Genomic DNA, 113,442 nt, shown 5'->3' on the forward strand with positions numbered 1-113,442 from the left:
GGTACTAATAAGCCGAGGGCTTGTCCATAGGTTGCTCGCGTCCACTGTGTAGTTCTGAAACAACGAACCCCGGCCCCCTGTTTTGGTGGGGTGGTTGGTGCCGGTTTGTTGGTTTCATAGTGTTTCGGTGGTCATAGCGTTAGGGAAACGCCCGGTTACATTCCGAACCCGGAAGCTAAGCCTTTCAGCGCCGATGGTACTGCAGGGGGGACCCTGTGGGAGAGTAGGACGCCGCCGAACAAATATTGAGCCCCGGCTCCCGAGTTTAATCACTCGGGAGCCGGGGCTTTTTTGCGTTCAGCGCACTCCGGTCCAGATGACCGGCTTCAGTACGTCGTCGCGGACGGCGCAGCCGCCCACCCTGCCGTCGTCGGCAGCGGCGAAGGCATCCGCGTCGCCGTCCTCCTGGAGTCGCGGCAGAGCACGGATCGGCCCCGTGCCGGTCCAGAACTCGGCGGTGCCGGGCGGGTATCCGGGCGGAGAGCCGAAGCTGGTCGGGGCGCCGCCGACGACGAGGCCCGTGGTGGGACTGATGGCCCGGAAGTAGCCCTCGTTGTAGTAGCCCGGCAGGCCGGGGACGCGTACGCCGTCCGCGGTGTACGGCGGGTCCCAATAGGTCTCGTACTGGCTGTCGGAGAAGAAGTCGCCGGCGCTGCCCACGATGCGGCCGTGGTCGTCGACGGCGGCTGGGGCGTACGACACGCCCTCGGGAAGCTCGGTGGGCAGCAGGCGTTGGGCCGGCGCGTCGGTTCCTGCGGGCCAGACCACCGCGCCGTCGCCGTCGGCGCCGACGACCGTGCCGGAGTTGTTGATGCCGACGGCGCTCCACACGGAGGAGAACGGGCTGGAGGGCCGCAGTTCGCGCTCCACGGTGTCGCGGTGCCAGACGTACGCCGTGTGGTTCTCGCCCGTGCCGACGATGCGGCCGTGGTCGTTGACGTCGTTCGCGGTGAGGCTGTTCGGGAGGATCGTGGCGGTGCGCCGGCCCTGCCGGTAAGTGAAGCCGACGGCGTGACCCCAAGAGGGGAAGAGCACGGTGCCGACCATCAGACCGTGCCGGTTGACGGCGCTGACCTCACCCGTTCCGTAGCCGTAACCGGCCGGGAACGGGACGCGGCGGACGGTGCGTCCCGTCCAGTAGACCGGGGCGTTGCCGCTGGACCCGCCCGCGATTCCCGGGCGGCCCAGGGCGTGGACCTGACCGTTGCCGCCGGGGAGTGTGTCGAGGACGTGGATGCGCGGTCCGGCCGCGACCGCGGCGACCGCGGGGGCGGACGGGGTGACGAGGGCGGTCAGGCCCGCCCCGGTGAGTGTGAGGAAGCTTCGGCGTCTCAAGGATGTTCCCCTTCCGCCGGGACGCGGTGTCCCGTCGGCCGTCCATGATGGGCGAGGGGGGCCGGCGGACGGGTGGATTCAGCCCGGACCGACCGGATCCGGTGCCCGACTACAGTGGGGCGGTGCGCTACGACCTGGTCATCTTCGACAACGACGGCGTGCTCGTGGACAGCGAGCCGCTCTCCAACCGCATCCTGGCGGGCCTGCTGACGGAGCTGGGCCACCCCACCACCTATGAGGAGTCCGTCCGCGACTACATGGGCGCCGCGATGCACCGCGTCCACGACCTGGTGGCGGAGCGCACGGGTGAGCGGTTGCCGGAGGACTTCGACGCCATGTACTACGCGCGGGTCTTCGAGGGCTTCAGGCGCGAACTGGAGCCGGTGCCTGGTGTGGTGACCGTGCTGGGGAAACTGGCGGCGGACGGGGTGCCGTACTGTGTCGCGTCCTCAGGGAGCCACGAGCGGATCCGGGTCGCGCTGAAGAAGACCGCGCTGTACGGGTACTTCGGCGAGGAGCGGATCTTCAGCTCGCAGGACGTGGGACGCGGGAAGCCGGCGCCGGACCTGTTCCTGCACGCGGCGCGCACGATGGGCGTGGCGCCGGAGCGGTGTGCCGTGGTGGAGGACAGCCCGCTCGGGGTGCGGGCCGCGGTGGCGGCCGGGATGGACGCGTACGCGTTCACGGCGATGACGCCGGCGGAGAAGCTGGCGGGGGCGCGGGAGCTGTTCGCGGACATGGCGGAGCTCCCCGCGAAACTGTTCGTGTGATCGATCTACCCGTCCGTAGCCCGCGGCCCTACGCTGCACGCTCATGGAGGGCTTCGACGGCGGTTTGCGTCATGGACGGGCCTCGTTGGCCGTCGGTTTCTTCGCGCAGGGGGCGGTCTTCGCGCTGCTGGTGACCCGGATCCCTGCGCTGCAGGACCGGTACGGCGTCAGTGACGCGCTGCTGCCCGCGTTCCTTGCCGCGGTGCCCGTGCTGGCGGGCGTGGGGAGCGTCGCCACCGAGCACCTGGTGAAGCGGGTACGGCCGAGCGTGGTGCTGCGCTGGGTGCAGCCGGTGGTGTGCCTGGCGCTGCTGGGCGCCGGTGCCGGGGACGCGCTGTGGCAACTGGCCGCGTCGCTGGCCGTGTTCGGGATATGCGTCGGCGCCCTGGACGCGTCCATGAACATGCTCGGGGTGAGCCTGCAGCGCGCGTACGGGCGCAGCATCATGCTGGGCTTCCACGCCGCGTACAGCCTCGGCGGCATTCTGGGGGCGTCGCTGGCGTGGGCGGGAGCGCACTGGCACCTGTCGCTGGCGGCGCTGTACGGGCCGGTGGTGGCGGTGCTGATCCCGCTGACGCTGGTCGCCGGCCGCTGGTACGCCGACCAGAGGACGGAGGTCCAGGGCGCGACGGCCACGGCCACGGCCGCGGCGGCTCCGGTGGCGATGCGGCTGCTGCTTCCGCTCTGCCTGGTGATGGCGTTCGCGTACATCGGCGACTCCACCGTCTCCAACTGGAGCGCGAAGTACCTGCAGGACGTGCTCGGCGGCTCCGAGCAGCTGGCCACCGTCCCGTACAACGTCTACATGGTCACCACCCTGCTGGGCCGCTCGGTCGGCGACCTCGGGGTGCGGCGGTTCGGGGCGGCCGCGGTGGTGCGTACGGGCGCGCTGGTGGCGGCGGCGGGCTTCGCGGTGGTCGCGGCCGCGCCGGGTGCGTGGGTGGGGATGGCGGGCTTCACGCTGCTGGGCCTGGGGCTGTGCGTGATCGTGCCGCAGACGTTCGCGGCCGCGGGGCGGCTGTTCCCAGGGGCTTCGGACACGGCGATCGCGCGGCTGAACATCTTCAACTACGTGGGTTTCCTGGTCGGTTCCCCCCTGGTGGGCGCTCTGGGGGACGCCTGGAGCTACCGGGGGGCGATGCTGGTGCCGATGCTGCTGGTGGCGGCGACGCTGCTGTACGCCCGCTCGTTCCGGACGGAGCCCGCCCGATACGGTGTCGGCCATGAGCGGCCGCGCACAGCTGATGTGGGACGAGCAGGTAACGGGCTATGACTTCGGTCGCGGCCACCCGATGGACCCGGTGCGGCTCGCACTGACCATGGGGCTGGTCCGGGCGCTGGGACTGGACCGGGCGCTCACCGTCACCGCGGCCCCCGTGGCCGGCGACTCGACGCTGCGCCTGGTGCACGACGCGGAGTACGTGGCGGCGGTGAGACGTGCCTCCGCCGACCCCGAGGCCATGACGGAACTGGCGTACGGTCTCGGTACCGAGGACACCCCGGCGTTCGCGGGCATGCACGAGGTCTCGGCGCTGATCGCGGGCCAGTCGGTCGGGGCGGCCGAGGCGGTGTGGCGCGGCGACGTGGCGCACGCGGTGAACTTCGCGGGCGGGCTGCACCACGCGATGCCCGGGATGGCCTCGGGCTTCTGCGTCTACAACGACGCCGCGCTGGCCGTCGCCCGGCTGCTGGAACTGGGCGCTGAGCGTGTCGCGTACGTGGACGTGGACGTGCACCACGGGGACGGCGTGCAGACGGCCTTCTGGGACGACCCGCGCGTGCTGACGATCTCGCTGCACGAGCACCCCCGCACGCTCTTCCCGCAGACCGGCTGGCCGGAGGAGACCGGCGGTCCGGCGGCGGACGGCGGCGCGGTGAACGTGGCGCTGCCGGCCGGTACCGGGGACGAGGGCTGGCTGCGGGCGTTCGACGCCGTCGTCCCCGAGCTGCTGGCGGCCTTCCGGCCGCAGGTGCTGGTGACCCAGCACGGCGCGGACACGCACTTCGAGGACCCGCTCGCGCATCTCGCGGTGAGCCTGGACGCGCAGCGGGCCGTGGCGGAGGCGCTGCACGGCCTGGCGCACGAGCACGCCGAGGGCCGGTGGGTCGCCCTGGGCGGGGGCGGTTACGCGGTGGTGGACGTGGTGCCCCGGACGTGGGCGCACCTGGTGGGCATCGCCGCGGGGCAGCCGGTCGCGCCTCGGACGGCGACGCCCGAGGAGTGGCGGGCGGAGGTGTACCGCAGGACGCGCCGGATGGGGCCGTTGCGGATGACGGACGGCCGGGACGCGGTGTTCAGCGGTTTCCACGACGCGGGGTACGACCCGGCGGACCGGCTGGACCAGGCGATCCTGGCGACCCGGCGGGCGGTCTTCCCGCTGCACGGTCTGCTGCCCTAGCCACGACCGGATCGCCGTGGGAACGGGGCCGGGCGCGGGCCCGGAGCAGCTCGGCCGCCCGTTCCGCGACGGCGTAGACGGTGGCGTCGGTGTTGGCGGAGACCGGGCCCGGCATCACGGAGGCGTCGGCGACACGCAGGCCGTCGACGCCGCGTACCCGCAGCTCGGGGTCGACGACGGCGTAGGCGTCCGTGCCGATGCGGCAGGTGCCGGCGTAGTGGTTGTAGGAGCGCAGGTTGCGGGTGAGGTACGCGCGCAGCTCGGTCGTGCCGGTGGCGTCCGGGCCGGGGAGGGCCTCCTCGCCGTACCAGTCCGCCAACGCGGGGTCGGCGGCGATCTCCCGCGCCGCGTCCAGGGCCTCCGCCATGGTGTCGAGGTCGCGGACGTCGGCGTAGTAGCGGGGGTCGATGAGCGGTGGCGCGCCGGGGGCGGTGCCGGAGAGCCGGACGGTTCCGTGGCCGTACGGCGCCATGAGGGCGACCATGATCGTCCAGCCTTCGCCGGCGGCGGGCCCGGGCAGGCTCCGCTCGCGGATCGGGAGGTCGATGACGTGCAACTGCACGTCGGGGCCCGGCGCTTCGGGCCGGGTGCGGATCAGTCCCTGGACCTCGCCGTGGCTGTTGGCGCCCGGAGGCACGGGGCCGGGGGCCCGTACGACGACGCCGGAGGTCACGTGGTCCAGCAGGTGGGAGCCGACGCCGGGCAGGTGCACGGCGGTGGGGATGCCCCAGTGGCGCAGGTGGTTGCGGGGGCCGATGCCGGAGAGCATGAGCAGTTGCGGGGTGCCGACCGCGCCGGCGGCCAGGACGACCTGGCCCGAGGGGGAGCGGCGGGCGGTGCGCGACTCGCCGTCGACGGCGTACTCCACGCCCGTGCAGCGGTCGCCGGCCAGGAGGACCCGTAGGGCGAGGGCTCCGGTGACCACGTGCAGGCCCGGCCGGCGCAGCGCCGGGCGCAGGTAGGCCGTGGCCGCGTCCTGGCGCACGCCGTCGGCGATGCTGAGGTCGCCCCAGCCGAACCCCTCCTCCAGGCCGCCGGCGAGGTCGTGTGCCTCGGGGTGGCCGGTGTGGACGGCGGCGCGCAGGAAGTCCCGGGCGAGGGGGTGGCGGTCGGTGGCGGGGCCGACCCGCAGGGGGCCGTCCATGCCGCGCAGTTCCGGGTCGCGGTCCGGCACGCCGGTGACGTCCTCACTGCGGCGGAAGCAGGGCAGCAGATCGTCCCAGCCCCAGCCTTCGGCGCCCTGGGCGGCCCAGGCGTCGTAGCCGGAGCGGTGGCCGCGCAGGAAGCTCATGGCGCTGATGGCCGAGCTGCCGCCCAGGCCGCGGCCTCGGGGCCACGGTACGACGAGGCGGGTCTCGGTCTGCGGCACGGTGCGGTCCGCCCAGTCGAGGGGGGTGCCGAGCAGCCTCGGCCAGGCCGCGGGGAGGGAGACCTCCGGGGGGCGGTCGGCTCCGCCGGCCTCGAGGAGCAGCACCCGGGCCGCGTCGTCCTCGCAGAGGCGGGCCGCGAGCACGCATCCCGCGGAGCCCGCCCCCACCACGATGTAGTCGAACTCGCCTGCGCCGGCGGAGGTGTCGGCCACGGGACCCTCCCGTCGCTGTCGCGCGCCGTGCCTGAAGTCTACGGAGGGCTCCGCCGGGGCCGCCGACCCGAACAACCGCCCCTCGGGAGTGATGTTCGGGCCGTTCCGGCACGTGAGGGTGGCGGCGGGGGTCACCATCGGCACGTGGTGACTGCTGCCGCGCTGCGGGCGCATCTGGTGGGGGCGGGGATCGCGGGGGTCGTGGCGACACCGCGGGAGAAGAGTCTGCGCAGCTATCGGCTGTTCGTGGCGGGCGATCCGCGGCAGACCCTGGGGCTGGAGCCGGCGCGGCCCTGGACGCAGTCCGGTCTTCTGCGGTTGATGGCCGACCGATGTGGGGTTTCGCCTGACCCGGGGCACACTTCCGGGCAGGATGTGATCGACCCGGACCGCACACTGGCGGGGCTCGAGGCCTTCGCCGTCCGGCTGAAGGAGGCCGCGCAGCGCAGGGAGCCGGTACTCATCGGTACTGGTCACCCGCATCGCCTGCTCGGTTTCTACGCCGGATTGGCGGCCGCCCTGTCGGCGGCGGGATGCCCCGTCCTCACTCCATCGCATGGCCGATGTATCGACATGGCGACGCAATTCGGCCTACGCACGTACAACCTCTGGTACGTAGGGGGAGTGGCGACGGTCCGGGATGCGCCGGGTGAGGGCGCCCGTGGTGCGCCGGCGGTGCACACACACTCCCCGCTCCCGGTTCGGGCGGCGCTGGCCGGTGCGGCAGGACGCGGGGGGCTGCTGCCGAGCCTCGTGGTGGGAGACCACGGCTGGGTCTGCGGAGCAGGTCAGCTGGGCATCGAGGCCATCGGACTGGCCGATTCGGACGACCCGGCGGTTTTCGTGGCCGAGACGGAGGGCAGGGTCTCGGCCGTGGTTCCGCTTGATGACGCTGTGCGGTCCGATTACTACCGACCGCTTACGCGCTATGTACTCAATCGAGCGTGTCTGTCACAGTAGTCAACCGATCGCTACTCCTCTTCCCCACTTGCATCATGCGCACCTAATCTGGGGAGGAGCGCACGTGCGAGAGGGAGTCACCGGAGGGGAAGCCGGTGCCCGTCAGGTGCGGAAGGTTCAGGTGTGTCATGGCTTCAAGCGAGAGGCCTCTCAACGAGGTCGTGTTCCTGACCGTGGCAGAGGTCGCCGCGGTGATGCGAGTTTCCAAGATGACCGTGTACCGGCTGGTGCACAGCGGTCATCTGCCGGCGATCCGGGTGGGGAGGTCCTTCCGGGTGCCGGAGCAGGCCGTCCATGACTATCTTCGGGAGTCCTACGTGGGGGTGGGGGAAACTGCCTGACGACCGCCTCGGTTTCTGCTCGGCGCTTGCGGACGGGTAGGCTGAGCCGACGTAGGTCGTGTGGGCTCGGACGCCCCGCACCGAGTGAAAACGAAGCGAGGGTAGTCGTGGGCTCTGTCATCAAGAAGCGGCGCAAGCGTATGGCCAAGAAGAAGCACCGCAAGCTGCTGAAGCGTACGCGTGTGCAGCGTCGCAACAAGAAGTAAGCGAGCTACGCGTCGCACTTCGCTGCCCTTCCGCCCCCACGGACCGTGGGGGCCGGAAGGGCAGCGGCGTTTCCGGGGGCCGGGCCCTCCTCGACGGTGCTCGTACGTTCGGGCGTCATCACGGCGCAACAACGAACCGATACGGTGCGTACATGCGGTGCGAGGGAAGGCGCTGATCTTGGGCAAAGTGGTGCTGGTGACCGGAGTCGCCCGCCAGCTCGGCGGCCGGCTGGTACGACGTGTGACGCGCGACCCCGACGTCGACCGGGTGATCGCGGTCGACACGATGCCGCCCCCGCACCAGCTGGGCGGCGCCGAATTCGTCCGTGCCGACATCAGGCACCCGATGATCGCGAAGGTGCTGGCGGAGCACTCGGTGGACACGGTGGTCCACATGGACGTCAGCGGCACGCTGCCCGGTCGCAGCAGCCGGACCGCGGTCAAGGAGACCAACGTCATCGGCACGATGCAGCTGCTCGGCGCCTGCCAGAAGGCCCCGACGGTGCGCCGCCTGGTGGTGAAGTCCACCACGAGCGTGTACGGCTCCGCGCCCCGCGATCCCGCGGCCTTCACCGAGTCCATGCCGCCCAAGTCGCTGCCCAGCGGCGGCTTCGCCAAGGACGCGGTCGAAGTCGAGGGATACGTGCGCGGCTTCGCACGGCGCCGCCCGGACGTTGCCGTATCGGTTCTGCGGTTCGCCAACATCCTGGGCCCGCGGGCCGACACACCCCTCGCCGAGTACTTCGCGCTGCCGGTGCTGCCGACCGTGTTCGGCTACGACCCGCGGCTGCAGTTCGTCCACGAGGACGACGTCATCGACGTCCTCATGCTGGCCCTGCGCGACGAGCGCAAGGGGACGATCAACAGCGGCACGTTCAACATCGCCGGCGACGGGGTGCTCCTGCTGTCGCAGACCGCGCGACGGCTGGGGAAGCCCACGGTGCCGGTGCTGCTGCCCGCGGTCACGTGGGTGGGGCAGCTGCTGCGCACCGCCGGCGTCACCGACTTCTCGCGCGAGCAGATCCGCTTGCTCACCCACGGCAGGGTCGTGGACACCACGCAGATGCGCGAGACGCTCGGCTTCGCCCCGAAGTACACCACCGCCGAGACCTTCAGCGACTTCGCCCGCAGTCGCGGCCCCGGCCTGCTGCCGCCCGACCGGCTCGCGGAGGCCGTCGACCGGCTCGCCGCGGTGGTCCGCGCGGGCGGCCCCCGAGGACTGAGCTCGTGAGCACTGCTGCGAGGAGGAACCGCACCATGGCGGACGCCAAGGTCATCCCGTTCGACGAGGACTCGCGGACCCGGAGGGGAGCGCCGCGCTCGCGCGGGCGGGCCGCGGCCCGCGGCACGGCGGGCGGCGACACCGGGAACGCGGTGGCCGCGCTGCCGGTCGACGAGCGGACCGCGCGGGCCGCGGACGGTGCCGGCGCCGTCCAGGGCGCCGTGACGGCCTCCGCGGACACCCCGGGCACCGGTGGTGCGGATGGGGCGTCCGAGGCCGCACAGACCGCACCACAGGGCGCTGAGGGGCGTCCCGGCACCACCTCGGGCGGTGCCCCGGGGGGCCTGGGCGGCCCGCTGGCGGCGGCGCTCGGCTCGGCCGCGGACCGGCTGCTGGGGGCACCCTGGGAGCGCCGGGTGGCGCACGGCCTGGCCTTCCTGCGCCGCCGGATCACCGGCGACTACGAGGTCGACGACTTCGGCTACGACGAGGAGCTCACCGAACAGGTCCTGATGTCGCTGCTCCGGCCGCTGTACGAGTCGTACTTCCGGGTCGAGGTGAAGGGCATCGAGAACATCCCGGCCGAGGGCGGCGCCCTGGTGGTGGCCAACCACTCCGGGACGCTGCCGATGGACGGCCTGATGATGCAGGTCGCCGTCCACGACCACCACCCCGCGGGGCGGCACCTGCGACTGCTGGCCGCGGACCTGGTGTTCATGCTGCCGCTCGTCAACGAGCTGGCCCGCAAGGCGGGGCACACCCTGGCCTGCGCGGAGGACGCCCAGCTGCTGCTCGAACGCGGTGAGGTCGTCGGTGTGATGCCCGAGGGCTTCAAGGGGCTGGGGAAGCCCTTCTCCGAGCGCTACAAGCTGCAGCGATTCGGGCGGGGCGGTTTCGTCGCGACGGCGCTCAAGACCGGGGTGCCGATCGTGCCGTGCTCCATCGTGGGCGCGGAGGAGATCTACCCGATGATCGGCAACGCGAAGACGGTGGCCCGGCTGCTGGGCGTCCCGTACGTCCCGGTGACGCCGACGTTCCCGTGGCTGGGGCCGCTGGGCATGGTGCCGCTGCCGACGAAGTGGACGATCCAGTTCGGCGAGCCGATCCCCACGGACGGCTACGCGCCGGAGGCGGCCGAGGACCCGATGCTGGTCTTCAACCTGACCGACCAGGTGCGGGAGACCATCCAGCACACCCTCTACAAGCTGCTGGTGCAGCGCCGCTCGGTCTTCTTCTAGAAGCTGCGGCTTCCGGGCTCCGGGGCTGCCGCCGGCCCACGGGGGCCGGAACCCGTGGTGGGCCGGGGCGTGACGCCCCGGCCCACCACGTGAGGTGCCTGCTCAGTCGTCCCTGTCGTCCTCGGCGCTGAGCCCGAGGCCCGGGAGCAGTCCGGGCAGCAGCGGCGGGAGGGTGACCGACGGCTGGGTGCCGTCGCCGCCCGGGGAGCTGCCGGTCGGCGCGGGGTCGAGCAGATCGCCCGTGCCGCCGATGATGCCGCTGTCCGCGCTGCGGGAGGCCGACGGGCTGGCCTTGTCGCCGCCGCGCTCCTCGGCCGAGCCGCTCGCGGAGCCGCTGACCGAGGGCGAGGGCCCCCGGGTGCCGCTCGCGGAGCGGTTGCCGCCGCCCGGGACCCCGCGGCCGTCGCTGTGGCCCGCGCCGGTGTCGGGCGGCAACAGCTTCTGCAGCGGCGCCACTTCGTCCTCTATGGCATCGAAGACGGAGGTGACCTTGTTCCCCACGTCGTCGAGCCGGGAGGGCAGCCGGCCGCGCAGCTCCGTCCAGCCCCTGCGGTGGTTGCTGGAGAACGCGGAGAGCGTCTCGATCGGCCGCAGCGAACCGTCCTTGCGGTACGCGGCGGCGAGCAGCCGATGGCCCTCCGAGGCCTCCTGCTGCATCCCGGACAGCGCCCTGCGGATCTCGCCCACGGACTCGTCGTCCAGATCGCCGCCCCGGCCGCGTTCCATGAGGCGGCGGGCCTCCTGGAGCCGGGTGGAGGCGAGGTCGAGATAGACCTTGCCCCGGTCGGCGTCGTCGTCGGCGAGGTTGAGGCGCATGTCCTCCATGCCCCGTTTGAGGCCGTAGAGGGTGTCGCCGGGCAGCGCGTCCGTGCTCGCGGCGGCGACACCGCCGAGGGCGCCGGCCGCCACGCCGACGGAGAGGCCGCCGGCGGCGAGCCTGCGCGACCACGCCGAGCGCGGCTTCAGTTTGCCGAGACCGCGGCCGCCGGCGCGGTGTGCGCCCCGTCCGCCGTCACGCTGTACGGGTACCGTCAGGGTGCCGTCGGCGAGCGCGGCCTCCATGGCGGCGATCAACTGGGCACGCTGGACGGTCTTGGTCTCCGGATCCAGCATCGGCCGCGGCACGTCCTGCAGGGCGTCCGCCAGGGCCAGGAACACGCCCTGCTCCGGATCCGCATGCCGGTCCGCGGCGTGGGCGCCGTGCTGTACGCCGGCACCCGTCTGGGGGCCTTCGCCCTCAAGGGCGTCGGCGAAGGCGTTGGCCCGCCGGTGCGCCGTTGGATTCGCGATCACGGGCGGCACCTCCTCTCGTCATCCACCTCGACTCCCCGTAGTGCCTTCAAGGTTGTGCACCTTGAGCCTTTCCACCCGATCGAGTGATCGGAAGCGGGCAGAGCACGGCATTGGGGGGTCCGCATGTGATGCAACGAGTGCCGCCCGAGTTGGGTTACGCAGTCATGATGATCGGACCGTGGAGGCAGTCGCAAGATGAAGATCCATCCATCGCGCTCATCGCGCGTCGTCGGGGAGCAGCCGGGCGAGGGTCCGTACGGCCCGGTACTGCAGGGTTTTGATCGCACCTTCGTTCTTGCCCATGATGCGGGCCGTCTCCGCGACCGACAGCCCCTGCAGGAAGCGCAGCGTCACGCACTCCTGCTGCTGGGGGTTGAGCTTGCGCACGGCCCTGAGCAGCGACTCGTTGGACAGCGCCTCCAGGACGCAGTCCTCCGGGCTGGGCTCGACCTCGTTGGCGTCGAGCATCTCCCCGGTGGTCACCTCCAGCCGGAACCGGCTGGACTTGAAGTGGTCGGCCACCAGGTTGCGCGCGATGGTGACCAGCCACGCGCCGAAGTCGCGGCCCTGCCAGGTGAAGGTGCCGATCCGGCGCAGGGCGCGCAGGAAGGTCTCGCTGGTCAGGTCCTCGGCGGTGGCCTTTCCTCCGACGCGGTAGTAGATGTAGCGGTAGACCGTGTCGGAGTAGTGGTCGTACAGCCGCCCGAAGGCCTCGGTCTCACCGGCCTGGGCGCGTTCGACCAGGTCCATCATGCGTCCGCTGTCGCTGTCGGCCGCCGGCCGGCGCGGGGTGGCGCCCGTGGACCGGTCGGTCTGCTGGGCGTTGCGGGATCGTCTGCCGACCGTGGCCCGGCCGTCGGCCAGCGCGTAGGCGCGGCCGGCGGGCGCTGCCGCCGTGGCGAGTGCGGGGACGGGCACGGCGTACGCGGGGACGACGCGCAGCAGGTGCTCAGCCACCAGTGCGCGCAGCGTAGCCAGGCCAGAGGCGTCAACCCCGGTGTGTGGGTACACGGGACTCCCAGAGGCAGAACTTCCATCACGTGCAGTACGGAACCTTTCACCCGTCGTAGCGACGTGTGGGTCCCGGCTTGCGTCTGAGGAGAATAACGCTTCGTACAGGCGACGCTACACCGAGTTGCTGAAATCGTCGGTTCCGCCCACTCTCTGGCGGAATAGTGATCGAGTAATTATCGAACACTGAAACGGTGTTGACCACATAGCGTCGTGAAATGCTCGCGTGGAGAGCGTGTTGTGGCTGTGTGGCTCACCGTGAACTGACGGGGCGCCAGAGGGGGACCCGGGCGTGTCGCCTGCGTCGTCCCTAGCGGCGACGGCGCTGCAGGGCCATCGCGGCGGCGGCGCCGCCCGCCACGGCGCCCACGCCGGCGGCCGCCGGGATGCCGATCTTCGCCGCCTTGCGGCCCGTACGGTAATCACGCAGCCGCCAGCCCTTTTCGCGTGCGTGCTTGCGCAGACGCGTATCGGGATTGATCGCATATGGATGTCCTACGAGCGACAGCATCGGGATGTCGTTCGACGAATCGCTGTACGCGGCGCAGCGCGAGAGTTCGAGTCCCTCCGCCCCGGCGAGCGCCTTCACGGCCTCGGCCTTGGAGGGGCCGTGCAGCGGCTCGCCGACCAGTCGGCCGGTGTAGACGCCGTCGACGTGCTCGGCGACGGTGCCGAGGGCGCCGGTCAGGCCGAGCCTGCGGGCGATGATCGTGGCCGTCTCCACCGGGGCTGCCGTCACCAGCCAGACCCGCTGGCCGGCGTCGAGGTGCGCCTGGGCGAGCGCGCGGGTGCCGGGCCAGATCTTGTCCGCCATGTACTCGTCGTAGATCTCCTCGCCGATGGACATGAGTTCCTCGACGCGGTGCCCCTTGATGATCGTGAGCGCGCTCTCCCGCACCTCCTGCATGTGCTCGGGGTCCTCGGACCCGGCGATCCGGAAGTACGCCTGCTGCCAGGCGAAGCGCGCGAGGTCGCGGCTGCGGAAGAACTTCCGCTTGTACAGGCCGCGCCCGAAGTGGAAGATCGCGGCGCCCTGCATCACGGTGTTGTCCAGGTCGAAGAAGGCGGCCGCGTGCGGATCGCCGGCCACCGGGAACGCGGGGGCGCCCGCCCGGTCGTGCTTCTCCTGCGCGGGTGCCGCGAGTGCGGCCTCCGCCGCTGCCTCGCCGGCCAGCACGCTGCGCGCGGTGGCGGAGCGCTTACGGGGGGTGAGCCATCGCAGAGCGGCCATGGGGCGAGCATAGCCAGTCCGTTGGGCAACTCCGGTGCGGCGATGGAGCAGGTGAATGAACTCCTCGCGACGAGGGTGTTACCGCGGGTCCGCGGTTGACGGAGGCAGAATGGCCGCCATGAGCCCTCTGTTCGGACGTGAAGCCCGCAATGCCCGGAAAGACCCGGCCGACCGGACGGTGACGCTGATCGCCAAGCCCGGCTGCCACTTGTGCGACGACGCGCGGACGGTGGTCCGGCGGGTCGTCGACGACCTGGGCGCGCGCTTCGAGGAGATGGACATCACGCGCGACGAGGAACTGCACGACCGCTACTGGGAGCAGATCCCGGTCGTCCTCATCGACGGCGAACAGCACACGTTCTGGCGTGTCGACGAGGGCCGGCTGCGGCGCGGGCTGGGCGCCTGAGGGCCCTGATGCGACAGGTGGGCGATTTGCGCGTGTTCCTCTGGACGCGGGTGCTCGATTACCATCAAGGCGTTTTGTGTAACGGCGGGGGTGCGTGAGTAAGGACGGTGACTGCGTGCTCCCGGGCAGACCTCACAGGCGCGGCGGTTTCGCCGTGGTCGATCTGGAGGCCACCGGTTCCAGTTCGCGGCGCCACCGGGTGGTCGAGCTGGCGGTGGTGCTGCTCGACCGCGACTTCGGGCACGAGGGCGAGTTCTCGACCCTCGTCGATCCCGAGGGGCCGGTCGGCCCCACCCACATCCACGGCATCGAGTCCCGCCACGTGGAGGCGGTCGGCGCCCCGCTGTTCGGGCAGATCGCCCCGAGACTGCTGGGGCTGCTGCGGGGCAGGGTGCTGGTGGGGCACAACGTCGGGTGCGACCGCGCCTTCCTGGCGGCGGAGTACGCCCGGCTGGGCGTGGTGTTCCCCGTCGTCCCCGAACTGTGCACCATGCGGATGGCCGCGCTGCGCGCACGCGCGCCGGGCGGCCTGAGCCTGCTGGCGTGCGCCGAGGCCGCCGGGCTGACCGGCTGGACCGCGCACACGGCGCTGGGGGACGCCCGCACCACGGCCAGGCTGTTCACCTCGTACGTCCTGGACCACCCGGGTGGACCCGCGCAGGCGGACAAGGCGCTGGGGCGCGCGGCGGCGGTCGAGTGGCCGCAACTGGCCGGCGCGGACGCGCTGTGGGTGGGGCGCCGGGGTGCGGACCGGGCTCCGGCGTGGAACGTTCCGTCGCAGCAGAAGGTTTCTTATGCCCGTAATGGGGGTGCGTGATGCCGGTCACTTCCCCTGGGCAAATCGGACACCATCTTTGTGCACGCGTTCACAAAGACATAGCCTGGCGTCCACGGGGCGGTCCCGACGACGGGTGCCGCTCGCAGCCCAGCTCTACCCGCAGGAGCATCGTGGCAACTGGCCGAACTCACCGACCGGCGACCCGCAGCCGAGGGATTCCCGAGGCCACCGTCGCCAGGCTCCCGCTGTACCTGCGAGCCCTTACCGCGTTGTCCGAGCGATCGGTGCCCACCGTCTCCTCGGAGGAACTCGCGGCCGCCGCCGGTGTGAACTCCGCCAAGCTGCGCAAGGACTTCTCCTACCTCGGTTCCTACGGAACCCGCGGCGTCGGCTACGACGTCGAGTACCTCGTGTACCAGATCTCCCGTGAACTGGGCCTCACCCAGGACTGGCCGGTCGTCATCGTCGGGATGGGAAACCTCGGGGCCGCGCTCGCCGGGTACGGCGGCTTCGCCTCCCGCGGTTTCCGCATCGCCGCGCTCATCGACGCGGACGTCCAGCTCACCGGCCGGCTCATCGCCGGGCTGCCGGTGCGGCACGCGGACGAGCTGGAGGCCATCGTCGAGGACAACCAGGTGTCCATCGGCGTGATCACCACGCCGGCCGGGGCGGCACAGGAGGTCTGCGACCGTCTGGTGGGCGCCGGGGTCACCTCGATCCTCAACTTCGCGCCGACCGTGCTGACCGTCCCCGACGGGGTCGACGTCCGCAAGGTCGACCTCTCCATCGAGCTGCAGATCCTCGCCTTCCACGAGCAGCGGAAGGCCGGCGAGGAGCTGGAGAGCAGCCTCACGGCGCCTCCGGTGGCGGCCAAGGCGGTCCGCGACGGCGGCCGCCGTCCGGGACCTGACGGGGACGTCCCCGCCGTGATGCCGGCATGAGCCTCCTCGTCGTCGGACTGAGTCACCGCACCGCCCCCGTCAGCGTCCTGGAGCGCGCGGCGCTCGGTGAGGACACCAAGGGCAAGCTGCTGCTGGACGTCATGGCCGCCGAGCCGGCCAGCGAGGCCGCGGTGCTGTCCACCTGCAACCGCATCGAGCTGTACGCGGACGTCGACAAGTTCCACGCCGGTGTCGCCGAGCTGTCCACGCTGCTCGCCACGCACAGCGGCGTCAGCCTCGACGAGCTGACCCCGCACCTGTACGTGCACTACGAGGACCGGGCCGTCCACCACCTGTTCTCGGTCGCCTGCGGCCTGGACTCCATGGTCGTCGGCGAGGGCCAGATCCTCGGCCAGCTCAAGGACACCCTGGGCCTCGGCCAGGAGCTGCACACCGCGGGCCGGTCCCTGAACGACCTGTTCCAGCAGGCGCTGCGGGTCGGCAAGCGCGCGCACTCCGAGACCGGGATCGACCGGGCCGGGCAGTCGCTGGTCACCTTCGGCCTGGAGCAGATGGCCCAGGCCGTGGGCGGCGTGCCCTTCGAGGAGTGGGGCAAGGGCAAGCGCGCCCTCGTCGTCGGCGCGGGCTCGATGAGCTCGCTCGCCGCCGCCACCCTCGCCCGCGCGGGGGCGGGCGAGATCGTGGTCGTCAACCGCACGTTCGAGCGCGCCGAGCGGCTCGCCGAGAGTGTCGGCGGCCGCGCCGCGTCCATGGACGACCTGGCCGGCGAGCTGTCGTACGCCGACATCGTCGTGTCCTGCACCGGGGCGACCGGGCTGGTCCTCACCGCCGACACCGTCGCCCGCGCCACGCTCTCCCGGGCCCTGCGCTCCGGCGGCGAGCCCGTCGCGCCCATCGGGATGCTCGACCTCGCCCTGCCGCGCGACATCGACCCGCTGGTGCACTCCCTGGACGGCGCCCACGTCACCGACCTGGAGACGATCGCCGCGGCCGCGGCCGACGCCCCGATGGCGGCCGACGTCGACGAGGTGCGAAAGATCGTTTCGGCTGAGGTGGCCGCCTTCGGCGCCGCCCAGCGTGCCGCGCACATCACGCCGACCGTCGTCGCCCTGCGCGCCATGGCCGCCGACGTGGTCGCCTCCGAACTGGCGCGCCTGGACGGCCGCCTCCCCGATCTGGACGAACGGCAGCGCGCGGAGGTCACCCAGACCGTGCGCCGCGTCGTCGACAAGCTCCTGCACGCGCCTACTGTGCGGGTCAAGCAGCTCGCGGGAGAGCCCGGCGGCGCCGGGTACGCCGACGCGCTGCGCGAACTCTTCGACCTGGACCCCCAGGCGGTCGCCGCGGTCAGCAGGGCCGACTCACCGCGCGCAGCGGTGATCCCCTCCGCTGCCGCGGCCGTCACGCCGGTGGCGTCGGCTGCTTCAGCAACGAGTGACTCGAATCGAGGGCGGGCATGACGAGCCCAACCGCACTGAAACTGGGAACCCGGCGCAGCGCGCTGGCGATGGCGCAGTCCGGCATGGTGGCCGAGCAGGTCCGCAGGATCACCGGCCGTGACGTGGAGCTGGTGGAGATCACCACCTACGGCGACGTCTCGCGCGAGCACCTGGCGCAGATCGGCGGCACCGGCGTCTTCGTCTCCGCCCTGCGGGACGCGCTGCTGCGCGGTGAGATCGACTTCGCCGTCCACTCCCTCAAGGACCTTCCGACCGCCGACCCCGAGGGCCTGACCCTCGCAGCCGTCCCGCTCCGGGAGGATCCGCGCGACGCGCTGATCGCACGCGACGGCCTCACCTTCGAGGAGCTGGCCTCCTCCCCCCGGGGCGCCCGCATAGGCACCGGCTCGCCGCGCCGCATGGCGCAGCTGAACGCCTGGGCCCGCTCGATGGGGGCGCGCGTCGAGACCGTCCCGATCCGCGGCAACGTCGACACACGCATCGGATACGTTGCCTCAGGCGACCTCGACGCCGTGGTGCTCGCCGCCGCCGGACTCAGCCGGCTGGGCCGCCTCGCGGAGGCCACCGAGCTGATCTCCCCCGACATCGTGCTGCCCGCTCCCGGACAGGGAGCGCTGGCCGTCGAGTGCCCTGCGGACGACGCAGGGCTCGTCTCCGTGCTCGCCGAGCTCGACGACCCGTTCACCCGGGCCGCCGTGACCGCCGAGCGCGCACTGCTCGCCGCTCTCGAGGCCGGTTGCTCCGCGCCCGTGGGCGCGCTGGCCGACCCCGTCGCCGACGGGCACATCACCGAGCTGCGCCTGCGCGGTGTCGTCGGGACAACCGACGGCTCCTCGCTGGTGCAGATGTCCATCACCGGTCCGACCCCCGCATCCCGGGACGAAGCCGTGGCCCTCGGCCACGAGCTCGCCGACGAGATGCTCGCCAAGGGCGCGGCCGGTCTTATGGGGGAGCGCGAACTTTGAGCCCCACCGCCGCCGCAGCGACCAACACGACCGCAGACACCACCGCGGCCGGGCCGGCAGGACCGGCAGGCAGGACGGGTACCGCGGGCACCGCGGGCCACACCGGGACCGCGGGCACGGGTGTGCCGGGTTCCGCCCTCGGGCACGTCACCTTCCTCGGTGCCGGGCCCGGTGACCCCGGGCTGCTGACCCTACGCGCCGTCGAGGCGCTCGCCCACGCCGACGTCCTGGTCGCCGACGGCCACGTGCTGGACGTCGTACGGACCCATGCCCGGCCGGGCGTGGACACGGCGCAGCCGGGCGACGCCGAGGGGGAGTTGAGCCCTTCGGCCGCCGCGGCCAAGCTTTTCATGGCCTCCGCGCGCACCGGCAAGCGGGTGGTCCGTGCGATCGCCGGCGACCCCGGACTCGACTCCGCGGCCGCCGGCGAGATGCTCGCCTGCGCGCAGGCCGGCATCCCCTTCGAGGTCGTGCCGGGCGTGGCCGCGGCCGTGGGCGTGCCCGCGTACGCCGGCGTGCCGCTCAGCGGCGACGTGCGGTTCGTGGAGGCCGCGACCGCGTCGGGGCGGTGCTGGAGCGAGGCGGGCGCGAGCGACGCGACCCTGGTCGTCTCCACCACCCTGCAGACCGTCGCCGCCAACGCCGCGGAGCTGGTCTCCGGGGGCCGCAAGCCGGACACCCCGCTGACCGTCACGGTCGCCGGTACGACGACCCGGCAGCGAACCTGGACGGCCACGCTGTCCACGATCGCCGCCGAGCTGAAGGCGACGAAGGCGCTGCCCACGCCCGAGGGCCCCATCGCCGCGATAGCCGTGGTCGGCGAGCCGACCGCGCGGCGCGAGCTGCTCTCCTGGTTCGAGACCAAGCCGCTCTTCGGCTGGAAGGTGCTCGTCCCGCGCACCAAGGAGCAGGCCGCGTCCCTCTCCGACCAGCTGCGCTCCTACGGCGCCGTGCCGCACGAGGTGCCCACGATCGCGGTGGAGCCGCCCCGCACCCCGCAGCAGATGGAGCGCGCGGTCAAGGGCCTGGTCACCGGACGGTACGAGTGGATCGCCTTCACCTCGGTGAACGCGGTCAAGGCCGTCCGCGAGAAGTTCGAGGAGTACGGGCTCGACGCGCGTGCCTTCGCCGGGATCAAGGTCGCGGCGGTGGGTGAGCAGACGGCCGGGGCGCTGGTGGACTTCGGTGTGAAGCCGGACCTGATGCCCAGCGGCGAGCAGTCCGCTGCCGGCCTGCTGGAGGACTGGCCGCCCTACGACCCGGTCTTCGACCCGATCGACCGGGTCTTCCTGCCGCGCGCCGACATCGCCACGGAGACGCTCGTGGCGGGGCTGGTGGAGCTCGGCTGGGAGGTCGACGACGTCACCGCCTACCGGACCGTGCGGGCCTCCCCGCCTCCGGCGGAGACCCGTGAGGCGATCAAGGGCGGCGGGTTCGACGCCGTGCTGTTCACCTCGAGCAGCACGGTGCGCAACCTCGTCGGCATCGCGGGCAAGCCGCACAACGTGACCGTGATCGCCTGCATCGGCCCGGCCACCGCGAAGACCGCGGAGGAGCACGGGCTGCGGGTGGACGTGATGGCCCCGGAGCCGTCCGTCCACGCGCTCGCGCAGGCGCTGGCGGACTTCGGCGTGCGGCGGCGCGAGACGGCGATCGCCGCGGGCGACCCCGTCACGCGTCCCAGCGAGCGGCGTCCCGGCTCCCGGCGCAGGGCCCGCGTCTGACGGGCCCCCGGCCGCGTTCCGCGTGCCCCCGGTTCCCCCGCGGAGCCGGGGGCCGTCGCGTTCCCGGTCCGGCGACAGGCCGTGCCGGGCCGACAACGGGTCGGCATGAGCACGGCGCGTACGGGCGTACCGTGGAACGCGGAAACGGCCCGGGACGGAGAAAGGCACGGCGCGGTGATGAGCGGAAACGGAAGCGGATACGGTCAGTTCCCCGGTACGAGGCCCCGCCGGCTGCGTACGACGCCCGCGATGCGCCGCCTCGTCGCGGAGACCCGGCTGCACCCCGCCGAGCTGATCCTCCCCGTCTTCGTCCGCGAGGGCATCGACGCGCCCGTGCCCATCTCCGCCATGCCCGGCGTCGTCCAGCACACTCGTGACACCCTCCGCAAGGCCGCCGTGGAGGCGGCCGAGGCGGGCGTGGGCGGGATCATGCTCTTCGGCGTGCCGCTGGACGAGAAGAAGGACGCCGTGGGGACGCCCGGCACGGATCCGGACGGGATCCTGCAGGTGGCGATCCGCGACGTCGTCAGCGAGGTCGGCGACGCCCTGGTGGTCATGTCCGACCTGTGCCTCGACGAGCACATCGAGCACGGCCACTGCGGCGTGCTGGACTCCGAGGGCCGGGTGGACAACGACGCGACCCTGGAGCGCTACGCGGAGATGGCCCGGGTCCAGGCGGACGCCGGCGTCCACGTCGTCGGCCCCAGCGGCATGATGGACGGTCAGGTCGGGGTCATCAGGGGCGCCCTGGACGCCGCGGGCCACCAGGACGTGTCGGTGCTGGCGTACACCGCGAAGTACGCGTCGGCGTTCTACGGGCCGTTCCGTGAGGCCATCGGGTCCTCGCTCAAGGGCGACCGCAAGACCTACCAGCAGGACCCGGCGAACCAGCGGGAGTCGCTGCGCGAGCTGGCGCTGGACCTCGCCGAGGGCGCCGACATGGTGATGGTGAAGCCCGCGGGGCCGTACCTCGACGTGGTGGCGAAGGTCGCCGAGTCCGTGGACGTGCCGGTGGCGGCGTACCAGATCAGCGGCGAGTTCGCGATGGTCGAGGCGGCCGCCGAGCGCGGCTGGATCGACCGCGACCGGGCGATCATGGAGACCCTGACCGGGATCCGCCGCGCGGGCGCCCAGTTGATCCTCACCTACTGGGCGACCGAGGTGGCCGCGCAGCTCTGAGCCCGCGGCCGTCCCCGCCGCCCGGGGGCGGCCCGTGAGCCCGGCGCGGACACCCGTGGTGCCGCGTCCGGCGAACGCCCGTGCCGGGCACACGAGTCCGGTCCATCGCCCTGACCGGCGGCGACAGCGCCGGGGCGCGGCGCGTCCGTATCCCCGCATGCCCGGGACCGGCGGCGACGGTCCCGGGCCGCCCGGACCGGCCGGACGTTTCCCGGCCCGGACGCCGGGCTGCGGAGGGGAGGCGACGGGCGTAGGGCGTGACGCCCTGTCAGTGCGGCCAGGCCGTCCCCGCGAGCCGCTGACCGGGTGTGGTCGGCGGCAGATGAGTGATCATTCCCGGCCGGGTCTGCAGCCGGGGCGGTCACCTGCCGAAGCAGGGTGGGCGGCGCTCCTCCCGCGCTGCCCGGACGCGGTACCCACAGATGATCGCGCGCAGGACGCGGATGTGGACGGCGCGGTTCCAGGTTGCCCGGCATTTCATTACATCAAGTGGCGTTGGTGGCGATTCGGACTTAACGGCCCATCTCGGTGGGAAGTTCACAGCAAGTCCACAGCAGGCGGAGGCACAAGGGCCTCCGCCGTGAAAGGAGAACCGCGATGCGGATTCCCCGATTCGCCGCCGCGCTGGGCGTCGCTGCCGCCGTCCTTCTGGGCGGCGCCGGCGCTGCCGGCGCCGCAACGCCGCCGACGGCGGCGGTGTCGCACACGACCCAGGCGACAAACGACCGGGGCGGCGAGTACCGGCACGACGGTGACCGCGGCCGAGGCGGCGAGTTCCGCCGTGACCGGGGGCGTGACGGCCGTGAGTTCCGCCGTGGCGGGCGCGACGGCCGCTGGTACCACCGCCACCACCGGCACCACCCGCGCTGGCACCACCGCCACCACCGTCACGACCACCGCTGGCACTTCCACCGCTGAGCGGTGCTGACCGGGTCGTCTCGGGGGTGTCCTTCCACCGCGGGGAAGGACACCCGTGGCTCGGGCCCGGTCGACGGCGCCGCCTAGGCCTGGCCTAGTCCCACCAGAAGGACCAGGCGTGCGCGTCCACCAGGGACTCGGCGTACGCCCGCAGCGAGCCGCTGCCCTGGGTGACGTTGTCGGGGCAGAAGGCGAAGTGCTCGGCGGCCACGGCCTCGGCCTCGGCCACCGTGGCCGGCGGCGCGGCCACGGAGAGGACGAGCACGTCGAAGGCGACGGCCACGACGCGCACACCGAAGCGCTCCTCCCAGGAGCGCAGGACGGCACAGAGCCGGGCCACGTCGTTCTCGTGGTTGCACGGTCCCGTCCAGCCGATGGCCGCGGGGACGTCGGCGCTGCGCCGGGCGGGGACGAGGGCCGCTCGGGGGTCCTTGATCCACCCCTCCCCGACCACGGACGCGGCGACCTCGGCCGCCCTGACGTCCGGGTCGGCCTCGAACTCCCGCGCGGGGGCGAGGCCGGGCCACGTCCGGCCGAACGGGGCGGTCAGGTCCGCGTCGTGCTCGTCGGACTCCTCCTCGTCGGACTCCTCCTCGTCGCCCCAGAGGCCGGCGAGGACCTCGTCGGCGTCGTGGCCGCCCGGATAGGACATCGCCCCGGGGTCCAGGTCCCTGGTGGCCGGCAGCGCCTCGTCCATGGAGAGCAGCACCGGGTGCAGCCCCGCCGACATCCGCGCGGGGAGCAGCCCTTCCCAGGAGTCCGGCTCGGCCGGCGCTTCCGAGTGCCACAGCAGCGGTTCGTGCCGGCGGCCGTCGCTCGTGGTGTCGACGAGGGTGCCGGGCGGGAGGTTCAGGCCCAGGGACCGGCCGGCCGGGTCCTGCGCGAGCTTCGGGAGCTGGTTGGGGAGCATCGCCATGGCCGTGAATGTAGGGGTGCCCACCGACAACGGCGGCCCCGGGGGGAGTGATGACTCCCGCCGGGGCCGCCGTCGTACGGACGCGGGGCGCGTCAGAGGCGCTCGGGCGTGCGGATGCCGAGCAGCGCCATGCCCTGCCGCAGGGTGCGGGCGGTCAGGTCGCAGAGGAAGAGGCGGTTCTCCCGCAGTTCGGGGGTCTCGGCCTTCAGGACCGGGCACTGGTCGAAGAAGGTGGTGTACGCCGAGGCCAGCGCGTACAGGTACGAGGCCAGCTTGTGCGGCTCGTAGGTCTCCGAGACGCCCGCCAGGGTCTCCGCGAACTCGTCCAGCAGGAGGCCGAGCGCCCGCTCGGCCGGGGCCAGCGGCAGCTCGGGGTGCGCGACCGGCTTCGCGTCCCCCGCCTTGCGGAGGATGGAGCGGTTCCGGGCGTACGCGTACTGCAGGTACACGCTCGTGTCGCCGTTGAGCGAGACCATCCGGTCCAGGTCGAAGACGTAGTCCCGGCCGAGCGAGGTCGACAGGTCGGCGTACTTGATCGCGCCGATGCCTACCTCCTTGGCCCGGTCCGCGACCTCCTCGTCCGCCAGCTCCGAGGACTTCTCCCGGATGACGGTCGCGGCGCGCTCCACCGCCTCGTCCAGCAGGTCGACCAGCCGGAAGGTCTCGCCGGACCGGGTCTTGTACGGCTTGCCGTCCTTGCCGAGCAGCGTGCCGAACGGGATGTGGAGCGCCGTGACCTCGTCGGTCAGCCAGCCGGCCCGCCTGGCCGTCTCGAAGACCATCTTGAAGTGCAGGGCCTGCCGGGAGTCCACGACGTACAGGAGCGTGTCGGCGTGCAGGTCCGCGGTGCGGTTGCGGATCGCGGACAGGTCGGTCGCGGCGTAGCCGAAGCCGCCGTCGGCCTTCTGCACGATGAGCGGGACGGGCTCGCCGTCCTTGCCCTTGACGTCGTCGAAGAAGACGCACAGCGCGCCGTTGGAGCGCACGGCGACGCCGGACTCCTCCAGCAGCTTGCAGGTCTCGACCAGCATGTCGTTGTAGCCGGACTCGCCCACGACGTCCTCGTCGCGGATCTCGATGTCGAGCTTGTCGTAGACGGAGTTGAAGTAGATCTTCGACTCGTCCACGAACCGCTGCCACATCGCCAGCGTCTCCGGGTCGCCGGCCTGCAGGTCGACGACGCGCTTGCGCGACCGGGTCTTGAACTCCTCGTCGGCGTCGAAGACCGTCCGGGAGGCCTTGTAGAGCCGGTTGAGGCGCGACATCGAGGCCTCGCCCGCCTCCTCGCCGGCCTCGGACGCCTCGTGGTCCAGCTCGTGCGGGTGCTCCACCAGGTACTGGATGAGCATGCCGAACTGGGTGCCCCAGTCGCCGATGTGATGGCGGCGGATCACCGTCTCGCCCTCGAACTCGAGGATCTTGACCAGCGCGTCGCCGATCACGGAGGACCGCAGGTGGCCGACGTGCATCTCCTTGGCCACGTTCGGCTGCGCGTAGTCGATCACCGTGGTGCCCGGCTCCGGCTTCACGGGCACGCCGAGCCGGTCGTCGGCGTCCCGGGCGGCGAGCGTCCGGGTGATCGCGGCGTCCGAGACGGTGATGTTGAGGAAGCCCGGTCCCGAGACCTCGACGGCGGCGATCAGCTCGTCGTCGGCCGGGAGGGCCTCGACGACCTGGGCGGCCAGCTCGCGCGGGTTCTGCTTGCTCCGCTTGGCGAGGCCCAGCACGCCGTTGGCCTGGAAGTCGGCCCGGTCGCTACGTCGCAGCAGCGGGTCGGCACCGAGGGCGTCAGCGACGCGCTGCTGGATCGAGGCGGAAAGCGAGTTGACCGAGGCCATGGGATGGGTGCTTCCTGAGAGGGATCGGAGATCAACCCTCAGTATCCCACGCGCTACCACTCATTTTTCTCTGGGACAATTGCCGGGTACCGCGCTACCCGCTGCACAGGTGGAAGGAAGTCGAGACAGTGGCTCAGAGCACCGAGGCCGACTGGGTCGCCCGCTTCGCGGACGACGTCATCGCGGAAGCCGAGCGTCGGGCTCCGGGCAAGAAAATCATCGTCGCCTCGGGTATCAGCCCCTCCGGCCCGATCCACCTGGGCAACCTGCGCGAGATCATGGTCCCGCACCTGGTCGCCGACGAGATCAAGCGGCGCGGTGTGCCCTGCGAGCACATCCTGTCCTGGGACGACTTCGACCGCTACCGCAAGGTGCCGGCCGGTTACGACCCGTCGTACGCCGAGCACATCGGCAAGCCGCTGACCTCCGTGCCGGCGCCCGAGGGCAGCTCGTACGAGACCTGGTCGGACCACTTCAAGGCCCCGTTCCGCGAGGCGCTGGCGGCGCTCGGCGTCGAGGTCAGCGAGATCAGCCAGACCGTCGAGTACACCTCCGGCGCCTACCGCGAGCAGATCCTGCACGCGATGCGCGAGCGCCGGCGGATCGACGAGGTGCTCGGCCGCTACCGGACGAAGAAGAAGGGCGGCGGCGAGGAGCAGGACGACGAGGAGGCCACGCTCGCGCAGGCCCCCGAGTACTTCCCGTACAAGCCGTACTGCTCGGCCTGCGGCAAGGACACGACCACGGTCGTCGCCTACGACGACGACACCACCGACCTCACCTACGAGTGCCAGGACTGCGGCAACCGCGAGACCGTGCGGCTGAGCGAGTTCGACCGCGGCAAGCTGGTCTGGAAGGTCGACTGGCCGATGCGCTGGGCCTTCAAGGGCGTGGACTTCGAGCCCTCCGGCGTCGACCACCAGTCGCCCGGCTCCTCGTGGATGGTCGGCCAGCAGCTGGTGCGCGAGATCTTCGGCGCCGAGCCGCCCATCGGCCCGATGTACGCCTTCGTCGGCATCAGCGGCATGGCCAAGATGTCCAGCTCCAAGGGCGGCGTGCCGATCGCGGCCGACGCGCTGCAGATCATGGAGCCGCAGCTGCTGCGCTGGCTGTACGCCCGCCGGCGGCCCAACCAGGCGTTCAACATCTCCTTCGGCGACGAGATCTCCCGCACCTACGACGAGTGGGACGCGTTGGAGCGCAAGGTCGCCGAGGGCACGGCCGCCCCGGTGGACCTCGCGGTGCACTCGCGGGCGGCGGGCACCGCGAGCGGTGAACTGCCCACCACACCGCGCAAGCTGCCGTACCGCACCCTCGCCTCGGTCGTGGACATCACGACCGGGGACGAGGAGCAGACGCTGCGCATCCTGCGCGACTTCGACCAGGAGAAGCCGCTGGCCTCCCTGGACGAGGCCCGGCCGCGGCTGGACTGCGCCGAGCGCTGGGTCAACACCCACGTCGAGCCGGAGGCCCGTACCCGGGTGCGCACCGAGCCGGACGCGGAGGCCCTGGCGGCTCTGTCCGGCGAGGAGCGGGAGGCGCTGAAGCTGCTGGTGGACGGGCTGCCCGAGCACTGGTCGCTGGACGGGCTGACCACCCTGGTCTACGGAGTCCCGAAGATCCAGGCGGGCTTCGCGCCCGACGCCAAGCCGACGCCGGAGATGAAGGTCGCCCAGCGCTCCTTCTTCGCCCTTCTCTACCAGCTGCTGGTCGGCCGGGACACCGGTCCGCGGCTGCCCACGCTGCTGCTGGCGGTCGGTCAGGACCGCGTGCGGGAGCTGCTGGCGGCGAGCTGAGCCGGACGCGCACGCGACGGCGGCGGGTGGCCCGGCCACCCGCCGCCGTCGCGCGTACCGTGGCGCGAATATTCGCTGCGCGACGAACCGGGCGACGCGGGGCCGGTGTTCGACGCCCGCGCCGTCGAGCAGCGCTACGACCTGACCGGGCGGGCCCGCACGAGCGTGCCGCTGGTGATCGACGTGGCGGGCCGCACGATGCGGTGGCTCGACGTGGCCGAGGGCGTCACCGGCACCTGCCACTCCGTGGCGCGGCACGGCGACGGCCTCGCCGCGCTCGCCGAGGGTCTGACCGCGTTGTTCGCCTCAGGGGCCCGGGTGGGGCTGGGTGAACTGGCCGTCTGGCAGGCCGCGGCCCGCGCCGCGACCGTCCTGCTGCGGCACGCGGACGGCTCCACCACTGCCTACCGGCGGCGGGAGGACGAGTCCGCGGCGGAGTTCGCGGCCCGGATCGGTTCGCCGTACGCCGATCCCGCCGACGGTGCGGAGCCGGACGCGGCGCGGCTGGCGTACCTGCTGCGCGGCGACGTCGCCGTGGCCGAGGGCGGCGAGGTGTTCGCGCTGCACCCGGCAGCCCTCGACGCGGCGCGGGTGCGGCTGCTGTCGGCGTCCGACGTGGTCGCCTCGCTGGCCCGGCCGCGGGCTGGGGCGCTACGACGCGTACTGGCCGTCGAGTTCGAGCCGGCGGCGCAGTTCGCGGACGTAGGGGCGCAGCGTGCTCTCGCTGAGCGGGCCGCCGTTGGGGCTGGAGATGCCGTAGCGGTCCTGCAGGATCAGGCCGAACTGGCGGGCGTTGGGGAAGTTCCCGAACTGCTGGTGGTAGGCCCGGAAGGCGCGGTCGTAGATCTCCTCGCGGGAGGTGTCCTCCGTGACGGGCTCCGGCTCGGGTTCGGGCTCGGGGTAGAAGTCCGGGTCGGGCTCCGGGGCGAACTCGGCGCGGGGAGTGGGGATCACGCCGTTGCCGTCGGCGAGGGCGCGGCGGCGGTTCCCGGCGCCGACCGGGGCGGTGACGGGTTCGAGCGCCGGGGCGGGCTGCTGGTACGGCTCCGGCGCCTGGTACGGATCGGCCGCCGGTTCCGGAGCGGGCGCGGGGGCGGGTGCCGGAGCGGGGGTCCGCTGCTCGACCTGGACCTGCGGCTCGGCCGGGACCGGTTCGGGGGCCGGCTCAGGGGCGTGCCACTCGGGCTCGGGCACGTGACCCGCCTCCCGCGCGGGGGCCGGTTCGGCGGCGGACAGCGCGGCGGGGGCCGGCGCGGGGGCCGGGAGGTCGATGCCCGCGGCGGCCAGGCCGATGGCCGCGGTCTGCTCCATCGGCACCCCGTACCGGGCGAGCTTCAGCGGCATCAGGGACTCGACCGGGGCCTTGCGGCGCCAGGCCCGGCCGTAGCGGGCGCGCAGCCGGGCGCGGTAGACGAGACGTTCCTGCTCGACCCGGATGACCTCGTCGTAGCTGCGCAGCTCCCACAGCTTCATGCGCCGCCAGAGGCGGAAGGTCGCGAAGGGGGCCAGCAGCCAGCGGGCGAGCCGGACCGACTCCATGTGCTTGTCGGCGGTGATGTCGGCGACCCGGCCGATCGCGTGCCGGGCCGCCTCCACCGAGACGACGAAGAGGATCGGGATGATGCCGTGCATCCCGACGCCGAGCGGGTCCGGCCAGGCCGCCGCGCCGTTGAAGGCGATCGTGGCGGCCGTCAGCAGCCACGCCGTCTGGCGCAGCAGCGGGAACGGGATGCGCAGCCAGGTCAGCAGCAGGTCGAGTGCGAGCAGCACCACGATCCCGGCGTCGATGCCTATCGGGAAGACATTGGCGAACCAGCCGAAGTCCTTGCGCAGCGCCAGCTCGCGCACGGCCGCGTACGAGCCCGCGAAGCCGATCGCGGCGATGACCACCGCGCCCGTGACGACCACACCGATCAGGATCCGGTGCGTCCGGTTCATGCGTATCGCGGACACCCGCGACCCTCCCAGGCTCGGAAACTGGCCTGCCCAGCCTGCCACACGGGGCAACGGGCAGGTTGCCCAAACGTGGTGAATCGGTACAGCGGATCCCGCAGTTGTTACGCGTTCGCCGCCGCGACCGCGGTGGCCGCCTCCTTGGCCGCCTTGAGCGCGCCGGCCTTCAGGCCGGAGCCGGCCGGGGTCTTCGCGTCCTCCAGGCCCGCGCCGTTGTAGGTGAGCACCAGCACGGCGTTCCCGGTGCGGGCGACGACCGTGACGTCCCGGTACTCCTCCTTGTCCTTCTTCGCCGTCGAGGTGACCGCGGTGCCCGCGTCCCACACGCCGTCCACCGCGACCGGAGTGCTCTTGGCGCCCTTGACCCGGCCGGCCTCGGCGACCTGCTCGGCGTACCGCTCCTTCGCCTGCTCCTCGGCCGAGCCGAGGCCCGCGACCGTGTCGTAGCGCTGGAGGGAGACGTCGAGCCAGCGGTACTGGTAGCCGTCCAGGCCGTTCCAGGAGCAGCCGCCGCGCTCGTCGCGCTCGGCGGAGTGCGCGGGGGTGCCCGCGGGCTTCTTCGCCTTGGGGACCAGGGACTTGACGGTCTTGGCGCCGATGACCCGGCACGGGTCGGGGAGTTCGGAGTACCTGGCGGCGACGGCGCTTGGCGACGGTGACGCGGACTTCGACGCGGGGGCCGAGGCTGCGGCCTTGTGTGCGTCGTCCTTCGACGAGTCCGAGCCGGAGGAGCAGCCGGCGACGAGCATCACCGGCACGGCCGCGCCCACGAGCAGGCGGGCGAGGTGCGGGGCTGATCGGTGCATGGATCCTTCGCTCATTTCGTTGCGTGTCATGTCATGGCACAAACGGCCAGAGTACGCGCTTCGTCTCATTCGTCGAGTTGATCTGCCAGCTCGGCCGCGACCTGGCGGGCGCCCAGCTGCAGCTCTTCGCTGGGCGGTTCGACCGATTTGTCCGTTGACCACTGGGAGAGTTCGACGGTGACCAGGACGTTCGCCATGCGGAAGACCACGGCGATGTCGCGGTGGAGTCCGGAGTCCTGGGTCTTGAGGGCGTCGTCGAGGAAGGCCCCGTCGCCGAGGTCGTCGAGGGCGCGCGGAGAGGTGTCGCCGGTGGCCGTGACGGACGGCGAGGGGGCGCCCGAGGCCGTGGGGTTTGCGCTCTCCGCGCCGGGCGGGCCCGCGGTCGCCGACGCGGAGGCGGCGGCGTCGGCCGGCGCCGTGGCGGCCGGAATGTGGGCCTCCGCGGCCCGGCTGTCGTAGTCCGCCGTGGCCTGGCTCTCGTCGCTGACGGATGTGTCGTACGACACGACGCGCTCGAGGTCGATGTGGAGGTAGCGGTTGCCGAGCTCGGTGCGGCCGGTCCACCTGCAGCCCGCCTTGCGGTCCGTGTCGAACGTCACGGTCGCCTCGCCCGCGTAGTCGTCCGCTTCCGGGACGAACTTCTCGAGCGTGCCGGGGGCCAGCGAACCGCACGGCTCGGGCAGTACCCGGTAGCGGCCGGGCGGGGCGGCCGGGGTGGGCTGCCTGCCGTCCGCGGTGTCCCCGTTGCGTGCGCCGTCCCCCGTGCCGCCCGAGCCTGTGCACCCCGCCAGCGCGGCGGCGGCGAGCGCGGTCGTGCACACCGCGGCCACCAGGCCCCGGACCCGGTGCACGCGGTCTCCCGTTGGCTGCACTTGAGGTGGCCCCTTCCTCCGGCGATCGGTCCGGCGCCCGCGTAAATCCCTTGGCGGGGGTGGGCGACGGGTAGACACAATGTCTACCGCACGCGCTGCGGCCGTCGCCGGATCATGGGGCTGTATGGCTGGCTTCGCCCTTTATTTCGCTTTCCGTTGAGACGTGTTGTTTGTGTTGCCTTGATGGAAATCACCGTCCGACCCAGGGGGGATCGAGATGTCGTACACAGAAGTGCCCGGAGTGCGGGTGCCCATCCGCATGTGGACCGACCCGGCCACGGTCGAGGGCGGAGCCATGCAGCAGCTGCGCAACGTCTCCTCGCTGCCGTGGATCAAGGGTCTCGCCGTCATGCCCGACGTCCACTACGGCAAGGGCGCCACGGTGGGCTCGGTGATCGCGATGCACGGCGCGGTCTGCCCGGCCGCGGTCGGCGTGGACATCGGCTGCGGCATGAGCGCCGTGCGGACCTCGCTGACGGCCGAGGACCTGCCCGGCGACCTCTCCCGGCTCCGCTCCAAGATCGAGCAGGCCGTCCCGGTCGGCCGCGGCATGCACGACGAGGCCGTCGACCCCGCCCGGCTGTACGGCCTGTCCGCCGCCGGCTGGGACCGCTTCTGGGACGGCTTCGACGACCTGGCCGAGCCCGTCCGGTTCCGCCGGGAGCGCGCGACGAAGCAGATGGGCAGCCTCGGTTCCGGCAACCACTTCATCGAGGTCTGCCTCGACGAGGAGGGCGCGGTCTGGCTGATGCTGCACTCCGGCTCGCGCAACATCGGCAAGGAGCTCGCCGAGTACCACATCGGCGAGGCCCAGAAGCTGTCCCACAACCAGGGCCTGGTCGACCGCGACCTGGCCGTCTTCATCGCGGACACCCCGCAGATGGCGGCCTACCGGCGCGACCTGTTCTGGGCGCAGGACTACGCGAAGCGCAACCGCGCGATCATGATGGCCCTGTTCCAGGAGGTGCTGCGGCGCGAGTTCCGCAAGGCCAGGGTCACCTTCGACGAGGTCATCTCCTGCCACCACAACTACGTGGCGGAGGAGCGCTACGACGGGATGGACCTGCTCGTCACCCGCAAGGGCGCGATCAGGGCCGGCGGCGGCGACCACGGCATCATCCCGGGCTCCATGGGCACGGGTTCGTACATCGTCCGCGGCCTCGGCAACACCGACTCCTTCAACTCCGCCTCGCACGGCGCGGGCCGCAAGATGAGCCGCACCGCGGCGAAGAAGCGGTTCTCCACGCGGGACCTGGAGGAGCAGACCAAGGGCGTCGAGTGCCGCAAGGACTCGGGTGTGGTGGACGAGATCCCGGGCGCGTACAAGCCGATCGAGAAGGTGATCGAGCAGCAGCGGGACCTCGTGCAGGTCGTCGCGAAGCTCAAGCAGGTCGTCTGCGTGAAGGGTTGAGCCCGGCCGGGCGGGCGGGTCCGGGGCCGCGAAGGGCCCCGTAGCCGCCCGTCGTCCCGCCGGGCGGCTACGGCTCCCGGTGCACCCGGTGCTGGGCGGCCTGGGCGCGGGGGCGGACGACCAGCAGGTCGACGTTGACGTGGGGCGGGCGGGTGACCGCCCAGGTGACCGTGTCGGCGACGTCCTCGGAGGTGAGGGGCTCGGCCACGCCCGCGTAGACGGCGGCGGCCTTCTCCTCGTCGCCGTGGAAGCGGGTGAGGGCGAAGCCCTCGGACTTCACCATGCCGGGGGCGATCTCGACCACGCGGACCGGCTCGCCGAGCAGTTCCAGGCGGAGCGTCCCGGCGAGGGCGTGGGCGCCGTGCTTGGCCGCCACGTACCCGCCGCCACCCTCGTACGGGGTGAAGGCGGCCGTGGAGGAGAGCACGACCACGGTGCCGTCGCCGGAGGCGATCAGCGCGGGCAGGAAGGCCTGGACGGTGTTGAGCACGCCGAGGACGTTGACCTCGTACATCGTGCGCCACTCCGCGGGGTCGGCGGTGGCGACCGGGTCCGCGCCGAGCGCGCCGCCGGCGTTGGCGAACAGGACGTCCACCCGGTCCAGCGAGGCGGCGAGCGCGTCGACGGCGCTGCGGTCGGTGACGTCGACGGCGACGGCCGCCGCCGAGTGGCCCGCGGCGGTGATCTCCTCGGCGAGCGCCTCCAGGCGGTCGGCACGGCGGGCGGTGAGCACGACGTGGTAGCCGGCTTCGGCCAGCCTGCGGGCGGTGGCGGCACCGATGCCGCTGCTCGCGCCGGTCACGACTGCGGTACGGGGGCTCATGGTCGTGCTGCCTTTCGCCGTTCGGGGGCCGGAGGTCCGAGGCCGGGGGTCCGGGTGGGGCAAGTGCCCGCCCACGCCTGCAGCATAGGCGCGGGGGCGACGCGCGCTCTCGGCGCGGTCCGCCGGGTGAACGCCGGCGGGGCCGACCGCGCCGGCCGCCGGTCGCGGGGCCCCAGCCGGGACAGCGGTCACGCCTCCCCGGTCCACGCCGCCAGGGCCGCGGCGCGGTCCCCGGCGGCGGCGCGCTCGGCGGCCCAGGCGACATAGCCGTCGGGGCGGACGAGCAGCGTGGTGCGGCCGCCGTCCGTACGGGTGACGTGGACGGCGCGCGGGTCGGCGGGAGCGGGGGTGTCCGCGGGGCCGTCCGCGAGGCTCTCGGGGGTCACGAGGACGAAGCGGCCCGCGCGCAGGGCCTCGTACAGCCGGCCCTCGCGCAGGGGCAGATCGGGCGCGCGCCGGCCGGTCAGGGGATGGGCGCCGCGCGGGGCGGGATAGGCGACGCCGATGCCGGTGACCGTGCCCAGGGCCCTTCGGCGCAGTGGCGGGAGGTGCCCGACGGCCAGGGAGAGCAGGTCGCGGAGGGCCCGCTGGAGGGCGTTGTGGGCCATGGCGAGCCGGATGATGCCGCCGCTGCTGCGCAGCACCATGGCGCCCACCGGGTGCCGTTCGGTCTGATAGGTGTCGAGCAGCGTGTCGGACGCGCCGCCGCGGACCACGGCGGCTAGCTTCCACCCGAGGTTGGCGGCGTCCTGCAGGCCGGTGTTCATCCCCTGTCCGCCGGCGGGGGAGTGGACGTGCGCCGCGTCCCCGGCGAGCAGCACGCGGCCGGCGCGGTAGACGGGCACCTGGCGTTCGTCGCTGTGGAAGCGGGAGAGCCAGCGGGCCTCGCCCATGCCGTGGTCGGTGCCCAGGGCGCGGCGCGTGATGTCGCGGACCTCGTCGAGGCCGACCGGGTCGCCGTCGGGCCGCTCGCCCGCGCGGTCCCAGCACATCACGCGGTACCAGCCGTCGCCGAAGGGCGCGATGAAGGCGAAGGCGTCTCCGGTGCCGTTGACGGTCAGCAGCCCGGGGGGCGGCTCGGCGAGCCTGACGTCTGCGAGCACGATCGACCGGATCACGGACCGCCCGGGGAAGGGCAGGCCCAGCGCGGTCCGGACGGCGCTGCGGTGTCCGTCGGCGCCGACCGCGTACGCGGCGCGACGGGCGGTGACGGTGCCGTCGGCGGCACGGACGTCGAGCCGGACGCCCTCGTCGTCCTGGTGCACGGCCAGCACCTCGGCGCCGTGCTCGAAGCGCACGCCGGCGGCGCGGGCGCGGCGTTCCAGCAGCCGCTCCACCTCGTACTGGGGAGTGATCAGCAGATACGGGAAGCGGGAGGGCAGCTCCGTCAGGTCCAGCGAGAGCCGGCGGAAGAGCCGCAGGCCGTTCAGCCGGTGGCCGGTGGCGGCCAGTTCGTCGGCGAGGCCGCGGGCGTCGAGGAGTTCGAGGGTGCGGGCGTGGACGCCGAAGGCCCGGCTCAGGTTGGCGTGTCCCGGGGCGCGGCGCTCCAGGACGGTGACGGGGACGCCGGCGGCGGCGAGGTCCCCGGCGAGCAGCAGGCCGGTGGGGCCCGCCCCCACGACCAGGACCCCGGCCGGGTGGTCCGCGGTGCCGGGGCGACGGACGGCGTCGATGCGGTTCTCGGTGCGGTTCTCGGTGGTCATGGCGGCCTCCTGGGGCCAACGTCTGTGGGCCAACGTCTGTAGGCCAACGCTTGTTGGCAAACGTAGAACGGCCCCTCTGGTGATGTCAACAGCTGTTGGCCTACAGTTGTGGGCATGACTGCGACGTCCCCCGCCCCCCGCCGGTCCGACGCCACCCGCGCGGCGATCCTCACCGCGGCCCGCGACCGCTTCGCCGCCGACGGCTACGAGCGCGCGACCATCCGCGCGATCGCCAGGGACGCCGGCATCGACCCCTCGATGGTCATGCGCTACTACGGCAACAAGGAGGGGCTCTTCGCCGCCGCCTCCGAGTTCGACCTGCGCATGCCGGACGTGGCGGCGGTCGCGACCGAGGACGTCGGCGCCGTTCTCGTCACGCACTTCCTGGAGCGCTGGGAGGAGGACGAGACGCTGACCGCGCTGCTGCGCGTCGGCGTCACCAACCCGGCCGGCGCCGAGCGGATGCGGTCCATCCTGCAGCGGCAGCTCGCACCGGTCGCCGCGGCCGTGTGCCCGGATCCGGAGCCCGCACGGGCCGCGGAACGCGCCGTGCTCGTGGCCTCGCAGATCCTCGGCATGGCCGTCAGCCGGTACGTGCTCCGCTTCCCGCCGGCCGTGGAGATGCCGCGCGAGGCGGTCGTGGCCTGGCTGGCGCCCACCGTCCAGCGGTACCTGACAGCCGTGGCTCCCTGAGCCGGCGGGCGGTCGCCGTCCGCGCGGGGCGGACCCGTGAACGAAGGAGTGACGAGGCATGGAGCAGCCGAAGAACGTCCTCGCGGTGATCGCGCCGCACGTCGGAGGCCGCGGTGCCGGTGCCGCCCTCGCCGGGCTCCTCGGGGACCGGGCCGCCGTCACGGTCGTGGAGTCCGCCGACGAGGACCCGGCCGCGCTGGCCGCGGCCCACGTGATCATGACGGCACTGGGCCCCGTGACGGCCGGGCACCTCGCGCGGGCGACCGCCCTGGAACTCGTCCAGTGCACCGGCCACGGGCACGAGCACGTGGACGTCGCCGCCGCCCGCGCCCGCGGCGTACCGGTGTGCACCATCGGTTCCAGCGGGGCCGAGACGCAGAGCGTCGCCGAGCAGGCCTTCGCGCTGATGCTCGCGCTCGCCAAACGGATCGTCCCCGGGCACGAGGCGCTCTCCCGCGGTGAGTGGCCGCTGCCCCGTCTGCAGCGCTCGCTGACCGGACTGGACGGCCGGGTCCTCGGCGTGATCGGCCTCGGGGCGATCGGGCAGGCCGTGGCCCGGCGGGCCGCCGCCTTCGGGATGACCGTGCTCTACACCTCGCGCGGGCCCGTACCGGCCGAGGCCGAGCGGCTGCTCGGCGCCCGCCGTGTGCCGCTGGAGGAACTGCTGGCGGCCGCCGACTACGTCTCCGTCCACGTCCCGCTGAACGGCGCGACCCGGCATCTGCTCGACGCGCGGCGGCTGGCGCTGCTCAAACCGACGGCCTTCCTGGTCAACACGGCGCGCGGCGCGGTCGTCGACCAGGACGCGCTGGCCGACGCCCTGGAGGCCGGGCGCCTGGCCGGTGCCGGGCTCGACGTCTTCGAACCCGAGCCGCCGCCGGCCGGGACACGGCTGCTCCAGGCGCCCAACGTCGTCCTGTCGCCGCACGCGGGGGGTGCCACCCGGGACACCGTGGCGCGGATCGCCCTGGCCGCCGTCCGCAACGTCGTGGACTTCCTCGACGGCCGGCCGCCACGGGACGTCGTCCGCGCCGCGGAGGCCTGAACGGGTCCCGGGAGAAGGCGCCTTGCCCGCCCGCCGCCGGCTCAGGCGCTCTGGTCACCCTCGACGTTGGTGCCCGGGCCGAGCCCGGCGAGCGCGTCCTTGGCCACCGCCAGGGCACCGTCGCGGACCTCGGAGTCGTCCGGCGACTTCTTATTCTCGAAGTCGCTGCCGTTGTAGGTGACGGTCACGACCGCGTTGCCCTTGCGGAACACCACGACCGCCTCGCGCGTCTGCTGCTTGTCCTCGGTCGTCAGCTCCACGGACACGGACGCCTCGTCGCCGATGCCGGCGGCCGTGATCGACTTCTTCAGCCGCTTGTACGAGGCCTTCGCCGCAGCCTCGCCGTCCTGGCCGCCGCTGCTGGTGGACACCTCGAAGGTCACGTCGAGCCACCGGTAGTCGAAGCCCTTGAGGGCGTTCCACGAGCAGCCGGTGCGGTGCGAGGGGTCGGTGAGGGAGAGCTGCTTGCCCGCCGTCTTGGCCTCCGGCACCAGCTTCTTGATGGTCGCGGCCTTGATCGCGGTGCACGGTGCGGGAGGTTTGGTGTAGGTGGCGGGCGCGTCTTTCGAGCCGTCCGAACCGGAACCGGAACCGGACCCGGAACCGGAGTCCGAACCCGAGCCGGAGTCCGACCCGGACGGGGCGGCGGAGCCGGCCGGGGATCCGTTCGCCGACGTACGGCCGGCCTCCTCGTGGGACGAGGAGGCCATCGTCCAGCCGACGATGGCGAGTATGGCGGTGGGCAGCAGACGAGCCGCCAGGGTGAGGGGCAGGGACGCCACGGCGGTCTTCTCTTCGTCGATCCTGAGGAACCTGGGGCTGAGGAGGTGCGTGGGGGACGTGGGGCCTGAGCGTACGACGCGAAGATGAGATTGCCATATGAAAGTGGCCCGGGAACAGACCAGGCGCGTAGGGGTTGCGGCACCGGGCGTGACGGGTGTAGCCGCGCGCCCCCGTCAATCCGGGTGCGCGGCGGTGGTGTCGGAGTCGGGATGGGCGCCGTGACCGATCTTCTGTGGGGCGACGCCGCGGACGCCTTCGACCCCGTCGCCATGGGCAGGCTGCCCGATGTGCGGGTCCCCGGCGTCTCCGCGGCGGACCGGCGGGCGCTGCTCGACCTGGTCGTCGCCCGCGGCTGGTGGCACGAGTACGCGGACGGCTGCCCTGTGCTGCCCCTGCCGACCGCCGCGCGGGTGCTGTCCCGGCCGTGCGACGCCGAGGTGCCGACCCTGTGCGTCGAGCCCGTGCCCGGGCGATCGACTTCGGCATCGACCTGTACGAACTGCAGGGCCAGGAAGGGCTGGACGCCTTCTGCGGCTTCCTGCGGGCGATCGGCCGGCGCCGGGACCGAACCCCCTTCCTGTGTCCGGCGGGCGCCGACGTGGACCGGGCGATCCTCTGGTGCGAGCCGGGTGGCGACCGCATCGCCGTCCGGCGCGACGGGTGACAGCGTGGGAGCGCTCTCATAGCATGCCGGGACATGAGGAGCCTGACCAAGCGCGTCCTGTCCGCCGAGCAACTGGCCGCCATGCTGCGGGAGTCGGCGGGCGTCGGCTGCAGCGTCGAGGCGGAGCTGACGGACGGCTGGTTCAACGCCGCCTACCGGGTGCGGCTCGACGACGGGCGTCCGGCGGTGGTGAAGATCGCCCCACCGCCGGACGCCGCCGTCCTGCGCTACGAGCGCGGCATCATGGCCACCGAGGTCATGGCGCACCGCCGTATGGCCGCCCTGGGCGGCATCCCGCTGCCGGAACTGCTGTACGCGGCGCCGGAGTTCATGGCGCTCTCGGTCCTGCCCGGCACCCCCTGGGACAAGGCGGCCGACCGCATCCCCGCGGACCGGCAGGCCCGGCTCCGCCGTGAACTGGGCCGGATCGTTGCGCGGCTGCACACGCTGGCCCCGGAGGACGGCCGGTACGGCTACCCGGCCCCCGAGGCCGGGCTGTCGGCGGCGGACTGGCCGACGGCGTTCGGCGCCATGGTGGAGGCGCTGCTGGAGGAGGCCGGGCACCGGCACACCCCGCTCGGCGCCGCCCCCGAAGAGATCCGCGCACTCGTCGCGGCCGGCGCGGACGTCCTGGCGGAGGTGGAGGAGCCGCGGCTGGTCCACTTCGACCTGTGGCCCGGCAACGTCTTCGTCGCCGACGACGGCTCCGCCGTCACCGGGCTCATCGACCACGAGCGGGCCTTCTGGGGCGACCCGTTGGCCGAGCTGGTCTCCCTGGCCCTCGGCGGCGACACGGGCCCCGGCAGCGATCTCGTGGCCGGCTACCGGGAGGCGGGCGGCGTTCTGGACTTCGGGCCGTCCGCGCTGCACCGGCTGGCCCTCTACCGGGTCTACCTGGGCCTGATCCTGGTCGTCGAGTGCGGCCCGCGGGGCTACCCCGCCGACCACGCCGACCACGTCCGCGACGTCCTCGGCCGGTGGGTCGCGGAGCTCAGGACCGTACGGCGGGGCCGGGCCGACACGACCTAGGGCAACCATCGGGCCCCGTCGCGGCACCTGGAGGCCGGGGGAGTCACCCTGCGGCGGTCGTGGGCTGCTCCACCACGTTCCGGCCGCCGATCGGCGCCACCCGGCCGGGCTGCTCCGGCGGCCGGCCCGCGGTGAGGCCCGTGCCGGACACAGGGGTGGCCGCGTGGGCGGACGGCGGGGCGGTCGTGGGGGCCGTCGTGGGCGTGGACGCGTGCGTGGGCGTGTGGGCGGACGTGTGCGTGGGCGTGTGGGCGGGGGCGGCGTGGGCGGGCGCCGCGTGGGCGCCTCCGGACTGCTGCGCGCCTCCGGACTGCTGCGCGGCTCCCGGGGCGATCGCCATCGGGGCGGCGGAGGAGGGCACCGCCGCGGTGACCGCGCGGGTGGCCTCCGTCTTCGGGTGCTCGTCCTTGTCGGGTGCGTGGCTCACCCCGAACCGGGTCCGCAGGTGGTGCCCGGCCGCCTCGTCGAGGCTCACGGGCCGCTGCAGCCGTACCGCCAGCCGGCTCGCCTCCCGGCCCAGCGCCGCGAGGTCCTCCCACCTCAGGTGCACGACGAGCGGCAGTTCCGCCTCGCCGTCGGGGAGCGCTTGAAGGCCCTGGAAGGGGACGTTGCTCTGACTGTTCATCGGCCGGTCCTCACCGTCGGCTGCAGTGCGGTACGCGAGGGGATACGCACCCCGGCACCGGAGCGTTCAGCCGCGCCCCCGCGGCGCGCTGCGCACGGCGGGGATGATGGGACCGTGCGCACCATCGGGATCGACCTCGCCGCGGGCCCCCGGACCACCGCGGCGGCGGTCGTCGTCTGGCCCGGCGACGGCACGGCCGCCGTCGCGCCGCCGCTGCTCGGGTGCGCCGACGACCTGCTGGTCGACCTGCTGTCCGGCCTGGAGGCGGAGGAACGCGCCGGGGTGGACTGCCCTTTCGGCTGGCCGATCCCCTTCGTCGAGGCCGTCACCGCCCACACGGCGGGCGCGCCCTGGCCCGGACGGGGCACCGACAGCGCCGTGCACCGGGCGACCCTGCGCCACCGCCGCACCGACGTCCTCACCCACGAGGAACTCGGCGGCCGGTGGCCGCTGTCCGTCGCCTTCGACCGGCTCGGCGCCACCGCCGCCCGCTGGGCCCACCTCGCCGACGCACTCGCCGCCCGCGGACGTCCGGTGGCCCGCGACGGTTCCGGGCGGATCGCCGAGGTGTACCCCGCGGCGTCCCGCAGACGATGGGGCCTCGGCCGCGAACGCTCCATGGCGGAACTCTGCGCGGCCGCGCCCTGGCTGCGGTGCGGCCCGGCCGAACGCGCCGCGTACGACGGCAGCGAGCACGCCTTCGACGCCCTGATCGCCGCGCTGGCCGCCCGCGCCGTGGGGCGCGGGCTCACCCGCCTCCCGTCCGGCCCCGAACAGACCCGCGCCGCGGCCGTCGAGGGCTGGATCCACGTCCCCCACGCGGCCACCCTCGCGTCGCTGCCGTGACGCCCGGCCCGGTCAGGGGAGGCGGATCGCGAGGGTGACGACCGTGCCGACCGGGCCCGGGACGATCGAGAGGTGGTCGGTGACCAGGCGGACGAGCCACAGGCCGCGCCCGCAGCGGGAGTCGAGGCCGGGGAGCAGTTCGGGGATGACGGCGGCGTCGAAGCCGGGGCCGCCGTCGGTGACCCGGCACTGTACCTCGCCCTCGGTCCGGCGCAGCATCAGGCGGCCGCGGCCGCCGCCGTGGACGATCGCGTTGGAGGCCACCTCGTTCACCGCCAGGACGAACTCCCCCCGCTTCGCCGCGGGCAGGCCCGCCCGCATCGCGAACTCCTCGGTCAGCACGCGCAGCCGGGGAAGGTCTCCTTCCGCGAAGTCGCGTTCGAGCCGGCACCCGCCGGCGGCGGGGTCGCCGGCTGACGGTTCACGCAGCTCCTCCAGCATCAACCGCTCACCCCGATCAGCGTCAGCCCCGGCAGGGCCGCCGCGCCCAGTCTGCGCAGCAGTGCCAGGTGGAAGGCCGAGCAGCGAACCTCCACCCGCACCCCCCGCTCTCCCGCGGCGGCCACCAGCGTCAGCAACTCCGCCGCACACCCAACGTCGAGGAAGTGCAGGTCGCGCAGGGCCAGTACGAGGTACCCGCCCTCCGCGGTCCGGCGCAGCGCGTCCGCGACCACGCCGTGGAACCGTTCCCGTGTGCCGAGGCCGGCCTCGCCCAGCAGCCGCAGCCGGCCCTCCGTGCGCGTCGCGTACAGCGCGCCGAGCCGGGCCGGCAGGTTGCGCGGGTGCGCCTGCGCCATCGCGTCGAGCACGTCCCCGGCGAACCACCGGCGGTCGTAGGCGCAGACCTCCGCGTAGGGGCGTCCGGCGAAGAGGTGGTCGGCGTGGGTCTCGCGGTGCACCATCGCGTCGATGGGCGCGCCCAGGTCGCGCACCCAGTGCATGTCGATGTACGCCCGCAGGCCCGCGTATCCGTCGCGGACCGCGCGGTCGGTCTCCTCGGTGAGCCGGCCCTGCTGCCGCACCGCCGTGAACTCGTCCTCCGGACTGATCAGTTCGCGCATGCTGCTCAGCACGAGCTGCCCGCTCCGCCGTGCGGAGCGCACCCACGCGTCGGCGTCCCCGGGCCGCCCGGCGTCGTCGGCCGGTCCCAGGTGGGCCAGCACCTCCGGGTCCGGCACACCGGGGGCGGCGAAGACCATCACCCGCTCGCCGGCCGCCAGCCCGAGCCGCGCGAACGCGGCCAGGACGTCCCAGCGCGTGTCGTCGCCGTCGTAGCTGACGAACGCGTGGTCGCCGGGCCGCATCCGCTGCACCGGCACGACCCGCACATCCGCGGCAGGCATCCGTCCTCACCCCCTGGTCCACGAGCTGCCGAGGGTAGGAGCGCGTACCGCGGGGACGCCAGGCGGGACCGACTCTGCCCGGGATCGCGCGGGGAGCGACCGCGACCGCGCCGCGGCTGCCCGGAAGCGTCCGTCCGTCAGCACGATGTGACGGACGGCGATCAAAGTGCCGGTCGGGCGCCCGTGTGCCGGCCCGGCACCGTACCGCGTCACCCGGATGCGCCGTGAGGACGATGCTCCCGTCCCCGCCGTGGTCCAGTGGGGGCGTGGCGAGTCCCCGACGGGAGCCGGGCGGGCGTGCGGGCTTTCAGGTCTGCGCGTGCGGGCGTCGGGGCCGTCGGACGGGCCGCGGGAAGGAGGTGGTGACGACGCCCCGCCGGAGCCCTGCACGGCTGTGAGAGCGACCACTTGCCCCCGTTTCGGCAGGCAGCGCGGATTAAGCACCGGTAAACTCCTTGTTCGCCATTTCCGGCGCCCGGTGAAAGGGCCCGTCGCCGTCCGGTCGGGACGGCCGCGGCAGGGGGAGGCCGGGCGTGCGCCAGTCGCGGGAACCAGCCCGCGCGCCGGGACGCCGTGGTCCCCGGCCGTCCGGTCGAAGGTCGCCGGCACCGCAGTGGTCCCGAGCTTTTGGAGGGTTTGACATGCGTCCGTCCCCGGCTGTGAGTGACCGGAACAAGGTGCCCGGCGCGTCCGCCGCCGCGCCACCGTCTCCCGGCTCGCCCGAGCCGGGGGGCACCGTATGACACTCGTCGAGTCGCCCTTCCCGCTCCTGGAGGACCCCGCCCCGGCCGGTGCCGCCGGCGTCCCCGGCGAACCGGGCCCCGCGCTCTTCCGGGCCGGCGCCGCCGCCCCCGAGCGCACCCTGCTCGGCATCCTGGCCGCCACCGCCCGTGCGCACCCCACCGCGCCCGCCGTCGACGACGGCACCACGGCGCTGAGTTACCGCGCCCTCGCCGCGGCGGCCGAGCGCCTGTGCCGCCGCCTGGCGGAGGCCGGCATCGGGGCCGGCGACCGGGTCGGCGTACGGGTGCCCTCGGGCACCGCCGACCTGTACGTGGCGATCCTCGCCGTGCTCTGCGCGGGCGCCGCCTATGTGCCGGTCGACGCCGAGGACCCGGAGGAACGCGCCCGGCTGGTCTTCTCCGAGGCGCAGGTGTGCGCCGTCATCGGCGAGCACCTCGCGATCACCGCGTGGGCAGGGCCCCGCGGCACCGCGGGCCGCCGTCCCGGGCCGGACGACGACGCGTGGATCATCTTCACCTCCGGTTCCACCGGCAGGCCGAAGGGCGTCGCCGTCACCCACCGTTCGGCCGCCGCGTTCGTCGACGCCGAGGCGCGTCTGTTCCTCGCGGACGAGCCGCTCGGACCCGGCGACAGGGTGCTGGCCGGGCTGTCGGTGGCGTTCGACGCCTCCTGCGAGGAGATGTGGCTGGCGTGGCGGCACGGAGCCTGCCTGGTGCCCGCGCCGCGCTCCCTCGTGCGCACCGGCCTGGACCTCGGCCCGTGGCTGGTCGAGCAGGGCATCACCGCCGTGTCCACCGTCCCCACCCTGGCCGCGCTGTGGCCCGTGGAGGCGCTGGACGACGTTCGCCTGCTGATCTTCGGCGGGGAGGCCTGCCCGCCCGAACTCGCCGAGCGCATGGCCGTCGAGGGCCGCGAGGTGTGGAACACCTACGGCCCGACCGAGGCCACCGTCGTCGCCTGCGCCGCCCAGCTCACCGGCGAGGGCCCGGTCCGCATCGGGCTGCCCCTGGACGGCTGGGAGCTGGCCGTGGTGGACGCCCACGGCGAACCGCTGTCCATGGGCGCGACCGGCGAGCTGGTCATCGGCGGGGTCGGCCTCGCCCGCTACCTGGACCCCGCCAAGGACGCCGAGAAGTACGCCCCGCTGCCCGCCCTCGGCTGGGACCGCGCCTACCGCAGCGGCGACCTGGTCCGCGCGGACCCGGAGGGCCTGGTCTTCGTCGGCCGCGCCGACGAGCAGGTCAAGCTCGGCGGCCGCCGCATCGAACTGGGCGAGATCGACGCCGCCCTGCAGGCGCTGCCCGCCGTCGCCGGCGCTGCCGCCGCCGTACGCACCACCAAGGGCGGCAACCAGATCCTGGTCGGCTACGTCGCGGTGACCGAGGACTTCGACCAGGCCGACGCGCTCGCCCGGCTCCGCGAGGCGCTGCCCGCCGCCCTCGTGCCGCTGGTCGCGGTCGTCGGCACCCTGCCGACCCGGACCTCGGGCAAGGTCGACCGGGACGCGCTGCCCTGGCCGCTGCCCGGTCCCGAAACGCCCGCCGTGGAGCTCGCCGGCACCGAGGGGCTGCTCGCCGGGCTGTGGAGGGAGCTCCTCGGCGCTCCGGTGACCGGGCCCGAGGCCGACTTCTTCGCGCTCGGCGGAGGGAGCCTCACGGCCGCCCGCCTCGTCTCCCAGCTGCGCGGCCGCTACCCCGCGGCCGCCGTCGGCGACGTCTACCAGCACCCCACCCTGGGGGCGCTCGCCGCCCGCCTGGACGAGGCCGCCGCCCGCCGCGCCGCCGCGCGTCCGGTACGGCCGGTGCCCCGGCGTGCCGCGGCGGTCCAGCTGGCGCTGATGCCGCCGCTGCTCGTCCTGGCCGGACTGCGCTGGGGCGTCGTGGCGGCCGCCATCGGCAACACGCTGCTCCTCCTCGGCGCCTTCCCCTGGGTACCGGCCGTCTCCTGGTGGTGGGTGCTGGCCGGCTGGGCGCTGCTCATCAGCCCCGCCGGACGGGTCGCCGTCTCGGCGGGCGGCGCACGGCTGCTGCTGCGCGGGGTGCGTCCCGGCACCTATCCGCGCGGCGGGGCGGTGCACCTGCGCCTGTGGGCCGCCGAACGCCTGGCGCACGTCAGCGGCGCCGGCAACCTCACCGGCGCCTGGCTGAGCCACTACGCCCGCGCGCTGGGCGCCAAGGTCGGCGACGGCGCCGACCTCCACGCGCCGCCGCCGGTCACCGGCATGCTCAAGCTCGGCAAGGGCAGCGCGGTCGAGCCCGAGGTCGACCTGTCCGGGCACTGGCTCGACGGCGACCTGCTGCACATCGGCAAGATCCGCGTCGGGGCGGGCGCCACGGTCGGGTCGCGCAGCACCCTCCTGCCCGGCGCCCGGATCGGCAAACGCGCCGAGATCGCCCCCGGCTCCGCCGTGGTCGGCGCGGTCCGGGCGGGGCAGCGCTGGGGCGGTGTGCCCGCCGTCCGCAGGGGCAAGGCCCCGCACCGCGGCGCCGACTCACGGCCGCCGCGGCGGCTGCGCTGGGCGGCGGCGTACGAGGCGACCGCCTTCGCCCTGGACCTGCTGCCCGCGGTGTCGGCGCTGCCCGCCCTGCTGGTGGCGGCCCGCTTCCTGCGCGACGCCGGTGCCGCGCCGCTGTCCGCCGCGCTCACCGCCGTCCCCCTGGCCGCGCTCGCCTGGCTGCTGACGTACGCGCTGCTGGCGCTGGCCGGGGTGCGGCTGCTGGGCGTCGGGCTGCGCGAGGGCCACCACCCCGTGCACGGCCGCGTCGCCTGGCAGGCGTGGACGACGGCCCGGCTCATGGACCGGGCCCGCGCCCATCTGTTCCCGTTCTACGCCAGCCTGCTCACGCCCGTGTGGCTGCGGGCGCTCGGCATGAAGGTCGGCCGCCGGGTGGAGGCGTCCACCGTGCTGGCACTGCCCACGATGACCACCGTCGGCGACGGGGCCTTCCTCGCCGACGACACCATGGTCGGCAGCTACGAGCTCGGCGGCGGCCGGATGCGCATCGCGGAGGCCCGGATCGGCAAGAAGGCCTTCCTCGGCAACTCCGGCATGACCGCCCCCGGCCGCTCGGTGCCGAAGAACGGCCTGGTCGGCGTGCTCTCGTCGACGCCCAAGGGCGCCAAAGCGGGCAGCTCCTACCTCGGCATGCCGCCGATGAAGCTGCCCCGGGTCCCCGAGGAGGGCGACCGCAGCCGCACCTTCGCGCCGCCCCGGCGGCTCGTGCTGGCCCGCGCGGCCGTCGAGCTGTGCCGGGTCGTTCCTGTGATGTGCGCGGTCGCGCTGGTGGTGCTGGTGCTCGCCGGGTACGCGGCGGTGGCGGGCCGGTACGGGGTGCCGGTGGCGCTCGCCGCCGGCGGGGCGCTGCTCGCGGGCGCCGGTGCGGCCGCCTGCGCGGTGGCCGTCGTGATGAAGTGGCTGCTGGTGGGGCGGGTGCGGGCGGGCGAACGGCCGCTGTGGAGCTCGTTCGTGTGGCGCAACGAACTGGCCGACACCTTCGTCGAGGTGCTGGCCGTGCCGTGGCTGGTCGGCGCGGTCGGCGGCACCCCGCTGATGAACCTGTGGCTGAGGTGCCTGGGGGCGCGGATCGGGCGCGGCGTATGGTGCGAGACGTACTGGCTGCCGGAGGCGGACCTGGTCCGGGTCGGGGACGGCGCGACCGTCGGCCGCGGCTGCGTGGTACAGACACACCTGTTCCACGATCGGATCTTGCGGATGGACGAGGTCGTACTCGGCGCGGGCGCGAGTCTGGGCCCGCACGGCATCGTGCTGCCCGGCGCGACGGTCGGGGCCCGCAGCGCGATCGGCCCGGCCTCGCTCGTCATGCGGGGCGAGGACGTGCCCGGGGGCACCCGCTGGCTCGGCAACCCGATCTCCGCCTGGCACACAGAGGGGGCCCGCACAGGGTGAGCAGCGGCAAGCGCGTGCGTGGCGGGGCCGCCGTCCCCGCCACGCCCGGGGCGGAGGTGTCCGCGGACTCCTACTTCCCCGAGCACGGCAACGGCGGCTACCGGGTCACCCACTACGACCTGGAACTCGACTACCGCCCGGCGGCCAACCGCCTGTCGGGCCGGGCCCGGATCTCCGCGGTGGCGGACCGGGCCCTGTCCGCGTTCAGCCTCGACCTGGGCGCCTTCCGCCTCGACCGGGTCCTCGTCGACGGCCGCCCCGCCCGCTACACCCACCGCGCGGGCAAGCTCCGCGTGAGGCCCGCGAAGGCGCTGCCCGAGGGCCCGTTCGCGGTGGAGGTCCGCTACGTCGGCAACCCGAGGCCCGTCCGCTCCCGCGACTGGGGGGAGCTGGGCTGGGAGCAGCTGGAGGACGGCGCCCTCGTCGCCAGCCAGCCGATCGGCGCGCCCTCCTGGTTCCCCTGCAACGACCACCTCGGCGACCGGGCGGGCTACCGGATCACGGTGACCGCGCCCTCGCCGTACACGGTCGTCGCCAACGGCAGCCTGGAGTCGTACCGGGTGGGCGCCTCCACGACGACCTGGGTGTACGACCAGCCGCAGCCGATGCCGCCGTATCTGGCGACCGTGCAGATCGGCCAGTACGAGCTGATCGACCACCTCGGCGGCCCACTGCCCCAGCCCGCCGCCGTACCGCCGCGCCTGACCGCCGACTTCGCCCACGACTTCGGACGACAGCCGCGGATGGTGGAGGCGTTCACCGAGTTCTTCGGGCCCTACCCCTTCGGCGAGTACGCGGTCGTCGTGGTCGACGAGGAGCTCGAGGTGCCCGTCGAGGCGCACGGGGTCTCCGTCTTCGGCCGCAACCACCTGGACGGCCGCCGCGGCGGCGAACGCCTCGTCGCCCACGAACTGGCCCACCAGTGGTTCGGCAACAGCCTCGCCCTCGCCGACTGGCGGCACATCTGGCTCAACGAGGGCTTCGCCGCGTACGCCGAGTGGCTGTGGGCGGAGTCCTGCGGGGAGACGACCGCCGCCCGCAGCGCGGCCCGCGCCCACGCCAAGCTCGCCGCCCAGCCCCAGGACCTGCGGCTCGCCGACCCGGGCGTCCGGCGCATGTTCGACGACCGGGTGTACAAGCGCGGCGCGCTCACGCTGCACGCGCTGCGCACGGTCATGGGCGATCCGGCGTTCTTCCGGCTGCTGCGGGCCTGGACCGCCGCCCACCGCCATGGCACCGTGACCACCGGGCAGTTCACCGCCCTGGCCCAGGAGCACACCGGCCGGCCGCTGGAGGAGCTGGTCTTCCACCCGTGGCTGCACGGGACACGGCTGCCACGTCTGCCGATCGGGGGAGCATGAGCGACACGCACACGGACGAGGGCGGCATCGTCGTCTACTGGCGGCCCGGCTGCACCTTCTGCATGAAGCTGCGCGCACAGCTGCGGTTCGCACGGCTGCGCCACACCAAGGTCAACATCTGGCGCGATCCGGACGCCGCCGCCTTCGTGCGCTCCGTGGCGGACGGGAACGAGACCGTGCCGACCGTCACCGTGGCGGGACGGCCCATGGTCAACCCGTCGCTGCGGCAGCTGAGGGAGGCGGTCAGGGCGTACGCCCCGCACCTTCAGCCGAAGCGCGACACATAGCGGCGCTGCCAGGGCGTCTCCACCGCGCGCCGGGCGTAGTGCTCGCGCACGTAGGCGACGGCCTCGCCGGACGGCACCCCGTCCAGCACCGCCAGGCACGCCAGGGCCGTGCCCGTACGGCCGACCCCGCCGTGGCAGGCGACCTCCACCCGCTCGCCTGCCGCCCGGCGCCACGCCTCGCGCAGCGTCTGCGGGGCGGCGGCGCGGTCCGCCGGCAGCCGGAAGTCCGGCCAGCGCACCCAGCGGCTCTCCCAGGCCACCGCCGGGGGCTCGTGGCCCAGCAGATACAGCCCGAACGTGGGGACGGGCCCGGCCGGCAGCGGATGCCGCAGCCCCCGGCCGCGCACCAGCCGCCCCGACGGCAGTCGCAGCACCCCCGGTGCGCCCGGCTCCCAGCCGGGCACGCGCTCAGCGCCCATGGCCGCCGCCCGGCGCCGGGTAGAGCACGGCGCCGGTCAGGCCGCCGTCGTCCGCTGCGTCCGCCCGCAGGCCGGACAGCCGCAGGCAGGCCTCGGCGGTGTCGTCCACGGGCGGGCACTCGACCCGCACGGAGCCGACCGCGGTCACCGCGCCGTCGTGGTGCAGTTCCCCGCCGGCGGACGGTGCGGGCAGCCCGCCCTGCAGGGTGCCGAGGGCGACGACGTCGCCGGACGCGCCCGAGGCCTCCCGGATGCCGAAACGCCAATGGGCGTCGCTCGCTTTGAGGAGGTATTTCCCGGACCTCCCGCATTCCGCCAGGGAATCCCCGCGGGCGCGGACCAGTTCGGCTATCGCGCAGCACAACGGGGCGTCATGTCCGGCCGCCGTGCGGAAGCGGCTGAAATCGGCGAGCGGCGCGGACCGCATCGCGCGGTCGAGCAGGACGACCGCCGACTCCCGTGCGTGCGGATGGCCGTGCTCGGCGATGTCCAGCAGGAACGGGGCCGCGACGACGGCGCCGGGAAGCACCTCCCCGGTGCGTCCGCGCAGCAGGGAACTGCTGCTCAGGGCCGCCACCGCGGAGGCGACCGCGTCGAGGTCGCGCGCGGCGGCGAGTGCCCTCAGGCCGTCCCGGGCGTCCTCGGTCCGAGGGCGCGGCCGCGGCGTGGGAATGGCGTTCCAATTGACGGCGTCGATCTCGGTGAGCAGCATCCGCACATGATTCCACCCGCTCCGGAATTTCGGGGTTCCGCATGCGGTACAAGTGTTCGGGCGACTATGCTCCGCCGGCTCAAGCGGTATGACGCAGATACAGCGCGCCGCAACTGTGGCAGAAGGGCTGCGCCGCCGGCGTCCCCCACACGTCCTCCGCCTGCACGGCCCCGGCGGGGGAGAGTTCCCGCCCGCACAGCCCCGTCGCGGCGCCGTCCTCGACCATGTGCCACGCCCGCACCGGGCCGTCGCCGGCCGGGCCGCCGTTCTCGGTGTCGTACTCCGCACGCATCTCGTACACGGGCATCGTGGTGCCTCCGGGTGGGTCATGCCCCTTGTGGTGCCGGTAGTCCAGTATGTCCGTGCGCCATGCCCTCGGCGATCCCGGCCGCGCCGGGGGCGGGAGTGCCGCGGTGGAGCGGCCCGGGCGGCTCGGTCAACGACCGTGCGGTGCCGGTGGGTTGGCCGCGGCGAGCGGCGAACCGCTCTCAACCGCACTTCGGTGGCGGAGTCCGAGCGGCCCCGCGGGGTGGACGCCACGGGTGACCGGTGGACGGCGGACCGTCACCGATTCGGTCACCCATCGTGATCGGGGAAGTTCCCACCGCATGAATGGAGTCCGAAATTAGGGGATTTCACCCTATGTATTGACTGCGGGGAGTAATGGAACCTAGGGTTCATGTCAGAGGACGACTCCTGCGAGCCGCATCCCATCCGATATTTCACGTCTGTGATGGTGTGTCCGCACCCGAGGTCCGGACACGCCCCCGTCGCACCAGTGCCATGCGCATCGGCCGGTGCGACCCGCGCACGGTCGCACGCGACCGGCGCCGACGTTCCGCACCTCGAAGGGGAACGACAATGCACGTCCAGAGCATGACCATCCGCCGGGTCGCCGCGGCGGCACTCGCGGCACCGATCCTCGCCCTCGTCGGAGCCGGCGCGGCCGGCGCGGCGCCGCAGCAGGCGGCCCCCGCCTCGCACCAGTCCGTCGTCACCCACGGGGACGGCTGCAGGGGCTACGGGGACTGGGGTTACGGATGGCGTTACAACCACCACGACGACAACGGCTGTGGCTACGGCTGGGGAGGTTACGGCTGGGGAGGTTACGGCGGCTACGACAACGGCTACGACAACGGCGTCGTCGTGGTGGTGCTGTAACCGTCAGTGAACCCGCGTTCGCCCGGCGTCTGTCACGGCCACACCAGGCAGTACAGCTGGTGCCCGCTCTCGTGGCAGCGCTGGGCGAAGTCCTGCCACTCGTGCAGCATCTTGTAGATCATGAACGCGTCCCGCGGTCCTCGGCGGTCGGGGACGGTGGACCAGATGAAGGCGGCGGCGCCGAGGGCCTCCTCGTCGGCCTTGCGCAACGGCTCGACGACGGAATGGGGCAGTTTGACGACGGCGTAGTCGGGATGGAGCACCACGAGTTCCAGCGGCGGGACCTTCGCCGGGGGTATGCCCTCGATCCCGGTCAGCACCATCGCGGCCATCGTCTCCGGCTTGACCTTGGTGTACATGCCCTGACCCAGCTCGTCGCCGCCGAGTTCCTCGGGTCGCATCGAGATGGGGACCCGAGCGGCGGTGGCGCCGTCGGGCGCGCCGAAGTACTTGTAGGTCACCCCCACTCGGCCACCCCTGCTCCCGCTTTTCTCAACGGCCCTGTCGCGCTCTTTCGGCGGCCGGCGGCGCCGACCGGTGGGGCGGGCGTGCTCCGCGCCCGGGTCTTCCGACCCGTCGCCCACGTCACCGCGTTCGCCACCGCGCTGCATTCCACTACCCGACCATCCGCAGACCCAACCGCGCAACCCGATCATCGTCTCAGATGCACGGTCGATACCTCGTCGCGCAACGCCCGGCATTTGAGAGCATGTGCTTGTGAGCTATCCGTACGCCTACGAAGCGCCAGTTTCTCAGACCTTGTTCGATCGAGCAGCCGCCGTGACCCCTGGTGGGGTGAACAGCCCGGTACGCGCCTTTCGTGCCGTGGGCGGTACGCCCCGGTTCATGGTGTCCGGAACGGGTCCCTACCTGAAGGACGCGGATGGTCGCGAATACGTCGACCTCGTCTGCTCGTGGGGGCCGATGATCCTCGGCCACGCCCACCCCGAGGTGATCGCCGCCGTGCAGGCGGCGGTTGCGCGGGGTACGTCCTTCGGCACTCCCGGTGAGGGCGAGGTGGAACTGGCCGAGGAGATCGTGGCGCGCGTCGCGCCGGTGGAGCAGGTACGGCTGGTCTCCTCCGGCACCGAGGCCACGATGTCGGCGATCCGGCTGGCGCGCGGGTTCACGGGCCGGGCCAAGGTGATCAAGTTCGCGGGGTGTTACCACGGTCATGTGGACGCCCTGCTGGCCGCCGCGGGTTCCGGTGTTGCCACGTTCGGGTTGCCGGACACCCCCGGGGTGACGGGCGCGCAGGCCGGCGACACGATCGTGATCCCCTACAACGATCTGGGGGCGGTACGGGCCGCGTTCGCCGCCCACCCCGGCGAGATCGCCTGCGTGATCACCGAGGCGTCGCCCGGCAACATGGGCGTCGTGCCGCCTTCCGAGGGCTTCAACCAGGGCCTGGCGGACCTCTGCCGCGACAACGGCGCGCTCTACATCTCCGACGAGGTCATGACGGGCTTCCGCGTCTCGAAGGCCGGCTGGTACGGCATCGACGGCGTGCGCCCCGACCTGGTGACCTTCGGCAAGGTGATGGGCGGCGGCTTCCCCGCCGCGGCGTTCGGCGGCCGTGCCGACGTGATGGCGCACCTCGCGCCCGCCGGGCCGGTCTACCAGGCGGGCACGCTCTCCGGTAACCCGGTGGCCACCGCCGCGGGCCTCGCCCAGCTGCGGCTGCTGGACGACGCGGTGTACGAGACCGTCGACTCCGTCGCCGCGGAGGTGTCGGGCCTGGTCACCGCCGCGCTCGCCAAGGAGGGCGTGGCGCACCGCCTGCAGACGGCGGGCAACATGTTCTCGGTGTTCTTCACCGAGGACCGGGTGACGAACTACGACGAGGCCAGGCAGCAGGAGGCGTTCCGCTTCACCGCCTTCTTCCACGCGATGCTCGCCCAGGGCGTGTACCTGCCGCCCTCCGCCTTCGAGTCGTGGTTCGTGTCGTCGGCGCACGACGGCGCCGCCGTCGAGCGCGTCGCAGCGGCCCTGCCGGCCGCCGCCCGAGCCGCCGCGGAGGCCACGGCATGAGCGAGATCACGGTCGTCCACCTGATGCGGCACGGCGAGGTCGAGAACCCCACCGGCGTGCTCTACGGGCGTCTGCCCGGCTACCACCTGTCCGACCTGGGCCGGAAGATGGCCGACCGGGTCGCCGAGCACCTCGCGGGCCGCGACATCCGCCATGTCGTCGCCTCCCCGCTGGAGCGCGCCCAGGAGACCGCGGCGCCGATCGCCGCCGTCCTCGGCCTCGACGTCGCGCGCGACGAGCGGCTGATCGAGGCCGACAACGTCTTCCAGGGCAAGACCTTCGGCGTCGGCGACGGCGCGCTCAAGCGTCCCGCCAACTGGAAGCACCTGGTCAACCCGCTCCGGCCGAGCTGGGGCGAGCCCTACGCGGACCAGGTCGTCCGCATGACGGCGGCGCTGGAGGCGGCCCGGGACGCGGCGCGCGGCCACGAGGCGGTGTGCGTCAGCCACCAGCTGCCGATCTGGATCGTGCGCAGCGCCGTCGAGCAGCGGCGCCTGTGGCACGACCCGCGCAAGCGGCAGTGCACCCTGGCGAGCCTGACGTCCTTCACGTTCGAGGGCGACCGGATCGTCTCCGTCGGCTACACCGAGCCCGCCCGCGACCTGGTCCCCGCGCACCTGCTGGCCGGGGCGAAGCCGGTCAAGGGCGGCAGCAAGGGCTTCGGCGCGTAGCCGTTCCCGGGTGGCGCCGGTCACGGAGACCGGCGCCACCGCGCACGCTCCGCGACGGCCGCCGCCCGGCCCGATCCGGGGCTCCGAGGCGGTGAATTTCCTCGCCCCGGGAAGGAACCTGCCCGACGGCCATGGCATCTAGCGCGATGGGGCCGAGGCACGGCACGGGGATTGGGGCGCGGAATGCGGGACATCAGCCGACGAGGAGTACTGGGCCTGGCGGCCGGAGCGGCCGCCGCCGGACTGGCGGGCTGCGCCGGGGAGGGCCCCGGCGACCGGCACACGAACGGGGGGTCCCCGCCGTCGCCGACGCCGTCCGCGGGCAGCCCGCGGGTGTCGCCCTCCCCGTCCCCGTCGGTGCGGACGATAGGTGACGGTTCCACGGCCGACACCGGGCCGCAGCCGCACCAGCCCGTGGTGGAGCGCCTGGAACCGGGGGAGAAGCCGCCGCAGTTCGTGATCTTCTCCTGGGACGGGGCGGGCGAACTGGACAACGGGCTCTTCGAGCGGTTCCGGAAGCTCGCGGTCGAGCACGACGCGAAGATGACCTTCTTCCTCTCCGGCGTCTATCTGCTCCCCGAGTCGAAGAAGCGGCTCTACAAGCCGCCGCGCAATCCCGTGGGCGCCTCCGACATCGGCTACCTCACCGACGCCCACATCCGCGTCACCCTGGAGCAACTGCGGCTGGCCTGGCTGGAGGGCCATGAGATCGGCACGCACTTCAACGGCCACTTCTGCGCGGGGTCCGGCTCGGTGGGCCGCTGGAGCCCGGCCGACTGGCGCAGCGAGATCGAACAGGCCGTCGGCTTCGTGGAGAAGTGGCGAACCCACACCGGCTTCACCGACCTGCCCCCGCTGCCCTTCGACTACCGCAAGGAACTGGTCGGCGGCCGTACGCCCTGCCTGCTGGGCCAGGGTTCACTGCTGCCCACCGCCGCCCGCCTGGGCTGGCGCTACGACGCCAGCGGACCGGGCGGTCTGCAGGTGTGGCCGGGCAAGAGCCACGGGCTGTGGAACCTGCCGCTGCAGGCGGTCCCCTTCCCCGGCCGCTCCTTCGAGGTGCTGTCGATGGACTACAACATGCTGGCCAACCAGTCGGTGAACTCCACGCGGGGCAACCCCGCCCGCTACCCCGCCTGGCAGCGGCAGGCCCGAGACGCCTACCTGGCGGGCTTCAGCCGGGCGTACGAGACCAACCGGGCGCCGCTGTTCATCGGCAACCACTTCGAACAGTGGAACGGCGGGATCTACATGGACGCCGTCGAGGAGGCGCTCCGGCGGATCGCCGACCACCGGGACGTGCGGCTGGTGTCGTTCCGCCAGTTCGTGGACTGGCTGGACGCGCAGGACCCGGCGGTCCTGGCGAAGCTGCGCACCCTCGGGCCGGGGCAGCGCCCGGCGGGCGGCTGGCGCCGATTCCTCGCGCAGGAACGTTCCTCCAAGTCCCCTTCGCCCTCTGTCTCCCCTTCCTTCTCCTGAGCGTCCGATCCGACCGGTTCGCACACCTGGCCGGGGCCGCGATTAACCGTCGCTTACTTGGGGCATTTGCCGCTTTCGGCAAAGCTGTCGGGGGTGCGTAAGATCGCCCCCGGCCTCATGCGAAACTTTTCACATGAGTCCTACGCGCGCCCTCCGACGCCGTCCGCTCCGCGGTGCCGCCGCACTCGCCGGGGCAGCCGCGTTCGCGCTGGCCGTCACGGCCTGCTCGACCTCCACCGCGTCCTCCAACGGCACCGGCTCCGGGACGAACTACGTCGGCGGGACGGGTGAGATCTCCACGGTCGAGCCGGGGCACCGGGTGGCCGCGCCGGAGCTGAGCGGGAAGTCCGTGGAGGGCGCCCCGCTGAGCCTCGCCGACCACAAGGGCAAGGTCGTCGTCCTCAACATCTGGGGCTCGTGGTGCCCGCCCTGCCGGGCCGAGGCGCCGCACCTGGCGAAGGTGGCGAAGGAGACCGGGTCCCAGGGCGTGCAGTTCCTCGGCATCAACACCCGGGATCTGCAGACCGCGCAGGCCAAGGCCTTCGAGAAGGAGTTCGCCATCCCCTTCCCGAGCTTCTACGACCCGTCCGGCGACCTGGTGCTGCGCTTCCCCAAAGGCAGCGTCAACCCGCAGGCCATTCCCTCCACGCTGATCATCGACCGCCAGGGGAAGATCGCGGTGCGCGCGCTGAAGGAACTCAGCGCCGACGAGCTGCACGAGGTCCTCGACCCGGTGATCGCGGAGAAGTGACGTGAGCGCACTCGCCGCCGGTGCCAACCAGACCGTGCTGAACGGCGCCCTGCTCGCCGCCGTGCCGATCGCGCTCCTCGGCGGCCTGGTCTCGTTCTTCTCGCCGTGCGTGCTGCCGCTCGTCCCCGGCTACCTGTCGTACGTGACCGGCGTCACCGGCACCGACCTGGCCGAGGCCCGGCGCGGCCGGATGCTCGCGGGCGCCTCGCTGTTCGTCCTCGGCTTCACCGCCGTGTTCGTCTCCGGCGGCGCGCTGTTCGGCAACTTCGGCTGGACGCTGCAGGAGCACAGGGCGGTCATCAGCAAGGTGCTCGGCGCGCTCACCATCGTCATGGGCCTGGCCTTCATGGGCCTGGTGGGCGGCATCACCCAGCGCGAGTTCCGCTTCCACCGCAGGCCCACGATGGGCCTGGTGGGGGCGCCGCTGCTCGGCCTGCTCTTCGGCATCGGCTGGACCCCGTGCATCGGCCCGACCCTGGCCGCCGTCAACGCGCTCGCCTTCAACGAGGCCAGCGCGGGCCGCGGCGCGCTGCTCACCGCCGTCTACTGCCTCGGCCTCGGCCTGCCGTTCATCGTGGCGGCCGTCGCCTTCCGCCGCGCGCTCGGCGCCTTCGGCTGGGTCAAGCGCCACTACGTGTGGGTGATGCGGATCGGCGGTGGCATGCTCGTCGCCGTGGGCCTGCTGCTCGTCACCGGCGTGTGGGACCACATCGTCTACCAGATGCAGATCTGGTCGTCCGGCTTCACTCCAGGGATCTGATCCATGAGCTCCAAAGACACCGCGGGGGCACCCCCCGGCGCGGCGGCGGACACCGGTGCCGACCTCGGCGCGGCCGGCGCACAGTTGTCGACAGCGCCCGTCGAGGACCTCGGCCAGGCCGTCCCCGGCTCCTTCGGCGGCGTCCGCAAGCCGGGCACGGCCGGCGCGCTCGCCTGGACCGGCCGCGAGGCCGGGGGCTGGGTGCGCTGGACGTGGCGTCAGCTCACCTCGATGCGGGTGGCGCTGATCCTGCTCTTCCTGCTGTCGCTGGCCGCCGTCCCCGGTTCGCTGGTGCCGCAGACGAGCGTCGACGAGATCAAGGCGCAGAACTTCAAGGACGCCCACACCACGGTGGCGCCGCTGTACGAGAAGCTCGGGCTGTTCAACGTCTACAGCTCGGTGTGGTTCTCGGCGATCTACATCCTGCTGTTCGTCTCGCTCGCCGGCTGCATCGTCCCGCGCAGCTGGCAGTTCGTCGGCCAGCTCCGCGCCAAGCCACCGGCGGCGCCGCGCCACCTCACCCGGCTCCCGGCGTACGCGACCTGGCGCACCGAGGCCGAGCCGGAGGCCGTGCTCGCCTCCGCGCAGCGCCTGCTGCGCGGCCGCCGCTTCCGCACCCAGACCGTCGGTTCGGCGGTCGCGTCGGAGAAGGGCTTCCTGCGCGAGGCCGGCAACCTGCTGTTCCACGTCGCCCTGTTCGGGCTGCTGATCTCCTTCGCGGTGGGCGGGCTGTTCAAGGCCGAGGGCGGCAAGCTGATCGTCGAGGGCGACGGCTTCAACAACACGCTGACCCAGTACGACGACTTCAAGCCGGGCACCTTCTACAGCGCGGACGACCTGGACACCTTCGGCTTCAAGCTGGACGGCTTCAACGCCTCGTACGCGCGCAGCGGCCCCCAGAAGGGCACCCCGCGCACCTTCCGCGCCAACATCCGCTACTGGACGAGCCCGGGCGGCAAGCAGACGAAGTCCGCCATCGAGGTCAACGAGCCGCTGGAGGTGGGCAGCTCCAAGGTCTACCTGATCGGCCACGGCTACGCGCCCGTCGTCACCGTCAAGGACGGGCAGGGCAACGTCGTCTTCCAGGGCCCGGTCCCGTTCCTGCCGCGGGACGGCAACCAGACCTCGCCTGGCGTGATCAAGGCGATGGACGTCCGCGACCACGCCGGCAGGAAGACGCAGTACGCGTTCCAGGGTCTGTTCACACCGACCTTCGCGCTGGACGCGCGGCAGGGGCCGCACTCGACCTTCCCCGCTCTGGACTACCCGGTGCTGGTCCTGACCGCCTACCACGGCGACCTGGGCGTGGACGCCGGTCTGCCGCAGAACGTGTACCAGCTCGACACGAAGAAGATGAAGCAGTACAAGGACGCCGACGGCGAGATCCTCAACGACATGCTGCGGCCGGGCGACAGCCTCGCGCTGCCCGACGGCGACGGCTCGCTCACCTTCGACGGCGTCAAGACCTGGGCCACCTTCCAGGTCTCCCACCAGGTCGGCAACGGCTGGGCGCTGATCAGCGCCGTGGCCGCGATCGCCGGGCTGGCCGGCTCGCTGTTCATCCAGCGCCGCCGGGTCTGGGTGCGCGCGGTACGCGGCGACGACGGCACCACCGTCGTCGAGCTGGCCGGACTCGGCCGCAGCGAGTCGGCGCGGATCGCCGACGAACTGGGCGAACTCGCCGCCGGCCTCACGGCCACGGCCCCGCCGCTGCCCGCGGTGGACCCCGAACCCTCAGAAGATCCCCTGCCCCACGACGAAGGAGCGCGCGCGTGACCACCGCTGCCGCGGTCAACGAGAACGTCGCCCACATCAGCAACCTACTGATCTACTCGGCGATGGCGGTCTACACGCTGGCCTTCCTCGCGCACATCGCGGAGTGGGTCTTCGGCAGCCGCAGCAAGGTCGCCAGGACCTCCGCCGCGCTCGCCCCCGCCGCCGGGTCCGCGCCCGCGGTCACCGTGACCGTGAAGCAGGGCGGCGGCACCGCCACCCTGACGCGGCCCGAGGTCGTCACCCGGGCCTCCGCCAGTGACCGCGGCATCGCCGACGGTCCCGGCGCGGCAGGCGACACCGAGCAGGGCGACCTCTACGGCCGCATCGCGGTGTCCCTGACCGTGCTGGCGTGGGCGCTGCACGTGGGCGGCGTCGTGTCCCGCGCGGTCTCGGTGCAGCGCGCCCCCTGGGGCAACATGTACGAGTTCTCCACCACCTTCGGCGCCACGGCGGTCACCGCCTACCTGGTGCTGCTCCTGCTGGGCAAGAAGGTGCGCTGGATCGGGCTCTTCCTGACCACCTCGGTGCTGCTCGACCTCGGCCTCGCCGTCTCGGTCCTCTACACCGACAGCGACCAGCTGGTCCCGGCCCTGCACTCGTACTGGCTCTGGATCCACGTCTCCTGCGCCATCATCTCCGGCGCGGTGCTCTACCTGGGCGCGGTCTCCAATGTGCTCTACCTCTTCCGCGACCGCTACGAGACCGGCCTCGCGGCCCCGGGCGGCAGCAACGAGGGCGCCTGGGCGAACATCATGTACCGCCTGCCGTCGGCCGCGAGCCTGGACAAGTTCGCGTACCGCGTGAACGCCATGGTCTTCCCGCTGTGGACGTTCACGATCATCGCCGGTGCGATCTGGGCCGAGGCGGCCTGGGGCCGCTACTGGGGCTGGGACCCCAAGGAGACCTGGTCCTTCATCACCTGGGTGGTCTACGCGGCCTACCTGCACGCCCGGGCCACCGCCGGCTGGAAGGGCCGCAAGGCCGCCTACCTGGCGCTGCTCGCCTTCGCCTGCTTCCTGTTCAACTACTACGGCGTGAACATCTTCATCACCGGCAAGCACTCCTACGCCGGCGTCTGAGCCCACCGGCCGGGGTTCAGCCCAGGCCGATAGCGTCCAGCTTCGCCCGCAGGTACGCGTGCGAGTCCACCGGCTCGTACGCGTGCCTGCCCACGGGCGCGGGCAGCGGCGTGACGCGGGTTCCCGGATCGCACTCGTAGAACCACACCAGCGACATCAGCTCCTCCGCCGGGGCGTCGGCCGGCGGGGGCAGCACGCGGTGCCGTCCGGAACGCCAGCGGTCGCCGGTCCAGCGGGCCATCAGGTCCCCGATGTTGACGGTGAAGGAGTCCGGTTCCCAGGGCGCGTCCTGCCAGCCGTCCTCCTCGGTGTGGACCTGGAGACCGCCCCTGCCCCGCTGGCGGTCGAGCACCGTGACCGTGCCGAAGTCGGTGTGCGGGCCGATCCTGAACTGGCCCGGCTCCGGCGGCCCGACCACGTTGGTGCCCGGGTACCAGTTGATGTTGAAGCCCCAGGTGGGATGGCGGGTGTGCCGGGTGAACAGGTCCCCGGGGCCGCCCAGCGCGGCGGCCAGCAGCTCCAGCAGGTGGTCGGAGAGTCCGCGCATCCGCGCCACGTACGCGCTCACCAGCGGCCGCAGCCCCGGCGCCTCGGCCGGCCAGACGTTGGGCAGGAACCACTCGGCGTCCACCGCCGGGTCGCCGCTCGGCTCCTCGGCGGCGAAGGACCAGGACTCCTTCAGGTCCGGAGGGGTGGCCGTGCCCTCCGCGTAGCCGTTGGCCTCCGCGCCGGGGCCCAGCCAGCCCCGGCCGCCCACCCGCACCGCGTACGGCTCCTTGACGGCGGCGGGCAGCCGGAAGAAGCCGAGGGCGGCCTCCCGGATCGCGGCGCGCAGTCCCGGGTCGACGCCGTGCCCGGTGACCAGCAGGAAGCCGGCCGAGCACAGTGCCTCGTCCACGGTGGCGGCGATGCGGGCCCGGGCGGCGGCGTCGCCGGTGAGCCAGGGCCCGAGGTCGATGGTGGGGATCACGCGCCGATGTCCTCGTTCCACAGGTCGGGACGGGCCGCGACGAAGTCCGTCATCAGGGCGACGCACTCCGGGTCGTCCAGCAGCACGATCTCCACCCCGTGCTCCGCCAGCCAGTCGTGGCCGCCGTGGAAGGTGCGGGCCTCGCCGACGACCACCCGGGAGATCCCGAACTGCCGGACCAGGCCGCTGCAGTACCAGCACGGCGACAGCGTCGTCACCATCGTCGTGCCGCGGTAGGTGCGCTGCCGCCCGGCGGCGCGGAACGCCGCCGTCTCGCCGTGCATGGACGGGTCGCCGTCCTGCACACGGCGGTTGCGGCCGCGACCCAGCACCGTGCGGCCGTCCGGGCCGTACAGCGCCGCCCCGATCGGGACACCGCCCTCCGCGAGGCCCGCTCGGGCCTCCGCGACGGCCGTCGCCAGCATTGTCCGCGCGTCGTCCATGACGCCCAGTGTCCCGCAGGATCAGCCGCGCGGCTGGTTGTCCTGGCCGTCGCCGGAGCCGCTCTCGCGCTGCCGCAGCTCCTCCTCGCGGCGCCGCAGATCGGCCTCCCAGCTCTTGAGCAGCTGCTCGTCCTTCTTGTTCTCCTCGCGCAGCGAGTGCAGGAACTCCGGGTTGTCGTCCGGCGCGACCCACTGCGTGCGGTGGTTGCGGTGCCATTCCGCGGGCGTGCTCCCGCCCGCCGGGGCCGTGCGGTGCTTGCCGGCCACCAGCCAGGCGATCGGGCCGATCAGCACCTCGCCGAAGAGCAGGATGACGATGACCCAGACGACCTTGGGGAGGCCGCGTACCTGCTCCTCGGGCGTGTTGAGGCAGTCGATGAAGGCGTAGATCCACAACGCCAGCACCAGCAGGAACGGGATGTACCGGATCATCGCGGAGGTGCCCCCCAGGCAGCGGCGGCGGGGCGCGGCAGGGCCCCGGTGACGGGTACAGGGTAGTGCGTGCCGGATACTGGACCGCATGGCTTACGACGATCTTCGCTCGCTGCTGAGGGCCCTGGAGAAGGAGGGGGACCTCAAGCGCGTCAAGGCAGAGGTCGACCCGTACCTGGAGGTCGGTGAGATCGTCGACCGCGTCAACAAGGCGGGCGGCCCGGCGCTGCTGTTCGAGAACGTCAAGGGCTCCTCGATGCCCCTGGCGATGAACGTCTACGGCACCGACCGGCGGCTGCTGAAGGCGCTCGGCCTGACGTCCTACGCCGACATCGGCGACCGCATCGGCGGGCTGCTCAAGCCGGAGCTGCCGCACGGCTTCGTGGGCGTGCGCGAGGCCTTCGGCAAGCTCGCCGGGATGACGCACGTACCGCCGAAGAAGGTGAAGGACGCCCCCGTCCAGGAGGTCGTGCTCACCGGCGACGACGTCGACCTGGACGCGCTGCCCGCGCTGTTCACCTGGCCCGAGGACGGCGGCTCCTTCTTCAACCTCGGCCTGACGCACACCAAGGACCCCGAGACCGGCGTGCGCAACTTGGGCCTGTACCGGCTGCAGCGGCACGACCGCCGCACCATCGGCATGCACTGGCAGATCCACAAGGACAGCCGCAACCACTACCAGGTGGCCCAGCGGCGCGGCGAACGCCTGCCGGTGGCCATCGCGTTCGGCTGCCCGCCCGCCGTGACGTACGCCTCCACCGCGCCGCTGCCGGGCGACATCGACGAGTATCTCCTCGCCGGCTTCGTCGGGGGCAGGCGCATCGAGATGGTCGACTGCAAGACCGTGCCGCTCCAGGTGCCCGCCCAGGCGGAGGTGGTCCTGGAGGGCTGGCTGGAGCCCGGGAAGATGCTGCCCGAGGGGCCGTTCGGCGACCACACGGGCTTCTACACCCCGCAGGAGCCCTTCCCGGCCCTGACCATCGACTGCGTGACGATGCGCAGGCGCCCGCTGCTGCAGTCCATCGTGGTGGGCCGGCCGCCGACCGAGGACGGCCCGCTGGGCCGCGCGACCGAGCGCTTCTTCCTGCCGCTGCTGAAGGTCATCGTGCCGGACATCGTGGACTACCACCTGCCGGAGGCGGGCGGCTTCCACAACTGCGCGATCGTCTCGATCGACAAGAAGTACCCCAAGCACGCCCAGAAGGTCATGCACGCCATCTGGGGCGCGCACATGATGTCGCTGACCAAGCTGATCGTCGTGGTCGACGCCGACTGCGACGTGCACGACCTGCACGAGGTCGCCTGGCGGGCGCTGGGCAACACCGACTACGCCCGCGACCTGTCGGTCGTCGAGGGTCCCGTGGACCACCTCGACCACTCCTCGTACCAGCAGTTCTGGGGTGGCAAGGCGGGCATCGACGCGACCCGGAAGCTGCCCGAGGAGGGCTACACCCGCGACGGCGGCTGGCCCGAGATGGTGCTCTCCGACCCGGAGACCGCCGCGAAGGTCGACCGCCGCTGGAAGGAGTACGGCCTGTGAGCGCCGAATCCGCGACCCCGGATCTCTTCGGACCCTCTCCCCGTCCGGACGGCAAGGTCCGGGCGTTCCTGCGGCTGGTGATGATCGAGCACTCGGTCTTCGCGCTGCCCTTCGCCTACATCGCCGCGCTCAGCGCGATGTTCGCCGAGGACCGGTCCGTGCACTGGTGGCAGCTCTTCCTCATCACGGTCGCCATGGTGGGCCTGCGCACCTTCGCGATGGCCTGCAACCGGATCATCGACCGCGAGATCGACGCCCGCAACCCCCGCACCGCGGGACGCGAACTGGTCACCGGCGCCGTCTCGGTGCGCTCGGCGTGGACCGGCGCGCTGATCGCCGTGGTGTTCTTCCTGGGTGCCGCGGCGCTGCTCAACCCGCTGTGCCTGGCGCTGGCGCCGATCGCGGTGGTCCCGATGGTGGTCTACCCGTACGGCAAGCGGTTCACGGACTACCCGCACGCCATCCTCGGCCTCGCCCAGGCCATGGGCCCGGTCGGCGCCTGGCTCGCGGTCTCCGGCTCCTGGTCGTGGGACGCGGTGATCCTCGGCCTCGCGGTGGGGGTGTGGATCGGCGGCTTCGACCTGATCTTCGCCTGCCAGGACGTCGCGGCCGACCGCGCCCACGGGGTGCGCTCGGTGCCGGCCCGCTTCGGCGTCGACGGCGCGCTGTACGGGGCGCGGGTGAGCCATGCGGTGACGACCGCGCTGCTCGTCTGGTACGGACTCGCGGTCGGCGCCGGGGCCTTCTGGTGGGTCGGCATGCTGATCGTGGGCGGCGCCTTCGTCTACGAGCACAGCATCGTGAAGCCGGGCGACCTCAGCAGGCTCAACCGGGCGTTCTTCACGGTCAACGGCTTCATCGGCATGGCGCTGTTCCTCTGCGCCCTGCTGGACCTCGCGGTGCGCGGCCTGGGCGTCTGACGCCCGGGCCGCGGTCGGCCGCGACCGCTCAGCCGCGCACGAACGGCAGGGCGAAGAACTTCGGGTAGCTCCACCACTGGCCGGTGTTGGCCTTGGTGCTGCCGACGATGCAGAGGACCAGCCCGGCCAGCAGGTGCAGCACGGCCAGGGCCAGCAGGCCGAAGCCCACGGCGGGCAGCCAGCCCGGTCCGCCGTCGTCGTACGCGATCAGGCCGGCGATGCCGCCGGCGTAACCGGCGATGGCCAGCAGGCCCACGATGGCCGTGGTGATGCCGTAGTTGATCCCCTGGGCGGCGTGGTGCCGGATGAAGGGGTCGTGCTTGTTCTGCTGCTGGGAACGGACGATCAGCGGGGCCACCCAGGCCAGCGCCCAGCCGAGGCAGGTGACACTGGTGCCCGCCACGAGGGTGAGCAGCGCGCCCAGGTGGGCCCACATGGCCGGCGTGGTGGGCGGCCGCATCGGCGGGGGCGGGTACGGCAGCGGCCCGTGCGCGTAGCCGTACGGGGGCGGCGGCGGGGCGGGCGGCCGGTACGGGGGCGGCGGCACGGCCTGGGGACCCTGCGCCTGACCCTGCGGCGGCACGGGCGGTGCCGTGTCCCGCGGTGGTACGTCCTCGTGCTTGCTGAAATCGGCCATGGAGAACCGCCCCCCGTCGCTTCGTTCCCGGGATCCTACGGCGTCATCTGATCAACCCGTCGGCGGGGCGGTCCCGGAAGAGGAACGCGCCCACGACGCCGCCGACGAGGCCGAAGAGGTGGCCCTGCCAGGAGACCCCCTGCGCGCTGGGCAGGACGCCCCACAGGATCGAGCCGTACGCCACCGCGACGATCAGGCCGACCGCGATGTCGATCAGGCGCCGGTCGACGAAGCCGCGCACCAGCAGGTAGCCGAACAGGCCGAAGACGACGCCGGAGGCACCCGCGGTGTTGGTGTGCGGCGGGGCCACCAGCCAGACCCCGCCGCCGCTCGTCATGATGATCACGAAGACCACGCTCATCAGGCGGCCGATGCCGCGCAGCCCCGCGAGGAAGCCCAGCACGAGCAGCGGCAGGCTGTTGGCGGCCACGTGGTCGAAGCCGAAGTGGATGAACGCGGCGGGGATGATGTCGCGCAGCTCGCCGATCTGCTGCGGCACGATGCCGAAGGTGTCGAGGGCGTGATGGGTCAGCACGTCGACGCACTCGATCAGCCAGAGCAGCCCCACCCAGATGAACATGACCGCCGCGGCGGTCTTCGCACGCTCTCCGGGACCCGGTACGGCGCTGCCGCGGACGCGCCGCCGGGCGTCGCCGGCGTCATGGCCGGCGACGGGTTCGTACGCCACAGGTCCCCCCTCGTGGTTGTCCACCGCCCGCCTGTCCGGCCAGGCTTCCCTCACGGTAGACAACGACAAGGGCATCGGTGGCGGTTCCCGGGCCTACTCGTCCATTCCGCCCATCATCAACTGCATCATGGCGCCCATGACGTCCTGCGGGTCGAGCGGGGTGGCGCCGGCCGGAGCGGCGACGGGCGCCGCGTCGGGGGCGAAGCCGACGGTCAGCGGCAGCGCGCCGTGGATCTCGTCACCGGAGTCGAACTGGTCGAGGTCGAGGCTGATCGCCGACAGCGTGCCGTCCTTGACGGCCACGTCCACGGTGACGTCCTTGTCGGGCACGTCCTTCAGGTCGGAGGGCGAGACCCCATCGGGCAGCTTGTCCGCCAGCGGCTCCAGGGCGTCGGCGAGCGCGTCGGCCGTCTTCCCCGCGGGGACGGTGACCTTGACGATGTCGGCGCCGTCCTTGGTGCCGGCGTCGGTGATCTTCGCGTTGCGCTCCAGGGCCCGGCGCAGCGCCTTGGTGATCCGCTCCTGCGTCCCGGCGTCCAGCTCCGGGGTGTCCGGGAGCGGCGATCCGGCCGGGCCGGCCGCGGCCATGCTCCGGGAGAACTCCTTGAAGGCCACGGGGTCGACGGAGATCCACTTGCCGCCGAGCGCGTCCTTCACCGACCTGTAGGAGGAGGGCAGGTCGTCCGCGGCGTCGAGGAACGTGCGGAAGCCCTTCATGCCGTCCTTGCTCTGCGCGGAGCCGAGATCGTCCGCGAGCGACAGGAACTGCTGCACGTCCACCCGCAGATAGGTCTTCCCGTCCGACAGGCTGCGCATCTCCATCAGGTCCTCGCCCCGGCCGAACGAGACCCGCAGCGCCACCGAGGCGCCCTCCGCCTTGACGTCCTTGTCGTCCTTGACGTCCTTGTCGTCCTTGAGGTCCTTCAGCGGCCGGGCGGCGCTCACGGACAGCGAGACGTCGAGACCGGCGAGCATCCTCGCGTCGGCCCGGGTGAATCCGTCCGAGCCCTTGAGCGCGGACCAGATGCGCTGCTCGCTGCCGTCGAAGCCCACGGACACCGTGACGGCCTTCTGCTCGCCGAGGCGGTCGAGCGCCCGCTGGAGCCTGGCACCGGCGCTCAGGTCGCCGGCGGTGCCGCAGGCGGCGGTGGTGGCGATGAAGGCGGCACAGCCGAAGGCGGCGATGCCCTTGCGCGTGGCGTTGATGACGTACTCCTCGGTCGGCACGTGAACGAGAACTGGACCCGCGAGGTGGCCGGAAGGTTGTACGAGTGGCCGGATAGGCTCGCGGCATGGACGACAGCGAGCGCGGGACACCGTGGGTGGTCGGGGTCTCCGGGGCCTCCGGGACGCCGTACGCCGCGGCGGTGCTGCGGGCGCTGCTGCACGCCGGTGAGGCGGTGGACCTGGTGGTCAGCCGGGCCGCCCGGCTCACCGTCCTGGACGAGACCGGGGCGCCCTTCCGGGACGCCCACTGGCGCGAGGACCTGGCCCGCTGGCTGGCCCGCGGCGCGGACGGCACCCCCGACCGGTTCGAGACCGATCTGAGCCGGGTGCGGTACTGGTCCGCCGGGGACCTCGCGGCGGGGCCGAGCTCGGGTTCGTACCCGGTCAAGGGGATGCTGATCGTGCCGGCGAGCACGGCCTGCGTGGCGGGCGTCGCCCTCGGGCTCTCCAAGGACCTGCTGCAGCGGGTGGCGAGCGTCACCCTCAAGGAGCGGCGGCCGCTGGTCGTCGCCGTACGGGAGACGCCGCTCGGCGGCCAGACCCTGCGGCACCTGGTCGCGCTGGACGAGGCGGGCGCCGTGGTGCTGCCGGCCTCGCCCGCCTTCTACGCGGGGGCCAGGGACATCCAGGACCTGGTGGACTTCGTCGCGGGCCGGGTGCTGGACGCCGTACAGGTGCCGCACAAGCTGTACCGGCGCTGGGAGGGCGAGCTGGGCGCCGCCGGGGCCGGGGTCGACGGGGCTGCCGCGGATTGATGCGCAGGGAACATCCCCGTGGATGCCTTAGATTCTTGTCCTGACAGCTCAGTCGTGGCATGAATGAAGGGGTCCAGTCTGATGGACGCGGTGGACAGGCAGCTCATCCAGGCCCTCCGTGAGAACGGCCGGGCCTCGTACGCCGAGCTGGGCCGGCTGGTGGGCCTGTCCGGACCGAGCGTCACCGACCGGATCAACCGGCTGGAGCAGGCCGGAGTGATCACCGGCTACCGCGCCACGATCCACCCCGCGGCCCTCGGCCTCGGGGTGACCGCGCTGGTGGGGCTGCAGCTCAGCGACGCCGCCGACCACGAGGACGTGGCCACCCGGCTGCGCGACCTGGACGAGATCGAGGACTGCTGGTTCATCGCCGGCGACGATTCGTACATGCTCAAGGTGCGGGTCCCCGACGTGGACGGCCTGGAGCACACGATCCGCCGGCTGTCCGGAACCAAGGGCGTCGCCCGCACCCGCACCACGGTCGTGCTCTCCACGAAGTGGGAGAACCGGGTCGGGGAACTCCCCGAGAGCATCTAGGCGTAAGGTCGAACGGTCGATTTCGGATGGTGAAGGCGAGGCGGACGATGGACGCGGGGCTCAAGCGCGAACTGGAGGAGAAGGTCTACGCGGGTGAGCGGCTGACCCGCGAGGACGGCATCGCCCTCTACGAGTCCGACGACCTGGCCTGGCTGGGCGGTCTCGCCCACCACGTGCGGACGCGGAAGAACGGCGACGTCGTCCACTTCAACGTCAACCGCCACCTCAACATGACCAACGTCTGCACCGCCTCCTGCGCCTACTGCTCCTTCCAGCGCAAGCCGGGGGAGAAGGACGCCTACACGATGCGCATCGAGGAGGCCGTCCGGCTGGCGAAGGAGATGGAGGGCGACAACCTCACCGAGCTCCACATCGTCAACGGCCTCCACCCGACGCTGCCGTGGCGCTACTACCCGCGCTCGCTGAAGGCGCTCAAGGAGGCGCTGCCGCACGTCTCGCTGAAGGCGTTCACCGCCACCGAGATCCACCACTTCGAGACGATCTCCGGGATGAGCGCGAGCGAGATCCTGGACGAGCTCATCGAGGCCGGCCTGGAGTCGCTGACCGGTGGCGGCGCCGAGATCTTCGACTGGGAGGTGCGGCAGCACATCGTCGACCACCGCACCCACTGGGAGGACTGGTCGCGCATCCACCGCCTGGCGCACGAGAAGGGCCTCAAGACCCCGTGCACCATGCTGTACGGGCACATCGAGGAGCCCCGGCACCGGGTGGACCACGTGCTGCGGCTGCGCGAACTGCAGGACGAGACCGGCGGCTTCCAGGTCTTCATCCCGCTGCGCTACCAGCACGACTTCGTGGACCTGAAGGACGGCAAGGTCCGCAACACCCTCCAGGCGCGCACCACGATGGCCAGCGGCGCCGAGGCGCTGAAGACCTTCGCGGTCTCCCGGCTGCTGTTCGACAACGTGCCGCACGTGAAGGTGTTCTGGGTCATGCACGGCGTGCAGACCGCCCAGCTGGCGCTGCAGCACGGCGCGGACGACATGGACGGCTCGGTCGTCGAGTACAAGATCACGCACGACGCCGACAACTACGGGACGCCCAACAAGCTCACCCGGGACGACCTGCTGGAGCTCATCCAGGACGCGGGCTTCCGCCCCGTCGAGCGCAACACCCGGTACGAGATCATCCGCGAGTACCCCGGTCCCGACGCGGCGCGCCGCGAGTCGCCGCAGCCGATGCGCGTGTGAGACCGCCCGCGGGACGGAACCGGGGGTGCGTCGCCGCGTGTCGGCGGCGCGCCCCGGCGTACCCTCGCGCGCCCCGGCGTACCGAGGCTTCGCCTTCACCCCGATGTCGTCCGGCGTCCGGACGCCCGTCGAATGCCGTCAGCCCCGGTGCCTAGGGTGTGCGCCATGGCACTGCGCTTCACCCTCGACCCCGAGCTCACCCCCGGTCTGCGGGAACAGCTCGTCTCCCTGTGGACCGACGTCACCAACGCGGGCGGCGCCGTCGGCTTCGTCGCGCCGGTGACCCGTACCGACGTCGTCCTCGAGGCCGAACGGCACTACTCGGCGCTGTCCGAGGGCAGGGCGCACATGGTCGCCGGGTTCGACGGCGACCGGCTCGCCGCCTCGGCCTTCCTCACCTTCAACACCCACCGGCTGATGAGGCACTGGGCCTGGCTGTACACGGTGATGGTCGACCCGTCCCTGCAGGGCCGCGGGCACGGCTGGGAGCTGATGCTGGCGGCGGAGCGGGCCGGCCGCGACCTGGGCCTGGAAGGGCTGAAGCTCACCTGCCGCGGCGGCATGGGACTGGAGCGCTTCTACGCCTCGGCCGGCTACAAGGAGGTGGGGCGTGTCCCCGCGGCGATACGCGTCGCCGCAGGTGACGACCGGGACGACATCACGATGTGGCTCCCGCTGACCTGACCGCCGCGGGCCCGTGCTTCACTGATACGGGTACGTCCGGTACGTCCCGCAGGCCGGAACGAGGGAAACGAAGGAAGTGGCAACGACCGTGAGCTGGAAGCCGAGCCCCATGCTGCGCTACTCCCTGATGCGTCTCGGCCTGTTCGCGGCCTGCTTCCTGGTGATCTGGGGCCTGGTCTACGTCCGCGTACTGCCCTCCGGCCTCGGCGACTCCAACCTGCTGTGGGTGATGCTGCTCGCGCTGGTGATCAGCGCGCCGCTCAGCTTCGTCGTGCTGCGTGGAGCGCGCGAGGCGGCCTCCGTGCAGGTCTCCGCGCGCGTCGAGCGCACCAGGGCGAACCTCGCCGCCAGCGCCTCCCAGGAGGACGAGGCGGACGACGCCGCGCGCGCGGCGACGCAGGGCAGCTGACACACCCGGGGGCCGGTCGGGGGCGGGGGTGACCCGCGGGCGGGTGCCCGGAGAGGTCCGCGAACGGCAGATGCCCGGCGCGGCGGTCGCGGCACCGCCGAACGGGCATGCGTCGGCACGCCGTTGCCGTCCCTCCACCTGAACCGCGAGGAAGGCTGTGGAGCGGGCTCCGCGGCTTCTTCACGCACACCGCCGACCACCCCGACGGCTGGGCCGATGCCGCTGATGGGGCGGTGTGGGGGACGGCCGCCGTCCCGCAGCGTACCGGCCCCGATCGGGGCGCCGGCGATCCGAAGGCCGCCGCCGGCCCGAGAAGGTTACCGAAAGTAACGTTCACCCATGCCGAGAGCCGGGGCGGGCGGGTCGACGCGCCGCAAGGGGGCGCGGGCGGGCCTGACTCCGACGTGAGGCAGCCGGCCCGGTTACGGGCGGCGCGATTTACGCGTTTCCCTCACGCAGCCCACAAGGTGATTCATCGTGTGGTCGGTGGAATTCGCGGAGTAATCGGGCCATCTCGCCGCGCCCCGTGAAACCGCGCCGCGCGGCGGCCGCCACCGACTTCGCACACGGGATCGAATCGCATGGTGCCGGGCTCCGACCGCGGGCGCCCGCGAAAGGCAGGAGCCCCGCACGATGTGTGCGGGGCTCCTTGGGTACTGCTTATCGGTTACTGCACGTCAGTCCGCGATCAGGCGGGGACGACGTTCTCCGCCTGCGGGCCCTTCGGGCCCTGCGTGACGTCGAAGGTCACCGCCTGGTTCTCCTCCAGCGAACGGAAGCCGGAGGCGTTGATCGCGGAGTAGTGGACGAAGACATCGGGGCCGCCGCCGTCCTGGGCGATGAAGCCGAAGCCCTTCTCGGCGTTGAACCACTTGACGGTTCCGGTAGCCATAAGCCCTCCTTGGGCCAAAGGGTTGCCCTGCTCCAGAACCTGCCCTGCTCACTGCAAGAAGTCTGAAAACTACAAAAGCCCGCGGTCACATGCTCCGCAGGCTCTGTACTGCAAGGGAAACCAAACTGCAACTTGCGACGACAGTAGCACGGAGCATCTGCGGCGGGGAAGAGCGACAAGATCCGATTTCACACGCGCCGCGCGAGGCGCGAACGCGGAGTGAACGCCGTGCCGGTCTCCGGGCGCCCGGCGCGGAGCCGGGGACCCGCCTGAAGTTCACCTGCGCGGGGGTCTAGCCTCCTGATGTGGACAAATCTGCGCCTCTTCCATCCGCCAGTGGCGTGCGCCGGACCCGGCCCCGCGTCGGGCACATCCAGTTCCTGAACTGCGTCCCCCTTTACTGGGGACTAGCCCGGACGGGTGCCCTGCTCGACCTGGAGCTGACCAAGGACACGCCCGAGAAGCTCAGCGCCCAGCTCGTCTCCGGGGACCTGGACGTCGGTCCGATCACCCTCATGGAGTACCTCCGGCACGCCGACGAGCTGATCGCCCTGCCGGACATCGCCGTCGGCTGCGACGGCCCGGTGATGTCCTGCGTGATCGTGAGCCAGGTCCCGCTGAGCGCCCTGGACGGCGCCCGGGTCGCCCTCGGCTCCACCAGCCGGACCTCGGTCCGGCTCGCCCAACTGCTGCTCGCCGAGCAGTACGGGGTGGAGCCCGAGTACTACACCTGCCCGCCCGACCTCTCGCTGATGATGCAGGAGGCCCAGGCCGCGGTCCTGATCGGGGACGCGGCGTTGCGCGCCTCGCTGCACGACGCGCCGCTGCTCGGCCTGGAGGTCCACGACCTCGGGCTGATGTGGAAGGAGTGGACGGGGCTGCCCTTCGTCTTCGCCGTGTGGGCCGCCCGCCGCGACTACCTGGAGTCCCTTCCCGGCGTGGTGCACGACGTGCACCGGGCCTTCCTCTCCTCCCGCGACCTGAGCATGGAGGAGGTGGAGAAGGTCGCCGAGCAGGCCGCCCGCTGGGAGTCCTTCGACGCCCACACCCTCCAGCGCTACTTCACCACCCTGGACTTCTCGCTCGGCCCCGAGCAGCTCACCGGCATCGCCGAGTTCGCCCGCCGGGTGGGCTTCCCGGAGCAGGCGCGCGTCGAACTGCTGGGTGCCGGGAGCTGACCCCCGCAACCGGCCGGCGGCACCCCGCCGCCGGCCCGGGGCCCGCCCGGCGGGCCCACTACGATCGGCGACGGCCCGGCCGCGGCGCCGGGCGCCGGATCCGCTCCGGTCCCCGCCGCGAAGGCTGGGGTGACCACGGCGGCCACGGGTACAACTCCACTGACCTTCCGCACCGGCGAGAGGCGCGCAGATGCAGCCCCTGCAAGCGAACGACCCTTCGTCGATCGGCCCGTACCGTCTGCTGGGCCGGCTGGGCGCCGGCGGGATGGGCCGGGTCTACCTGGGGCGCAGCCCCGGCGGCCGGACGGTGGCCGTGAAGGTGGTGCGCTCGGAACTCGCGGACGACCTGGAGTTCCGCACCCGGTTCCAGCGCGAGGTCGACGCGGCGCGCCGGGTCGGCGGCGTGTGGAGCGCGCCGGTGCTGGACGCCGACACCGACTCGCCGGTCCCGTGGGTGGCCACCCGGTACGTCGCCGGTCCCGCCCTGTCCGAGGCCGTCGCCACCTTCGGGCCGCTGTCGCCGCGGGGCGTGCGGGCGCTGGGCGCCGGACTGGCCGAGGCGCTGGAGGCCGTGCACGGCCGGGGGCTGGTGCACCGCGACATCAAACCGTCCAACGTGCTTCTCTCGCTCGACGGTCCCGTGCTGATCGACTTCGGCATCGCCCGTGCCATGGACGCCACGGCCGCCCTGACCAGCAAGGGGGTGGTCGTCGGCTCGCCCGGCTACATGGCGCCCGAGCAGGTCACCGGCAGACCCACCGGCCCCGCGGCCGACATCTTCGCGCTCGGCGCGGTGCTGGCCTTCGCCGCGACCGGCAGCGGCCCCTTCACGGGGGACAGCGCGGCCGTCCTGCTCTACAAGGTCGCCCACGAGGAGCCGGAACTCGACCGCGTCCCCGAGGAGTTGCGCCGGATCGCGGAGTCCTGCCTCGCCAAGGACCCCGCGGTGCGCCCGACGCCGCGCCGGCTCGCCGAACTGCTGGCGCCCGGCGGCGACGCCGCATCGCTGGTGCGGGCCGGCTGGCTGGCCGCCCCGCTGACGGAGCGCCTGGGGCGGCAGGCCGTCGAACTGCTCGACCTCGAACCCACCCCGCACCCGGGCCCGGCCGCCGGCAGCCCCGAAGGGACCGCCGGGGGACCGGGTGGCGGCCACGGCTCGTACGGTGCGCACCCCTCCTACGGGTCGTTCGGCCCGCCGCCCTCGCTGACCGAGCCCCAGGACGCACCGCCGTTCGCCGCCACGCCACCGCCCGCCCCCGCTCCGGGCCGTCGCGGCCGCGTCGCCGCGCTGGCCGCGACGGGGATCGTGCTGCTCGCGGCGGCCGTGACCCTGGCGCTCGTGCTGCCGGGGCTCCTCGACGGCTCGAACCAGGCCAAGGGCGGCGAGCGCACCCCTTCGCGGAGCGCGGGCTCCGGGACCACACCGGCGTCCTCGGCCGCGTCGTCGCCCCCGGCACCGTCCTCGCCGGCGGCGTCCGAACCGCGCCTGGACGCCCTCCCGAAGGCCTTCGCCGGCACCTGGAAGGGCGACACCGTCACCGCCCACGGGGTGCCGGGGACGATGGAGATCACCCTGCGCGAGGGCACGGTCGGCGCGGTCGTCGGCCGCGACAAGAGCGTGCTGGACCTGCTCGGCCAGTCCTACGACTGCAGCGGCGACTGGAAGCTCGCCGAGGCCACCGCGAAGAGCGTCGTGCTCGACACCAGCGGCGGCACCAACCCGCATCCCGGGGTCTGCTCGGACGGCTCGGCCGACGAGCGGTTCACCCTCAACGCGGACGGCTCCCTGCACTACCGTTCGGGCGACTCCCTGGCCGGCCGTCCGGAAGGGGACCTCAGGAGGCAGGGCGGCTGACCCCCTGGCGTAGGCTGGGCGGGTCCGTCACACCCCTCGGAAGGATGCCCGGTGAGCGAGAACGCCGACCTCCAGTCCGTCCTCGACCGCGCCGCCGACGGCGGTCGCATCACCCCCGAGGAGGCGCTCGACCTCTACCGCTCGGCGCCCCTGCACGCCCTCGGCGCCGCCGCCGACGCCGTGCGCCGCCGCCGCTACGCGGGTACCGAGCACATCGCGACGTACATCATCGAGCGCAACATCAACTACACCAACGTCTGCGTGACGGCGTGCAAGTTCTGCGCCTTCTACGCCGCGCCCAAGGACACCGCCAAGGGCTGGACCCGCGACCTCGACGACATCCTGCGCCGCTGCGCGGAGACCGTCGAACTCGGCGGCACCCAGATCATGTTCCAGGGCGGCCACCACCCCGACTACGGCGTCGAGTACTACGAGAAGCATTTCAGCGCCATCAAGCAGGCCTTCCCGCAGCTGGTCATCCACTCCCTCGGCGCGTCCGAGATCGAGCACATGGCCCGCATCTCCAAGGTGCCGGTGGACGAGGCCATCACCCGCATCCACGCCGCGGGCCTGGACTCCTTCGCGGGCGCCGGCGCCGAACTGCTGCCGGCCCGCCCGCGCAAGGCGATCGCCCCGCTGAAGGAGAGCGGCGAGCGCTGGCTGGAGATCATGGAGACCGCGCACGGGCTCGGCGTGGAGTCGACCTCCACGATGCTCATGGGCACCGGCGAGACCAACGCCGAGCGCATCGAGCACCTGCGCATGATCCGCGACGTCCAGGACCGTACGGGCGGCTTCCGCGCCTTCATCCCGTACACCTACCAGCCCGAGAACAACCACCTGAAGGGCCGGACCCAGGCCACGCTCTTCGAGTACCTGCGGATGATCGCCATCGCGCGGATCTTCCTGGACAACGTCGCCCACATCCAGGGTTCCTGGCTCACCACCGGCAAGGAGGTCGGCCAGCTGTCGCTGCACTACGGCGCCGACGACCTCGGCTCGGTGATGCTGGAGGAGAACGTGGTCTCCTCGGCCGGCGCCAAGCACCGCTCCAACCGCATGGAGCTGATCCACCTGATCCGCGCCGCCGGCCGGGTCCCCGCCCAGCGCGCCACCACCTACGAGCACCTCGTCGTCCACGACGACCCGGCGAACGACCCGGTCGACGACCACGTCGTCTCCCACCTGTCGTCGACCGCCATCGAGGGCGGCACGGCGCACCCGGAGCTGAAGCTGCTCAGCACCTCCTGACCCCGCCGATGCTGACGATCCATTCCGGGACCGACGGCACGGCCCTGGTGGCCGACGGCGGCCTGCTCGCCGCCGTCGGCCCCCTCGACGCGGTACGGGCGGCCCATCCGGGCGCCCGCGTCCGCGACTGGCCCGGCGCGCTGCGTCCGGGCCTGACCCACGAGGGCGAACTCCCGCCGGCCCCCACTCCGCGCGAACGCGTGCACGCCCTGCTGCGGCGGGGGGTCACCGCCGTCGCCACCGCCCCCGCCGACCCCGCGCTGCGCTCCGCCCTGGACCGCAGCGGGCTGCTGCCGGCGCGCCAGGCGCCGCCCCTGGAGCCGGGCGCCCGGGCGGACTTCGCAGTCTTCGACGAGCACGGCGCCTGCCTCGCCACCGTCGTGGCCGGCCGGCTCCTGCACCGCAGGGCCTGACCGGCCCACGCGGGCCGCGCCGTACGGCGTTCCGCGACCGCCGCCGGGGCCCCTGCGCGGGGCGCGGGGCCGCCGGGTGAAGAATGGGGGGCGTGACCCGAGCCTCCCTGGACAAGCAGCCGCACGAAGTCGCCGCGATGTTCGACGACGTCGCGGCCAACTACGACCTGACCAACGACGTGCTGTCGCTCGGCCAGGACCGCCGCTGGCGCAAGGTCGTCGCGCAGGCCCTCGCCGTCCGTCCCGGCGAGCGCGTGCTGGACCTCGGCGCCGGTACGGGCACCTCCTCGCTGCCCTTCGCCGAGGCGGGCGCCCGGGTCGTGCCGTGCGACTTCTCCCTGGGCATGCTGCGCGAGGGCAAGCGCCGCCACCCCTTCCTCCCGCTCACCGCGGGCGACGCGACCAGGCTGCCATTCGCCGACGGGGTCTTCGACGCCGTCACGATCTCCTTCGCGCTGCGCAACGTGCACGACACCGACGCCGCGCTGCGCGAGATGCTGCGGGTCACCCGGCCCGGGGGCCGGGTCGTCATCTGCGAGTTCAGCCACCCCACCTGGGCGCCGTTCCGCACGGTCTACACCGAGTACCTGATGCGGGCGCTCCCGCCGGTCGCCCGGGCGGTCAGCAGCAACCCCGACGCGTACGTCTACCTCGCCGAGTCCATCAGGGCCTGGCCCGACCAGCCCGGCCTCGCCGCGCGACTGCAGAAGGCCGGCTGGTCGAAGGTCGCATGGCGCAACCTGTCGGGCGGCATCGTGGCCCTGCACCGCGCGGTGCGCTAAGCCGGGGCGCCCGGCCCGCGCGCGGAAGCGGCCACATAGACTGCACGGGTCCGGTCCGGCCGCCGGCCGGCCGCAGACAGGCCCGCATCAGCCCAGAGCAGCGAGGAGCACCGTGACCGAGACCGCCGCTTCGGAACGCAGCGCCGATGTGATCGTCGTAGGTGCCGGGCCCGCGGGCTCGACGACGGCCTACTACCTGGCGAAGGCGGGACTCGACGTCCTGCTGCTGGAGAAGACCGCCTTCCCGCGCGAGAAGGTCTGCGGCGACGGCCTGACGCCCCGCGCGACCAAGCAACTCGTCGCGATGGGCATCGACATCTCCGAGGAGGCCGGCTGGCTGCGCAACAAGGGCCTGCGCATCATCGGCGGCGGGGTCCGGCTGCAGCTGGACTGGCCGGACCTGGCCTCGTTCCCCGACTACGGGCTCGTGCGCAAGCGCGAGGACTTCGACGAACTCCTCGCCCAGCAGGCGCAGAAGGCCGGCGCCCGGCTGTACGAGCGCTGCAGCGTGGGCGCCCCGATCCGCGACGAGCGCACCGGCCGCATCACCGGCGTCGAGGCCAAGCTGGGCGAGGAGAAGACCCCGGTCACCTTCCACGCCCCGCTGGTGGTCGCCGCGGACGGCAACTCCACCCGGCTCTCCCTCCAGATGGGCCTGCACCGCCGTGAGGACCGCCCGATGGGCGTGGCCGTCCGCACGTACTTCACCTCCCCGCGGCACGACGACGACTACCTGGAGTCGTGGCTGGAGCTGTGGGACCGGCGCGTCCCGGGCGACCCGCGGCTGCTGCCCGGCTACGGCTGGATCTTCGGCATGGGCGACGGCACGTCCAACGTGGGCCTGGGCGTCCTCAACACCTCCGCCTCCTTCAAGGAGCTGGACTGGCGCGAGGTGCTGAAGGCCTGGTGCGCCTCGATGCCCGAGGAGTGGGGCTACACCGAGGAGAACATGACCGGGCCGATCCGTGGCGCGGCCCTCCCGATGGCCTTCAACCGCCAGCCGCACTACACCAAGGGCCTGCTGCTGGTCGGTGACGCGGGCGGGCTGGTCAACCCGTTCAACGGCGAGGGCATCGCCTACGCGATGGAATCCGGCCAGATCGCCGCCGACGTCATCGTCCAGGCCCACGCGCGCAGCACCGCGGCCCAGCGGGAGCTGGCGCTCCAGTCGTACCCGCGGATCCTGAAGGACACCTACGGGGGCTACTACACGCTCGGCCGGGCCTTCGTGAAGCTGATCGGCAACCCCAAGGTCATGAAGCTGGCGACGCAGCGCGGCCTCACGCACCCGATGCTGATGCGCTTCACGCTGAAGCTGCTGGCGAACCTCACGGACCCGTCGGGCGGCGACGCGATGGACCGCGTGATCAACGGTCTGTCGAAGGTGGCGCCCCGCTCCTGACGTCCCGGCACCCGCTTGCCGCGCCGGCCCGTACCGCTCGGGCCGGCGCGGCTTTTTTCTGCCCTCTGCCATGAGCGTGGGAAGGTAAACGCCCCTATCCTTCCCTTTAAAGAGTAGGATGCGTACGCATGGAGAGGGATTGGCTGTCCGTCGAGCAGGTCGCGGACCGGCTCGGCCTGCATGTCCGCACGGTCCGCGGCTACATCCGAGACGGCCGGCTGAAGGCGGTCCGCATCGGCAAGCAGTACCGCGTCGCCCGGACCGACCTGGACGCCCTCACCGGTGCGCCGGCGGCCGCCGCGCGGCACCGGGTGGAGGTCTCGGCCATCGTCGAGGTGGACGGCATCGGGGCGGCCGCGGCCGACCGACTGGGCACCCTTCTCGTGGCCGGTGCCCAGATGGCGCGGGACCCCCACGAGTTGGCCCGGGTGCGGACGGCGTACGACGACGAGCGTTCGCGGCTGAAGGTCGTGGTGCTCGGCGGCGCCGCGGCGACGGCGGACGTCCTGCGGACCATCGACGACGTCATGGGAGGGGAGAACGACATGTTCCCGGAGGAGCGCACCGAGCACCCGGAGGCGGGCCGTGACTGACGTGGTGACCGAGCGGCGGGGCGTGCCGGTCCTCGTCTGCGGCGAGGACGGCGCACGGATCCGCGACGTCCAGGACGCGCTCGACCTGATCGGATCGGCCTTCCAGCGGGCGGAGGTCGTCGCCGTCCCCGCCGGCCGCCTGGACGAGCGGTTCTTCGCCCTGCGCACCGGCCTGGCGGGGGAGATCCTGCAGAAGTTCGCCAACTACCGCATCCGGCTCGCCGTCGTGGGAGAGGTCTCGGCGTACACGACGGCCGGTACGGCCTTTCGGGACCTGGTGCGCGAGTGCAACCGCGGCGACCGCACCTGGTTCGTCGACGACCTCGAAGCGCTCGACGCCCGACTGGGCTGACCCGGCGCAGGAGCGGCCCGGGCGCGAACCCCGCCCGGGGTCGGCCGTGTTGCCCCGCCCGGCATCACCTCCCATGGGAGCCGAGTGGTGAACTCCGTAACCCTGTGCGCCGGTTCGCGCGGGCCGGGGTGGAGAGGCGCGGGCGGGGCGGACCGCCGGTCCTCTGACATCGATGTCGTTGACATCGATGTCAGATGAGTCTGCCCCGGAGTCAGCTCGCGCTCGAAATGCGGGATTTGAGGCGTTGTGCTCATACTTTTGATCACTGCTCGGGGATTCGTGATCAACAGAAGGGTGCAGACATGAGCACGCGCATATTCCAGGTCCTGGCCGCCGCGGCCGCATCGGTCCTGCTCGCCGGAGGGGGCGTGCTCGCAGCCGGCCCGGCCTCCGCGGCCCCGACGGACCACCGCTCGAGCGACCGGCAGGGCGACGACCGGCGTGGTGACGACCGCCGGGACGGCGACCGGCGTGGTGACGACCGCCGGGACGGCGACCGGCGTGGTGACGACCGCCGGGACGGCGACCGGCGTGGTGACGACCGCCGGGACGGCGACCGGCGTGGTGACGACCGCCGGGACGGCGACCGGCGTGGTGACGACCGCCGGGACGGCGACCGGCGCGGCGACCGGCAGCGACAGTGCTCGGTCGGTCTGGGCTCCTGGAAGCTGGAGTACCGTCCCGGACGCCTGGTGCGGGTCTCCAGCCACGGTCGCGTCAAATGGGTCCGCACGCCGGGCCACTGGGTCAGGGTCTGGCACGGCGGAGGCCGCGACTGCCACCGCTGATGAACCCGAGGCCCGGAGCCCGGTCCCCCGCCACCGCGGAGCCGGGCTCCGGCCCGTGAGCCCCGTCCGGGGCTCCCCGGTCGTCCGGCCCCGTGTGCGGTACCTCTCCTTGCGGCGGGGCCGGACCCCTGTCCGGCCGCCTGCCGCGGGGCGCGGTGCGGCGGCCCCGTCCTGCGGCGGCGGAGGACCGCACGGGGTGGAACGGAGGAGGCCGCCGGCCCTTCGCGGGCCGGCGGCCTCCGTGGGGACGGGGCGCGTGATCAGAGCACGCGGACGGCCGACGTCGGCATGTAGTTGGACATCTGCTGGATGACGACGCCCTTGCTCGGGTTCGCCGCGTCCAGGTACTGCCCGCCGCCTATGTAGACGGCCACGTGGTAGGCCGAGCCCGCGCCGCCCCAGAAGACGAGGTCGCCCGGCTGGACCGCGCTCACGGACACCGGGGTGCCGAAGGTCGACTGCGCCTGCGAGGTGCGCGGCAGGTCGACGCCGATGGTGCGGAAGGCGGCCTGGGTGAGACCGGAGCAGTCGTAGGCGCTGGGGCCCGTGGCGCCGTAGACGTACGGCTTGCCGACCTGGGCCTTCAGGAAGCCGATGACGGAGGCGACGCTGCCCGTCGCGGAAGTGGAGGAGGAGGCGGCCAGCGCGGTGCGTCCGGCGGAGCGGGACGCGGTCGCGGTCTCGCGCGCCTTGGCGGCCTTGGCCGCGGCGCGCGACCGCGCGTCGGCGGCGGCCTTCTTCTTCTGTGCGGCCTTCATGGCCTCGGTGCGCGCCTCCGTGCGTGCGGCGTCCAGCTGCTGCTCGACGACGGTCTCGTCGACGGCGTCAGCGGCCTGCGCGGCGGTGGCGGTGGTGGAGAGGGCGGGGATGACGGGGATGCTCCCCGTGGTCGCCGGGTCGGCGGCCGAGGGCTCGGCGTTCGCCGAAGACGACATTCCGGTCAGGGCGAGCGTTCCGATGACGCCGCCGGCGACTCCTGCGCGGCGCACCCAGTTGGGGCTCTGCGAGGCGCGTCGCCGGCGGCGTATATGCGAGGTCTGAAGGGACATGAAGACTTGGGTATCAGGCCAGGTCGGTTCCGTTCAACAAAAGTGTGATGCGCCACAGTTGGCTCGCGAGCAGTGCTATTGTCCCCTTTTTGATCTTCCTTATTCGGGATGATAGGGACATTCAACTGCAAATCCTCGTGCGCGCGTTCACGTGCCTCGGGCCGCTGTCAGTGCGGGGTTTCGCGGCTCACCCGGGCGAGTGGCGAGGCGCTATCACGTCCTGCGGAGCAGCTCCAATTTGCCTCGGATCGTCGGCGCCTGATAGTGCGGCACCCCTGTTTACCAGCGGAAACGCAGGTAAATGTGACTTCTGGTGATCGTTTGGGATTACTGAGTGAGAAGATCACCGCTCATCCCCGTTCATGATCGTTCGACTGGTGGCAGAGATCACAAAGGCCAGAGTGAACCCCGTGTCGCAGATCACAGACCAGGAGGCATAGGATGCGGGCAGTCTGGGCTTGTGAACTGCCTCACATGGAGGGGATCCAGGTGGCGTGGGGCGCACGTCCGGGCACGGTCCGTCATCAGTCATCGTCGACTGGAAGGAGCGGGGACGTGAATGCCTACGCGCCCATCCTCGTGCTGGGCGGCCTCGGGGCCGGCTTCGCGATCTTCTCCGTGGTCATGGCCTCCATCATCGGCCCAAAACGGTACAACCGGGCCAAGTTGGAGGCGTATGAGTGCGGTATCGAGCCGACTCCGCATCCAGCCGGGGGTGGCCGTTTCCCGATCAAGTACTACCTGACGGCGATGCTCTTCATCGTCTTCGACATCGAGATCGTCTTCCTCTACCCCTGGGCCGTCACCTTCGACGCCCTCGGGGTCTTCGGGCTCGTCGAGATGCTCCTCTTCGTGCTCACCGTCTTCGTCGCCTACGCCTATGTCTGGCGTCGCGGCGGCCTGGAATGGGATTAGGGGCGGAGAATAGCCATGGGTATTGAAGAGAAGCTGCCGAGCGGGTTCCTGCTCACCTCCGTCGAGGCGGCGGCCGGCTGGGTCCGGAAGGCCTCGGTCTTCCCGGCCACGTTCGGCCTCGCGTGCTGCGCCATCGAGATGATGACGACCGGGGCCGGGCGGTACGACCTGGCCCGCTTCGGCATGGAGGTCTTCCGCGGGTCCCCGCGCCAGGCGGACCTGATGATCGTGGCCGGCAGGGTGAGCCAGAAGATGGCGCCCGTCCTGCGCCAGGTCTACGACCAGATGCCGAACCCCAAGTGGGTGATCTCGATGGGGGTCTGCGCATCGAGCGGCGGGATGTTCAACAACTACGCAATTGTGCAGGGTGTTGACCATGTGGTGCCTGTTGACATTTACCTCCCGGGATGTCCGCCTCGCCCCGAAATGCTGATGGACGCCATCCTCAAGCTCCACCAGAAGATCCAGCACAGCAAGCTCGGCGTGAACCGCGAAGAGGCCGCGCGCGAGGCGGAGGAGGCGGCGCTGAAGGCGCTGCCGACGATCGAGATGAAGGGGCTCCTCCGATGACGGATTCCCCGGACACCCCGAACCCGGACAGGGACGTCAACGCGGCCGGGCTGCCCGGCCAGCGCGGCGACCACGGGGAGGCGATCCGCGTCCAGCGCGGAATGTTCGGTGCCCGCAACGGCGGCGACACCTCCGGGTACGGCGGCCTGGTGCGCACGGTGCGGCTGCCCGGTGCGGCGAGCCGTCCGTACGGCGGCTGGTTCGACGAGGTCGCCGACGAGCTCGAGGGCGCCCTGGAGGAGCAGGGTCTCGTCCCGGACAACGCGATCGAGAAGGTCGTCGTGGACCGCGACGAGATCACCTTCCACGTCGCGCGCGAGCACCTGCCCCTGGTCGCCAGGACCCTGCGGGACGACCCCGCGCTGCGCTTCGAGCTCTGCACGGGCGTGAGCGGCGTCCACTTCCCGGAGGACAAGGGCCGCGAGCTGCACGCCGTCTACCACCTGCGCTCGATCACCCACAACCGGCTGATCCGGCTGGAGGTGAGCGTCTCCGACGCGGACCGGCACGTCCCGTCGCTGGTCGAGGTCTACCCGACCAACGACTGGCACGAGCGCGAGGCCTACGACTTCTTCGGGATCGTCTTCGACGGGCACCCCGCCCTGATCCGGATCATGATGCCGGACGACTGGCAGGGCCACCCGCAGCGCAAGGACTACCCCCTCGGCGGCATCCCCGTCGAGTACAAGGGCGCCCAGATCCCTGCTCCGGACCAGCGGAGGTCGTACTCGTGAGCACTCACCACGCACCCCAGCAGGCCGAGGAGCGGGAGACCACCGAGGGCCGGGTCTTCACGGTCACCGGCGGCGACTGGGACGAGCTGGCCGAGACCGTCGGCAAGGCCGACGACGAGCGCATCGTCGTCAACATGGGCCCGCAGCACCCGTCCACCCACGGCGTGCTCCGGCTGATCCTGGAGATCGACGGCGAGACGGTCACCGAGGCCCGCTGCGGCATCGGCTACCTCCACACCGGCATCGAGAAGAACATGGAGTTCCGGACCTGGACCCAGGGGTCCACGTTCGTGACGCGCATGGACTACCTGACGCCGTTCTTCAACGAGACGGCGTACTGCCTGGCGGTGGAGAAGCTGCTCGGCATCACCGACGCGATCCCGGACCGCGCCTCGGTGATCCGCGTGATGCTGATGGAGCTGAACCGCATCTCCTCGCACCTGGTGGCCATCGCCACCGGCGGCATGGAGCTCGGCGCCACCACGATCATGATCTACGGGTTCCGCGACCGCGAGCTGATCCTGGACCTCTTCGAGCTGATCACCGGCCTGCGGATGAACCACGCGTACATCCGCCCCGGCGGCCTCGCCCAGGACCTGCCGCCCGGCGCGGTGGACCAGGTCCGCGAGGTCGTGAAGAAGTTCCGCAAGAACCTCCCCGAGTACGACAAGCTCGCCACCGGCAACCCGATCTTCAAGGCCCGCATGCAGGACGTGGGTTACCTGGACCTGGCGGGCTGCATGGCGCTCGGCGCCACCGGTCCGATCCTGCGTTCCACAGGCCTGCCGCACGACCTGCGCAAGTCGCAGCCGTACTGCGGCTACGAGAACTACGAGTTCGAGGTCCCGACCGTCGACACCTGCGACTCCTACGGGCGGTTCCTGCTCCGCCTGGAGGAGATGCGGCAGTCGCTGGACATCGTCGAGCAGTGCCTGGACCGGCTGCAGCCCGGCCCGGTCATGGTCGCCGACAAGAAGATCGCCTGGCCCGCGCAGCTCGCGCTCGGCCCGGACGGGCTCGGCAACTCCCTCGACCACATCAAGAAGATCATGGGCACCTCCATGGAGGCCCTGATCCACCACTTCAAGCTGGTGACCGAGGGCTTCCGGGTCCCGGCCGGCCAGGCGTACGTCGCCGTCGAGTCGTCCAAGGGCGAACTCGGCGTCCACGTGGTCAGCGACGGGGGCACCCGCCCCTTCCGCGTCCACTTCCGCGACCCGTCCTTCACCAACCTGCAGACCATGGCGGCGATGTGCGAGGGCGGCCAGGTCGCCGACGTCATCGTCGCGGTGGCGTCCATCGACCCCGTGATGGGAGGCGTCGACCGGTGACAGAGGTATCACTCGGCATCCCCGCGATGCCCGCGCCGGACTACCCGGCCGACGTACGGCAGCGCCTGGACGAGGACGCGGCGAAGATCATCGCGCGCTACCCCGGCAGCCGCAGCGCCCTGCTGCCTCTGCTGCACCTGGTGCAGGCGGAGGAGAGCTACGTCTCCCGCACCGGGGTGCGCTTCTGCGCCGAGCAGCTGGGGCTGACCACGGCCGAGGTCACCGCGGTGGCCACCTTCTACTCGATGTACCGGCGGGGGCCCTCCGGCGAGTACCAGGTCGGGGTCTGCACCAACACGCTGTGCGCGGTCATGGGCGGCGACGCGATCTTCGACGAGCTCAAGCAACACCTCGGCGTGGGGAACGGCGAGACCACCGACGACGGCAAGGTCACGCTGGAGCACATCGAGTGCAACGCGGCCTGCGACTTCGCCCCCGTGGTGATGGTCAACTGGGAGTTCTTCGACAACCAGGACCCCGAGTCGGCCAAGCGGCTCGTCGACGACCTGCGCGCCGGCCGCACCGTCGAACCCACCCGCGGCGCTCCTTTGTGCTCGTACAAGGAGACGTCCCGGATCCTCGCCGGGTTCCCCGACGAGCGCCCCGGCGCCGTCGAGGCGACCGGCGGCGCCGGCCCCGCCTCCCTGGCGGGCCTGCGGCTCGCCCGCGGCGAGTCGCTGCCGGGCGGCGGGGCCGGCGTGCCCCGGCAGACCTCCGCCCCGCCGCAGGACGAGACACCCCCGGCCCACCCCAGCTCCCACGACGCCCCCCTGGACTCCGCGGTCTCCGACCCCGAGCACCCGGCGGGACCGGTCACGCAGGAGCGCCCGACGGAAGGCGAGGAGGACCGGTGACCATGGTCGACTCGGCGGAGAAGGTGCTGGCACCCGTTCTCTCGGCCTTCTGGGACGATCCCCAGTCCTGGACCCTCGACACGTACCGCCGCCACGAGGGCTACGAGGGCCTGCGCAAGGCGCTGGCCATGCCCCCGGACGACGTGATCGCCCTTGTGAAGGAGTCCGGCCTGCGCGGCCGCGGCGGCGCCGGCTTCCCCACCGGGATGAAGTGGCAGTTCATCCCGCAGGGCGACGGCAAGCCGCACTACCTCGTCGTCAACGCCGACGAGTCGGAGCCGGGCACCTGCAAGGACATCCCGCTGCTCTTCGCCAACCCGCACTCGCTCATCGAGGGCATGGTGATCGCCTGCCACGCGATCCGCTCGAACCACGCCTTCATCTACCTGCGCGGCGAGGTCGTCCCCGTGCTGCGGCGGCTGCACCACGCGGTCGCCGAGGCGTACGAGGCGGGCTTCCTCGGCAAGAACATCCTGGGCAGCGGCTTCGACCTGGAGCTGACCGTGCACGCCGGCGCCGGCGCGTACATCTGCGGCGAGGAGACCGCGCTGCTGGACTCGCTGGAGGGCCGGCGCGGCCAGCCCCGGCTGCGGCCGCCCTTCCCGGCGGTCGAGGGCCTGTACGCCTGCCCGACGGTGGTCAACAACGTCGAGTCCATCGCGTCGGTGCCCTCGATCCTGGTCAAGGGCAAGGACTGGTTCCGCTCGATGGGCAGCGAGAAGTCCCCGGGCTTCACGCTGTACTCGCTCAGCGGCCACGTCGCCAACCCCGGCCAGTACGAGGCCCCGCTGGGCGTCACGCTGCGCCAGCTGCTGAACCTCAGCGGCGGCATGCGGCCCGGCCACCGGCTCAAGTTCTGGACCCCGGGCGGCTCCTCGACGCCGATGTTCACCGACGAGCACCTCGACGTCCCGCTGGACTACGAGGGCGTCGGCGCCGCGGGCTCCATGCTCGGAACCAAGGCGCTGCAGTGCTTCGACGAGACGACCTGCGTGGTGCGCGCCGTCACCCGCTGGACCGAGTTCTACGCCCACGAGTCCTGCGGCAAGTGCACCCCCTGCCGCGAGGGCACGTACTGGCTCGTCCAGTTGCTCCGCGACATCGAGGCGGGCAAGGGCACCCTGGCGGACCTCGACAAGCTCGCCGACATCGCCGACAACATCAACGGCAAGTCCTTCTGCGCCCTCGGCGACGGAGCGGCCAGCCCGATCTTCTCCTCCCTCCAGTACTTCCGCGACGAGTACGTGGAGCACCTGGAGGGCCGCGGCTGCCCCTTCGACCCGGCCAAGTCCACGGTCTGGGCCGACAAGTCTCACCTGGAGGTGAACGCGTGACCGTCACGACCAACGCCGCCTCCGGTGAGGCGGCGGTGCCGCCCGAGGACCTGGTGTCCGTCAGCATCGACGGCGTCGAGATCTCCGTGCCCAAGGGCACCCTGGTGATCCGTGCCGCCGAGATGATCGGCATCGAGATCCCGCGCTTCTGCGACCATCCCCTCCTCGACCCCGTGGGCGCCTGCCGCCAGTGCATCGTCGAGGTCGAGGGCCAGCGCAAGCCGATGGCGTCCTGCACGATCACCTGCACCGACGGGATGGTCGTCAGGACCCAGCTCACCTCCGGCGTCGCGGACAAGGCCCAGCGCGGGGTGATGGAGCTGCTGCTCATCAACCACCCGCTGGACTGCCCGGTCTGCGACAAGGGCGGAGAGTGCCCGCTGCAGAACCAGGCGATGTCCGCCGGCCAGGCCGACACCCGCTTCGAGGGCCGCAAGCGGACCTACGAGAAGCCGGTCCCGATCTCCACCCAGGTGCTGCTGGACCGGGAGCGCTGCGTGCTGTGCGCGCGCTGCACCCGCTTCTCGCAGCAGGTCGCCGGCGACCCGATGATCGAACTGCTGGAGCGCGGCGCCCTGCAGCAGGTCGGCACCGGCGAGGGCGACCCCTTCCAGTCGTACTTCTCCGGCAACACGATCCAGATCTGCCCGGTGGGTGCTCTGACCTCGGCGGCCTACCGCTTCCGGTCGCGGCCCTTCGACCTGGTCTCCTCGCCGAGCGTGTGCGAGCACTGCGCGGGCGGCTGCGCCACCCGTACCGACCACCGGCGCGGCAAGGTCATGCGCCGGCTCGCGCAGGACGACCCCGAGGTCAACGAGGAGTGGATCTGCGACAAGGGCCGCTTCGGGTTCCGCTACGCGCAGCGCCCCGAGCGGCTCACCACCCCGCTGGTCCGCAACGCCGACACCGGTGAACTGGAGACCGCGAGCTGGCCCGAGGCGCTGGAGGCCGCGGCCCGCGGGCTCGCGGCGGCCCGGGGCCGCACGGGCGTGCTGACCGGCGGCCGGCTCACGGTCGAGGACGCCTACGCCTACGCCAAGTTCGCCCGCGTCGCCCTCGACACCAACGACGTCGACTTCCGGGCCCGCGCGCACTCCGCTGAGGAGGCCGACTTCCTGGCGGCCGTCGTCGCGGGCCGCGGGCGGGACCTGTCCGGCGACGGGGTCACCTACACCCTGCTGGAGAAGGCCCCCGCCGTACTGCTGGCCGGACTGGAGGCCGAGGAGGAGGCGCCCGGCGTCTTCCTGCGGCTCCGCAAGGCCTGGCGCAAGCACAAGCAGCGCACCTTCGCGCTGGCCCCCTACGCCACCCGCGGGCTGGAGAAGGCGGGCGGCACCCTGCTGCCCGCCGCGCCCGGCACCGAGACCGAGTGGCTGGACGCCCTGGCCGGTGGGGGTACCTCCGGCGAAGCCAGGGGGAGCGTCGGGCTGGACGGCAACGGCCGTACCGCCCACCAGGCGCTGCGCGCCGAGGGCTCGGTCGTCCTGGTGGGCGAGCGGCTGGCGGCCGTCCCCGGCGCGCTGACCGCGGTCGTGCGGTTCGCCCAGGCCACCGGCGCCCGGCTGGCGTGGATCCCGCGCCGCGCGGGCGAGCGCGGTGCCGTCGAGGCGGGCGCACTGCCCGGGCTGCTGCCCGGCGGCCGCCCGGTCACCGACCCGCGGGCCCGCGACGAGGTCGCCGAGGTCTGGGGCGTGGCCACGCTCCCGTCCCGCCACGGCCGCGACACCGGCGGGATCCTGGAGGCGGCCGTAAGCGGCGAGCTCGGCGCGCTGCTGGTCGGCGGCGTCGAGCCGGCCGACCTGCCCGACCCGGCCCTGGCCCGTGCGGCCCTGGACGCGGCGGGCTTCGTGGTCAGCCTGGAGCAGCGCCCCGGCGAGGTCACCGAGCGGGCGGACGTCGTCCTGCCGGTCGCCGCGGTCGCCGAGAAGGCCGGCACCTTCCTCAACTGGGAGGGCCGCGTACGGCTCTTCGAGGCCGCGATCAAGCCTGCCCAGCAGGTCCAGCGCCACCAGTACCCGGACGCCCGGGTGCTGACCATGGTGGCCGACGCGATGGACGTCACCCTCGGGCTCGCCGACGTGAGCTCGGCCCGCGCCGAGCTCTCCCGGCTCACCCCGTACGAGGGCCCGCGCGCCGCGGCCCCGCAGGAGACCGGCCGGCCGCTGCCGAAGCCCGGCAGCGGCGAGGCGGTCCTCGCGGGCCACCGGCTGCTGCTCGACCAGGGCCTGCTGCAACAGGGCGACGACGCCCTCGCCGGCACCCGCCACCCGGCGGTCGCCCGCGTGTCGGCGACCACCGCCAAGGAGATCGGCGTCGCCGACGGCGAGCCGCTGGAGGTGTCCGGCCCGCTGGGCACCGTCCGGCTGCCGCTGCAGGTGACGGCGATGGCCGACCGCGTCGTGTGGGTGCCCCTCAACTCGGCCGGCGGGGGAGTCGCCTCGGACACCGGCGCGCTGCCGGGCCAGATCGTCCGGATCGCCCCGGCCGCCGTGGACACCGCTGCCGCACCGGAGGTGACCCCGTGACGGGACTGACCACGCTCGCCGCCGAGGACCTGTCCCTGTTCGGGCGGGACCCGTGGTGGCTGATCGCCATCAAGGCGGTCTTCTGCTTCGCGTTCCTGATGGTGACCGTGCTCTTCTCCATCGTGTGGGAGCGCAAGGTCGTCGCGTGGATGCAGCTGCGCATCGGCCCCAACCGGCACGGCCCCTGGGGCATGCTCCAGTCGCTCGCCGACGGCATCAAGCTGATGCTCAAGGAAGACCTGATCGTCAAGAAGGCCGACAAGGTCGTCTACGTGCTGGCCCCGATCGTGGCGGCCATCCCGGCCTTCATGGCGGTCGCGGTGATCCCCTTCGGCCCGGCGGGCAACGAGATCTCCATCTTCGGCCACCGCACGCCGATGCAGCTCACCGACCTGCCGATCGGCGTCCTCTACATCCTGGCCACCGCCTCCGTCGGCATCTACGGCATCGTGCTGGCCGGCTGGTCCTCCGGCTCGACGTACCCGCTCCTCGGCGGTCTGCGCTCCTGCGCGCAGATGATCTCCTACGAGATCGCGATGGGCGTCGCCTTCGCGTCGGTCTTCCTCTACTCCGGCTCGATGTCGACCTCGCAGATCGTCGCCCAGCAGGAGGACCGCTGGTACGTGCTGCTGCTGCCGGTGTCCTTCATCATCTACATCGGCACCATGGTCGGCGAGACCAACCGCGCCCCGTTCGACATGCCCGAGTCCGAGGGCGACCTGGTCGGCGGCTTCAACACCGAGTACTCCTCGATCAAGTTCGCGCTCTTCATGCTCGCCGAGTACGTGAACATGGTGACCGTCTCGGCGGTGGCCACCACGCTCTTCCTGGGCGGCTGGCGGGCCCCGTGGCCCATCAGCACCTTCTGGGAGGGCGCCAACCACGGCTGGTGGCCGCTGCTCTGGTTCGTGATCAAGGTGCAGCTGCTGCTCTTCTTCTTCATCTGGCTGCGCGGCACGCTGCCCCGCGTCCGCTACGACCAGTTGATGAAGCTGGGCTGGAAGGTCCTGATCCCGGTCTCGATGGTGTGGCTGATGCTGGTCGCCACCGTCCGGGCGCTGCGCAACGAGAACTACGACTTCCAGTCGATCGTGCTCTACGTCGGCGGCGGCGTGGTCCTGCTGCTCCTGCTCTCCCTGGTCTTCGACGTCTTCCGCGACCGCGGCGACAAGGCCCGGGAGGCGGCCGAACAGGCCGGGCCGCAGGAGCCGTTCGATCCCATGGCGGGCGGGTTCCCCGTGCCGCCGCTGCCCGGCCAGGAGCTGCCGCCCGTCCCGCGGCGGCCGTCCCGTGCGGAGCGTCAACTCGTAGGCAAGGAGGCCGACGATGCCTGAGTTCCTGGGCCCGGTCGCGGGCTTCGGCGTGACCTTCAAGGCCATGTTCAAGAAGCGCCTGACCGAGCAGTACCCCGAGGAGAAGAAGCCGACCGCGCCGCGGTTCCACGGCCGCCACCAGCTGAACCGGCACCCGGACGGGCTGGAGAAGTGCGTGGGCTGCGAGCTGTGCGCCTGGGCCTGCCCGGCGGACGCGATCTACGTCGAGGGCGCCGACAACACCGACGAGGAGCGCTACTCGCCGGGCGAGCGCTACGGCCGCGTCTACCAGATCAACTACGCCCGCTGCATCCTGTGCGGGCTGTGCATCGAGGCCTGCCCGACGCGCGCCCTGACCATGACCAACGAGTACGAACTCGCCGACAGCAGCCGCGAGTCGCTGATCTTCACCAAGGAGCAGCTGCTCGCGGGCCTGGACGAGAACATGGTCGACACCCCGCACGCGATCTTCCCCGGCATGGACGAGGGCGACTACTACCGCGGCGCGGTGACCCACGCCGCCCCCGGGACCGAGCGCCAGGTCGCGGTCTCCAAGGGCGAGAAGCCGGACGAGACGGAGTCGGGCGACCGGGACGGCGAAGGCGCGGCGGGCGCGCAGGTCCCCGCGACCGGTGCCGCCGCTCCGGCCGGGACGGGAGGCGAGGCATGAACGGCGTGACCACGCTGGCCGCTTACACCACCTCCACCGGGGAGGCGGTCCAGTTCTGGGTGCTCGGCACCGTCGCAGTGCTGGGCGCGCTCGCGACCGTACTGATGAAGAAGGCCGTGCACAGCGCACTGTCGCTCGCCGGGACGATGATCGTCCTGGCGGTCTTCTACCTGGCCCAGGGCGCGTACTTCCTCGGGGTCGTCCAGATCGTCGTCTACACCGGCGCGATCATGATGCTCTTCCTCTTCGTCGTCATGCTGGTCGGCATCACCGCCGCCGACTCGCTCAAGGAGACGCTGAAGGGGCAGCGCTGGCTGGCCGCCGGGGCCGGACTCGGCTTCGGCGTGCTGCTGATCGCCGGCATCGCCAACGCCTCGATCAAGAACTTCCAGGGGCTCGGCCAGGCCAACGCCGGCGGCAACGTCGAGGGACTCGCCTCCCTGATCTTCACCAAGTACGTGTGGGCCTTCGAGATCACCGGCGCGCTGCTCATCACCGCCGCCGTCGGCGCGATGGTCCTCACCCACCGCGAGCGCACCGAGGCCCGCGCCACCCAGCGCGAGCTCGCCGAGCGGCGCGTGCGCGAGGGCAAGCAGATCACCCCGCTCCCCGCGCCCGGCGTCTACGCCCGCAACAACGCGGTCGACGTCCCCGGCCTGCTGCCGGACGGCACGGTCTCGGAGCTCAGCGTCAGCCCGACGCTGCGCGGCCGCGGCCAGTACCGGGACGTGTCCGCGGAGTCGGTCGCCAAGGTCGCCGAGCTGGAACAGCGCTCCGAGGAGGCGTCGAAGTGAATCCGGTCAACTACCTGTACCTGTCGGCGCTGCTGTTCACCATCGGCGCCGCCGGGGTGCTGATCCGGCGCAACGCGATCATCGTCTTCATGTGCGTCGAGCTGATGCTGAACGCCGCCAACCTGGCGTTCGTCACCTTCTCCCGCATGCACGGCAACCTCGACGGCCAGATCATCGCCTTCTTCACGATGGTCGTCGCCGCCGCGGAGGTCGTCGTGGGTCTGGCGATCATCGTGACGATCTTCCGCTCCCGCCACTCGGCCTCGGTCGACGACGCCAGCCTGATGAAGCTCTAAGGGGTAGCGACAGTGGACTACTTGATCGGATGGCTCGTCCTCCTGCCGCTGCTGGGCGCCGGTGTGCTGCTCACCGGCGGACGGAGGCTGGACCGTACGGGCCACTGGATCGGCACCGTGCTCGCGGGGTCGTCCTTCGTCGTCGCGGCGGTGCTCTTCTTCGACATGCTCGGTCGCAGCGGCGAGGACCGCGCGCTGCACTCGACCGCGTTCACCTGGATCTCCGTCGGCGGCTTCAAGGCGGACGTGGCCTTCCAGCTCGACCAGCTGTCGATGACGTTCGCCCTGCTGATCACCGGTGTGGGCACGCTCATCCACATCTACTCGATCGGCTACATGGAGCACGACGAGCGGCGCCGCCGCTTCTTCGGCTACCTCAACCTCTTCCTCGCGGCGATGCTCCTGCTGGTCCTCGCCGACAACTACCTGCTGCTGTACGTCGGCTGGGAGGGCGTGGGCCTCGCCTCGTACCTGCTGATCGGCTTCTGGCAGCACAAGCCCAGCGCGGCGACCGCGGCCAAGAAGGCCTTCATCGTCAACCGCGTCGGCGACGTCGGCCTGTCGATCGCGATCATGCTGATGTTCACCACCTTCGGCACCTTCACCTTCGGGCCGGTCCTCGGAGCCGTGGACGGCGCGGGTGAGGGGGTCCTCACCGGCATCGGCCTGATGCTGCTGCTCGCCGCCTGCGGCAAGTCGGCGCAGGTCCCGCTGCAGTCCTGGCTCGGCGACGCGATGGAGGGCCCGACCCCGGTCTCGGCCCTGATCCACGCGGCGACGATGGTGACCGCCGGCGTCTACCTGATCACCCGCTCCGGCGCGATCTTCGACGCCGCGCCCACCGCCCAGGTGGCCGTGGTGACGGTCGGCGCGGTCACCCTCCTGTTCGGTGCGATCGTCGGTTGCGCGAAGGACGACATCAAGAAGGCCCTGGCCGGCTCGACGATGTCGCAGATCGGCTACATGGTGATGGCCGCGGGCCTCGGCCCGATCGGCTACGTCTTCGCGATCATGCACCTGGTCACCCACGGCTTCTTCAAGGCCGGGCTCTTCCTCGGCGCCGGATCGGTCATGCACGGCATGAACGACGAGGTGGACATGCGCAAGTACGGGGGCCTGCGGAAGTACATGCCGGTCACCTTCGTCACCTTCGGCCTCGGCTACCTGGCGATCATCGGCTTCCCGGGCCTGTCCGGCTTCTTCTCCAAGGACAAGATCATCGAGGCCGCCTTCGCCAAGGGCGGCACCGAAGGCTGGATCCTGGGCGGGGCGGCCCTGCTGGGCGCGGGGATCACCGCGTTCTACATGACCCGCGTGATGCTGATGACCTTCTTCGGCGAGAAGCGCTGGGAGCCGGACGCCGAGGGCCATGAGCCGCACCCGCACGAGTCGCCGAAGTCGATGACGATCCCCATGGTCGTCCTGGCCTTCGGCTCCGTCTTCGCCGGATTCCTCTTCAGCTGGAACGAGGCCTTCGTGACCTGGCTGGAGCCGGTCACCAGCTTCGAGGAGGGCCACCCGCCGATGGGCGCGGCGGCCGTCACCGCCGCCACGATGGTGGTGATGGTGCTCGGTGTGGGCCTCGCCTGGGCCATGTACGGGCGCCGCCCCGTCCCCTCCGTCGCCCCGCGCGCCAGCTGGCTCACCCGCGCCGCCCGGCGCGACCTGCTCCAGGACGACTTCAACCACGTCGCCCTGGTGCTGCCCGGCGAGTACCTCACCCGCGGGCTGGTCTACGTGGACCACAAGGGTGTGGATGGCGTCGTCAACGGCACCGCGGCCGCCGTCGGCGGCCTCTCCGGCCGGATGCGGCGTCTCCAGAACGGTTATGTGCGCAGCTACGCCGTGTCGATGCTGGCGGGCACCGCGGTGCTGGTCGCCGCGACGCTGCTGATGAGGGGTGTTGCCTGATGTCCTTCCCCCTGCTCACGCTGACCGCCGGCCTGCCGGCGCTCGGCGCGATCGCCACCGCCGCCGTGCCGGCGGCGCGGCGCGGGGCCGCCAAGTGGCTCGCGCTGGCCGTCTCGCTGGCGACGCTCGTGCTGGCCGCGATCGCCTTCGTGCGCTTCGACCCGGGCGGGGCCCGGTACCAGCTCACCGAGTCCCATGCGTGGATCGCCGACTTCGGGGTCCGCTACGAACTCGGCGTGGACGGCATCGCCGTCGCGCTCATCGGGCTGACCGCGCTGCTCGTACCGTTCGTCATCGCGGCGGGCTGGCACGACGCCGACCCTCTGGAGGAGAAGAACCCCAACCGCCGCTGGCGGCCCACCCAGGGCTTCTTCGCGCTGATCCTGCTGGTCGAGGCGATGGTGATCATCTCCTTCGAGGCCACGGACGTCTTCCTCTTCTACATCTTCTTCGAGGCCATGCTCATCCCGATGTACTTCCTCATCGGCGGCTTCGGGGACCGTGCGCACGAGCACGGCGAGGAGGAGGCGGCCCGTCAGCGCTCGTACGCGGCGGTCAAGTTCCTGCTCTACAACCTGGCCGGCGGACTCATCATGCTGGCCGCGGTCATCGGGCTGTACGCCGTCACCGCCGACCAGCTCGGCCAGGGCACCTTCTCCCTCCAGGAGATCCTGCAGGCCCGGGCGGCCGGTGAGCTCGACATGTCCACCACCGCGGAACGCGCCCTGTTCCTGGGCTTCTTCTTCGCCTTCGCGGTCAAGGCACCGCTGTTCCCGCTGCACACCTGGCTGCCCAACGCCATGGGCGAGTCCACGGCGCCGGTCGCGGTGCTCATCACCGCGGTCGTCGACAAGGTCGGCACCTTCGCGATGCTCCGCTTCTGCCTCCAGCTCTTCCCCGAGGCCAGCAAGTGGGCGACGCCGGCGATCCTGGTGCTGGCGCTGATCAGCATCGTCTACGGCGCCCTGCTCGCGCTCGGCCAGCGCGACATCAAGCGGCTGATCGCCTACGCGTCGATCTCCCACTTCGGCTTCATCATCCTGGGCATCTTCGCGATGACCTCCCAGGGCCAGGGCGGGGCGACGCTGTACATGGTCAACCACGGCATCTCCACCGCCGCGCTGATGCTGGTCGCGGGCTTCCTGATCTCCCGCCGCGGCTCCCGCCTCATCGCGTCCTACGGCGGGGTGCAGAAGGTGGCCCCGGTGCTGGCCGGCACCTTCCTGATCGGCGGTCTGGCCACCCTGTCGCTGCCGGGGCTCGCGCCCTTCGTCAGCGAGTTCCTCGTCCTCGTCGGGACGTTCAGCCGCTACCCGGCCGTCGGGATCATCGCCACCACCGGCATCGTCCTCGCCGCGCTGTACGTCCTCGTCCTCTACCAGCGGACGATGACCGGCCCGGTGAAGGCCGAGGTGCAGGGGATGCCCGACCTGAAGGTCCGGGAACTGGCCGTCGTGGCGCCGCTGATCGCGCTGCTGATCGTGCTCGGGGTGTACCCGAAGCCGCTGACCGACGTCGTCAACCCGGCGGTGCAGCAGACGCTCTCCGACGTGCACAAGACCGACCCCAAGCCGGCGCTGGAGGCATCCAAGTGAGCAGCACAGTTGCTGTCCACAGCCTGTGGACAACGGCGGCACCGCTCGCCGCCGACAAGATCAACGCGCCGAAGATCGAGTACGCCCAGCTCGCTCCGGTCCTGATCGTCTTCGGTGTGGCCATCCTGGGCATCCTCCTCGAGGCGTTCCTGCCGCGGCGGTTCCGCTACACCGGGCAGGTCGGCCTCGCGGTCGTCGGCATGGCCGCCGCCTTCGCCGCGGTCGTGGCGCTCGCGGCGGGCGGCTACGCCACGACGAAGGCCCACATCGCGGCGATGGGCGCGGTCGCCGTCGACGGTCCGGCCCTCTTCCTGCAGGGCACGATCCTGCTGGTGGGCATGGTCGGGGTGTTCACCTTCGCCGAGCGCCGGCTCGACCCCAAGGCGCACGGCCGGCGCGTCGACTCCTTCGCCGCGCAGGGCTCCGCGGTGCCCGGCAGCGACCAGGAGAAGGACGCCGTCCGGGCCGGTTTCACCACCACGGAGGTCTTCCCGCTGCTGATGTTCGCCATCGGCGGCATGCTGATCTTCCCGGCGGCCAACGACCTGCTGACGCTCTTCGTGGCCCTGGAGGTCTTCTCCCTCCCGCTCTACCTGCTCTGCGCCCTCGCCCGGCGCCGCCGCCTGATGTCCCAGGAGGCGGCGGTCAAGTACTTCCTGCTGGGCGCCTTCTCCTCCGCCTTCCTGCTCTTCGGCATCGCCCTGCTCTACGGCTACGCGGGCACCGTCTCGTACTCCGGCATCGCGTCGGTCGTCGACGGCACCGCCAAGCTCAACCCGGCCCTGGCCGACTCGGCGGGCAACGACGCGCTGCTGCTGATCGGCGCCGCGCTGGTCGGCATGGGGCTGCTGTTCAAGGTGGGCGCCGTGCCGTTCCACATGTGGACGCCCGACGTCTACGAGGGCGCGCCGACCCCGGTCACCGGCTTCATGGCCGCGGCCACCAAGGTCGCCGCCTTCGGCGCGCTGCTGCGGCTGCTCTACGTGGTGCTGCCGGAGCTGCGCTGGGACTGGCGACCGGTGCTGTGGGGCGTCGCGATCCTCACGATGCTGGTCGGCGCGATCGTGGCGGTCACCCAGACCGACGTGAAGCGCCTGCTCGCGTACTCCTCGATCGCGCACGCCGGGTTCATCCTGGCGGGTGTCATCGCGACCACGCCGGAGGGCGTCTCCTCGGTGCTCTTCTACCTGGCGGCGTACTCCTTCGTGACGCTGGGCGCCTTCGCGGTCGTCACGCTGGTGCGCGACGCCGGCGGGGAGGCCACGCACCTGTCGCGCTGGGCGGGTCTGGGCCGTCGTTCCCCGCTGGTGGCCGCGGTCTTCGCGATCTTCCTGCTCGCCTTCGCCGGCATCCCGTTGACCTCGGGCTTCGCCGGGAAGTTCGCGGTCTTCAGCGCCGCCGCTCAGGGCGGTGCGATGCCGCTGGTGATCGTGGGTGTGATCTCGTCCGCCATCGCGGCGTTCTTCTACATCCGCGTCATCGTGCTGATGTTCTTCAGCGAGCCGAAGGCCGACGGCCCCACGGTCGCCATGCCCTCGCCGCTGACGTCCACGGCCATCGCGGTCGGTGTGGCCGTCACCCTGGTGCTGGGTGTCGCGCCCCAGTACTTCCTGGACCTCGCGAACCAGGCGGGCGTCTTCGTCCGCTGACCCCTCGCACGGCCCGAGCGCCCCGTGACCGGCTCCCCGGTCGCGGGGCGTCGTGCTGCCGCGGGCCGGCCGCCGGGGTCCGGGCCTCCGCGGCCCCTCACGGCCTCATCGCGCCAATCCGGTTTCCGTAGCGTCTTTCTGACCTGCGCTCGCCTGCGACACCCCGATGAATTCGGTCACTTGATGCCATGGTGAACAGCTCTTCTCGATTATCCAAAGAGTTCGCAATGTCCGAAAAAGTCTTGCGGTGCCGGTCAATTCGGGCTTAGCTTCCTCTCTGGTCGCGGTCGGGAGGGGCCGATCAATACCGTGACCACTGGGGGGAATGCGTGGTGAAGTCCGCGTTCGCGGTCGACCCTGCCGTGCCGGGGCTGATCGTGAAGATCGGAAACTATCCGCTGCACCATGGCGGTGTGGGGGCGATCCGCAGTCTGGGGAGGCTCGGGGTCCCCATGTACGCCGTCACCGAGGACCGGCACACACCCGCCGCGGCCTCCCGCTACCTGCGCGGTCGCTTCGTCTGGCCGGCCACCGGACTGGAGCCCGCGGAGCGCCTGGTCGAGGGGCTGCGCCGGATAGGCCACCGGATCGGGCGCCCCACGGTCCTCATCCCGACCGACGAGGAGGCGGCCGTGCTCATCGCCGAGCACGCCGCCGAACTGGAGGGCCTCTTCCTCTCCCCGCGCACCGACGACCCCGGGCTGTCCCGGCGCCTGGCCAGCAAGCAGGGCCTGCACGAGCTGTGCGTCCGGCACGGGGTGCCGACCCCGCGGGCGGCCTTCCCCGACTCGCCTGAGGAGGTCGAGAAGTTCGCGGCGGACGCCCGCTTCCCGGTCGTCGCCAAGAACCGGGAGGCCTTCGAGCGGCGCCGCACACCCGCCGTGCCCGGCACCACCCGTATCGACGACGCGGAGGAGCTGCTGGCCCTGGCCCGCGGCTGGGGACCGAGGCCCGGCGTGATCCTGCAGGAGTACCTGCCGCGCGAGCGAGGTGGTGGTCGTCGGCGCAGGGGAGTCGGCCCTGGAGGGCGCGGCGCTGCTCGCCGAGGCGGGCGCCACCGTACGGCTGCTGGCCCGCGGACGGCGCGCCGTGGGCTTCGGAGCCCCGCCGGACCGGCAGCCGCGCCCGCGGCCCGAGTCGCCCTTCGGGCGGGCCTGGTCCCTGTACGCCTTCAGCCACCACGCCGGGTACTTCCGCGGCCTGCCCGCGCCCCTGCGGCTCTACCTCGTACGCCGCGTACTGGGCCCGCTGGGCGCCTGGTGGCTGCGTGAGCGCTTCGAGGGCAAGGTCGCCGTAAGCGAGGGCCACACGCTGCGCAGCGCCCGCCTGGACGAGGACGGCAAGGTCGTGCTGTCCACCGCCGCGCCCGGTGGCCGCGCGGCCGAGTTCCGCGCCGACCACGTGATGGCCGCCACCGGCTACCGCGTCGACCTGGAGGCGCTGGAATTCCTCGGCCCCGAGCTGCGCGCCGAACTGGCCCGTACCGGCGGCTCACCCCGGCCGGGTGCCGACTTCGGTTCCTCCGTCCCGGGGATGTACTTCACCGGTCTGCCCGCCGCGGCCACCTTCGGGCCGGTGCTGCGCTTCGTGTGCGGTACGGAGTGGGCCTCGCCGCGACTGGCGGCGGCGGTGGCGAAGGCGTACGGGCGCTAGGCGCGTTCCGGCGCGTTCCGGCGCGTTCCGGCGCACGGCCATCCACGGCGCGGCGCCCCGCACTTGGCGGGGGCCGCGCCGTTCGCCGTGCGCGCCGGGGGCCCGCGGCGGTCGGGCATGGGGGGCGGCTCTCGGGGAAGGAGTGACAAGGGCGCGGGTTCCTCGCGGAGGCGGCCGCGGTGCCTCGTCAGGGGACGTGCGGGGCGGCGGTGGTCCCCGAGGACGGGCGGAAAGCCGGCGTGGGCCGGGCTCGGGCCGGTTGCGTGCCGGGAAAGTCCGGCCGCGCACGCGGGCAAAACCGGGCGTAGTGGCCCGAGGGGGCCATGCCCTCGCAGTGATCGAGAGGCGACCGGTTACGCTGCCGGTGTAGTACAGCGCCACGCCGTAAGCCGCAGAAGCGATCTCAGCGACAGGAGAATCCCAGGTGACGACCGTCGTCGGGCCCTTCGGGCTGAGCGTAATGGATGAGGACCTCGAGTCCGGGATCCGGGCCGGGCTGTCCGCCGTCGAGGAAGGCCTCATGGAGGCCACCAAGAGCGATGTGCGGTTCATCACGGAGGCGGCCCGGCACCTCGTGCACGCGGGCGGGAAGCGGTTCCGTCCCCTGCTGGTGCTGCTGGCAGCCCAGTTCGGCGATCCGCACGCGCCCGGCATCGTGCCGTCGGCCGTGGTGGTGGAGCTGACGCACCTGGCCACGCTGTACCACGACGACGTCATGGACGAGGCCGAGGTGCGGCGCGGCGTGCCGAGCGCCAACGCCCGCTGGGACAACTCGGTGGCCGTGCTGACCGGCGACTTCCTCTTCTCCAAGGCCTCGCACATACTGGCCGACCTCGGGCCGGAGGCCGTACGCATCCAGGCCGAGGCCTTCGAGCGGCTGGTCACCGGGCAGATCCTGGAGACCGTCGGCCCGCGCGACGGGCGCGACCCGATCGACCACTACCTGGAAGTCATCGCCGGCAAGACGAGCTCGCTGATCGCCGTCTCGTGCCGCTTCGGCGCGATGATGTCGGGCGCCGAGGAGAGCGTCGTCGACATCGTCACCCAGTACGGGGAGCGCATCGGTACGGCCTTCCAGCTCGCCGACGACGTGCTGGACATCGCCAGCGACTCGCACGAGTCCGGCAAGACCCCGGGCACGGACCTGCGGGAGGGCGTGCCGACCCTGCCGGTGCTGCACCTGCGTACGGCCGTGGACAAGGCGGGCGGCTTCGCCTCCGCGGACGACCGGCGGCTGTGCGAACTGCTGGACGGCGACCTGACGGACGACCGGAGGCACGCCGAGGCTCTGGCGCTGCTGCGCGCCCACCCGGCGCTGGCTCAGGCCCGGCGCGACACCGTGCGCTACGCGGACGAGGCGCGGGCCCTGCTGGCACCGCTGCCCGACTGCGCCGCCAAGCAGGCCCTGGAGGGCCTCTGCGACGCCGTGGTGCACCGCGCGGGCTAGCCCAGGGCCAGGGCCGCGTCCCCGGCGCCCACGCCGCCTCTGCGGCCCGCGCGGTCCGTCTGACCTGTGCGGCCACGGGGGTGCGGGACGCCTTCTGCCCTGAGCCGGCGTCAGGGGACGTCATCCCAGAGGCGTACGCCGAGTTGATCCCGTCGGGCGATGCGCCCGAGGGGCCGTGTTGATGGGATAAGAGGCACCACCACACGGCGGATCGGGTGACAATGGCCCGAGGTGGACGATTGCGACGCTGACACGGGAACCCGCCGTTGACAACGGAGGTAGGGACGTAATGGCACCCATCCAGCCCATGGACGACGACCGGGAGCCCCGGCGGCGGGCCAAGGCGATACGTTACGCGGTCCCGGTGGCGGCCGCGGGGGTCGCCGCGGCGACCATCGGCCTCGTACCGGCGCTCGCGAGCGTGGGCAGCCCCGATCTGCCCAAGATCACGGCCGAGGAGCTGATCTCGAAGGTCGCGGCCTCGGACACCGAGACGGTCTCCGGCTCGGTCCGCATCAGCACGGACTTCGGCCTGCCGGCCCTGCTGACCGGCGCCACGGGCTCCGGCGGGCCGTTCGGCGGCGGTGCGGGCGGCCGTGGTGACTCCTCGGCCGACCCGAAGGAGCAGCTGACCGAGCTGCTGGCCGGCTCCCACACCCTGCGCGTCGCGGCCGACGGCCCGCAGCGGCAGAAGGTGTCGATCGTGCGGAACGCCGCGGAGTACAGCCTCATCCACAACGGCGACGAGGTCTGGGCCTACGACAGCGGCAGCAACCAGGCCTACCACCTGACCGGCCTCCCGCAGGAGGCTCAGGGCAAGGACGGGGCCGAGAGCGGGCACGTAGCGCCCGAGGGCTGGCCGGCCACCCCGCAGGAGGCCGCGAAGAAGATCCTCGACGCGGCGGACGACAGCTCCACCGTCACGGTGGACGGCACCGCGCGCATCGCCGGGCGCGACGCCTACCAGCTGGTGGTCACGCCCAAGGCCACGGACTCCACCGTCGGGTCGATCCGGATCGGCGTCGACGCCGCCACCGGTGTGCCGCTGAAGTTCACCCTCGCCCCGAGGGGCGGCGGCAAGGCCATCGTCGACGTCGCCTTCACCAAGGTCGACTTCTCCCGGCCCGCCGCCTCGACCTTCGACTTCACCCCGCCCAAGGGCGCCGAGGTGACGACGGAGAAGGCCGGCGAGAAGGCGGAGGCGAAGACCGGGCGGGAGGCCCGCGGGGCGCGCGAGGAGTTCGGTGACCTCGGCGGCCCGGACGCTCTGGAAGGCCTTGACGTCCTCGGCAAGGGCTGGGACTCGATCGCCGAGCTGAAGCTGCCCCCGGAGGCGCTGAACGCGTCCCCGTCCGAGGGCGGCGGCAAGGCGCCCGGTCTCGGCGGTCAGGGGCTGCTCGGCACCTTCGGCAAGGAGGTCAAGGGCGACTTCGGCACCGGCACGGTGGTCAGCACCCGCCTGGTGAACGCCCTGGTCACCGACAGCGGCAAGGTCTACGTGGGCACCGTGACCCAGGACGCCCTGATCAAGGCCGCGGACGCGGCCGCACGGTAAGGCGCGGAGCAGGACACGTCACCGAGCGAAGGAGCGCCGATGGGGGAGCCGTCCGCGCAGACCGGTGAGCACGCGACCGGTGAGCACGTGAGCGGTGAGCACGCGACCGGTGAGCACGCGATCTCCACGAGCGGGCTCACCAAGCGGTACCGCGGTGGACAGCTCGCCGTCGACGGCCTTGACCTGGCCGTCCCCCGCGGCAGCGTCTTCGGCTTCCTGGGGCCCAACGGCTCCGGGAAGACGACGACGATCCGCATGCTCATGGGGCTCATCGCCCCGACCTCCGGCACGGCACGGGTGCTCGGCGAGCCCATGCCGCGCGCGGTGCGCAGCGTCCTGCCGCGCGTGGGCGCGCTGATCGAGGGCCCGGCCCTCTACGGCTTCCTCTCCGGCCGTGACAACCTGCTGCGCTTCGACGCGGCCGACCCGACCGCCGAGCCCCGCACCCGCGGGGCACGGGTCGACACGGCGCTGGAGAGGGTGGGCCTGGCCGCCGCCGCGGGCAAGAAGGCGCGCGCCTACTCGCTCGGCATGAAGCAGCGGCTCGGTCTGGCGGCCGCGCTGCTGCGCCCACGCGAGCTGCTGGTGCTGGACGAGCCCACCAACGGCCTGGACCCACAGGGCATGCGGGAGATCCGCTCGCTGGTCCGGGAGCTGGCGGCGGACGGCACCACGGTCTTCCTCTCCTCCCACCTCCTGGACGAGATCGAACAGGTCTGCACCCACGCCGCGGTGATGTCCCGCGGCAGGCTGATCACCCAGGGCCCGGTGGAGGCGTTGTCCTCCGCCGGGCGCCTGGTGGTCACCACACCCGACCCCGCCGAGGCGGTACGGGTGCTGAAGGAGCAGGGGGTCACCGGTCTGGCCGCCGACGGCGACCGGGTCACCGGAGAGCTGCCGCAAGACCCCGCGGCGCTTCCCGAACTCGCCGACCTCAACGCCGCACTGGTCGCCGCCGGAGTCCGCGTCCGCGGCTTCGGCGTCGAACGGGCGTCACTGGAGGACGCGTTCGTCGCGCTGACCGGAGAGGGCTTCGATGTCGCAGGCTGACACCCTGACCAGGTCGCTGTGGCCGATCCGCTCGCTGGGGCTGTTCCGCAGCGAACTGGTGACCGTGCTGCGCCGCTGGCGCACCCTCGCCCTGCTGGCCGTCCTGGCCGGGGTCCCGGTGCTCATCGGGATCGCGGTGCGGATCGAGACCGGTGACGGCGGCTCGGCCGGTGGCGGCGGTGGGGGCGGCCCGGCCTTCGTCGCGCTGATCACCAACAACGGTCTCTTCCTGGTCTTCGCCTCGCTCGCCGCGACGCTGCCGTTCTTCCTCCCCATGGCGATCGGCGTCGTGGCCGGCGACGCCGTCGCCGGCGAGGCCAACGCGGGCACCCTGCGCTATCTGCTGGTGGCCCCGGCCGGGCGCACCCGTCTGCTGGTCTCCAAATACGCCTCCGTCCTGGTCTTCTGCCTGATCGGCACCCTCGTGGTGGCCGTCTCGGCCCTGGTGACCGGCGCGTTGCTCTTCCCGCTCGGGGACGTCACCCTGCTGTCGGGTACGACCGTCCCCTTCTCCGAGGGACTGCTGCGCGCCCTGCTGGTCGCCCTGGTCGTGGCGGCCTCGCTCACCGGCATCGCCGCGCTGGGCCTGTTCATCTCCACGCTCACCAACAGCGGCATCGCCGCCATGGCGACCACCGTGGGGCTGCTGATCACCGTGCAGATCGTCGACACCATTCCCCAACTGCACGCCGTGCAGCCCTACCTCTTCCCCCACTACTGGCTGAGCTTCGCCGACCTGGTCCGCGACCCCGTCTACTGGGACGAGATGCGCAGCAACTTCCAGCTCCAGGCCCTCTACGTCGCCGTGTTCGGCTCCGCGGCCTGGGCCCGCTTCACCACCCGCGACATCCTGGCGTGACCCCCGCCGGTCAGCTGAAGAAGGCCTTCGCCCGGCCCAGTGCCGCCGTGTCCCGCAGGACGTCGCCAGGCCCGCTGCCGTAGCCCAGCAGCGCCCCGCCCCAGCGCATACCGGCGTAGTCGGCCGTGTGGCGCAGGGTCCCCACCAGCGGGGCCGCCGTCGCCGGGTCCTGGCCGCCGTGCACGGTCACCGACCACAGGGTCTTGCCCCGCATCCGCTCCAGGAAGTCCAGCCCCGGCACCCGCATCCAGCCGGACCAGAGGTCCAGGTAGAGCTTGGTGGCGGTCGAGACGCTGTACCAGTCCAGCGGTGAGACCACCACGATGTCGGTGGCCGCCAAGGTGGCCTCCAGGAGCCTCTCGGCGAGCCCCGACGACGCCGGACGGGGCCCCTCGCCCTCGTGCCGGCGGTCCTCGAAGAGCGGCAGCGCCAGATCCCCCAGCCGCAGCCAGCGCCGGTCCGTCGTCGGCGGAAGCTGCTCGGCGGCGCGGCGCGCCAACGTCTCGGTGTTGCCGTCGGCGCGGCTGCTTCCCACCAGGAAGAGGAACGACCGCTCTGAATCCGACACCCCGGCATCTCCTTGCGTATGCAATAATTGCGTATGCATGGAGATGTTTTCATCGCGCCGCCACCGGCGTCAAGGCGAGCGCGGTAGGGCTACTCGACGTCGAACTCGTTCCCCTCCGGGTCGGCCATGGTGACCCAGGTGCCGGAGGGCTCCGCTATCCGCCGCAGCACCTTCGCGCCGAGCGATTCCAGCCGGGCCACCTCCTCCTCCAGTCGTCCGCCGCCCGGGTGGAGGTCGATGTGCAGCCGGTTCTTCGCCGTCTTGGTCTCTGGCACCCGCTGGAAGAGGATGCGCCGTCCCAGTCCCGAGCCCTTCTCCTCGTCGTACGGGTCCTCGGGGTGTCGAACGGCCGCCAGGTCCCGCCAGGCCCTGCGGCCGGCCGCCTCCGTCAGGAGGTCCTCCGTGACGGCGCCGAACCCCAGCAACTTTTCGATCAGCACGCTGTGGTCCTCGAGCGTGTACTCCAGGGCCTCCGCCCAGAAGGCGGCCTGCCGGTGCGGATCCGCCGCATCGATCACGAGTTTCCAGTGAACTGCCATGACGTGCCCCTCGTTCGCGTCCCCGCCGACTCTCGGCCGGTGTGTAACCAGTTATATTGGTTACATGACGGAGCCCGCAATCGGTCTGGTCCTCCATTCATCCGAAGGAGTTGCCTACCGCTTCGACCCGGGAGCACTCGGCCTGGAACTGCTGCCCACCGGAGGCCCCGGCGCGTACGCCCGCCACGAAGTCCTCCACGAGCCCGCCGACCTGGCCCGCTGGGCGGCGTCGTCCCGGCTGCGCCCCGACGCCGGCGCCCTCGCCGTCTCCCCGGAGGACGTCGCCGTGGCCCGCTATCTGCGCGACGCCCTCTGGCACATCGCCGTCGCCCGCGTCCACGGCCAACCGCTGCCCGCCCCGGACCTCGTCGTCCTCAACGAGGCGGCCGCCTGGCGGCCCCCGGCGCTGCGTCTCGCCCCAGACGGGGGCCGCACCTGGCGCACCCCGGTCACCGGCACCCAGGTCCTGGCGGCCGTGGCCCGGGACGCGGTGGAGCTCTTCTCCGGCCCGTACGCCGACCGCGTCCGGGAATGCTCCGCCCACGACTGCCGACTGGTCTTCGTGGACGTCTCACGCCCCGGCCGGCGCCGCTGGTGCTCCATGGAGCACTGCGGCAACCGCCACAAGGTCCGCGCCCACCGCTCCCGCGGCCACGCCCACGAGGCGCCGGAAGGCTAGCGCGCGCCGGTGCGCGGACGCCGCCGCTCAGCCGGTGACGGCCCCGCGCGGCGCCGCCTCGTCGGGCACCACCGCCGCGTCGCGCACCGCGATCCGGCCGCGCCGGGCGGCGCGCAGCGCGTCCCAGGTCAGCAGGGCCAGGGCGAGCCAGACGAGGGCGAAGCCCGCCCAGCGCTCCGCCGGCATCTCCTCGTGGAACCAGAGCAGTCCGAGGCCGAACTGGAAGACCGGCGCGAGGTACTGCAGCAGCCCCAGCATGCTCAGCGGGATGCGGATGGCCGCGGCGCCGAAGCAGACCAGCGGCACCGCGGTGACGACGCCGCACGCGGCGAGCAGGGAGGCGTGACCGGCCCCGTGCGAGGCGAAGGTGGTCTCCCCGCGGGTGCCGAGGAAGACGAGGTAGCCGAGCGCCGGCAGGAACTGGATCGCGGTCTCGGCCGCGAGCGACTCCAGGCCGCCCATGCCGACCTTCTTCTTGATGAAGCCGTACGTGGCGAAGGAGCAGGCCAGGGTGAGCGCGATCCAGGGCAGCCGCCCGTAGCCCAGGGTCAGCACCAGGACGGCGGCGGCGCCGACGCCCACGGCCGCCCACTGCGCGGGCCGCAGGCGCTCGTGCAGGACGAGGACGCCGAGGGCGATGGTGACGAGCGGGTTGATGAAGTAGCCCAGCGAGGTCTCGACGACGTGGCCGCTGTTGACACCCCAGATGTACAGGCCCCAGTTCACGGATATCACGGCCGCGGCCATGGCCAGCAGCCCGAGCCGCCGAGGCTGCCGCAGGAGCTCGGGGACCCAGGCCCAGCGGCGCATCACCAGCAGCACGACGGAGACGACGGCCAGCGACCAGACCATGCGGTGGGCCAGGATCTCGCCCGCGCCGGACGGTTCGAGGAGCGGCCAGTAGAGGGGGAAGAGCCCCCAGAGCCCGTAGGCGGCGAATCCGTACAGCAGACCGGCACGCTGCTCGTTCACTCGTTCCTCCCGGGGCGCTGGCCGACCGCTCGAAGGTAGCGTGCGGGGCGTTCTCCCGTCATCTGCGTATCGCATGACGGTCATGACACCCTCGTGGCGGGCGGGGAGGGCGCCGTGACGGAGCGGAACAGGCCGGGCCCCGCGGGCGGATCCCCTCCGCTGCGGGGTCCCGTCCCGGCGGGTGCCTCAGGTCAGCCCTTGAGCGCCGCCGCGATCGTGTCCGCGAGCGGGGTGGTGGGACGTCCGATCAGCCGGGCGAGGTCGCCGCTGCCGCCCTGGAGGAGGCCGCGGGAGATGCCGGCGACGTCCACGTCGACGTAGATCGCGGCCACCGGCTCGGGCAGCCCGGCGCCGGTCAGGACCGCCAGGAATGCGTCGGCGGGCAGGTCGGTGTAGGCGACCGGCCGGCCGGACTGGTGCGCCAGCTCGGCGGCGTACTCGGCCATCGTCCAGGCCTCGTCCCCGCTGAGCTCGTACACCGCGTTCTCGTGCCCCTCGCCGGTCAGCACGGCCGCGGCGGCGTCCGCGTAGTCCTCGCGGCTCGCGGAGCCGATGCGGCCCTCGCCCGCGCTGCCGGCGACGCCGTGCTCCAGCTGGGTGGGGATCTGGGCGGTGTAGTTCTCGGTGTACCAGCCGTTGCGCAGCAGCGTGTAGGTCAGGCCGGAGTCCAGCAGGGCCTGCTCGGTGGCCTTGTGCTCGGCGGCGAGCAGGAAGTCGGCCGACGGGCCGCCGAGGACGCCGGTGTACGCGAGCCGTGCGACCCCCGCCTCCTTGGCGGCCTCGATCACGGCGGTGTGCTGGGCGACGCGCTGCCCGACCTCGCTGCCCGAGATCAGCAGCACCACGTCGCCGGCCCGGAAGGCGCCCTTGAGGGTCTCGGGGGCGTTGTAGTCGGCCACCCGGAGCTCCACGCCCCGGGCGGCGAGGTCCGCGGCCTTGTCCGCGTCGCGTACGACGGCCACGATCTGCCCGGCCGGGACGCCGGCGAGGAGCCGGTCCACGACCAGACGCCCCAGCTGTCCGGTGGCTCCGGTGACGACGATGCTCATGAGGGGTTCACTCCAGTCCCTGTTGTCCCCGTTGGCGATGACTGGACTAACCCTAGGGTTGGTACTAACTTATAGAAAGTACCCACTTTGAAGTAAGCTAGTGTCATGGACGTAAGGGAAGAGCCGGCCGGCCTGCTGCAGGCGCCCCCCGACGTGAACGCGCGCAACTGCCCCTCACGCGTGATCCTCGAACACGTCACCAGCCGCTGGGGTGTGCTGGTGCTGGCCGCACTGATCGACGGCACCCTGCGCTTCAGCGAGCTGCGCCGCACGGTCGGCGGGGTCAGCGAGAAGATGCTCGCCCAGACCCTGCAGACCCTGGAGCGCGACGGTTTCGTGCACCGCGAGGCGCACCCCGTCATCCCGCCGCGCGTCGAGTACTCCCTGACGCCGCTCGGCAAGGAGGCCGCCGACCAGGTCTGGGCCCTGGCCCGCTGGAGCGAGGACCGCACCGGGCAGGTGATCGCCGCCCGCCGGACGTACGACGAGGCCCGGGCCTGATCGTGCGGCCCGGGCCCCGTACGGCGGCTGAGACGGGTGGCGCGGCTCAGCCCACGACCGTCCAGGTGTCGTTGCCGGCCAGCATGGTGGCGAGGTCGCCCTTGCCCTGCTGCTCGACGGCCTGCTCCAGCTGCTCGGACATCAGCGCGTCGTAGACCGGCCGTTCGACGCTGCGGAACACGCCGATCGGCGTGTGGTGCAGCGTGTCGGGGTCGGCGAGTCTGGACAGGGCGAAGGCCGTCGTGGGCGTCGCGGCGTGCGCGTCGTGCACCAGGACCTCGTCCTCGTTGGACGCGTCGACGTCGACGACCCGCAGATCGCCGGTCGCCCGGTCGCGCACGACGCCCTTGGCGTTGTCCGCGCCGAAGCGGATCGGCTCGCCGTGCTCCAGCCGGATCACCGCGTTCTCCGCCGAGGTCCGGTCCTTCAGCACCTCGAAGGCGCCGTCGTTGAAGATGTTGCAGTTCTGGTAGATCTCCACGAAGGCCGTGCCCGGGTGCGCGGCGGCCGCCCGCAGCACGCTCGTGAGGTGCTTGCGGTCGGAGTCGACGGTGCGCGCCACGAACGAGGCCTCCGCGCCCAGCGCCAGCGAGACCGGGTTGAAGGGCGCGTCCAGCGAGCCCATCGGCGTCGACTTGGTGATCTTGCCGAGCTCGGAGGTCGGGCTGTACTGCCCCTTGGTCAATCCGTAGATCCGGTTGTTGAAGAGCAGGATCTTGAGGTTGACGTTGCGCCGCAGCGAGTGGATCAGGTGGTTGCCGCCGATGGACAGCGCGTCGCCGTCTCCCGTGACGACCCACACCGACAGGTCGCGCCGCGAGGCGGCGAGCCCGGTCGCGATGGCCGGGGCGCGGCCGTGGATGGAGTGCATCCCGTAGGTGTTCATGTAGTACGGGAAGCGGGAGGAGCAGCCGATCCCCGAGACGAAGACGATGTTCTCCCTGGCCAGGCCCAGTTCGGGCATGAAGCCCTGCACCGCGGCGAGGATCGCGTAGTCACCGCAGCCGGGGCACCAGCGCACTTCCTGGTCCGACTTGAAGTCCTTCATGGACTGCTTGGCTTCGGCCTTGGGGACCAGGGACAGCGCCGGCAGCCCCGGCGTGCGGTGTTCGGCGGCAGGAGCCTCAGACATCTGCGCTCTCCTCCTGGATGGCGGCAGCGAGTTGCTCGGCCTTGAAGGGCAGGCCGGTGACCTGGGTGTGCGAGCGGGCGTCGACCAGGTACCTCGCCCGCAGCAGATGGGCGAGCTGGCCGAGGTTCATCTCCGGGACCACTACTTTCTGGTAACGCCCGAGGACCTCCCCGAGATTCCTCGGGAAGGGGTTCAGATGGCGCAGATGTGCCTGCGCGACCGCGCCCCCTGCGCCCCTGATGCGCCGTACGGCCGCCGTGATCGGACCGTACGTCGAGCCCCAGCCGATCACCAGGGTCCTCGCCTGCCCGTCCGGGTCGTCGACGACGACGTCGGGCACCTCGATGCCGTCGATCTTGGCCTGCCGGGTGCGCACCATCAGATCGTGGTTGGCCGGGTCGTACGAGATGTGCCCGGTGCCGTCCTGCTTCTCGATGCCGCCGATGCGGTGCTCGAGACCGGGGGTGCCCGGCACCGCCCAGGGGCGCGCCAGGGTCTCGGGGTCGCGCAGGTACGGCCAGAACTCCTCGGTGCCGTCCTCCGCCACGTGGTTGGGCGTCGTCGCGAACTGCACCCGAAGGTCGGGCAGCTCGTCCAGCTCGGGGACCCGCCACGGCTCGGAGCCGTTGGCGAGGTAGCCGTCGGAGAGCAGGAGGACGGGGGTGCGGTAGGTCAGCGCGATGCGGGCCGCCTCCAGCGCGGCCCCGAAGCAGTCGCCGGGGGTGCACGGCGCCACGATCGGGACCGGCGCCTCGCCGTTGCGCCCGTACATCGCCTGCAGCAGGTCGGCCTGCTCGGTCTTGGTCGGCAGGCCCGTCGAGGGCCCGCCGCGCTGGATGTCGACGACCAGCAGCGGCAGCTCCATGGAGACCGCGAGGCCGATGGTCTCGGACTTCAGCGCGACGCCCGGACCGGAGGTGGTGGTGACGGCCAGCGAGCCGCCGAAGGCCGCGCCGAGCGCGGCGCCGATGCCGGCGATCTCGTCCTCGGCCTGGAAGGTGCGCACACCGAAGTTCTTGTGCCTGCTCAGCTCGTGCAGGATGTCCGAGGCCGGGGTGATCGGGTACGAGCCCAGGAAGAGCGGCAGGTCGGCCTGGCGGCTCGCGGTGACCAGGCCGTACGACAGCGCCAGGTTCCCCGAGATGTTGCGGTAGGTGCCGGCCGGGAAGGCCGCCTCGGCCGGGGCCACCTCGTAGCTGACCGCGAAGTCCTCGGTCGTCTCGCCGAAGTTCCAGCCCGCGCGGAAGGCCGCCACGTTCGCCTCGGCCAGCTCGGGCTTCTTCGCGAACTTCTTGCGCAGGAAGTCCTCGGTGCCCTCGGTGGGACGGTGGTACATCCACGACAGGAGCCCGAGCGCGAACATGTTCTTGCTGCGCTCGGCCTCCTTGCGGGTCAGCGGGAATTCCTTGAGCGCCTCGACCGTCAGGGTGGTCAACGGCACCGGGTGCACCGCGTAGGCCGAAAGCGAGCCGTCCTCCAGCGGCGAGGCCGCGTAGCCGACCTTGCCCATCGCGCGGGAGGTGAACTCGTCCGTGTTGACGATGACCTCCGCGCCGCGCGGCAGGTCCGCGATGTTCGCCTTCAGTGCCGCCGGGTTCATCGCGACCAGGACGTTCGGGGCGTCCCCCGGGGTGAGGATGTCGTGGTCGGCGAAGTGCAGCTGGAAGCTCGAGACGCCCGGCAGGGTGCCTGCCGGAGCCCGGATCTCGGCCGGGAAGTTCGGCAGGGTGGACAGATCGTTGCCGAACGACGCCGTTTCCGAGGTGAACCGGTCTCCCGTGAGCTGCATCCCGTCGCCGGAGTCCCCGGCGAAACGGATCACCACCCGATCGAGCTTCCTGGTCTCCTTGGCCGGTTTCCGCTGCTCACCCAGAACGGGGCGATCGGGGGTAGTCGGGCTGCTGACCTGGCTGGTCACTGAATCGGACCTCCTTCGAGGCGGCGGCTCACGACCGGGGCCGTGACCTTGTGTCCCACGCGCCATCGTACGTGGGTAAGGGTCGCCTTCCCGGTTCTTCCCGCATCGTGGGCGCCGCGCTGAGCTCCCTTTGTGCCCTGATGGGTCACGGTCACCGCCCCCCGGAGCCCGTGCTGCCTGCTTCCTCCATATGGGACGCCTCCCGGCGCCGCTCCGGTTCTGTGCCTCCGCGGGCTCCTCTGACGATACGTCAGAGGATCAGGAATTGAGATACGTGAGCACGGCCAGGACACGCCGGTGATCGCCCTCGCTGGGGGCCAGCCCCAGTTTGAGGAAGATGTTGCTGACGTGCTTCTCGACGGCGCCGTCGCTCACCACCAGCTGCTTGGCGATCGCGGAGTTCGTCCGGCCCTCCGCCATCAGTCCCAGCACCTCGCGCTCCCGCGGGGTGAGACCTGCCAGTACGTCCTGCTTGCGGCTGCGCCCCAGCAGCTGCGCCACCACCTCCGGGTCCAGGGCGGTACCGCCGCCCGCCACGCGGACGACCGCGTCGACGAACTCCCGCACATCGGCTACCCGGTCCTTGAGCAGATACCCGACCCCGCGGGAACTGCCCGCCAGCAGCTCGGTGGCGTACTGCTCCTCCACGTACTGCGACAGCACCAGCACGCCCAGCTGCGGATGGTCGCGGCGCAGCCGCACCGCGGCGCGCACGCCCTCGTCGGTGTGGGTCGGCGGCATCCGCACGTCGGCCACGACCACGTCGGGCACCGCGCCCTCGGCGGCGAGCTCGCCGATCACCTTCAGCAGGGCCTCGGCGTCGCCGACCCCGGCGACGACCTCGTGCCCGCGGTCGGTCAGCAGACGGGTCAGTCCCTCCCGCAGCAGCACCGAGTCCTCGGCGATGACCACGCGCACTCTGTCCTCCACCGCTACCGGCTCCCCCGTGTCGACGTCGACGTGTCCCTCCCCCAGCATTCCAGCTTCCGGCGGCCGGCACACGGCCTCGCCGCCGGGGCGGAGTGCGGGGGAGGGACGGAGGGGGTGCCGTCAGCGTCCTCTCGGTAGTTTCCGGTCTTCTCTGTCCGCAGGGTCCTGCGGTCGTTCTCCAGCCGACGCCCTCGCGGGGTCAGGTACGCCAGGGCAATTCCGCCGCGACCGTGGTCGGGCCGCCGGCGGGGGAGTCCACCGCGAGGACGCCGTCCACCGCTCCCAGCCGCTCCGCGAGCCCGGCCAGACCCGAGCCGCGCCCCGTGGACGCGCCGCCGCGCCCGTTGTCGACGACGTGGATCATCAGCCGGTCGCCGGAGCGCCACAGGTCGACCGTGGCGCGCGAGGCCCCGCTGTGCTTGCTGATGTTCTGCAGCAGTTCGGAGACGGTGAAGTACGCGATGCCCTCGATCGCCGGCACCGGCCGCCCCGGCAGGTCCACGCTCACCTGCACCGGCACGGTGCAGCGCGCCGCGAGCGAGGACAGGGCGGCGTCCAGGCCGCGGTCGGTGAGGACGGCCGGGTGGATGCCGCGGGCCAGGTCGCGCAGCTCCTGGAGGGCCAGCTTCACCTCGCCGTGGGCNTCGNCNACCATNNTNGCNGCNGCCTCNGGGTCCTCCTGGAGCTTCTCCTTGGCCAGGCCCAGGTCCATGGCGAGCGCCACGAGCCGCGCCTGCGCCCCGTCGTGCAGGTCGCGCTCGATGCGCCGCAGGTCGGCGGCGGCGGTGTCCACCACCGTGCCGCGGTCCGACTCCAGCTCCGTGACGCGGCTGGCCAGCCGTGAAGGCCCCAGCAGCCCGGCGACCAGGCCCCGGTCCACGTACGCCATGCCCCGGATCAGCCAGGGGGTGACCAGGACGAGCAGCAGGCCCAGCACGGAGGTCATGGCCACCTCGAACGGCGAGTCCAGCCACCAGCCGTTGCCGTTCCCGTCCCCGTACAGCTGGAGTCCGGGCTGGTCGGTGTAGGCCGGGAAGACCCACTGCCACAGCGGGTACGTGAGGAGCCCCCAGCCGTAGGTGAAGAACGAGACGGCCACGGAGAAGGTGAACACGCCCCACGGGAAGTGCACGAAGAAGTACAGGATGTGCCGCCAGGAGGCGCCGCTGGTCAGCTGGCCGCCGAGCCACGACATGAAGCCCTGGCCGGGCCGCCGGCGCAGCGGCTCGGGCGCGGCCACGTCGATGCGCAGGCACTGGCGGGCCCGCTCGCGCTCCACGACGCCGAGCCCCCGGCACCCGGCCAGCATCAGGGCGAGGACGGGCAGCCCGAGGAAGGTGACCAGCAGCCCCGCGCCGAGCGACAGCATCGTCACGGTGAAGACGAAGCCGATGATGCCCATCGGCAGGTTCAGCAGCAGATACAGCAACTCGCGCCAGGTGCGGGCCTCGATCGGCGCGCGCAGCGCCGCGGGCAGCCGGTGCTCGCGCGGCTCCGGGAAACCGTATGCCATGGTCACGTCCGTCCTCTTCGTCGTCCCTCTGCGACCGCCTGTGATGGCTCCAGCCTCGCCCTCCGGGGCCTTCGCGCCCATGGTGCGGATAGGCGTCTTGGACCTGGGGAAAACCCCACCCCCGCGGTGCGGTCCTTCGGTGTCCCGAACCGTAGGCGAAGCCGGCACCCGGCGGCACGCGGGAAGGCCGGTGCCCTCCAGCGAGGGCACCGGCCTTCCCGTACGCGGCTCAGGCGCGGTCCCGCCAGGGCAGTTCGGCCGTCACCGTCGTCGGGCCGCCGGCCGGGGAGTCGACCACCAGCAGACCGTCCACCGAGTCCAGCCGCTCGGCCAGCCCGCCCAGACCGCTGCCGCCCGACGTGGTCGCCCCGCCCCGGCCGTCGTCGCGGACCTGGATCATCAGCCGGCCGTCGGAGCGCCACAGCTCGACGACGGCCCGGCGCGCCCCGCTGTGCTTGCTGATGTTCTGCAGCAGTTCGGAGACCGTGAAGTACGCGATGCCCTCGATCGCCGGCGCGGGCCGGCTCGCCAGATCCACCTGGACCTGCACCGGCACCGTGCACCGGGCGGCCACCGAGGACAGGGCGGCGTCCAGGCCGCGGTCGGTGAGGACGGCCGGGTGGATGCCGCGGGCCAGGTCGCGCAGCTCCTGGAGGGCCAGCTTCACCTCGCCGTGGGCNTCGNCNACCATNNTNGCNGCNGCCTCNGGGTCCTCCTGGAGCTTCTCCTTGGCCAGGCCCAGGTCCATGGCGAGCGCCACGAGCCGCGCCTGCGCCCCGTCGTGCAGGTCGCGCTCGATGCGCCGCAGGTCGGCGGCGGCGGTGTCCACCACCGTGCCGCGGTCCGACTCCAGCTCGGCGATCCGCCGCTCCAGCTCGTCGGACGGCGACAGCAGGCCGCGGACCATCGCGCGGTCGGCGTTGGCCAGCCCCCGCGCGATGAACGGCAGCACCGGCCACGCGACGAAGAGCGAGGTCAAGGCGATGGTGAAGGTCACGATCCCCCACGGCAGCCGGATGAAGAAGTACAGCGCGTGGCGCCACCCCACCGGGTCCTTCAGCGAGGTCCACAGCCAGGGGAAGAAGCCCATCCGCCCGGGGCTCAGCGAGCGGGGCTCGTCCACGGCCAGTCCGAGCATGCCGCGCGCCCGTATCCGCTCCAGCCGCCCCAGCAGTCGGCACCCGGCCAGGCCCAGAGCCAGCACCGGCAGGCCGATCACCGTCACCGACAGCCCGACGCCGAGGTAGAGCACGACGGCGACGTAGACGAAGCCCGCGACGTCCATGGGCAGGTTCGCCAGGAGATACGCGATCTCCTTCCACGTCACGGCGTCGAAGGCGAAGCGCGCCGGCGGCAGCGGGGCGGCTTCCCCGC

General features: G+C 72.4%; 108 protein-coding genes, 1 rRNA gene and 2 pseudogenes (1 of these 111 only partly in view). 73 read left to right on the top strand and 38 right to left on the bottom strand.

Annotated features, from left to right (window positions below):
• Positions 1-123 precede the first annotated feature (123 nt).
• Positions 124-240 (top strand): 5S ribosomal RNA (gene rrf, locus B085_RS0111465).
• A 57-nt stretch (positions 241-297) separates the two neighbouring features.
• Here rrf and B085_RS0111470 read toward each other — a convergent pair.
• Complete coding sequence (locus B085_RS0111470) at positions 298-1,335, bottom strand: hypothetical protein (RefSeq protein WP_018558712.1); 1,038 nt, start codon at positions 1,333-1,335, stop codon at positions 298-300.
• A gap of 122 nt (positions 1,336-1,457) precedes the next feature.
• On the opposite strand from B085_RS0111470, the gene B085_RS0111475 reads away from it, so the two are divergent.
• The 3 genes from B085_RS0111475 to B085_RS0111485 are packed head-to-tail and all read left to right on the top strand — an operon-like array spanning position 1,458 to position 4,504.
• On the top strand, positions 1,458-2,105 hold the full coding sequence (locus B085_RS0111475) for an HAD family hydrolase (protein ID WP_026250930.1): 648 nt from the start codon (positions 1,458-1,460) through the stop codon (positions 2,103-2,105).
• 43 nt (positions 2,106-2,148) lie between these two features.
• Entirely contained in the window at positions 2,149-3,378 is a 1,230-nt protein-coding gene (locus B085_RS0111480; protein WP_037731580.1) for an MFS transporter, read from the top strand.
• Positions 3,329-4,504: an acetoin utilization protein AcuC gene (locus B085_RS0111485; RefSeq protein WP_026250932.1), complete on the top strand. Its 1,176-nt coding sequence runs from the start codon at positions 3,329-3,331 to the stop codon at positions 4,502-4,504. Before B085_RS0111480 ends, B085_RS0111485 begins: the two co-directional genes overlap by 50 nt.
• Here the strand turns inward: B085_RS0111485 and B085_RS42095 are convergent.
• A complete protein-coding gene (locus tag B085_RS42095; protein ID WP_018558716.1) occupies positions 4,401-6,086 on the bottom strand; it encodes a GMC family oxidoreductase in 1,686 nt (561 codons plus the stop codon). The two genes, B085_RS0111485 and B085_RS42095, sit on opposite strands and share 104 nt — an antisense overlap.
• Before the next feature lie 144 nt (positions 6,087-6,230).
• On the opposite strand from B085_RS42095, the gene B085_RS0111495 reads away from it, so the two are divergent.
• From B085_RS0111495 to B085_RS0111515, 5 genes are all read left to right on the top strand, one after another.
• Positions 6,231-7,046 carry a phosphatase gene (locus B085_RS0111495; protein ID WP_018558717.1) on the top strand — a complete coding sequence of 272 codons (816 nt, stop codon included), beginning with the start codon at positions 6,231-6,233 and terminating at the stop codon, positions 7,044-7,046.
• A 128-nt stretch (positions 7,047-7,174) separates the two neighbouring features.
• Positions 7,175-7,387 (top strand): helix-turn-helix domain-containing protein, encoded by a 213-nt coding sequence (locus tag B085_RS0111500; RefSeq protein WP_018558718.1) that lies wholly within the window; start codon positions 7,175-7,177, stop codon positions 7,385-7,387.
• A gap of 107 nt (positions 7,388-7,494) precedes the next feature.
• Complete coding sequence (locus tag B085_RS46820) at positions 7,495-7,593, top strand: 30S ribosomal protein bS22 (protein ID WP_003948845.1); 99 nt, start codon at positions 7,495-7,497, stop codon at positions 7,591-7,593.
• 178 nt (positions 7,594-7,771) lie between these two features.
• A complete protein-coding gene (locus tag B085_RS0111510; RefSeq protein WP_026250934.1) occupies positions 7,772-8,824 on the top strand; it encodes an NAD-dependent epimerase/dehydratase family protein in 1,053 nt (350 codons plus the stop codon).
• Positions 8,825-8,850: 26 nt separating this feature from the next.
• A complete protein-coding gene (locus tag B085_RS0111515) occupies positions 8,851-10,053 on the top strand; it encodes a lysophospholipid acyltransferase family protein (RefSeq protein ID WP_018558720.1) in 1,203 nt (400 codons plus the stop codon).
• A 102-nt stretch (positions 10,054-10,155) separates the two neighbouring features.
• Here the strand turns inward: B085_RS0111515 and B085_RS0111520 are convergent, their stop codons facing one another.
• The 3 genes from B085_RS0111520 to B085_RS0111530 form a co-directional block, all read right to left on the bottom strand.
• On the bottom strand, positions 10,156-11,346 hold the full coding sequence (locus tag B085_RS0111520; RefSeq protein ID WP_018558721.1) for a DUF5667 domain-containing protein: 1,191 nt from the start codon (positions 11,344-11,346) through the stop codon (positions 10,156-10,158).
• 216 nt (positions 11,347-11,562) lie between these two features.
• Complete coding sequence (locus B085_RS0111525; RefSeq protein WP_026250935.1) at positions 11,563-12,357, bottom strand: ECF subfamily RNA polymerase sigma factor, BldN family; 795 nt, start codon at positions 12,355-12,357, stop codon at positions 11,563-11,565.
• Positions 12,358-12,667: 310 nt separating this feature from the next.
• Entirely contained in the window at positions 12,668-13,588 is a 921-nt protein-coding gene (locus tag B085_RS0111530) for an HAD family hydrolase (protein ID WP_018558723.1), read from the bottom strand.
• A gap of 109 nt (positions 13,589-13,697) precedes the next feature.
• On the opposite strand from B085_RS0111530, the gene B085_RS0111535 reads away from it, so the two are divergent.
• The 8 genes from B085_RS0111535 to B085_RS42100 all read left to right on the top strand — a co-directional run bounded on the left by B085_RS0111535 (position 13,698) and on the right by B085_RS42100 (position 21,920).
• Positions 13,698-13,994, top strand: a complete 297-nt coding sequence (locus B085_RS0111535) for a glutaredoxin family protein (protein WP_018558724.1) — start codon at positions 13,698-13,700, stop codon at positions 13,992-13,994.
• Positions 13,995-14,148: 154 nt separating this feature from the next.
• The gene (locus B085_RS0111540; protein WP_018558725.1) at positions 14,149-14,811 is read left to right on the top strand and encodes a 3'-5' exonuclease; all 663 of its coding nucleotides are present in this window, start codon (positions 14,149-14,151) and stop codon (positions 14,809-14,811) included.
• A 131-nt stretch (positions 14,812-14,942) separates the two neighbouring features.
• Positions 14,943-15,713: a redox-sensing transcriptional repressor Rex gene (locus tag B085_RS0111545; protein ID WP_026250937.1), complete on the top strand. Its 771-nt coding sequence runs from the start codon at positions 14,943-14,945 to the stop codon at positions 15,711-15,713.
• On the top strand, positions 15,710-17,134 hold the full coding sequence (locus B085_RS0111550) for a glutamyl-tRNA reductase (protein ID WP_018558727.1): 1,425 nt from the start codon (positions 15,710-15,712) through the stop codon (positions 17,132-17,134). Before B085_RS0111545 ends, B085_RS0111550 begins: the two co-directional genes overlap by 4 nt.
• On the top strand, positions 17,131-18,099 hold the full coding sequence (gene hemC / locus B085_RS0111555; protein WP_026250938.1) for a hydroxymethylbilane synthase: 969 nt from the start codon (positions 17,131-17,133) through the stop codon (positions 18,097-18,099). The genes B085_RS0111550 and hemC overlap by 4 nt, the downstream gene beginning before the upstream one ends.
• A gap of 122 nt (positions 18,100-18,221) precedes the next feature.
• Positions 18,222-19,823 carry a uroporphyrinogen-III synthase gene (locus B085_RS0111560; protein ID WP_026250939.1) on the top strand — a complete coding sequence of 534 codons (1,602 nt, stop codon included), beginning with the start codon at positions 18,222-18,224 and terminating at the stop codon, positions 19,821-19,823.
• A 177-nt stretch (positions 19,824-20,000) separates the two neighbouring features.
• Positions 20,001-21,002: a porphobilinogen synthase gene (hemB, locus tag B085_RS0111565; RefSeq protein ID WP_078619852.1), complete on the top strand. Its 1,002-nt coding sequence runs from the start codon at positions 20,001-20,003 to the stop codon at positions 21,000-21,002.
• Between the two features lie 597 nt (positions 21,003-21,599).
• Complete coding sequence (locus B085_RS42100; RefSeq protein WP_018558731.1) at positions 21,600-21,920, top strand: hypothetical protein; 321 nt, start codon at positions 21,600-21,602, stop codon at positions 21,918-21,920.
• A 94-nt stretch (positions 21,921-22,014) separates the two neighbouring features.
• Here the strand turns inward: B085_RS42100 and B085_RS0111575 are convergent, their stop codons facing one another.
• Positions 22,015-22,836, bottom strand: coding sequence for a DUF4253 domain-containing protein (locus B085_RS0111575; RefSeq protein WP_018558732.1), 822 nt, complete (start codon positions 22,834-22,836; stop codon positions 22,015-22,017).
• 92 nt (positions 22,837-22,928) lie between these two features.
• Complete coding sequence (gene argS / locus B085_RS0111580) at positions 22,929-24,674, bottom strand: arginine--tRNA ligase (protein ID WP_018558733.1); 1,746 nt, start codon at positions 24,672-24,674, stop codon at positions 22,929-22,931.
• A gap of 128 nt (positions 24,675-24,802) precedes the next feature.
• Here argS and lysS point away from each other — a divergent pair, with 128 nt between their 5' ends.
• Positions 24,803-26,470: a lysine--tRNA ligase gene (lysS, locus tag B085_RS0111585; RefSeq protein WP_018558734.1), complete on the top strand. Its 1,668-nt coding sequence runs from the start codon at positions 24,803-24,805 to the stop codon at positions 26,468-26,470.
• Positions 26,471-26,776: 306 nt separating this feature from the next.
• Here lysS and B085_RS0111595 read toward each other — a convergent pair whose 3' ends face one another.
• From B085_RS0111595 to B085_RS0111610, 4 genes are all read right to left on the bottom strand, one after another.
• A complete protein-coding gene (locus tag B085_RS0111595; protein ID WP_018558736.1) occupies positions 26,777-27,037 on the bottom strand; it encodes a hypothetical protein in 261 nt (86 codons plus the stop codon).
• 84 nt (positions 27,038-27,121) lie between these two features.
• Complete coding sequence (locus B085_RS0111600) at positions 27,122-28,408, bottom strand: DUF2637 domain-containing protein (protein ID WP_018558737.1); 1,287 nt, start codon at positions 28,406-28,408, stop codon at positions 27,122-27,124.
• 119 nt (positions 28,409-28,527) lie between these two features.
• Positions 28,528-29,229, bottom strand: coding sequence for a DUF3558 domain-containing protein (locus tag B085_RS0111605; protein ID WP_018558738.1), 702 nt, complete (start codon positions 29,227-29,229; stop codon positions 28,528-28,530).
• A gap of 65 nt (positions 29,230-29,294) precedes the next feature.
• Positions 29,295-30,101, bottom strand: a complete 807-nt coding sequence (locus B085_RS0111610) for a hypothetical protein (protein WP_234018556.1) — start codon at positions 30,099-30,101, stop codon at positions 29,295-29,297.
• A 217-nt stretch (positions 30,102-30,318) separates the two neighbouring features.
• On the opposite strand from B085_RS0111610, the gene B085_RS0111615 reads away from it, so the two are divergent.
• Positions 30,319-31,512, top strand: a complete 1,194-nt coding sequence (locus tag B085_RS0111615) for an RtcB family protein (protein WP_026250942.1) — start codon at positions 30,319-30,321, stop codon at positions 31,510-31,512.
• Between the two features lie 67 nt (positions 31,513-31,579).
• On the opposite strand, the gene B085_RS0111620 is transcribed toward B085_RS0111615, so the two are convergent.
• A complete protein-coding gene (locus tag B085_RS0111620; protein WP_026250943.1) occupies positions 31,580-32,335 on the bottom strand; it encodes an SDR family NAD(P)-dependent oxidoreductase in 756 nt (251 codons plus the stop codon).
• A 188-nt stretch (positions 32,336-32,523) separates the two neighbouring features.
• The gene (locus B085_RS0111625) at positions 32,524-34,038 is read right to left on the bottom strand and encodes an FAD-dependent oxidoreductase (protein WP_018558742.1); all 1,515 of its coding nucleotides are present in this window, start codon (positions 34,036-34,038) and stop codon (positions 32,524-32,526) included.
• Between the two features lie 114 nt (positions 34,039-34,152).
• Here B085_RS0111625 and B085_RS0111630 point away from each other — a divergent pair, with 114 nt between their 5' ends.
• Positions 34,153-34,731, top strand: a complete 579-nt coding sequence (locus tag B085_RS0111630) for a TetR family transcriptional regulator (RefSeq protein ID WP_018558743.1) — start codon at positions 34,153-34,155, stop codon at positions 34,729-34,731.
• 58 nt (positions 34,732-34,789) lie between these two features.
• Positions 34,790-35,776 carry a 2-hydroxyacid dehydrogenase gene (locus tag B085_RS0111635; protein ID WP_018558744.1) on the top strand — a complete coding sequence of 329 codons (987 nt, stop codon included), beginning with the start codon at positions 34,790-34,792 and terminating at the stop codon, positions 35,774-35,776.
• 41 nt (positions 35,777-35,817) lie between these two features.
• On the opposite strand, the gene B085_RS0111640 is transcribed toward B085_RS0111635, so the two are convergent.
• Positions 35,818-36,558, bottom strand: coding sequence for a hypothetical protein (locus B085_RS0111640; protein ID WP_018558745.1), 741 nt, complete (start codon positions 36,556-36,558; stop codon positions 35,818-35,820).
• A 449-nt stretch (positions 36,559-37,007) separates the two neighbouring features.
• Here B085_RS0111640 and B085_RS49990 point away from each other — a divergent pair, with 449 nt between their 5' ends.
• Together B085_RS49990 and B085_RS0111650 are read left to right on the top strand one after the other, a co-directional pair.
• Positions 37,008-37,223, top strand: a complete 216-nt coding sequence (locus tag B085_RS49990; RefSeq protein ID WP_018558746.1) for a hypothetical protein — start codon at positions 37,008-37,010, stop codon at positions 37,221-37,223.
• Positions 37,224-37,256: 33 nt separating this feature from the next.
• Complete coding sequence (locus tag B085_RS0111650; RefSeq protein ID WP_018558747.1) at positions 37,257-38,252, top strand: phosphotransferase family protein; 996 nt, start codon at positions 37,257-37,259, stop codon at positions 38,250-38,252.
• A 43-nt stretch (positions 38,253-38,295) separates the two neighbouring features.
• On the opposite strand, the gene B085_RS51630 is transcribed toward B085_RS0111650, so the two are convergent.
• Complete coding sequence (locus B085_RS51630; RefSeq protein WP_018558748.1) at positions 38,296-38,877, bottom strand: hypothetical protein; 582 nt, start codon at positions 38,875-38,877, stop codon at positions 38,296-38,298.
• A 114-nt stretch (positions 38,878-38,991) separates the two neighbouring features.
• On the opposite strand from B085_RS51630, the gene B085_RS0111660 reads away from it, so the two are divergent.
• Positions 38,992-39,723 carry a DUF429 domain-containing protein gene (locus tag B085_RS0111660; RefSeq protein WP_018558749.1) on the top strand — a complete coding sequence of 244 codons (732 nt, stop codon included), beginning with the start codon at positions 38,992-38,994 and terminating at the stop codon, positions 39,721-39,723.
• 12 nt (positions 39,724-39,735) lie between these two features.
• Here the strand turns inward: B085_RS0111660 and B085_RS0111665 are convergent, their stop codons facing one another.
• A complete protein-coding gene (locus B085_RS0111665) occupies positions 39,736-40,164 on the bottom strand; it encodes an ATP-binding protein (RefSeq protein WP_018558750.1) in 429 nt (142 codons plus the stop codon).
• Positions 40,164-41,066 (bottom strand): MEDS domain-containing protein, encoded by a 903-nt coding sequence (locus B085_RS0111670; RefSeq protein WP_026250945.1) that lies wholly within the window; start codon positions 41,064-41,066, stop codon positions 40,164-40,166. The genes B085_RS0111665 and B085_RS0111670 overlap by 1 nt, the downstream gene beginning before the upstream one ends.
• A 739-nt stretch (positions 41,067-41,805) precedes the next feature.
• On the opposite strand from B085_RS0111670, the gene B085_RS0111675 reads away from it, so the two are divergent.
• The 3 genes from B085_RS0111675 to B085_RS0111685 are packed head-to-tail and all read left to right on the top strand — an operon-like array spanning position 41,806 to position 47,365.
• A complete protein-coding gene (locus B085_RS0111675) occupies positions 41,806-45,717 on the top strand; it encodes a Pls/PosA family non-ribosomal peptide synthetase (protein WP_018558752.1) in 3,912 nt (1,303 codons plus the stop codon).
• The gene (locus B085_RS0111680; RefSeq protein ID WP_018558753.1) at positions 45,714-47,078 is read left to right on the top strand and encodes a M1 family aminopeptidase; all 1,365 of its coding nucleotides are present in this window, start codon (positions 45,714-45,716) and stop codon (positions 47,076-47,078) included. The genes B085_RS0111675 and B085_RS0111680 overlap by 4 nt, the downstream gene beginning before the upstream one ends.
• The gene (locus B085_RS0111685) at positions 47,075-47,365 is read left to right on the top strand and encodes a glutaredoxin domain-containing protein (RefSeq protein WP_018558754.1); all 291 of its coding nucleotides are present in this window, start codon (positions 47,075-47,077) and stop codon (positions 47,363-47,365) included. Before B085_RS0111680 ends, B085_RS0111685 begins: the two co-directional genes overlap by 4 nt.
• Here B085_RS0111685 and B085_RS0111690 read toward each other — a convergent pair.
• From B085_RS0111690 to B085_RS0111700, 3 genes are all read right to left on the bottom strand, one after another.
• Positions 47,344-47,784 (bottom strand): protein-tyrosine phosphatase family protein, encoded by a 441-nt coding sequence (locus B085_RS0111690; RefSeq protein WP_037731581.1) that lies wholly within the window; start codon positions 47,782-47,784, stop codon positions 47,344-47,346. The two genes, B085_RS0111685 and B085_RS0111690, sit on opposite strands and share 22 nt — an antisense overlap.
• Complete coding sequence (locus B085_RS42115) at positions 47,774-48,496, bottom strand: hypothetical protein (protein ID WP_018558756.1); 723 nt, start codon at positions 48,494-48,496, stop codon at positions 47,774-47,776. The genes B085_RS0111690 and B085_RS42115 overlap by 11 nt, the downstream gene beginning before the upstream one ends.
• A 79-nt stretch (positions 48,497-48,575) precedes the next feature.
• Positions 48,576-48,803 carry a hypothetical protein gene (locus B085_RS0111700; RefSeq protein ID WP_018558757.1) on the bottom strand — a complete coding sequence of 76 codons (228 nt, stop codon included), beginning with the start codon at positions 48,801-48,803 and terminating at the stop codon, positions 48,576-48,578.
• 554 nt (positions 48,804-49,357) lie between these two features.
• On the opposite strand from B085_RS0111700, the gene B085_RS42120 reads away from it, so the two are divergent.
• Positions 49,358-49,657, top strand: a complete 300-nt coding sequence (locus tag B085_RS42120) for a serine hydrolase (protein ID WP_018558758.1) — start codon at positions 49,358-49,360, stop codon at positions 49,655-49,657.
• 32 nt (positions 49,658-49,689) lie between these two features.
• On the opposite strand, the gene B085_RS0111710 is transcribed toward B085_RS42120, so the two are convergent.
• Positions 49,690-50,268 (bottom strand): hypothetical protein, encoded by a 579-nt coding sequence (locus B085_RS0111710; RefSeq protein ID WP_199789194.1) that lies wholly within the window; start codon positions 50,266-50,268, stop codon positions 49,690-49,692.
• A gap of 106 nt (positions 50,269-50,374) precedes the next feature.
• Between B085_RS0111710 and hemL the strand changes: the two genes are divergently transcribed.
• The 7 genes from hemL (at position 50,375) to ccsB (ending at position 58,204) form a co-directional block, all read left to right on the top strand.
• Positions 50,375-51,688, top strand: a complete 1,314-nt coding sequence (gene hemL / locus B085_RS0111715; protein WP_026250947.1) for a glutamate-1-semialdehyde 2,1-aminomutase — start codon at positions 50,375-50,377, stop codon at positions 51,686-51,688.
• Positions 51,685-52,359 carry a histidine phosphatase family protein gene (locus tag B085_RS0111720; protein ID WP_018558761.1) on the top strand — a complete coding sequence of 225 codons (675 nt, stop codon included), beginning with the start codon at positions 51,685-51,687 and terminating at the stop codon, positions 52,357-52,359. Before hemL ends, B085_RS0111720 begins: the two co-directional genes overlap by 4 nt.
• A 183-nt stretch (positions 52,360-52,542) precedes the next feature.
• Entirely contained in the window at positions 52,543-53,838 is a 1,296-nt protein-coding gene (locus B085_RS0111725) for a hypothetical protein (RefSeq protein WP_018558762.1), read from the top strand.
• A 133-nt stretch (positions 53,839-53,971) separates the two neighbouring features.
• A complete protein-coding gene (locus B085_RS0111730; RefSeq protein ID WP_018558763.1) occupies positions 53,972-54,589 on the top strand; it encodes a TlpA family protein disulfide reductase in 618 nt (205 codons plus the stop codon).
• Between the two features lies 1 nt (position 54,590).
• Positions 54,591-55,349 (top strand): cytochrome c biogenesis CcdA family protein, encoded by a 759-nt coding sequence (locus tag B085_RS0111735; RefSeq protein ID WP_018558764.1) that lies wholly within the window; start codon positions 54,591-54,593, stop codon positions 55,347-55,349.
• A gap of 3 nt (positions 55,350-55,352) precedes the next feature.
• On the top strand, positions 55,353-57,125 hold the full coding sequence (gene resB / locus B085_RS0111740; RefSeq protein ID WP_018558765.1) for a cytochrome c biogenesis protein ResB: 1,773 nt from the start codon (positions 55,353-55,355) through the stop codon (positions 57,123-57,125).
• Complete coding sequence (gene ccsB, locus B085_RS0111745; RefSeq protein ID WP_018558766.1) at positions 57,122-58,204, top strand: c-type cytochrome biogenesis protein CcsB; 1,083 nt, start codon at positions 57,122-57,124, stop codon at positions 58,202-58,204. The genes resB and ccsB overlap by 4 nt, the downstream gene beginning before the upstream one ends.
• A gap of 16 nt (positions 58,205-58,220) precedes the next feature.
• Here ccsB and B085_RS0111750 read toward each other — a convergent pair whose 3' ends face one another.
• From B085_RS0111750 to B085_RS0111760, 3 genes are read right to left on the bottom strand one after another with little or no spacing between them, the layout of a single operon-like run.
• Positions 58,221-59,174: an isopenicillin N synthase family dioxygenase gene (locus tag B085_RS0111750; protein WP_018558767.1), complete on the bottom strand. Its 954-nt coding sequence runs from the start codon at positions 59,172-59,174 to the stop codon at positions 58,221-58,223.
• Positions 59,171-59,617 carry a nucleoside deaminase gene (locus B085_RS0111755; RefSeq protein ID WP_026250948.1) on the bottom strand — a complete coding sequence of 149 codons (447 nt, stop codon included), beginning with the start codon at positions 59,615-59,617 and terminating at the stop codon, positions 59,171-59,173. The genes B085_RS0111750 and B085_RS0111755 overlap by 4 nt, the downstream gene beginning before the upstream one ends.
• Before the next feature lie 21 nt (positions 59,618-59,638).
• Positions 59,639-60,049 (bottom strand): PLD nuclease N-terminal domain-containing protein, encoded by a 411-nt coding sequence (locus tag B085_RS0111760; protein ID WP_018558769.1) that lies wholly within the window; start codon positions 60,047-60,049, stop codon positions 59,639-59,641.
• An 88-nt stretch (positions 60,050-60,137) separates the two neighbouring features.
• On the opposite strand from B085_RS0111760, the gene B085_RS0111765 reads away from it, so the two are divergent.
• Entirely contained in the window at positions 60,138-61,589 is a 1,452-nt protein-coding gene (locus B085_RS0111765) for a menaquinone biosynthesis decarboxylase (RefSeq protein ID WP_018558770.1), read from the top strand.
• A complete protein-coding gene (mqnP, locus tag B085_RS0111770) occupies positions 61,586-62,509 on the top strand; it encodes a menaquinone biosynthesis prenyltransferase MqnP (protein WP_018558771.1) in 924 nt (307 codons plus the stop codon). Before B085_RS0111765 ends, mqnP begins: the two co-directional genes overlap by 4 nt.
• A 28-nt stretch (positions 62,510-62,537) precedes the next feature.
• Here mqnP and B085_RS42125 read toward each other — a convergent pair whose 3' ends face one another.
• The 3 genes from B085_RS42125 to B085_RS0111790 form a co-directional block, all read right to left on the bottom strand.
• Positions 62,538-63,146 carry a DUF4870 domain-containing protein gene (locus tag B085_RS42125; protein ID WP_018558772.1) on the bottom strand — a complete coding sequence of 203 codons (609 nt, stop codon included), beginning with the start codon at positions 63,144-63,146 and terminating at the stop codon, positions 62,538-62,540.
• 43 nt (positions 63,147-63,189) lie between these two features.
• Positions 63,190-63,726 carry a rhomboid family intramembrane serine protease gene (locus B085_RS0111785; protein WP_051102036.1) on the bottom strand — a complete coding sequence of 179 codons (537 nt, stop codon included), beginning with the start codon at positions 63,724-63,726 and terminating at the stop codon, positions 63,190-63,192.
• A 201-nt stretch (positions 63,727-63,927) separates the two neighbouring features.
• A complete protein-coding gene (locus tag B085_RS0111790) occupies positions 63,928-65,061 on the bottom strand; it encodes a hypothetical protein (RefSeq protein ID WP_018558774.1) in 1,134 nt (377 codons plus the stop codon).
• A gap of 65 nt (positions 65,062-65,126) precedes the next feature.
• Here B085_RS0111790 and B085_RS0111795 point away from each other — a divergent pair, with 65 nt between their 5' ends.
• The 5 genes from B085_RS0111795 to B085_RS0111820 all read left to right on the top strand — a co-directional run bounded on the left by B085_RS0111795 (position 65,127) and on the right by B085_RS0111820 (position 68,657).
• A complete protein-coding gene (locus tag B085_RS0111795; RefSeq protein ID WP_018558775.1) occupies positions 65,127-65,816 on the top strand; it encodes a UbiX family flavin prenyltransferase in 690 nt (229 codons plus the stop codon).
• Between the two features lie 81 nt (positions 65,817-65,897).
• A complete protein-coding gene (locus tag B085_RS0111800) occupies positions 65,898-66,353 on the top strand; it encodes an Lrp/AsnC family transcriptional regulator (protein WP_018558776.1) in 456 nt (151 codons plus the stop codon).
• A gap of 47 nt (positions 66,354-66,400) precedes the next feature.
• Positions 66,401-67,564: an aminofutalosine synthase MqnE gene (mqnE, locus tag B085_RS0111805; RefSeq protein ID WP_026250949.1), complete on the top strand. Its 1,164-nt coding sequence runs from the start codon at positions 66,401-66,403 to the stop codon at positions 67,562-67,564.
• Between the two features lie 165 nt (positions 67,565-67,729).
• A complete protein-coding gene (locus B085_RS0111810; protein ID WP_018558778.1) occupies positions 67,730-68,248 on the top strand; it encodes a GNAT family N-acetyltransferase in 519 nt (172 codons plus the stop codon).
• A 109-nt stretch (positions 68,249-68,357) separates the two neighbouring features.
• Complete coding sequence (locus B085_RS0111820) at positions 68,358-68,657, top strand: DUF4229 domain-containing protein (RefSeq protein ID WP_018558780.1); 300 nt, start codon at positions 68,358-68,360, stop codon at positions 68,655-68,657.
• A gap of 688 nt (positions 68,658-69,345) precedes the next feature.
• Here the strand turns inward: B085_RS0111820 and B085_RS0111825 are convergent.
• Complete coding sequence (locus B085_RS0111825) at positions 69,346-69,549, bottom strand: cold-shock protein (RefSeq protein WP_018558781.1); 204 nt, start codon at positions 69,547-69,549, stop codon at positions 69,346-69,348.
• Between the two features lie 341 nt (positions 69,550-69,890).
• Between B085_RS0111825 and B085_RS0111830 the strand changes: the two genes are divergently transcribed.
• From B085_RS0111830 to B085_RS49995, 9 genes are all read left to right on the top strand, one after another.
• Positions 69,891-70,727, top strand: a complete 837-nt coding sequence (locus B085_RS0111830; RefSeq protein WP_018558782.1) for a menaquinone biosynthetic enzyme MqnA/MqnD family protein — start codon at positions 69,891-69,893, stop codon at positions 70,725-70,727.
• A gap of 190 nt (positions 70,728-70,917) precedes the next feature.
• A complete protein-coding gene (locus tag B085_RS0111835) occupies positions 70,918-72,582 on the top strand; it encodes a serine/threonine-protein kinase (RefSeq protein ID WP_018558783.1) in 1,665 nt (554 codons plus the stop codon).
• A gap of 51 nt (positions 72,583-72,633) precedes the next feature.
• Complete coding sequence (gene mqnC / locus B085_RS0111840) at positions 72,634-73,833, top strand: cyclic dehypoxanthinyl futalosine synthase (RefSeq protein ID WP_018558784.1); 1,200 nt, start codon at positions 72,634-72,636, stop codon at positions 73,831-73,833.
• Between the two features lie 8 nt (positions 73,834-73,841).
• Positions 73,842-74,246, top strand: a complete 405-nt coding sequence (locus tag B085_RS0111845) for a hypothetical protein (protein WP_018558785.1) — start codon at positions 73,842-73,844, stop codon at positions 74,244-74,246.
• Positions 74,247-74,338: 92 nt separating this feature from the next.
• Positions 74,339-75,028, top strand: coding sequence for a demethylmenaquinone methyltransferase (locus B085_RS0111850; RefSeq protein ID WP_018558786.1), 690 nt, complete (start codon positions 74,339-74,341; stop codon positions 75,026-75,028).
• Between the two features lie 112 nt (positions 75,029-75,140).
• Positions 75,141-76,430 (top strand): geranylgeranyl reductase family protein, encoded by a 1,290-nt coding sequence (locus B085_RS0111855; protein ID WP_018558787.1) that lies wholly within the window; start codon positions 75,141-75,143, stop codon positions 76,428-76,430.
• A gap of 128 nt (positions 76,431-76,558) precedes the next feature.
• Positions 76,559-77,023 (top strand): helix-turn-helix domain-containing protein, encoded by a 465-nt coding sequence (locus B085_RS0111860; protein ID WP_018558788.1) that lies wholly within the window; start codon positions 76,559-76,561, stop codon positions 77,021-77,023.
• Positions 77,016-77,375, top strand: coding sequence for a DUF4180 domain-containing protein (locus tag B085_RS0111865; RefSeq protein ID WP_018558789.1), 360 nt, complete (start codon positions 77,016-77,018; stop codon positions 77,373-77,375). Before B085_RS0111860 ends, B085_RS0111865 begins: the two co-directional genes overlap by 8 nt.
• Positions 77,376-77,677: 302 nt before the next feature.
• Entirely contained in the window at positions 77,678-78,163 is a 486-nt protein-coding gene (locus B085_RS49995) for a hypothetical protein (protein WP_026250951.1), read from the top strand.
• Positions 78,164-78,423: 260 nt separating this feature from the next.
• On the opposite strand, the gene B085_RS0111875 is transcribed toward B085_RS49995, so the two are convergent.
• A complete protein-coding gene (locus tag B085_RS0111875) occupies positions 78,424-79,212 on the bottom strand; it encodes a C40 family peptidase (protein ID WP_078619855.1) in 789 nt (262 codons plus the stop codon).
• 555 nt (positions 79,213-79,767) lie between these two features.
• Between B085_RS0111875 and B085_RS0111880 the strand changes: the two genes are divergently transcribed.
• The 20 genes and pseudogenes from B085_RS0111880 (at position 79,768) to B085_RS0111970 (ending at position 102,267) form a co-directional block, all read left to right on the top strand.
• Positions 79,768-80,127 carry an NADH-quinone oxidoreductase subunit A gene (locus B085_RS0111880; RefSeq protein ID WP_018558791.1) on the top strand — a complete coding sequence of 120 codons (360 nt, stop codon included), beginning with the start codon at positions 79,768-79,770 and terminating at the stop codon, positions 80,125-80,127.
• A gap of 15 nt (positions 80,128-80,142) precedes the next feature.
• Positions 80,143-80,697 (top strand): NuoB/complex I 20 kDa subunit family protein, encoded by a 555-nt coding sequence (locus B085_RS0111885; protein WP_018558792.1) that lies wholly within the window; start codon positions 80,143-80,145, stop codon positions 80,695-80,697.
• Positions 80,694-81,431 carry an NADH-quinone oxidoreductase subunit C gene (locus B085_RS0111890; protein ID WP_018558793.1) on the top strand — a complete coding sequence of 246 codons (738 nt, stop codon included), beginning with the start codon at positions 80,694-80,696 and terminating at the stop codon, positions 81,429-81,431. Before B085_RS0111885 ends, B085_RS0111890 begins: the two co-directional genes overlap by 4 nt.
• Positions 81,428-82,762, top strand: coding sequence for an NADH-quinone oxidoreductase subunit D (locus B085_RS0111895; RefSeq protein WP_018558794.1), 1,335 nt, complete (start codon positions 81,428-81,430; stop codon positions 82,760-82,762). The genes B085_RS0111890 and B085_RS0111895 overlap by 4 nt, the downstream gene beginning before the upstream one ends.
• A gap of 26 nt (positions 82,763-82,788) precedes the next feature.
• Positions 82,789-83,616, top strand: a complete 828-nt coding sequence (gene nuoE / locus B085_RS0111900; protein ID WP_018558795.1) for an NADH-quinone oxidoreductase subunit NuoE — start codon at positions 82,789-82,791, stop codon at positions 83,614-83,616.
• A gap of 2 nt (positions 83,617-83,618) precedes the next feature.
• On the top strand, positions 83,619-84,950 hold the full coding sequence (nuoF, locus tag B085_RS0111905; protein WP_037731583.1) for an NADH-quinone oxidoreductase subunit NuoF: 1,332 nt from the start codon (positions 83,619-83,621) through the stop codon (positions 84,948-84,950).
• Positions 84,947-87,475 carry an NADH-quinone oxidoreductase subunit G gene (locus B085_RS0111910; protein ID WP_018558797.1) on the top strand — a complete coding sequence of 843 codons (2,529 nt, stop codon included), beginning with the start codon at positions 84,947-84,949 and terminating at the stop codon, positions 87,473-87,475. Before nuoF ends, B085_RS0111910 begins: the two co-directional genes overlap by 4 nt.
• Positions 87,472-88,809: an NADH-quinone oxidoreductase subunit NuoH gene (gene nuoH / locus B085_RS42135; RefSeq protein ID WP_018558798.1), complete on the top strand. Its 1,338-nt coding sequence runs from the start codon at positions 87,472-87,474 to the stop codon at positions 88,807-88,809. The genes B085_RS0111910 and nuoH overlap by 4 nt, the downstream gene beginning before the upstream one ends.
• Positions 88,802-89,458: an NADH-quinone oxidoreductase subunit NuoI gene (gene nuoI, locus B085_RS42140; protein ID WP_018558799.1), complete on the top strand. Its 657-nt coding sequence runs from the start codon at positions 88,802-88,804 to the stop codon at positions 89,456-89,458. The genes nuoH and nuoI overlap by 8 nt, the downstream gene beginning before the upstream one ends.
• Positions 89,455-90,252, top strand: a complete 798-nt coding sequence (locus tag B085_RS42145) for an NADH-quinone oxidoreductase subunit J (protein WP_018558800.1) — start codon at positions 89,455-89,457, stop codon at positions 90,250-90,252. The genes nuoI and B085_RS42145 overlap by 4 nt, the downstream gene beginning before the upstream one ends.
• A complete protein-coding gene (gene nuoK / locus B085_RS0111930; protein WP_018558801.1) occupies positions 90,249-90,548 on the top strand; it encodes an NADH-quinone oxidoreductase subunit NuoK in 300 nt (99 codons plus the stop codon). The genes B085_RS42145 and nuoK overlap by 4 nt, the downstream gene beginning before the upstream one ends.
• A 12-nt stretch (positions 90,549-90,560) precedes the next feature.
• Positions 90,561-92,459: an NADH-quinone oxidoreductase subunit L gene (gene nuoL / locus B085_RS0111935; RefSeq protein WP_018558802.1), complete on the top strand. Its 1,899-nt coding sequence runs from the start codon at positions 90,561-90,563 to the stop codon at positions 92,457-92,459.
• Positions 92,459-94,054 carry an NADH-quinone oxidoreductase subunit M gene (locus B085_RS0111940; protein ID WP_018558803.1) on the top strand — a complete coding sequence of 532 codons (1,596 nt, stop codon included), beginning with the start codon at positions 92,459-92,461 and terminating at the stop codon, positions 94,052-94,054. The genes nuoL and B085_RS0111940 overlap by 1 nt, the downstream gene beginning before the upstream one ends.
• Complete coding sequence (gene nuoN, locus B085_RS0111945; protein ID WP_018558804.1) at positions 94,051-95,703, top strand: NADH-quinone oxidoreductase subunit NuoN; 1,653 nt, start codon at positions 94,051-94,053, stop codon at positions 95,701-95,703. Before B085_RS0111940 ends, nuoN begins: the two co-directional genes overlap by 4 nt.
• 329 nt (positions 95,704-96,032) lie before the next feature.
• Positions 96,033-96,689 (top strand): annotated as a pseudogene (locus B085_RS50675) (ATP-grasp domain-containing protein); the annotation flags it as partial.
• 1 nt (position 96,690) lies between these two features.
• Positions 96,691-97,356 (top strand): annotated as a pseudogene (locus B085_RS42150) (NAD(P)/FAD-dependent oxidoreductase); the annotation flags it as partial.
• Positions 97,357-97,816: 460 nt separating this feature from the next.
• Positions 97,817-98,803 carry a polyprenyl synthetase family protein gene (locus B085_RS0111955; RefSeq protein WP_037731593.1) on the top strand — a complete coding sequence of 329 codons (987 nt, stop codon included), beginning with the start codon at positions 97,817-97,819 and terminating at the stop codon, positions 98,801-98,803.
• A 289-nt stretch (positions 98,804-99,092) separates the two neighbouring features.
• Positions 99,093-100,358 (top strand): LolA family protein, encoded by a 1,266-nt coding sequence (locus B085_RS0111960; RefSeq protein ID WP_018558807.1) that lies wholly within the window; start codon positions 99,093-99,095, stop codon positions 100,356-100,358.
• Positions 100,359-100,397: 39 nt separating this feature from the next.
• Positions 100,398-101,408 carry an ABC transporter ATP-binding protein gene (locus B085_RS0111965; RefSeq protein ID WP_018558808.1) on the top strand — a complete coding sequence of 337 codons (1,011 nt, stop codon included), beginning with the start codon at positions 100,398-100,400 and terminating at the stop codon, positions 101,406-101,408.
• Positions 101,395-102,267: an ABC transporter permease gene (locus tag B085_RS0111970; RefSeq protein WP_018558809.1), complete on the top strand. Its 873-nt coding sequence runs from the start codon at positions 101,395-101,397 to the stop codon at positions 102,265-102,267. The genes B085_RS0111965 and B085_RS0111970 overlap by 14 nt, the downstream gene beginning before the upstream one ends.
• Before the next feature lie 10 nt (positions 102,268-102,277).
• On the opposite strand, the gene B085_RS0111975 is transcribed toward B085_RS0111970, so the two are convergent.
• Positions 102,278-102,835 (bottom strand): flavodoxin family protein, encoded by a 558-nt coding sequence (locus tag B085_RS0111975; protein WP_018558810.1) that lies wholly within the window; start codon positions 102,833-102,835, stop codon positions 102,278-102,280.
• A gap of 89 nt (positions 102,836-102,924) precedes the next feature.
• Positions 102,925-103,374, bottom strand: coding sequence for a VOC family protein (locus B085_RS0111980; protein WP_026250955.1), 450 nt, complete (start codon positions 103,372-103,374; stop codon positions 102,925-102,927).
• Positions 103,375-103,438: 64 nt separating this feature from the next.
• Here B085_RS0111980 and B085_RS0111985 point away from each other — a divergent pair, with 64 nt between their 5' ends.
• On the top strand, positions 103,439-104,053 hold the full coding sequence (locus B085_RS0111985) for a CGNR zinc finger domain-containing protein (RefSeq protein ID WP_018558812.1): 615 nt from the start codon (positions 103,439-103,441) through the stop codon (positions 104,051-104,053).
• Positions 104,054-104,080: 27 nt separating this feature from the next.
• Here B085_RS0111985 and rarD read toward each other — a convergent pair whose 3' ends face one another.
• Entirely contained in the window at positions 104,081-105,025 is a 945-nt protein-coding gene (gene rarD, locus B085_RS42155) for an EamA family transporter RarD (protein WP_018558813.1), read from the bottom strand.
• A gap of 191 nt (positions 105,026-105,216) precedes the next feature.
• Positions 105,217-106,074, bottom strand: a complete 858-nt coding sequence (locus B085_RS0111995; protein WP_018558814.1) for an SDR family oxidoreductase — start codon at positions 106,072-106,074, stop codon at positions 105,217-105,219.
• A gap of 105 nt (positions 106,075-106,179) precedes the next feature.
• Here B085_RS0111995 and B085_RS0112000 point away from each other — a divergent pair, with 105 nt between their 5' ends.
• Positions 106,180-106,575, top strand: a complete 396-nt coding sequence (locus B085_RS0112000) for a winged helix-turn-helix transcriptional regulator (protein WP_018558815.1) — start codon at positions 106,180-106,182, stop codon at positions 106,573-106,575.
• Positions 106,576-106,621: 46 nt separating this feature from the next.
• Here the strand turns inward: B085_RS0112000 and B085_RS0112005 are convergent, their stop codons facing one another.
• The 5 genes from B085_RS0112005 to B085_RS0112025 all read right to left on the bottom strand — a co-directional run.
• Positions 106,622-107,707 (bottom strand): 2-oxoacid:ferredoxin oxidoreductase subunit beta, encoded by a 1,086-nt coding sequence (locus tag B085_RS0112005; protein WP_018558816.1) that lies wholly within the window; start codon positions 107,705-107,707, stop codon positions 106,622-106,624.
• Complete coding sequence (locus B085_RS0112010; protein WP_026250957.1) at positions 107,700-109,625, bottom strand: 2-oxoacid:acceptor oxidoreductase subunit alpha; 1,926 nt, start codon at positions 109,623-109,625, stop codon at positions 107,700-107,702. Before B085_RS0112010 ends, B085_RS0112005 begins: the two co-directional genes overlap by 8 nt.
• Positions 109,626-109,883: 258 nt before the next feature.
• The gene (locus tag B085_RS0112015; RefSeq protein ID WP_026250958.1) at positions 109,884-110,543 is read right to left on the bottom strand and encodes a response regulator transcription factor; all 660 of its coding nucleotides are present in this window, start codon (positions 110,541-110,543) and stop codon (positions 109,884-109,886) included.
• Positions 110,544-110,754: 211 nt separating this feature from the next.
• On the bottom strand, positions 110,755-112,068 hold the full coding sequence (locus tag B085_RS0112020; protein ID WP_018558819.1) for a sensor histidine kinase: 1,314 nt from the start codon (positions 112,066-112,068) through the stop codon (positions 110,755-110,757).
• A 229-nt stretch (positions 112,069-112,297) separates the two neighbouring features.
• A protein-coding gene (locus B085_RS0112025) for a sensor histidine kinase (RefSeq protein ID WP_018558820.1) crosses the window boundary here: on the bottom strand, positions 112,298-113,442 show its 3' portion. The gene runs 19 nt beyond the window's last position; only the last 1,145 of its 1,164 coding nucleotides appear in the window; the start codon falls outside the window, past its right edge — the gene reads right to left on this strand; its stop codon occupies positions 112,298-112,300.

The sequence above is a fragment of the Streptomyces sp. BoleA5 genome (assembly GCF_000373665.1).
Taxonomy (GTDB): Bacteria; Actinomycetota; Actinomycetes; order Streptomycetales; family Streptomycetaceae; genus Actinacidiphila.

Coding starts and splice junctions, on each gene's coding strand:
- B085_RS0111480 (WP_037731580.1), top strand. CDS start 2,149: ATGGAGGGCTTCGACGGCGGTTTGCGTCATGGACGGGCCTCGTTGGCC.
- B085_RS0111485 (WP_026250932.1), top strand. CDS start 3,329: ATGAGCGGCCGCGCACAGCTGATGTGGGACGAGCAGGTAACGGGCTAT.
- B085_RS0111500 (WP_018558718.1), top strand. CDS start 7,175: ATGGCTTCAAGCGAGAGGCCTCTCAACGAGGTCGTGTTCCTGACCGTG.
- B085_RS0111515 (WP_018558720.1), top strand. CDS start 8,851: ATGGCGGACGCCAAGGTCATCCCGTTCGACGAGGACTCGCGGACCCGG.
- B085_RS0111530 (WP_018558723.1), bottom strand. CDS start 13,588: ATGGCCGCTCTGCGATGGCTCACCCCCCGTAAGCGCTCCGCCACCGCG.
- B085_RS0111535 (WP_018558724.1), top strand. CDS start 13,698: ATGGCCGCCATGAGCCCTCTGTTCGGACGTGAAGCCCGCAATGCCCGG.
- B085_RS0111550 (WP_018558727.1), top strand. CDS start 15,710: ATGAGCCTCCTCGTCGTCGGACTGAGTCACCGCACCGCCCCCGTCAGC.
- hemC (WP_026250938.1), top strand. CDS start 17,131: ATGACGAGCCCAACCGCACTGAAACTGGGAACCCGGCGCAGCGCGCTG.
- hemB (WP_078619852.1), top strand. CDS start 20,001: ATGAGCGGAAACGGAAGCGGATACGGTCAGTTCCCCGGTACGAGGCCC.
- B085_RS42100 (WP_018558731.1), top strand. CDS start 21,600: ATGCGGATTCCCCGATTCGCCGCCGCGCTGGGCGTCGCTGCCGCCGTC.
- B085_RS0111575 (WP_018558732.1), bottom strand. CDS start 22,836: ATGGCGATGCTCCCCAACCAGCTCCCGAAGCTCGCGCAGGACCCGGCC.
- argS (WP_018558733.1), bottom strand. CDS start 24,674: ATGGCCTCGGTCAACTCGCTTTCCGCCTCGATCCAGCAGCGCGTCGCT.
- B085_RS0111600 (WP_018558737.1), bottom strand. CDS start 28,408: ATGAACCGGACGCACCGGATCCTGATCGGTGTGGTCGTCACGGGCGCG.
- B085_RS0111605 (WP_018558738.1), bottom strand. CDS start 29,229: ATGCACCGATCAGCCCCGCACCTCGCCCGCCTGCTCGTGGGCGCGGCC.
- B085_RS0111615 (WP_026250942.1), top strand. CDS start 30,319: ATGTCGTACACAGAAGTGCCCGGAGTGCGGGTGCCCATCCGCATGTGG.
- B085_RS0111620 (WP_026250943.1), bottom strand. CDS start 32,335: ATGAGCCCCCGTACCGCAGTCGTGACCGGCGCGAGCAGCGGCATCGGT.
- B085_RS0111625 (WP_018558742.1), bottom strand. CDS start 34,038: ATGACCACCGAGAACCGCACCGAGAACCGCATCGACGCCGTCCGTCGC.
- B085_RS0111630 (WP_018558743.1), top strand. CDS start 34,153: ATGACTGCGACGTCCCCCGCCCCCCGCCGGTCCGACGCCACCCGCGCG.
- B085_RS0111635 (WP_018558744.1), top strand. CDS start 34,790: ATGGAGCAGCCGAAGAACGTCCTCGCGGTGATCGCGCCGCACGTCGGA.
- B085_RS0111650 (WP_018558747.1), top strand. CDS start 37,257: ATGAGGAGCCTGACCAAGCGCGTCCTGTCCGCCGAGCAACTGGCCGCC.
- B085_RS51630 (WP_018558748.1), bottom strand. CDS start 38,877: ATGAACAGTCAGAGCAACGTCCCCTTCCAGGGCCTTCAAGCGCTCCCC.
- B085_RS0111665 (WP_018558750.1), bottom strand. CDS start 40,164: ATGCTGGAGGAGCTGCGTGAACCGTCAGCCGGCGACCCCGCCGCCGGC.
- B085_RS0111670 (WP_026250945.1), bottom strand. CDS start 41,066: ATGCCTGCCGCGGATGTGCGGGTCGTGCCGGTGCAGCGGATGCGGCCC.
- B085_RS0111675 (WP_018558752.1), top strand. CDS start 41,806: ATGACACTCGTCGAGTCGCCCTTCCCGCTCCTGGAGGACCCCGCCCCG.
- B085_RS0111685 (WP_018558754.1), top strand. CDS start 47,075: ATGAGCGACACGCACACGGACGAGGGCGGCATCGTCGTCTACTGGCGG.
- B085_RS0111690 (WP_037731581.1), bottom strand. CDS start 47,784: ATGGGCGCTGAGCGCGTGCCCGGCTGGGAGCCGGGCGCACCGGGGGTG.
- B085_RS42115 (WP_018558756.1), bottom strand. CDS start 48,496: ATGCTGCTCACCGAGATCGACGCCGTCAATTGGAACGCCATTCCCACG.
- B085_RS0111700 (WP_018558757.1), bottom strand. CDS start 48,803: ATGCCCGTGTACGAGATGCGTGCGGAGTACGACACCGAGAACGGCGGC.
- B085_RS42120 (WP_018558758.1), top strand. CDS start 49,358: ATGCACGTCCAGAGCATGACCATCCGCCGGGTCGCCGCGGCGGCACTC.
- B085_RS0111710 (WP_199789194.1), bottom strand. CDS start 50,268: ATGCAGCGCGGTGGCGAACGCGGTGACGTGGGCGACGGGTCGGAAGAC.
- B085_RS0111720 (WP_018558761.1), top strand. CDS start 51,685: ATGAGCGAGATCACGGTCGTCCACCTGATGCGGCACGGCGAGGTCGAG.
- B085_RS0111725 (WP_018558762.1), top strand. CDS start 52,543: ATGCGGGACATCAGCCGACGAGGAGTACTGGGCCTGGCGGCCGGAGCG.
- B085_RS0111730 (WP_018558763.1), top strand. CDS start 53,972: ATGAGTCCTACGCGCGCCCTCCGACGCCGTCCGCTCCGCGGTGCCGCC.
- resB (WP_018558765.1), top strand. CDS start 55,353: ATGAGCTCCAAAGACACCGCGGGGGCACCCCCCGGCGCGGCGGCGGAC.
- B085_RS0111755 (WP_026250948.1), bottom strand. CDS start 59,617: ATGGACGACGCGCGGACAATGCTGGCGACGGCCGTCGCGGAGGCCCGA.
- B085_RS0111760 (WP_018558769.1), bottom strand. CDS start 60,049: ATGATCCGGTACATCCCGTTCCTGCTGGTGCTGGCGTTGTGGATCTAC.
- B085_RS0111765 (WP_018558770.1), top strand. CDS start 60,138: ATGGCTTACGACGATCTTCGCTCGCTGCTGAGGGCCCTGGAGAAGGAG.
- B085_RS42125 (WP_018558772.1), bottom strand. CDS start 63,146: ATGGCCGATTTCAGCAAGCACGAGGACGTACCACCGCGGGACACGGCA.
- B085_RS0111785 (WP_051102036.1), bottom strand. CDS start 63,726: ATGTTCATCTGGGTGGGGCTGCTCTGGCTGATCGAGTGCGTCGACGTG.
- B085_RS0111795 (WP_018558775.1), top strand. CDS start 65,127: ATGGACGACAGCGAGCGCGGGACACCGTGGGTGGTCGGGGTCTCCGGG.
- B085_RS0111800 (WP_018558776.1), top strand. CDS start 65,898: ATGGACGCGGTGGACAGGCAGCTCATCCAGGCCCTCCGTGAGAACGGC.
- mqnE (WP_026250949.1), top strand. CDS start 66,401: ATGGACGCGGGGCTCAAGCGCGAACTGGAGGAGAAGGTCTACGCGGGT.
- B085_RS0111810 (WP_018558778.1), top strand. CDS start 67,730: ATGGCACTGCGCTTCACCCTCGACCCCGAGCTCACCCCCGGTCTGCGG.
- B085_RS0111820 (WP_018558780.1), top strand. CDS start 68,358: ATGCTGCGCTACTCCCTGATGCGTCTCGGCCTGTTCGCGGCCTGCTTC.
- B085_RS0111825 (WP_018558781.1), bottom strand. CDS start 69,549: ATGGCTACCGGAACCGTCAAGTGGTTCAACGCCGAGAAGGGCTTCGGC.
- B085_RS0111835 (WP_018558783.1), top strand. CDS start 70,918: ATGCAGCCCCTGCAAGCGAACGACCCTTCGTCGATCGGCCCGTACCGT.
- B085_RS0111845 (WP_018558785.1), top strand. CDS start 73,842: ATGCTGACGATCCATTCCGGGACCGACGGCACGGCCCTGGTGGCCGAC.
- B085_RS0111860 (WP_018558788.1), top strand. CDS start 76,559: ATGGAGAGGGATTGGCTGTCCGTCGAGCAGGTCGCGGACCGGCTCGGC.
- B085_RS49995 (WP_026250951.1), top strand. CDS start 77,678: ATGAGCACGCGCATATTCCAGGTCCTGGCCGCCGCGGCCGCATCGGTC.
- B085_RS0111875 (WP_078619855.1), bottom strand. CDS start 79,212: ATGTCCCTTCAGACCTCGCATATACGCCGCCGGCGACGCGCCTCGCAG.
- B085_RS0111885 (WP_018558792.1), top strand. CDS start 80,143: ATGGGTATTGAAGAGAAGCTGCCGAGCGGGTTCCTGCTCACCTCCGTC.
- B085_RS0111890 (WP_018558793.1), top strand. CDS start 80,694: ATGACGGATTCCCCGGACACCCCGAACCCGGACAGGGACGTCAACGCG.
- nuoE (WP_018558795.1), top strand. CDS start 82,789: ATGCCCGCGCCGGACTACCCGGCCGACGTACGGCAGCGCCTGGACGAG.
- nuoF (WP_037731583.1), top strand. CDS start 83,619: ATGGTCGACTCGGCGGAGAAGGTGCTGGCACCCGTTCTCTCGGCCTTC.
- nuoI (WP_018558799.1), top strand. CDS start 88,802: ATGCCTGAGTTCCTGGGCCCGGTCGCGGGCTTCGGCGTGACCTTCAAG.
- B085_RS42145 (WP_018558800.1), top strand. CDS start 89,455: ATGAACGGCGTGACCACGCTGGCCGCTTACACCACCTCCACCGGGGAG.
- B085_RS0111940 (WP_018558803.1), top strand. CDS start 92,459: ATGTCCTTCCCCCTGCTCACGCTGACCGCCGGCCTGCCGGCGCTCGGC.
- B085_RS0111955 (WP_037731593.1), top strand. CDS start 97,817: ATGGATGAGGACCTCGAGTCCGGGATCCGGGCCGGGCTGTCCGCCGTC.
- B085_RS0111960 (WP_018558807.1), top strand. CDS start 99,093: ATGGCACCCATCCAGCCCATGGACGACGACCGGGAGCCCCGGCGGCGG.
- B085_RS0111965 (WP_018558808.1), top strand. CDS start 100,398: ATGGGGGAGCCGTCCGCGCAGACCGGTGAGCACGCGACCGGTGAGCAC.
- B085_RS0111970 (WP_018558809.1), top strand. CDS start 101,395: ATGTCGCAGGCTGACACCCTGACCAGGTCGCTGTGGCCGATCCGCTCG.
- B085_RS0111980 (WP_026250955.1), bottom strand. CDS start 103,374: ATGGCAGTTCACTGGAAACTCGTGATCGATGCGGCGGATCCGCACCGG.
- B085_RS0111985 (WP_018558812.1), top strand. CDS start 103,439: ATGACGGAGCCCGCAATCGGTCTGGTCCTCCATTCATCCGAAGGAGTT.
- B085_RS0111995 (WP_018558814.1), bottom strand. CDS start 106,074: ATGAGCATCGTCGTCACCGGAGCCACCGGACAGCTGGGGCGTCTGGTC.
- B085_RS0112000 (WP_018558815.1), top strand. CDS start 106,180: ATGGACGTAAGGGAAGAGCCGGCCGGCCTGCTGCAGGCGCCCCCCGAC.
- B085_RS0112005 (WP_018558816.1), bottom strand. CDS start 107,707: ATGTCTGAGGCTCCTGCCGCCGAACACCGCACGCCGGGGCTGCCGGCG.